This window comes from Pseudomonas sp. PA-7-1E (genome assembly GCF_021605325.1).
GTDB classification, from domain to species: Bacteria; Pseudomonadota; Gammaproteobacteria; order Pseudomonadales; family Pseudomonadaceae; genus Aquipseudomonas; species Aquipseudomonas fluorescens_BV.
In genome coordinates this window covers 56,710-149,372 of the sequence record NZ_WKFA01000011.1, presented here as the reverse complement: position 1 = coordinate 149,372, position 92,663 = coordinate 56,710, and the positions used below count along the sequence as shown (strand labels likewise).

The window sequence follows — 92,663 nt, the reverse complement described above, 5'->3', positions numbered from 1 at the left end:
ACCCATGCCCACCCGCCAAACCTACACCGTCCTCATCCCATTCCCCACCGGCAACGGCCATTGGTCTACCGCCGGTGAGGAGCTGGAACTGCTCGACGTCGAAGCATCCGCCCTGCGCACCGCTGGCCGCCTGGAACTGACCAGCGTCCTCAACTCCACCCCCAAGAAGGCTGAATAACCATGGCAGAAGTCCTGAACTTCGAGCACAACGGCATCACTGTGAATGCCACTGAATCCCCCGAGGCCATGGGTGGCCTTGGCGATAACGTCATTGGCCTGGTCGGCACTGCGCCGAATGCCCATGCTTCGATCCCGAAAAACGCGCCGTTTCGCATCAACAGCTTTACCACTCAGGCGTTGCTGGACCCTACCGGCACTGAGTCGGGAACCTTGTTCCAAGCGGTGTACCAGATCCTCAAAGTGGTGAAGGTGCCGGTCTATGTGGTCATCGTCGAAGAAGGCGCTACCCCGGCCGATACGATCAATAATGTGATCGGCGGCAACGACCCGGTCACCGGTCGCAAACTGGGCCTGGCGGCCCTGAGCAGCGTGCCTGAAGACCTGACCATCATCGGCGCTCCAGGCTTTACCGGCACCAAGGCTGTGGCTGGTGAGTTCGCCTCCTTCGGCAAGCGCATCAAGGCCCGTGTGGTACTGGATGGCAAGGACGCGTCCGTTGCCGACCAAGTGACCTACAGCGGCGAACTGGGCGGGGCCGACCTGGGCTTCGACCGTTGCCTGCTGGTGCACAACATGCCGTCGGTGTACTCCAAGGCCGCGAAGAAGAACGTGTTCCTGTCGCCATCCTCGCTGGCCATCGCCGCATTGGCCAAGGTCAAGCAGTGGGAAAGCCCAGGTAACCAGGTGACCTTCGCCGAGGACGTTTCCCGCGTGGTCGAGTACAACATCCTCGACACCTCCACCGAAGGCGACCTGCTCAACCGCTACGGCGTGAGCTACTACGCTCGCACCATCCTCGGCGGCTTCTCGCTGCTGGGTAACCGCTCCATCACCGGCAAGTTCATCAGCTACGTCGGCCTGGAAGATGCCATCAGCCGCAAGCTGGTCAAGGCCGGCCAGAAAGCCATGGCCAAGAACCTCACCAAGTCCTTCATGGATCAGGAGGTCAAGCGCATCAACGACTGGCTGCAAACCCTGGTGGCCGACGAAACCATTCCCGGCGGCAGCGTGTACCTGCACCCGGAACTGAACAGCGTCGAGAAGTACAAGAACGGCACCTGGTTCATCGTCATCGACTACGGCCGCTACGCGCCGAATGAACACATGGTTTATCAACTAAACGCCCGCGATGAAATCATCGAGCAGTTCCTGGAGGACGTTCTCTAATGTTTACCAACCGAGTCAGACAGGCCATTGCGGCCACCCTTCAAGGCCTGCCGTTGTCCGCAACCGTGGAAGAGTTCACCCCGCCGAAGATCGAGTTCGACATGGAGCCCATGTCCGGCGGGCGCTTTATTGCCGAGGAAATGGCCAAGAGCGGCAAGGTGCTCAATGCCAAGCTGGTGCTGCAAGGTGCCGGCCCGGAAATCATGCTGGCCCTGGGCGTGCGCACGGGCGACGACATCTTGCTGAACGTGCGTGAAGCCGGCCAAGACCAGGACGGCAAGACCTACTTCACCTACCACACCGTGGGCGGCAAGCTCAAATCCCTGGAGGAGGCGAAGCTGAAAATGGGCGACAAGGCCACCACCACGCTGGAACTGTCCTGCCGCACATACAACCGTCTGGAAAATGGCATTTCGGTGATCGACATCGATGTGCGCACCCAGAAGTTCGTGCTCAACGGCGTCGACATTCTTGGCGATGCCCGCCGCGCCGTGCTGATGCCTTAAGGGCCGGCGCAATCTGAAGCGAGCACGGTCAAGGTGGGAGCTGGCTTGCCTGCGATGCAGGCGACTCGGTATCCCTGGTGTATCGAGTGGATGCCATCGCAGGCAAGCCAGCTCCCACAGGGGCCATGCTCAGGTTTAGATTTTTCGCACTTTTCAATACCGTTCAACAAGGAATTGCCCCATGGCCTGGATGCCACCGTTGCACATCCTGCTGTCCCCGATCACCGCCGACACCGGTGCAATGATCGAGCAGGTTCAACTCAAACCGTTGTTCTACGCCGCGCAAAAAGACGCGCTGGCCCGGGCCGGTGATGACGAGGACGACCAGTTCTTCGAACTGGCGAAACTCGCCACCGGCCTGTCGGAAAAAGAGCTCGACCAACTCAAGCGCCCGGACTACGTAAGCATTGCGCAGTACGTACACGAAATGTCGACGCGCCCGGCCTCGTTCTTCCTGAACGAACAGGACGTGACGACCCACGACCAGCCTGTCCACCTGCTATTACCCCTGGAAGCCGCCGGCCGAACCCTGACCGAACTGCCCCTGGAAATGCCCGCCCTGCGCGCTACCAAGGTGATGAAAAAGCTAGCCACTAACAAAGAGCGTGCCGAGTTCATCACCGCCCATTGCACCGGCCTGATGATTCCCGATCTTGCCGGCCTGACCGTGCCCGACTGGACCGAGCTGCAGGAGCGCATCGACGATTTTTTAAACAAACCGGCGGACTTCTTTCGGAGCGCGACATCGAAGTGATCCTCGATGTAGTGCCGCTGGTTTACTCGGTAAACGAAGCGGAAATCCTCGATTGGGAAGCCGGCAAAGCATTGCGCCGCTACGACATCGCAATCAGTCGTCTTGGCGTCAAACAGGAGTAGAGCGCAATGGCAGATAGTAATCATGGAGCAGGGTCAGCCATTGCCAAGGACGGCGTGATGACTCAGGGCGCACTTCAGATGACAGGAATGCAGGCCAGTCTCAAACCTATCACCCAAGCGCTGCCGAGCCCGCTTGAGGTGGCACCGGGGAGTGCGGCGAGTTTGGCCCTGGCATTGGCCGATGCCAGCTTGCAGATCAAGCATCTGGCGGACGGGCAGGTACGGTTGGTCGATACGCTGGAGCTTTTCAACGTCTCATTGCTCAAAGTGATGGACGCCCGGCAAGCTCAAACTGCCGGGAGCGCAGAGGGTACGAAGACCGTCGCGGCTACAGACAAGCGCACACCCTCGCAGGCGCTGGACGCCGCGATGACCGATATTGATCAACTGTTGATGTTTGCCCGGCATGAGCGCAAGGCATTGCGTGAAGCCAACCTTGCCATGGCGTCCGAGCCGGTGGTGGCTGCCAGTGGTGCCAGTGCCGTCGACCTCGCGAAGGTCGAGTATGCCGCCGCCCGTTCCGGTATCGGCAGTGATCGCAAGGACGCATCGGGCAATATCGACCCCGTTGGGCGCCGGGCAGACCTGCAGCAGTTCGCTCGCGACGCTGCGATCCTGGCGACGGCGTTCAAGATCGACGTCAAAAATGCCGGCGAAATCATGGGCGGCTGGCGCGAGTCAATGCACCTTGATCGCACACAAGCCTTGGACCTTGCCGACGCAACAAACGTGCTGGGCACCCAGGTATCGCTCAAGGCCGAATCGGCGGATATCGGCGCTGTTGTGCAACTCCAGGGCGCTGCCGCGAAGGCTGCGGGCATGAGTCCCGAACAGGCTGCAGCGCTTTCGGCGGCGTTGTTGAGCGCAGGTAACAGCAAGGTTGTTGCTGGTGCCGGGCTGGAAAAAATCAGCGCCGTCCTGGCTAAAGGCGACAACGCCTCTGCAGGGCAACGCAGTGCCTGGGCAGAGCTCAAGCTTGATCCAAAAGTACTCGCGGCGGGCATGAAACAGGACGCCCCACAGGCCGTGCTTACGGTGCTGGAGGCGCTCAAGTCGCAACCTGCCGAAAGGCAGGCGGTGCTGGCGACGCAGTTGTTCGACGGCAACCAGACGATTCTGAGCCTGGTACCGGTGATCGACAGCGTGAAACAGGCCTTTTCGCTGGTCGCAGAAAAATCCACCTACGCCACTTCGACGCTGGGCGACCAAGGTTCGGTGCTGCGTTCGGCCGAGGTTCGTGCGGACTCTACTTACGCACGTCGGCAAGCCTACGAGGCCAGTACCACGCGCTTGAGCACTGCCTCTGATACAGCGCTGGACCCCGTTGTGGATGCCAAGCTGACCGCCATGAACGGCCTGGTCGGTGGCGTGGCTTGGCTCGCGGAGGGCCTGCCCAAGGCTGCCGCTGCCGTCACCCTGGCGGGGGCGGTGCTGATCCCGGTGGTTTCCGGTGTTTTCGGTGCCGTGAAGGACAAGATTTTCGAAAAGGTCGCAGGGAAAGTGCTCGGAGAGGGGCCGGCAGCAGGGAATAAAACCACACCGCCGGGCAGCCCGCGCAACGCCCCGAGTAATGACGGGCACAACGGTAATCGCCCGTCTTCTTCCGGCCCAGGCATCTCTGGCAAAGCGGCGAAGGTGAGCAAGCTGGCCAAAGGGGTCCCCCTGGGTTTGGTGGTGGCCCAGGCCGGTGTCGAGATGACGCAAGGCGCGATGACCGGAAACCTGGGTCAAGCGGTCGGCACTAGCGTGGGCTCCATCGGCGGCGGTGTTGCCGGCGGTGTCGTCGGTGATGTGGCCGGGATGGCGATAGGCCGAGCGGTCGGCACGCTGGCGGGAGCTGTTATCGGTTCGGTTGTTCCGGGTGCCGGCACAGTGTTGGGCGGTGTGATGGGCGGCGTCGCCGGGGGCGCAATCGGTAAGGTAGTCGGTGGCGCCGTGGGCACTTTCGTGGGCAGTGACGTCGGTGCGTGGCTGGCTGAAAAAGTGATGGGGACGGGCGATCGCCTGCCATCCCCCACGGAGGTCAGCAAAAACCTCAACGCCCCTCAGGCCGACAACCGCCAAATCAACTTCGCCCCGCAAATCACCATCACCGCGCCTGAGCAAGCCAGCCATCACCAGCTGGCGGCGCTCGTGGTGCAACAGATCGAAGCGCAATTTACCCCGCTGTCGATGGACAACCTGCTGGCGACCCGACGCGGCGCAGCACTCACCGATGGAGCTGTGTGATGCGACAACAGATGATCTTGGGTACTTTTATTTTCGGGCTGTCCCGTGGGTTCGCCTACGACACGCTTGATCGTGGTAGCAGCGGGGGCTGGGTCAGTCTCGACATCATTGCCGGCAAACCTAAATCCAGCCAGGTCGGCCAGGGGCTCGAAACGCTGGCATTGGGCGGCAAGGCTGCGCGTGCCAATGGCATGGCGCGCCTGGATGAGTTGCGCACCCTGCAGGCCCTGCGGGCGCCGTTGCCTTTGGTGGACGGGTTAGGGCGTAACTGGGGGCTATGGACCATCCAGTCGATCAGTGAAAAACAAGCCAGCGTGATCGACGACGGGACGGCCATGGTGATCAATTGGACATTGTTACTGAAGGAGTTCGTCAATGCGTAGGGTTCGAAGTATTGCCGGCGACTCGGTGAACCTGTTGCTCTACCGTGAACTGGGGCGCAGTGATGATGCCGCAGAAGAAGCGTTGTGGCGCTTGAACCCGGAGTTGGCCGAACAGGGCGCGGTACTGCCGGCGGGCGTCAGCGTGCTGGTGCCCGAATTGGACGCGCAACCAGTTGCGAGCCGGCCGGTTTCCGCCTGGGATTAAGGAGCCATCATGGCACTCGGATTTACACCTGTAGTGGAGCTATACGGAGCCAATGCCGCGTTATTCAACGAGAGGCTCTTGGAGTGGGAGCATACCGACGCAGCGGGGTTTGTATCTGATCAACTGAAGTTGACCCTCGATATCGAGGGGCTTGAAGGGCTGCCCGATCTGGGCGGCAAAATTGGCCTGCGTATTGGCTACCTGGAATCGGGCCTGGTGGATAAGGGCGTGTTCAAGATCACCCAGCGCACGCCGTCGATGTTCCCATTGCGACTGGTGCTGGTGGCCACGGCGGCACCGTTCGACGAGCACGAATTCAAACAGCGCCGCACCGCCAGCCATGGGCCGATAACCCTGGGTGCGCTGTTTCGCCAACTGACCACCCGATATGGTTTTTCACCGCGTGTGGCGCCTGAACTCGACAGTGAGCCGATCGCGCACATCGATCAGACCAATGAAAGCGACATGGCCTTTCTGACGCGCTTGGCCAAGCGCTTCGATGCGGTGGCCAAGCCTGTCGATGAGCTGTATGTACTGGGGCGCAAAGGCCAGATCAAGACGCTGTCGGGCAAGGCATTGCCGGATGTACGGTTGTCGATCACCCATGACAATCGTCCAGGTGACCGCGCGTTCATCAGCGCCAGTTTCACCGAGACCAGCCGTGCCAAATACAACGGTGCGCAAACGTCATGGTGGGACGCGGCAGCCGGAAAACAGCGTGTCGTCAAGGTGGGCATCGCACCCTTCAAAGTGGTGACACAGCGATACCAGAGCGAGGACGAAGCACGCTCGGCGGCGCAGGGAGAGATGCGGCGGGTGGGGCGCGAAGGGTTGCAGATCGATGTGGCCTGCCCGGGTAATCCTTCGCTGGCTGCTGAAGGCCTGTTGCTGCTGGATGAGTCGTGGCCGGGGTTCATGCAAGGGCGCTGGTCGATTAAAACGGTGAAATCCAAGGGCGAGCGAAAAGGTGGCTATCGGAGTACGGTCCAGGCCAGCGGTTTGTCGGTGTAGATCCTTCCTTAGAGTAAAACCCATGGTAATCACACATGCTCAGCTTCTGGGTGTAATGCCTGGAGCCCGCCTTCGCGCGGGCATTTTTTTAACCTTTCTAAATGCGGCCTTTGCGGGGCATCAGATCAATACGGCCCGTCGCGTCGCCGCCTTCCTCGCCCAAATCGGTCACGAGTCTGCCCAGTTACAGTACGTGCGCGAATTGGGTAGCGATCAATACCTGAGCAAGTACGACACCGGCAGCTTGGCCGCGCGGCTGGGCAACACCCCTGAGGCCGACGGTGATGGGCAAATGTATCGGGGCAGGGGGCTGATCCAGATCACCGGGCGCCGTAATTACATGGCGTGCAGCCAAGCTCTGTTTGGTGACGATCGTCTGCTGCGACACCCAAAATTGCTGGAGCAGCCACAGTGGGCCTGCGAATCCGCCGCCTGGTTCTGGCAAAGCAACGGCCTCAATGAGCTCGCCGACAAAGACCAGTTCACCACCATCACTCGCCGTATCAATGGTGGGCTCAACGGTCTGGACGATCGTTTGCGGTTGTGGGTGCGAGCGAAGGCGGTGCTATGCGTTTCCTAGGTGCGTTTCGCTTGGTCGGTGTGTGCCTGCTCATGGCGCTTGTTTGGCAGGTGCAGGCGTGGCGATACGGGGCGCAGTTGGAGCTGCAATCGGTCCGACATACACAGGCGCTCAGCCAACAAAGCCAGGCAATTCTTCAGCAACAACAGGCTGAACAGGCCAAACGCCTGGCCCTTGAACAGCAAATCTCTACTAGCGATCACCAACACATTCAGGAATTGAACGATGCCCTGCGTAATCAAGCGGCTCTGCGCGATCGCCTGGCCACTGCTGATGTGCGGCTGTCAGTCCTTCTCGCCACCGTCACCACTGGCTGCACAGTGCCTGCCGCCCCCAGCCCCGGCGGCGTGGTTCATGCAACCTCGCGAGCCCGACTTGACCCGGCGCATGCTCAGCGAATTATCCGCATCACCGACGACGGCGATAACGCCCTGATCGCCTTGCGTGCTTGCCAGGCCTACGTGCAGGCCGTCGCGCATTAGCGTCTTGATGCACTCTGTACCTTGCATGGTCGATGGGCTCCTGTAGGGTAGGCAAACCCCCGCCCATTCCTGGAGACGACCGTGAAGGAAATCACTCAACTGGCTGCCGAACTGGGGCGCCGTTTGCAGGTGCTCAGTGCCCACGTCACCACTGCCGAGTCCTGTACCGGCGGCGGCATCGCCGAAGCCATCACGCGGATCCCGGGCAGTTCGGCCTGGTTCGAGGCGGGCTATGTCACTTATTCCAACCGACAGAAGACCCGGCAGTTGAATGTGCCGGAAAAACTGTTCGCCAAAGTCGGGGCCGTCAGCCAGGAAGTGGTGGCGGCGATGGCCCGCGGCGCGCAGGAAAAAAGCCTGGCGCGGTTTGCCGTGGCGGTCAGCGGTGTTGCCGGCCCCGATGGCGGTTCGCCGGACAAGCCGGTGGGCACCGTTTGGCTGGCTTTTGCCGTGGGCGAAGAGGTGACGGCTGAGCTTGCGCACTTCACCGGCAACCGCGACGAGGTCCGCCGACAAACGGTAAAAGCCGCGCTGGAGGGCTTGTTGCGACGAGCTGCAGCAGAAATAGACAATCAGGGGTAGGCGATCTCGGATCTTTGTGGAACAATACTGTCTACTTATACAGGTGTTGGCCGTCAGGCCTTATTGATTACGTGAGGACTTTAATGGACGACAACAAGAAGAAAGCCTTGGCTGCGGCCCTGGGTCAGATCGAACGTCAATTCGGCAAGGGTGCCGTAATGCGTATGGGCGATCACGACCGTCAGGCGATCCCGGCTATTTCCACTGGCTCTCTGGGTCTGGACATCGCGCTCGGCATTGGCGGCCTGCCAAAAGGCCGTATCGTTGAAATCTACGGTCCTGAATCTTCCGGTAAAACCACCCTGACCCTGTCGGTGATTGCCCAGGCGCAGAAAATGGGCGCCACCTGTGCGTTCGTCGACGCCGAGCACGCCCTGGATCCTGAATACGCCGGCAAGCTGGGCGTCAACGTTGATGACCTGCTGGTTTCCCAGCCGGACACCGGCGAGCAAGCCCTGGAAATCACCGACATGCTGGTGCGCTCCAACGCCATCGACGTGATCGTGGTCGACTCCGTGGCTGCCCTGGTACCCAAGGCTGAAATCGAAGGCGAAATGGGCGACATGCACGTGGGCCTGCAAGCCCGCCTGATGTCCCAGGCGCTGCGTAAAATTACCGGTAACATCAAGAACGCCAACTGCCTGGTGATCTTCATCAACCAGATCCGTATGAAGATCGGCGTGATGTTCGGCAGCCCGGAAACCACCACCGGTGGTAACGCGCTGAAGTTCTACGCTTCGGTCCGTCTGGATATCCGCCGTACTGGCGCGGTGAAGGAAGGTGACGAGGTTGTTGGTAGCGAAACCCGCGTCAAGGTCGTGAAGAACAAAGTGGCGCCGCCATTCCGTCAGGCTGAGTTCCAGATTCTCTACGGTAAGGGTATCTACCTGAACGGCGAGATGATCGACCTGGGCGTACTGCACGGTTTCGTCGAGAAGTCCGGTGCCTGGTATGCCTACAACGGCAGCAAGATCGGTCAGGGCAAGGCCAACTCGGCCAAGTTCCTGGCGGATAACCCGGATATCGCTGCCACGCTTGAGAAGCAGATCCGCGACAAGCTGTTGACCGCAGCGCCGGACGTGAAAGCGGCTGCCAACCGCGAGCCGGTAGATGAAATGGAAGAAGCCGATACTGACGTCTGAAGCAAACGATGACTGTTGTACTGGATACACTCGTCGCCGTTCGGCGCACTGCAATGGACCTGCTCGCTCGCCGCGAGCATGGTCGAGTCGAGCTGACACGTAAGTTGCGTCAGCGCGGCGCAGAGCCTGAGATGATCGAAACAGCCCTCGACCGGTTGACGGAAGAAGGGCTGTTGTCGGAAGCCCGTTACCTCGAAAGCTTTGTGTCTTACCGCGCACGCTCCGGTTATGGACCTGCGCGGATTCGCGAAGAGTTGAGCCAGCGTGGACTGCAACGTGCCGATATTGACCTTGCGCTACGTGAGTGCGGTATCAGTTGGCAGTCGCAGTTGGAGGAAACCTGGCGTCGCAAGTTTGCTGGGCATCTTCCTATTGATGCCAAGGAGCGTGCGAAGCAAGGTCGCTTCTTGAGTTATCGCGGGTTTTCGATGGACATGATCAGCCGTTTATTGAGCGGTCGGGATATGGACGACTGAGCAAAAAACAAAAGGCCCACTATGAAAATAGTGGGCCTTTTGTTTTGCCTGCAAAAAATCACGCTGTTTCTGGTGTCATCCGTTGCTGTGCCTTGCCCTGGGCCTGTGCCCAGTTCTCCGGCAGGTTGATGTAATCCACCAACTCCCGCAATCGCCCCTGATCGCGACCGTTGAAATTGAACACCAAACGCGTCAAATGGCTGAACCTCGGTTCGTCATGGTCTTCGCCCGTATAGGCGAGTTGCTGGAACTCGCCACTGAGCCGCAGGCTGGCAAACGCTTGCTGCATATGGGCCAGGGCGCGGTCACTCAGGGGATGATTCATGCGCACCACAAACTCACGCTTAAGCCAACGGGTGGAGTGGAAGTTGGCGTAGAACTGGTTGATTTCGTCCACCGCCTCTTCGGCGCTGTAGACCAGGCGGACCAGTTTGAGGTCGGTGGGCAGGATGTAGCGATTGGCTTCCAGCTGGCTGCGGATGAAATTCAGGGCGCCTTGCCAGAATCCACCGCCCGGCGCATCCAGTAGCACTACCGGCACCAGCGGGCTCTTGCCGGTCTGGATCAGGGTCAGCACTTCCAATGCCTCGTCGAGGGTGCCGAAGCCGCCAGGGCACAACACCAGCGCGTCGGCTTCTTTGACGAAGAACAGCTTACGGGTAAAGAAGAAGTGGAATGACAGCAGGTTGTCGGTGCCATCAATGGTTGGGTTGGCATGCTGTTCAAAGGGCAGGGTGATATTGAACCCCAGGCTGTGCTCCAGGCCCGCGCCTTCGTGGGCTGCGGCCATGATCCCGCCACCGCCACCGGTGATGACCATCAGGTCGGAACGTGCCAACGCCGCACCCACCTCTCGGGCCAGCGCATACAGCGGGCTTTCCACTGGCGTACGCGCCGAGCCGAATACCGTGACTTTGCGCCGGCCCTTGAATTGTTCGAGCACCCGAAAGGCATGGTCCAGTTCGCGGATGGCACGCAGGGTGATCTTGGCGTTCCAGCGATCACGGTCGTCTTGGGCCATGCGCAGGACGGTGAGGATCATGTCTCGATAAAGAGGGATATTCGGGCTGTTGGGGGCGATCAACTGAATTTGTGCGTCGACCTGCTGAGTGAGGTCGGTCCCGTTTTCTTCAAAATGACGAAGCAGCAAATCATTCGATTCATAAGGCATTCAATTTCTCCTTCTTTACAGGGCCTGGGTAGTCGACGAGAACGTCGCCTGGGCCACGACACTGCTTGTGTCGCGGCATGCCGCAGGAGGGCAGGCCTTTTTTGTCCTGAAAATATGACAGAACAGCATTAAAAACTGTGGTGGGCGGGCATCTGGGATGAACTGATCATGGGCCGAAAAACCCTTGGCTGGCAACCGCTTATTGGGGGTTCATTACGCAGTTTAGTCGTTGGTGGCAAACGCAGAGGAAGCGTGCGCGCCGCTGGGAAGCAGCGCGGGAGGGTCAAGCAGAGGTTACTTTTTCTTTTTCGCCGGAGCCGGGCAATCGGCCTCTGCGAACTTGACGGAAGCCACCGGGCGATTGGTCTTGTTCTCGGTAATTTCGTAGCGCATCACTGCGCCCTTGGCCATCAGCTCGCGGTAGCCCGGGTTGGTGCACACACTGCGGCCCAGCTGGAAATACACAGCCTTGGGGTTGGCGCGCATCTGTTCGGCACGGTCAGGCAGCACGCTGAGGTGATCGATCAGTTGCATCCCTTCAACGGTGTAGGCGACTTCCAGGGTTTTTTCATCGATTTCCCGGGGCAGGTCCTTGTTGCTTTCGGCCGCGACGCTTTGCAGCTTCTTGTTCATTTGAGCCTCCAGCAGCGAGGCCGCGTGGGCGCCCATAGGCAAGACCAGCGCAAGGGCGACGGATGGGGCAACAAGGCGCAGCATGGAACGCAGCATGAAACTCTCCTGATTCGGTTACTGGTGCATAGACCAGCCACTGGGCTGTGCGTTCAGTGGCGCGCAATTATAGGTGAGCCCTTGCCACTACAGCCAGGCGTATCGCTGGTAAACTGCGGGACTTCTGTTTTTCACGAGTTTGTTCCGTGTCGATTTCTTCTACTGCGCCGCGTGCCCGATGAGTCACGCCGTCTCCCGTTTGCGTACCCAGCGTCTGGCGCGTGCCGTCAGGCCGTTTCTCAATCGGGGTTCCCGTGCTGAGCGCTGTCCCGGCTGTCGGGTCATTCCTGAGTACTGCCTGTGTGCCTGGCGGCCTCAGGTAAAAGCCAAGTCCGCCATGTGCCTATTGATGCATGACGTTGAACCGATGAAGCCCAGTAACACGGGCTGGCTGATCGCCGATGTCATACACGACACCACCGCATTCGCCTGGTCGCGTACCGAAGTCGACCCCGAGTTGCTCAGGTTGCTGGCCGACCCGCAGTGGCAACCCTACATCGTATTTCCCGGTGAATTCGTGGCGCCGCAACGGGTGGTCAGTGAAGTGCGCGTGGAGGAGGGCAAGCGCCCACTGTTCATCCTGCTGGACGGCACCTGGAGCGAAGCGCGCAAGATGTTTCGCAAAAGTCCCTATCTGGAACATTTGCCGGTGCTGAGCCTGGCGCCCGAGCAGTTGTCGCGTTACAAGCTACGGCGCTCCAAGCGCGATGACCATTTCTGCACGGCCGAGGTGGCGGCGCTATGCCTGGAACTGGCCGAGGACCTGGCCGCCAGCGAAGTGCTGGATGCCTACCTCGATGTGTTCAGCACCCATTACCTGGCTGCCAAGTTCCAACTGCCACTGGATGCGGCAGACACCGTGCATACCCGCCTTGCACCCTACATCCCGGCGGTATAGCCAGACGACGTTTGCATGATGGCACTGTAAGCCCGCAACCCGCTAAAATCCCCACGGGCGTAGTGCTTGACCCTCCAGGCTACGCTGGGCATGCTGTGCGCCGATTGGGCGCAACCGTGAATTATCGACGTCGTTTCATGTGTTTTTGACGTTGAGCGGGCCCTGTGGCGATCGCTGCCCGGCCGTCGCCTCGTGTATTGGTGAACCCTGAACCCATCAGGGCTCCCATAAAAAACAGGATCATTTAACCAATGGCCACATACGAAATCCTGATTGCCGATGACCACCCGCTGTTTCGCAGCGCACTGCATCAGGCCGTAACCCTGGGCCTTGGCCCCGATGTACGTTTGGTCGAAGTAGCCAGCATTGCCGAACTGGAAGCCCGCCTGACTGAAAAATCCGACTGGGACCTGGTGTTGCTCGACCTGAACATGCCGGGCGCCTACGGTTTTTCAGGGCTGGTGCTGCTGCGTGGCCAATACCCGCAGATCCCCGTGGTGATGGTGTCGGCCCAGGAAGAAGCCGACGTGGTGGTGCGCTCCAAGGAGTTTGGCGCCAGCGGTTTCATTCCCAAGTCCAGCGCGATGGAAGATATCCAGAAAGCCGTGCGCACGGTGTTGGACGGCGATGTGTCCTGGCCACCCCAGGCGTTTGAAGAAATCAATGTGTCCGACGAAGCCAAGGCTGCCCGCGATGGACTGGCCAGCTTGACGCCCCAGCAGTTCCGGGTATTGACCATGGTTTGCGAAGGTTTGTTGAACAAGCAGATTGCCTACGAGTTGAGTGTGTCGGAAGCGACCATCAAGGCCCACGTTACGGCGATTTTCCGTAAGTTGGGCGTGCGTACGCGCACTCAGGCGGCGTTGCTTTTGCAGCAACTTGAGTCAATCTCGCAACATTAAGTTACAGCCGCTTCACGCTTTTTTGACTTTGCGTGATCTAGCTTCCCCACTTCTTTGGTTCAGTTGCCTACATCTATGTCGCCTTTCAAGGGTCAAACCGGTATCAAACGTATCTTCAACGCAGGGGGCTATTCCCTGGATGGCCTGCGTGCGGCTTTCACTGGCGAGGCGGCATTCCGCCAGTTGGTGTTGCTGAACGTCATCCTGATCCCCTTGAGCTTTTTCCTGCAGGTCAGCCGGGTTGAACGGGCGCTGCTGATTGCAGTGTGTTTGTTGGCGCTGATCGTCGAATTGCTCAACTCAGCGGTAGAAGCGGCCATTGACCGTATTTCCCTGGACCGCCACCCGCTGTCAAAAAACGCCAAGGACATGGGCAGCGCCGCGCAATTCGTGGCACTGACCATGATCACCCTGGTATGGGCGGTGATCCTGATCTGAGTATCACGCGATACTCGGCAGTACGATCTCGTCGCTGCGCTGCACCCCAGCGGTGAAAGCGCGGCATAGTTCGAGAAACTCGCGCATCGCCGAGGTCTGGTACTTCTGCTTGTGCCAGATGAAGTAGAACTGCCGGGCCAGGTCCAGGTCCGGGGTTTCTACCGGCACCAGGCTGCCACGGCGGAAGGCATCACGCAGCGCCAGCCGCGAAATGCAGCCAATCCCCAAGCCTGACTCCACAGCTCGCTTGATTGCCTCGGTGTGTTCCAACTCCAGGCGGATATTCAGTGCGCTACGGTGGTGACGCATAGCCTGGTCGAAGGTCAGGCGCGTGCCCGAGCCTTGTTCTCGCAGGATCCACGCTTCGTGGGTCAACTCGTCCATGGTGGCCACGCCACGCTTGGCCAAATGATGCTGGGGCGCACAGAACACCACCAGCTCATCTTCTACCCACGTCTGCACCTCGATATCCGGGTGGCTGCAGTCGCCTTCGATTAGACCCAGGTCAATTTCGTAGTGCGCCACCTGATGCACGATATGCGCAGTGTTCTGCACATGCAGTTTCACCTGGCTCTCGGGATGCTGCTGCATAAAGCTGCCAATCAGCAGCGTCGCCAGGTAATTGCCGATGGTCAGCGTGGCGCCGACCGCCAGGGAACCGAAGCCGGACTTGCCGTTGAGCAGGTCTTCGATCTCCTTGGCTTGGTCCAGCAATGCCACGGCCTGGGGTAACAGCTGGTGACCGAGGGCGTTGAGGCTCAGGCGTTTGCCGGCGCGGTCGAATAATTGGCAGCTGGATTGACGCTCCAGCTCGGTAATCGAGGTGCTGGCGGCGGATTGAGATAAGGCCAGAAGGCCAGCAGCGCGCGAGACGCTTTCCTGCTGGGCGACGGCGACGAAAACTTGCAGTTGACGGAGAGTAAATCGCATATCGATATAACCGATAACCCTTATCTTAATAATCCAGTTAACAGATATTGTCGCCGCCATTAGAATGCTGTGCAATTGCGCATCCATACCTTTGGCGCAGACCCATTTCCAGGAGTCCCCCGTACATGAGCAACATGAACCACGAGCGTGTCCTCAGTGTTCATCACTGGAACGACACTCTGTTCAGCTTCAAGTGCACCCGCGATCCGGGCCTGCGCTTCGAGAACGGTCAGTTCGTGATGATCGGCCTGCAACAACCCAACGGCCGCCCGCTCATGCGCGCTTACTCCATTGCCAGCCCGAACTGGGAAGAGCATCTGGAGTTCTTCAGCATCAAGGTGCCCGATGGCCCGCTGACTTCCCAATTGCAGCATTTGAAGGAAGGCGACGAGATCATCATCAGCAAAAAACCGACGGGCACTCTGGTGCTTGACGATTTGAAGCCGGGCAAACACCTGTACCTGCTCAGCACCGGTACTGGCCTCGCTCCATTCATGAGCGTGATCCAGGACCCGGAGACCTATGAGCGTTTCGAAAAAGTGATCCTGTGCCACGGCGTGCGCTACGTCAACGAAGTCGCCTACCGCGAATTCATCACCGAGCACCTGCCGCAGAACGAGTTCTTCGGTGAGGCCCTGCGTGACAAGTTGATCTACTACCCGACCGTGACCCGCGAGCCGTTCGAAAACGAAGGCCGCCTGACCGACCTGATGCGCAGCGGCAAGCTGTTCAGCGACATCGGCCTGCCGCCAATCAATCCCGAGGACGACCGCGCCATGCTGTGCGGCAGCCCAAGCATGTTGGACGAGACCAGCGAAGTGTTGAACAGCTTTGGCCTCAAGGTTTCGCCACGGATGCGTGAGCCGGGTGACTACCTGATCGAGCGTGCGTTCGTCGAGAAGTGACTTCGGGTCACTTGTAGGAGCGAGCTTGCTCGCGAAGAACGCCAACGATAACGCTGGCATCTTGACTGAACGCGGTGCCTGCTCGTTTTTCGCGAGCAAGCTCGCTCCTACAGTCGAATGCGTTGCAAAGAAAAGCCCGCCTTGCCTGTGAAGGCAGCGCGGGCTTTTGCGTTTCTGCGATTTACTGCGCCGAAACCACTTCCAGCACACAAATCATCCCCGGCTCCGGGTAGTGCCAGCGCACATCCACATCCCAGAACCGCACACCGTATTCGCGTTCCGACGTCGGAATCTGATACGCCGGCCGCGGGTCCTGTGCCAGGCACTGTTCAATCAGCTCCACCAACGGTTCACCAAGGCGCTGTGCATGGCCTTGCGCCTGTTGCAGTGCAGCCTTGAGCCATTGCACGCCGATCAGCGCGGGCGCATCGCTGGCGATGTCGTTGGTGGCGGCATCCACGATATCGGCATAAGGCACATACGGCTTGATATCCAACACCGGCGTGCCATCGAGCAAATCTATGCCGGAAATCCACAGGCGCCCCGGTTCCACCTTGTCCAGCTTCACCACCGACTGGCCGATGCCATTGGGGCGATGGGTTGCGCGGGTGGCAAACACGCCCATGGACGTATTGCCGCCCAGGCGTGGCGGGCGCACTTTCAGGCGTGGCTTGTCTTCCAGGGCCTGATGAAACAGAAACAGCAGCCACACATGGCTGACCTGCTCCAGCCCCTGCACCGCCTCACCCTGGTCGAACGGCGCCACCAGCTCCAGCACGCCACGGGCAGCCGGTGCCAGTTGCGGTTGGCGCGGGATGGCGAACTTCTCCTTGAAACAGGAGCGTACGAAGCCGACGGGCGAGACCTGGTAACTCATGGCTTAGGCACGGACCCGCAAGGTCAGGCCCTTGAGGAAGTTGCGCAGCAACTGATCGCCACAGGTGCGGTAGTTGGTATGACCAAACTTGCGGAACAGCGCGCTCAGCTCTGGCTTGGACACCGGGAACTCCGCCGCCTTGAGGATTGCATGCATGTCGTCTTCCTTCAGTTCGAAGGCCACGCGCAGCTTTTTCAGGATGATGTTGTTGGTCACCGGGGTTTCGATCGGCTGCGGCGGGCGGCTTTCGTCCTTGCCGCGCTTGAAAATCACCAAGCCATCGAGGAAGTGAGCCATGACTTCATCCGGGCAGAACACGAAGCCTTCTTCCTCATCTTTCTTGAGGTAGGTCAGCAGGTCTTCCTTGGTCACGTCCATGCCGCCGAGCTTGATGATCTCGACCATCTTGTTGTCGCTGATGTCGAGCATGTAGCGCACGCTGCGCAGTACGTCGTTGTGAATCATGATGGGCAATCCTGGTATTCAACTGATGACACCGCCGGAATCAGGCGGTGTCGGGAAAAGGGAACGGCTTAAAACTTTTCTTTGCCGGACAGGTAACGCCATTGGCCGACTGGCACCTTGCCAATGGACACGCCGCCGATGCGGATGCGGCGGATGGCGATGACTTTCAGGCCAACGGCTTCGCAGAACAGCGCGATCACGCCGGGTTGCGGGTTTTTCATCGCAAAGCGCAGGCGGTTCTCGTTCTGCCAGCTGGCTTTGACGGCAGGCAGCTCTTTGCCTTTGTAGGTCAGGCCGTGGTTCAAGCGGTTAAGGCCGTGGGCAACCATGTCGCCTTCGACTTCCACCACGTATTCCTGCTCGATCTTGGCGGCATCGGCGGTCAACTTGCGCAGAATCTTCCAGTCTTGGGTGAACACTAGCAGGCCACTGGCCTTGGCTTGCAGGTCGGCGCTGGCGCTCAGGCGCAGAAAGTGCCCCTTGAGCGGGCGCTTGCCGAAGCGGTGCTCTTCAGAAAGGGTTTCGGCGCTGATCGAGGCCATGGCGGTTTCAGCATCCATGCCTGCGGGGGCGTGCATCAGGATGGTCACCGGCTCTGGCGCGGTGGCTTTAGCTTCCGGGTCCAGCTCGACCTTCTCGTCAGTGACCTTGAACTGCGGCTCGTCGATCACTTCGCCGTCCACCGAGACCCAGCCGCCTTCGATAAACAACTCAGCCTCCCGACGGGAGCAACCGACCAGTTCGATAAGGCGTTTGGAGAGGCGTATGGGGTCAGTCATGACAAGGGCCGTAACAAAAGGGGGCCACTATTGTACCTGCCTGGCGCCGGTTAATCCCGGCCCCATTTCAGCACATGGGCCATAACAATTACTTAACTGACACAACACGGGTTAAATGTGGGAGCTGGCTTGCCTGCGATGGCGGTATACCAGCACCGGATGGGTAGACTGACCCGACGCCTTCGCAGGCAAGCCAGCTCCCACAGTTCAGGCATTACGGGCCTGTTGCTGCTGGCGCAGACGCAGGTGCAACAACGGATAAGGCTGCCCAAGCCCATCATGGTCCGTTCGCCCGATCACCTCGAAGCCTTGCTTGAGGTAAAAACCCAGGGCCTGGGGGTTCTGTTCGTTGACGTCCAGTTCATCGGCGTTCATGTGTTCGATCGCGTAGCCCAGCAATTGCCGGCCCAGCCCCTGGCCACGGTAGCGCGGGTCGATAAACAGCATTTCCACCTTGCCCGCCGACACCCCGGCGAAGCCGGTAATGTGCTGGCGCACGTCCTTGGTGCAGATCAGCATGACCGCATCGAGATAGCGGCTCAGCACCAGGTTTTTCAACATGTCGATATAGCTGTCCGGGAGGAAGTCGTGGGTGGCGCGTACCGAGTCCTCCCAGATCTGCACCAGGCGTGCGTAGTCGCTGGTTTTAGGTGTGTGAATCACCGAATGCTGACGCATGCCCGCTGTCCCTTGCTGTATTCGGGGTTGATGGACAATACGATAGACCTAAAAAAGCCCCGCATCTTCTCAGAGGCGAGGCTTTTTTATCACCGTGCGATCAGTCGCGCTTTTCAGCCCACAAGTCGTACTCGTCGGCGTCGGTCACGGTGCACCAGACTTTGTCACCCGGCTTCAGGCCGCTGGCATCGTCGATAAATACGTTACCGTCGATTTCTGGGGCGTCGAAGAAGCAACGACCTACCGCGCCTTGCTCGTCGACTTCATCGATCAGCACTTCGATTTCCTTGCCGATGCGCAGTTGCAGGCGTGCCGAGCTGATGGCCTGCTGGTGCGCCATGAAGCGCTCCCAACGGTCTTGCTTGACGTCGTCCGGTACCACGGCCAAGTCCAGCAGGTTGGCCGGTGCACCTTCCACCGGCGAGTACTGGAAGCAACCGACGCGGTCTAGCTGCGCTTCGGTCAGCCAGTCCAACAGGTACTGGAAGTCTTCCTCTGTCTCGCCGGGGAAACCGACGATGAAGGTGGAGCGGATGATCAGCTCCGGGCAGATTTCGCGCCAGTTCTTGATGCGTGCCAGGGTCTTGTCTTCGAACGCCGGGCGTTTCATCGCCTTGAGCACTTTCGGGCTGGCGTGCTGGAACGGGATGTCCAGGTACGGCAGGATCTTGCCGGCGGCCATCAACGGGATCAATTCGTCCACGTGCGGGTACGGGTAAACATAGTGCAGGCGCACCCACACGCCCAGGCTGCTGAGGGCTTCGCACAGCTCGGTCATGCGGGTTTTCACCGGCGCGCCGTTCCAGAAACCGGTGCGGTATTTCACATCGACGCCGTAGGCGCTGGTGTCCTGGGAGATCACCAGCAGCTCCTTGACGCCGGACTTGACCAGGCGCTGGGCCTCGTCGAGCACATCACCCACCGGGCGGCTTACCAGTTTGCCGCGCATCGACGGGATGATGCAGAAGCTGCAGCTGTGGTTGCAGCCTTCAGAAATCTTCAGGTACGCGTAGTGACGCGGGGTCAGCTTGATGCCCTGGGGCGGCACCAGGTCGATCAGCGGGTTGTGGTCCTGACGTGGCGGCACCACTTCGTGCACGGCGTTGACCACCTGCTCGTACTGCTGCGGGCCGGTCACGGCCAGCACGCTCGGGTGCACGTTGCGGATATTGCCTTCTTCCACCCCCATGCAACCGGTCACGATGACCTTGCCGTTTTCCTTGATGGCTTCGCCGATCACTTCCAGCGATTCGGCCTTGGCCGAGTCGATGAAGCCGCAGGTGTTGACCACCACCACATCGGCGTCCTGGTAAGTGGACACGACGTCGTAGCCTTCCATACGCAATTGCGTGAGGATGCGCTCGGAGTCGACAAGCGCCTTCGGGCAACCCAGGGAAACAAAGCCAACCTTGGGGTTGGCTTTTGCGATGGTGGTGGACATGTCTAACCTCGGTATTGAATGACGCTGCCGGTCGTGCACGACAAGGCAACGGATGGGCGCTTGGTGCGCCTCTGATCAAAAAGTGCGCAATTCTATCGACGGGCAGCGCACTTGACCAGCTTTATGCAGGGAAATGCGACGAGTGCTGCGCCGGGTAATCCCCATAGCTACTGGCGCGCGCTTAAGCCTGGACGTCTTGTTCTGTTCGGTGCGATACCACTTTAGACATGCCCACACCTAACGCCTGGAGGACTTTGAGCAAAGTAGAGAGCTTAGGATCGCCGCCGACGCCGATGGACCTGTAAAGGTTTGCTCGATTGAGTCCTGTGTTCTGCGACAAGCTGAGCATCCCACCACGGGCTTCCGCCACTCGACGGACAGCAACAAGGAAAGCGTCCTCGCCACCGGCTTCATCTATTTCCTCAAGCGCGACAGACAAATATTCGAGGGCAAATGCCTCGTCGTTGCGAAGCATTTCCAGAACGCTATCTTCGTGCGGGCGGGTACGAATGGTCATTTTTGCTGCACCTTGTAAGATTTCCAGAGAGCCTTGGCCTGATCGATATCGTTCTGCTGTCTGGCCTTCGAACCACCGCCCAATAGAAAAATGATTTTTCGATCCTGGACTGCGTAATACACGCGAAACCCCGGGCCGAAGTCGAGCTTCATCTCAAAGACCCCATCACCCACTGGCTCGGTAACGCCAAAGTGACCAAGGGACGCCCCATCCACTCTGGTGGTGATTCTTGCTTTCGAACGCGTGTCCTGCACTGTATCCAGCCAAGCCTGGTAGATATCCACGCCGTTGATTGACAGTACGTGTTTCACTTCGTACATGAGGAGTGTACCTTAAAAGAGACAGTCCGATAGTTGAGTTTTTATATCGACTGCGCGCCATGCGAATGCACGAATGACTGATCAGGTAATCCGGCCAAGGCGCTCCTGCTCACACCACCCACGCAGCACGACTGAGCCGGGCCAGGAATATACGGTTGGCCGTAAATGTGATCAATGCAGGCAAAAAGGCGCCAAAGTGCTGCTGTGCCCGCTATGACTGATTGCCTAAAACGACACCCCGTTCACTTGAACGGGGAAATACGACGAGTGCTGCGCTATGCTTCGCGCCGTTGCGCACGGGTAAAGCCCTTGGGTCAATAAAACGTCTGTTACGAGAAGTAAAACAGCGCATGCTAGGGTCAGCTTAGAAGCGCTGTTTATAAAAGACCTCAGGTCAAAGGGCAGGAGTGGTTGATGGGTCAGGCAAGTAGTCAGGCAGCAGGTGCCGAGCATTCAAAAGCCAAGCCGATTGGCATGCTGGTGGCGGCGGTCGGGGTGGTTTATGGTGATATCGGGACCAGCCCGCTCTACACCCTTAAAGAGGTGTTCAACGGCGGTTATGGGGTGCAGGTCAACCATGACGGTGTCTTGGGGATCCTGGCGCTGATCTTCTGGTCGCTGATCTGGGTGGTGTCGATCAAGTACGTATTGTTCGTGCTGCGTGCCGACAACCAGGGCGAGGGCGGCATCATGGCCCTCACCGCGTTGGCCCGGCGAGCTGCCGGGAAGCACACGAAATTGCGCAGTTTCCTGGTGGTGTGTGGCCTGTGTGGCGCGGCGTTGTTCTACGGCGACAGTATGATCACCCCGGCAATTTCGGTGTTGTCGGCCATCGAAGGCTTGGAACTGGCGTTCGACGGCCTGGAAAAATGGGTAGTGCCCATTGCCCTGGTGGTGCTGGTGGCGCTGTTCCTGATCCAGAAACACGGCACCGACCGCATCGGCAAGCTGTTTGGCCCTGTGATGGTTACCTGGTTCCTGGTATTGGGCGGCCTGGGGGTGTACGGCATCCTGCAGCAGCCCGAAGTGCTCAATGCGCTGAATCCGGCATGGGGCGTGCGCTTCTTCATGGTTCACCCCGGTATTGGCGTGGCGATCCTCGGCGCGGTGGTGCTGGCATTGACCGGCGCTGAAGCGTTGTACGCCGACATGGGCCACTTCGGCCGCAAACCCATCGCCCGCGCCTGGTTCCTGCTGGTGCTGCCGGCGCTGGTGCTGAACTATTTTGGCCAGGGCGCGATGCTGCTGGGCGATCCGGAAGCGGCGCGCAACCCGTTCTACCTGCTGGCGCCGAGCTGGGCACTGGTCCCGTTGGTGGGCTTGTCCACCATGGCCACGGTGATTGCTTCCCAGGCGGTGATTTCCGGCGCGTTCTCGTTGACCCGCCAGGCAATCCAGCTGGGTTACATCCCGCGCATGCATATCCAGCACACCTCCAGTGCCGAACAGGGCCAGATCTACATCGGTGCAGTGAACTGGTCGTTGATGGTCGGCGTGATCCTGCTGGTGCTGGGTTTCGAATCCTCCGGCGCTCTGGCCTCGGCCTACGGTGTGGCGGTGACCGGCACCATGCTGATGACCACCATCCTGGTATCAGCGGTGATGCTGCTGCTGTGGAAATGGCCACCGGTGCTGGCCGTGCCGCTGTTGCTCTGCTGCCTGTTGGTGGATGGCCTGTTCTTCGCCGCCAACGCGCCGAAGATCCTCCAGGGCGGCGCCTTCCCGGTACTGGCGGGGATCGTGCTGTTCGTGCTGATGACCACCTGGAAGCGCGGCAAGCAATTGCTGGTCGGCCGTCTCGACGAGGGTGGCCTGCCGTTGCCGATCTTTATCAGCAGTATCCGCGTACAGCCGCCCCATCGCGTTCAGGGCACGGCGGTGTTCCTCACCGCGCGGCCCGACGCCGTGCCCCATGCGCTGTTGCACAACCTGCTGCATAACCAGGTGCTGCATGAGCAGGTGGTGCTGTTGACCGTGGTCTACGAAGACATTCCACGGGTGCCTGCGGCGCGACGCTTCGAGGTGGATGCCTATGGCGAAGGCTTCTTCCGGGTGATCCTGCACTTCGGGTTCACCGATGAACCGGACGTGCCTGAAGCGCTGAAACTGTGCCATCTGGATGACCTGGACTTCAGCCCGATGCGCACCACCTACTTCCTCAGCCGTGAAACGGTAATTGCCTCGCGCATCAAAGGCATGGCCCGTTGGCGTGAAGTGTTGTTTGCCTTCATGTTGAAAAACGCCAACGGCAACCTGCGGTTCTTCAAACTGCCGGTCAACCGTGTGATCGAGCTGGGCACCCAGGTCGAGATGTAAGGCGCTGCCTACCGGGAGTCGGCAATCGGCTCCCGCTTTCCTTTCTGAACCCTGTGCAAACGATGGTTGTCGACTAGGCTCTATGCACTGTTGAACAGTGCCCACAGAACCCAGAAGAGGTGCGCCATGAGTCAGCTGCTCGAACCTTATACCCTGCGCCAATTGACCCTGCTAAACCGCATCGCGGTTTCACCCATGTGCCAATACTCCAGCGACGATGGCCTGGCCAATGACTGGCACCTGGTGCACCTCGGCAGCCGGGCCGTAGGTGGCGCCGGGCTGATTTTTACCGAGGCCACGGCGGTGACCGCCGATGGCCGTATCACCGCCCAGGACCTGGGCCTGTGGAACGACACCCAGATCGAACCATTGCGGCGCATCACCCGTTTTATCGCGGCCCAGGGCGCGGTGGCGGGTATTCAATTGGCCCACGCCGGGCGCAAGGCCAGCACCCACCGGCCATGGATCGGCAAACACGGCAGCGTCAAGCCGGAGGAGGGCGGCTGGGTGCCGGTGGGGCCCTCGCCGATTGCCTTTGACCCCAATCACACCCAGCCCAAGCCACTGGACGAAGCACAGATCCAGCAAGTAATCGCCGACTTTGTCGCCGCCGCCAGGCGCGCCTTGACCGCAGGCTTTGAGGTGGTGGAAATCCATGCCGCCCACGGGTACCTGCTGCACCAGTTTCTCTCGCCGATCAGCAACCAGCGTCAGGACCACTACGGCGGCTCCTTCGAAAACCGCATTCGCCTGGTGCTGGAAGTCACCAAGGCCGTGCGCGCCGTGTGGCCTGAGGAGTTGCCGCTGTTTGTACGCGTGTCGGCCACCGATTGGGTGGAAGACGGCTGGAACCCGGATGAGACCGTGGAATTGGCGCGCCGCCTGAAAGACCTCGGGGTGGATCTGATCGACGTGTCGTCCGGTGGTACCGCCGCCAATGCCGAGATTCCCACCGGCCCCGGCTACCAGACGCGCTTCGCCGAGCGCGTGCGAAAGGAATCGGGCATCGCCACCGGCACGGTCGGCATGATTACCGAACCGGCCCAGGCCGAGCACATCCTGCGTACCTGCCAGGCTGACATTATTTTTCTGGCCCGTGAACTGCTGCGCGACCCGTACTGGCCGTTGCATGCCGACGATGACCTGGGCGGACGCAAAGCCATCTGGCCGGCGCAGTACCAGCGGGCAACCCATCGGGACCAGCCGATCCATGAGTCGGATCTGCGGGATTGACCCTACTTACCTCTGTGCCAAACCCACCCTGATACGGTGGGTTTTTTCTTGCTCGCGTTTATAGGAAGGCTGATCCTTGGCGGTTGTTAAGCAGGAGAAGCTTATGCTGGTGGAACGCGCGTTAACCGAAGACGATATCCCTTTGCTGGCAACCATCGATCGTACGGAGCTGATCCCGGCGTGCTATCGCATGGACTGCGGCGAACTGGTGTTGTATGCCACACATCATGACATGCACGGCTGGCCCGAAGGCGAGGCTGAACAGGATGCGGTGGCGCTGCGTGCCTGCCTCCAGCGCGGCGGGTGGTTATGGGGCGTATTCGACGGCCAGGTGCTGGTTGCCGCAGTGGTGGTGGACAATCGGCCGTTCCATCACCAGGGCCTGCTGATGCGGCAGCTGAAATTCCTGCATGTCAGCCACAGTGCCCGCGGTTCTGGCCTGGGCGGGCGGTTGTTGGCGCTGGCTTGCGAGCACGGCCGGCAAGTGGGGGCCCAAGCGCTCTATATCTCGGCGACGGAGTCGCGTAACACTGTGGACTTTTACCTGCGCCATGGTTGCCGTCTGTTGCAGCAACCCCACGCTGAGCTTTATGCGCAAGAACCGCTAGACATTCACCTGTATCGACCCCTGCGTGAGTAATGGCTGTAGGTTTTTATTACCGCCGTTATTTTTTAAGTTAATACTCTAAAAAAATCCCACGAATGATGAGATAGTTTCTACGCTAAGGGTAAGCCCGACTCCTGGCCCAGGGAGACAGGCGGTTGGTCCGCGAAGCCGTTGCGCTTCCCGGGAGTTTGGAAATGGGCACCAGGAGTGTTTGACTGATATCAGGAGTAGCGGTCCATGGCCAAGTCCTATGGCGTAGCGGGTGCGGTGGCGTCTTTTCTGAGCCGTCGGATGTCCTTGCGGGGTCGAAGGTTGAGTTCAGATGAGATGGAGTTGCTGGTGCAATACCGGGCGCTGACCGAGAGCGATCAGGTGGCGATGCGGTATCTGATTGGTGCGATGAAAAGCGTGTCGCGGTTCTAAGCCACCTGTGATCATTCCCACGCTGCGGCGTGGGAATGATCAGGCGGTTAGTTTCAGGTGTACTTGCGCTGCTCCGGTGCTGGCGGGAAGTACTGATACAGCCAGGTTTCACTCAGGGTGCGGTCCTGGGTTCGTATAAACAGGCGCAATTCGACGGGTTCCACGCTGTCGCTGGTGGGGTACCAGTCGAACAGGATGCGATAGCCCTTGATGTTATCCAGCACCAGCACGCTGAAATCCTTCACCTCACCATGGGAACAAGTCACCACCGGCTCGATGCCGGTGCCCGCTGGCAGGCGATCCAGGCCACCGCCCTTGAAGTCTACGGCGAAACGCCGCGCCCATACCTTCGGATAATGCTCGCCGGGTGCCCAGCCTTCGGTAAAGCCGCCCATGCCCGAACGGGTCGCGTCGACCTGTGCCAGCGGCGTGCTCACCGGCGGCAGTGCGCTCCAGTACAGCTTGTAGCCGTAGTTGAGCGAATCACCCGCGGCCACGGGCTTTTTCGGGGTCCAGAAGGCCACGATATTGTCCAGGGTTTCGCCAGTGGTGGGGATTTCCAGCAAGTCGATGGAGCCTTCGCCCCAGGCCGTGGTCGGTTCAACCCACAGGCTTGGGCGTTTGCTGTACCAGTCGACGGTGTCCTGGTAGCTGGCGAACTCATGGTCGGTCTGCACCAGGCCGAAGCCTTTGGGGTTGGTGTCGGCGAACGCGTTGAATTGCAGCTTGGCCGGGTTGTTCAGGGGCCGGCAGATCCACTCGCCGTTGCCGCGCCACATGGCCAGGCGGTCCGAGTCGTGGATTTGCGGGTGGATGGTGTCGCACATGCGGCGCTCATGGGTGCCGCAGCTGAACATACTGGTCATGGGCGCGATGCCCAGTTGCTCGATGGCGGTGCGCGCATTGATGTGCGCGTCGATCGCCATCACCACTTGGTTGGCCTGGCAGTCGATATCGAAGCGGTAGGCGCCGGTGGCGCTTGGCGAGTCGAGCAGGGCGTAGACCACAAAGCGCGTGGCGTTCTTGTCCGGAGTTTCGAACCAGAACTGCGTGAAATCGGGGAATTCCTCGCGTTTTTTCGCGTAGGTATCAATCGCCAGGCCACGCGCCGAGAGGCCGTACTGGCCGGTGGAATCCACCGCACGGAAGTAGCTGGCGCCGAGAAACGACAGCACGTCATGGCGGTCCAACTCCGGCGCCTTGAACAGCTTGAAGCCGGAGAAACCCAGGTCCCCGGTCAGTTGCTGGGTGTCCACCGTGGTTTTTTCATAGTTGAACAGTGAAGGGCGAAAATGCACTTCGCGGGCTTCACGGGTCTTTGGGTCGACGCTGTGCATACGCACCGGCGTCTTGAAGCCCATGCCGACGTGGAAGAACTGCACGTCCAGTTGGCCGTTCAACTCCTTCCACAGCGAATGGTTACGGTCATAGCCGATGGCGTTGAAATTCTGCGGGGTCATGGTGGCCAGGGTCGGCGGCAGCACCTGCTTAGTGTCCTGGTAGCCACGGGTGGCCAATTGCTTGGCCTGGGCCTTGAGCGATTCGAAATCGAACGCCACGGCCTTGCCATCGGCAGCCCGATTCCCGGCCCAGGCCTGCGCGGCCAGCAGGCCACTGGCCGACAAACCGGTGTAAGCCGCAATGGCCATGGATGCTTTGAGCAAATTCCTGCGGTGCATAGAGACAACCTATCGTGAGCAAATCCCGCGCCGTTCCTGGCACGTATCGGATCAGAAATAACGGTTCGGACATGCCTTCGGCCAAACGCAACGGACAATAAACAGACGCCGGATAGCTTAAGCGGTTCGATGAACAAGGCAAATTGATTGATGGCGGGATGATGGCGTTGCATGTGCAACAAGACATTTCCAGCATCGCAGGAGGACGTTACATCTGGAAGCACTCTAGATCGCGGCTTTTTGGCACTTAGTTTTACGCTGGAGGCCTATTGGTCCTACGAACCCAAGTGTCTGGAGGCTACGAATGAATACCCGTGGATTGCTCGATCAGTTGCTCAAGTCTGGCCAGGACATGTTGCAAAACAAGGCCGGCGGCCAACGCAAATCCAATGACAAGGGCGCCCTCGGCGGCTTGCTCAGCGGTGGCGGGCTCGGCAGCATGCTCGGCGGTGCCGGCGGCGGCGCCCTGGCGGCGGGGGCCATGGGCTTGCTGCTGGGCAATAAGAAAGCCCGCAAATTCGGCGGCAAGGCGCTCACCTACGGCGGCTTGGCCGCACTGGGTGTGATTGCCTACAAGGCTTACGGCAACTGGCAAGCCCAGCAGGCCAGCGCGCCCCAAGGCGAGCCGCAAACCATCGACCGCCTGCCGGCTGACCAGGTGGAGCAACACAGCCAGGGCATTCTCAAGGCACTGGTGGCCGCGGCCAAGGCTGATGGGCATGTGGATGAGCGCGAGCGCGCCTTGATCGAAGGCGAATTTACCAAGCTGGACAACGACCACGAGCTGCAACACTGGCTGCACGCCGAACTCAACAAGCCCCTGGACCCAACCGACGTTGCCCGCGCCGCCAGCACCCCGGAAATGGCCGCCGAAATGTACATCGCCAGCGTGATGCTGGTGGACGAAGAAAACTTCATGGAAAAAGCCTACCTGGACGAACTGGCACGCCAACTGAAACTTGAACCAGGCTTGAAGCTTGAGCTGGAAAAACAAGTACGGCTAAACGCATAAATAGGGCCACACGCCAGTCAAACCTGTGGGAGCGGGCTTGCCCGCGAATGCGGTGGGCCAGTCACTCTATTTCTGACTGACTGACTGACTCACGCCATCGCGGCATAGGCACCAACACCGTAACCACGATGCGAAGCGAGCCGCTCTTGATCTTGCTTTTGATCTGCTTGTGATCTTGATCTCAGGCGCCCCGTTAAACCACGCTGGCCGGAATTCGACAGGGATTTGGGGGGTAAACCGGCAGGGATGCCGGTTTAGCCGCCCCGCGCCATGGATGGCGCGTGGCGGCGGCCCCCCAAATCACTGGCGGATTACGGGCACACCGAGCCTGGGCGAGGTGCCGAGTGGTGGGGCAAGAGCGTTTTGCTTACTTTTGCGCTTTTCAAAAGTGAGCCGCCGTCAGGGCGGAACCCTAAGCGGCCATTGCCGCAGGAATGGATATGTACACAATCCAGCTGTGTTGACTGTCAGGCCGCCATCGCAGGCAAGTCAGCTCCCACATTCAGATCGTGGGGGGGCAGGTGGGTAGGCGTCGGCTGTCAGGCCGTCACGGGAGCAAGCTCCCTCGCCACAGGTCCAGCGCCGTACCAAAATTGTGTAGATAGCTGTGGCCAACGCGAGCACATCTGCATTCTGTGCACTGCACATCAAAAGCCTTGATAAAAGCGCGCAGCCGCTCAGCTATACTCCCCTCCATTTGAATGGCCCTGCGAGGAATTACTGTGAAGAACTGGACCCTGCGCCAAAGGATTTTGGCGAGCTTTGCGGTAATTATCGCGATCATGCTGCTGATGGTCGTGGTCTCGTATTCGCGCCTGCTGAAAATCGAAATCAGCGAAAACTCAGTGCGGGACGATGCGGTGCCCGGGGTGTTTTTCAGCTCCATGATTCGTAGCGCCTGGGTCGACAGCTACCTGCAGACCCAGGAGTTGGTCGGGATCCACGAGAACCAGGGCATTTCCGAAACCGACAAACAGGACTACAAGTCTTTCGAGGCTCGGCTTGAGCAACATATGGCCAGCTACGCAGGGACGATCAATATCACCCAGGATCGCACCGAATTCGATGCCTTCGAAAAACTGCACCAGAGCTACAACCAGATTCTCGCCCAGGTCTTGGCGGCCCATCAGAGCAATAACGCCGCCGAAGCACTGAGGTTGTTCAACGAGCAACTGACCCCCGCCTGGACCGCAGGCCGCATGAAGCTCAATGACATTATCAACGAAAACAAGCAGGTCGCCGACAACGCCACCGCCGCCATCGATGATGCGGTAGCGGCCGCGAAGATCAGCATGGGCGTCTCGCTGTTGCTGGCGATTCTCGCCGCCGCGCTGTGTGGCCTGTTGCTGATGCGCGCGATCATGGCGCCGATGCAGCGCATCGTTCAAATCCTCGAAGTCATGCGCACCGGCGACCTGAGCAAGCGCCTGAATCTGGAGCGCAAGGATGAATTCAACGCGGTTGAAACCGGCTTCAACGACATGATGACCGAGCTGACTGCTCTGGTGTCCCAGGCGCAGCGTTCATCGGTACAGGTCACTACCTCGGTCACCGAAATTGCCGCGACCTCCAAGCAGCAACAGGCGACCGCTACCGAAACAGCGGCCACGACCACAGAAATCGGCGCCACTTCCCGCGAAATTGCCGCCACGTCCAAGGACTTGGTCCGCACCATGACCGAGGTGTCTACCGCCGCCGACCAGGCCTCGGTGGCTGCCGGTTCTGGCCAGCAGGGCCTGGCCCGCATGGAAGAAACCATGCACTCGGTGATGGGCGCCGCCGACCTGGTCAACGCCAAGCTGGCGATCCTCAATGAGAAGGCCGGCAACATCAACCAGGTGGTAGTCACCATCGTCAAGGTGGCCGACCAGACCAACCTGTTGTCCCTCAATGCTGCGATCGAGGCTGAGAAAGCCGGTGAGTACGGGCGCGGCTTTGCCGTGGTTGCCACCGAAGTGCGCCGCCTGGCCGACCAGACCGCTGTGGCGACCTACGACATTGAGCAGATGGTGCGTGAGATCCAGTCGGCGGTGTCGGCAGGGGTGATGGGCATGGACAAATTCTCCGAGGAGGTGCGCCGCGGCATGTCTGAGGTGCAGCAAGTGGGCGAGCAACTGTCGCAGATCATCCATCAGGTACAGGCCCTGGCGCCGCGGGTGCTGATGGTCAACGAAGGCATGCAGGCCCAGGCCACCGGTGCCGAGCAGATCAACCACGCGCTGGTGCAATTGGGCGATGCCAGCAGCCAGACCGTCGAATCCCTGCGCCAGGCCAGCTTTGCCATTGATGAACTGAGCCAGGTTGCGGTCGGTCTGCGCAGCGGCGTCTCGCGTTTCAAAGTCTGATGAGCGAACTCGCGGCTAAACGCGGTGCCGTCCCGGCAGCGAAAAAGGCGTTGTTTCTGGTGTTTCGCATCGGCAACGAACGCTTTGCCCTCAAGGCTACGGAAGTGGCCGAGGTGCTGCCGCGCCTGGCGCTCAAACCTATCGCCCAAGCGCCCTTGTGGGTGGCGGGTATCTTCGCCCATCGTGGGGTGCTGGTGCCGGTCATCGACTTGAGCGCCCTGACGTTCGGCACTTCGGCCCAGGCGCGTACCAGCACGCGCCTGGTGCTGGTCAATTACCAGCCGCAGCCCTGGAGTGAGGCGCGTTGGCTGGGGCTGATTTTGGAACAGGCCACCGACACCCTGCGTTGCGACCCCGCCGAATTCCAGCCCTATGGCCTGGACAACCGGCAGGCGCCGTACCTGGGGCCGGTGCGTGAAGATGCCCAGGGCTTGATGCAGTGGATTGGCGTTGCGGATCTGTTGACCGCGCCAGTGCGCGCCTTGCTGTTTTCCGCCGAGTTGAGCCTATGAGCAATGACCCGCGGTTTTTCGCGTTTTTGAAAGAACGCATCGGCCTGGACGTCGCTTCGGTGGGCGAGGCGATTATCGAACGCGCGGTGCGCCAGCGCTGCCAGTCGTCCCAGTCGCAGTCGGCGGAGGCTTACTGGCAACACCTGCAAACCTCCCATGACGAGCAGCAGGCGCTGATCGAAGCGGTGATCGTCCCCGAGACCTGGTTTTTCCGCTATCCCGAATCCTTTGCAACCCTGGCTCGCCTGGCCCAGGCACGCTTGGCCGAGATCAACCAGATGCGCGCCCTGCGTATTCTCAGCCTGCCGTGTTCGACCGGCGAAGAACCCTATTCGATTGCCATGGCCTTGCTCGATGCGGGGTTGGCGCCCCACCAGTTCAAAGTGCAGGGCATGGATGTCAGCCCGCTGTCGGTGGAGCGCGCGCGGCGGGGCGTGTACGGCAAGAACTCGTTTCGCGGCGCCGACCTTGAGTTTCGTGACCGTCACTTCACTGAAGACGCAGGTAATTACCGCATCGCCGACCGGGTGCGCGAACAAGTGCGCCTGCAAGTCGGCAACTTGCTGGACCCGGCACTGCTGGCGAATGAGCCAACCTACGATTTTGTGTTCTGCCGCAACTTGCTGATCTACTTCGACCAGCCGACCCAGAAACAGGTCTTTGATGTGCTCAAGGCATTGACTCACGTAGACGGTGTGCTGTTTATCGGCCCGGCCGAGGGCAGCCTGCTGGGGCGTCACGGCATGCGCTCCATCGGTGTGCCGCAGTCCTTTGCCTTCAGTCGGCATGTAGAACCGGCCCCGCCGGTTGCACCTGTGGTCAAACCGACGCCCGCGCCGCTACCGCAGCGCAGGGCGGTGCCGATACCGCTCAAGCCGCGGCCGTTCAGCACCGTCAGCCCCAACGTGCCACCGGTCAAAGTGGTGACTACCGATGCCGGGGATTTGCTCAGCCAGATCGCAACCCTGGCCAACGAGGGCAAAAGTGCCGAGGCCCGAGCGGCCTGCGAACGGTATTTGAGCAGTCACCCGCCGGCCGCCCAGGTGTTTTACTGGTTGGGGCTGCTCAGCGATGTGGCTGGCAGTGCCCTGGAGGCCCAAGGGTATTACCGAAAAGCCCTGTATCTGGAACCGCAGCATCCCCAGGCCCTGATGCACCTGGCTGCGTTGCTCGAGTCCCAGGGTGACAGTGCTGGCGCGCGTCGTCTTCAGGCACGCGCCGCCCGTAGCGAGCGAGCTGACAGTGAGTCCAAACGATGAGTAGCCCTGACGCGCTCGACACCGCAGGCCTGGACCTGACGCTGACCGATACCCAAGCCATTGACGACTGTTGGAACCGCATCGGTATTCATGGCGACAAGTCCTGCCCGTTGTTGGCCGAGCATATCCACTGCCGCAATTGCTCGGTGTATTCCGCCGCCGCCACACGCCTGCTCGACCGCTACGCACTGCAACAGGACGACCATCACGCGCAGGTAACTGCCGAAGCGGATAACGAGGTGGTCACCCGTTCGCTGTTGATGTTCCGCCTCGGCGAAGAATGGCTCGGTATCGCCACCCGTTGCCTGGTGGAAGTGGCGCCGTTGCAGCCGATCCACTCGCTGCCGCACCAGCGTTCCCGAGCGCTGCTGGGCGTGGCCAACGTACGCGGGGCGCTGGTGGCGTGCCTGTCACTGGTGGAACTGTTGGGCCTGGACAGCACCAGTGCCGGCTCCAGCGGCGGGCGGATCATGCCGCGCATGCTGATCATCGCTGCCCAGGACGGCCCGGTCGTGGTGCCGGTGGATGAAGTAGACGGTATCCATGCCATCGATGAGCGCACCTTGAAGGCCGCATCGGTGTCCGGCACCCAGGCCAGCGCACGCTACACCCAAGGCGTGTTGCAGTGGAAAGGCCGCAGCCTGCGTTGGCTGGACGAAGCGCAATTGTTGTCCGCCGTGACCCGGAGCCTCGCATGACCCCCGACCAGATGCGCGATGCCTCGCTGTTGGAACTGTTCAGCCTGGAGGCTGATGCGCAGACCCAAGTGTTGAGCGCGGGCCTGCTGGCGCTGGAACGCAACCCGACCCAGGCCGACCAGCTCGAAGCCTGCATGCGCGCCGCGCATTCACTTAAAGGGGCGGCGCGGATTGTCGGTGTGGATGCCGGCGTCAGCGTGGCCCACGTCATGGAAGATTGCCTGGTCAGCGCCCAGGAAGGCCGTCTGTATCTGCAACCTGAACATATCGACGCATTACTGCAAGGCACTGATCTGCTGATGCGTATCGCCACCCCGGGCAACGATGTGGGGCCGGCGGATATCGAGGCGTACGTAGCGCTGATGGAGCGCTTGCTCGATCCCTCGCAGCCGATTGCGACGCCCGCGCCAAAACCCGAGCCCATCCCCGCGCCGCGGGTTGACGCGCTGCTGCTGGAGCCCGAGCTGGAGCCTGCGCCACCGCTCGGCAGTGACGCGCCGCGCCAGAACAAGCGCATGACCGAAGGCGGCGAGCGTGTGCTGCGGGTGACGGCTGAGCGCTTGAACAGTCTGTTGGACTTGTCCAGCAAATCCCTGGTGGAAACCCAGCGGCTCAAGCCGTACCTGGCCAGCCTGCAACGCCTCAAGCGCATTCAAAGTAACAGCTTGCGTGCGCTGGATGCCCTGGACGGCCAGCTCAAGTCGCTGGATCTGAACCTGGAAGCCCAGGAGGCCCTGGCCGATACCCGTCGCCTGCTGAGTGAAGCCCAGGCCCTGCTGGCGGAAAAAAACGCCGAGCTGGATGAGTTCGGCTGGCAGGCCGGCCAGCGCGCCCAGGTGCTCTACGACACCGCATTGGCCTGCCGCATGCGGCCGTTTGCCGATGTGCTGGCCGGGCAGGTGCGCATGGTGCGTGACTTAGGTCGCAGCCTGGGCAAGCAAGTGCGCCTGGAGATTGAGGGCGAAAAGACCCAGGTCGACCGGGACGTGCTGGAAAAACTCGAAGCGCCGCTCACCCATCTATTACGCAATGCGGTCGATCACGGCATCGAACCCCCTGAGCAACGCGTGCTGGCGGGCAAGCCGGCGGAAGGCTTGATTCGCCTGCGTGCGTCCCATCAGGCCGGGTTGTTGGTGCTGGAATTGAGCGATGACGGCAACGGTGTCGACCTCGAGCGCCTGCGCGGCACCATCGTCGACCGCCATCTGTCGCCGGTTGAAACGGCCCTGCGTCTGAGTGAAGAGGAACTGCTCACGTTCCTCTTCTTGCCAGGGTTCAGCCTGCGCGACAAAGTCACCGAAGTGTCCGGGCGCGGGGTCGGCCTGGACGCGGTGCAACATATGGTTCGTCAACTGCGCGGCGCGGTGGTGCTGGAGCAGACGGCGGGGCAGGGCAGCCGCTTCCATCTTGAGGTGCCGTTGACCCTGTCGGTGGTGCGCAGCCTGGTGGTGGAAGTCGGCGAAGAAGCCTATGCCTTTCCCCTGGCGCATATCGAACGCATGTGCGACCTGGCGCCCGACGACATCGTGCAGTTGGAAGGCCGCCAGCACTTCTGGCATGAGGGCCGGCACGTCGGCCTGGTTGCCGCCAGCCAGTTGCTGCAGCGCCCGCCGGGGCAGAGCCCGTCAGATACCTTGAAGGTGGTGGTGATCCGCGAGCGCGATGCCGTGTACGGGATTGCCGTGGAGCGTTTTATCGGCGAGCGCACCCTGGTGGTGTTGCCGCTGGATGATCGCCTGGGCAAAGTCCAGGACATTTCTGCCGGGGCCTTGCTCGATGACGGCTCGGTGGTGTTGATCGTCGATGTCGAAGACATGCTGCGTTCGGTGGATAAATTGCTCAACACCGGTCGCCTGGAGCGCATTGCCCGGCGCAGCCAGCAGGCCACCGAAGCGCCGCGCAAGCGTGTGCTGGTGGTGGACGACTCACTGACGGTGCGCGAGCTGCAACGCAAATTATTACTCAATCGTGGTTATGAAGTCGCTGTTGCGGTCGATGGCATGGATGGCTGGAACGCATTGCGCTCCGAGGACTTCGACCTGCTTATCACTGATATTGATATGCCTCGCATGGACGGTATTGAATTGGTCACACTTTTGCGCCGTGACAGTCGCCTGCAATCGTTGCCGGTGATGGTGGTTTCCTACAAGGATCGTGAAGAAGACCGCCGCCGTGGCCTCGACGCCGGGGCCGACTATTATCTAGCCAAAGCCAGTTTCCATGACGACGCCTTGCTCGACGCCGTGGTTGAACTGATTGGAGGCGCCCGGGCATGAGGATTGCGATCGTCAATGACATGCCCCTGGCGGTGGAGGCCTTGCGCCGCGCCCTGAGTTACGAGCCCGCCCACGAGGTGGTATGGGTGGCCAGCAATGGCCTGGAAGCGGTACAGCGTTGCGCCGAGCTGACCCCGGACCTGATCCTGATGGACCTGATCATGCCGGTGATGGATGGGGTGGAGGCCACCCGGCAGATCATGGCCGACACGCCTTGCCCGATTGTGATCGTCACTGTCGACCGCCAGGCCAACGTCAGCCGCGTATTCGAAGCCATGGGCCACGGCGCCCTGGATGTGGTGGACACCCCGGCACTGGGCGTTGGCAACCCTAAGGATGCGGCCGCGCCCCTGCTGCGCAAGATCCTCAATATTGGTTGGCTGATCGGCCAGCGCGGCACGCGGGTGCGTGCCGAAACCCCGCCGCAGCGGGTCACCGGCAAGCGTCAACGGCTGGTGGCCATTGGTTCTTCGGCTGGTGGGCCGGCGGCACTGGAAGTTCTGCTCAAGGGTTTGCCCCGGGATTTTCCCGCCGCCATCGTGCTGGTACAGCATGTGGACCAGGTCTTCGCCGCCGGCATGGCCGAGTGGCTGAGCAGCGCTTCCGGCCTGCCGGTGCGCCTGGCCTGTGAGGGCGAGCCGCCTCAACCCGGCGTGGTATTGCTGGCCGGAACCAACCACCATATTCGCTTGTTGAAAAATGGCACGCTAGCCTATACCGCAGAGCCGGTGAACGAGATTTACCGGCCCTCCATCGACGTGTTTTTCGAAAGCGTCGCCAGTTACTGGAACGGTGACGCTGTCGGCGTGCTACTGACCGGCATGGGGCGCGACGGGGCCCAGGGCCTCAAGTTGATGCGCGAACAAGGATATTTGACCATCGCCCAGGATCAGCAAAGCTCGGCGGTGTACGGCATGCCCAAAGCGGCGGCGGCGATTGATGCTGCTGTTGAAATTCGCCCACTGGATAGAATTGCGCCCCGATTGCTGGAGGTCTTTGCAAAATGAACAAGAATCTCCCGCCGTGCTGGCTTGCAGGTAGTAATTCAGGTGATTGCACATGAATGATTTACAGCTCGACGACTTCAAGACCGACGAAAACGCCGCCATGGTGCTGCTGGTCGACGACCAGGCCATGATCGGTGAAGCCGTGCGGCGTGGCCTGGCCCATGAAGAGAACATCGACTTCCACTTTTGCGCCGACCCGCACCAGGCAATTGCCCAGGCGATCCGCATCAAGCCCACGGTGATCCTGCAAGACCTGGTGATGCCGGGCCTGGACGGCCTGACCCTGGTGCGTGAGTACCGCAATCACCCGGCCACCGCGAATATCCCGATCATCGTGCTGTCCACCAAAGAGGATCCGCTGATCAAAAGCGCGGCCTTTGCGGCCGGGGCCAACGATTATCTGGTCAAGCTGCCGGACAACATCGAACTGGTAGCGCGCATCCGCTATCACTCGCGCTCCTACATGACCCTGTTGCAGCGCGACGCGGCCTACCGCGCGTTGCGGGTCAGCCAGCAACAGTTGCTGGACACCAACCTGGTGCTGCAACGCCTGATGAACTCCGACGGCCTGACCGGGCTGTCCAACCGCCGCCACTTCGACGAATACCTGGAGCTGGAATGGCGCCGCGCCATGCGCGACCAGACCCAACTCTCGTTGCTGATGATCGATGTGGATTTCTTCAAGACCTACAACGACAGCTTCGGCCATGTCGAGGGCGACGAAGCCTTGCGCAAAGTCGCCGCCACCATTCGCGATGCTAGCAGCCGCCCTTCGGACTTGCCGGCGCGCTACGGTGGCGAAGAGTTCGCACTGGTCCTGCCCAACACCTCGCCGGGCGGCGCACGCCTGGTCGCGGAAAAACTGCGCATGGCGGTGGCGGCGTTGAAAATCCCGCACATCGCCCCGGCTGAAGGTGCCAGCCTGACCATCAGTATCGGGCTGTCGACGTTGACGCCGGCTCAGGGTACGGACTGTCGGCAGTTGATCATGGCGGCGGACAAGGGGTTGTACACGGCCAAGAACAATGGGCGTAATCAGGTTGGTATCGAGTAATTAGAGGCCAACTTCAATGTGCGAGGGGGACTTCCCCCTTGCACTCCTGAGTTTCGTACTCATCCGAATTGATTACATATGAAAGTTTTTGAGCTAAGAAATCTGCCATCGTTGTAGAGCCGATGGCAGGGGGCAGGACGGCGTTATTCTATTCTGAATCCAGGCTTGCCATTATTCGCGCGCCACTCTTTGACCTCTTTTACAATGCCTTCTGGACTGTCTTCTCTACCCTTTCTTGGATAATAGACGAGATCTGACCCATCAGGATGCTCCGTAAGTCGCTTGAATTCTAATAGCATTTCGTCATCTTCTTCCTCAGAGCGAGCACTCGCATCACAAAGAGAAATTACAAATTTTAAAAATTCGCTTTCTGTGTACTCGGAAATTGAGGTTTTCATCTTAATTACCTTTGCCGTGAATACGCTTATGAAGTTTTGGAGTGACTATGTGGATATTGTCGATGTCGAAAATTTCTCCGCCTTGGGAAATGAATATTTTATGGTGAAGTTCGAATTTACTAGATTTTCCAGCATGTTCTAGTTCGCTAGTATAGGGCGCCTTGCCGTTTAGTATTCTTCTTAGGTTTTGACGGTTTAACTGACTAGCCAGTTCCGAGTCGCTAGCAACCGTTGTCCAGAAGGCTTCACGAAATGCCTTGAAGTTTTTAAATTCTTGACCTCTCAGTTTTGCGGCAATTTGCGATGGTATAGGGACTCCTTCACCCTGGGAGGCCGCTCCCAGCCAAGAGCCGGTTATAGATTGCCCATTGCCTGTCACGATTCCGGGATCTTCACGCCGATCCCTGAACATGACATAGATTGGAGGCAGGCCAGAATCGACCGGGAAAACGATGATGAAGTCGTCAAATCCAGCTTCAACAACGGCTGGAAAACTGTCAACCCTACCCTCGACTGGAATTGTGTCGGCGCCTGCATAGACGGGCGTTTCAGGCGGGGCCGGTGGCAGCGTTGTTGAGCTATCTCCAGGAGCGGAAATAGGTGTCCAAATCAACGTTCTTGGTGGAATGTCACTTGTCGTGACGGTGTATACCTTCTGCCCAGGATCATAGGTCGCAGTAACCACTTTGACCCTGGAAGGCACGCTTGCACCATCGGTGTTGACCACAAAAACTTCTGACCGCCCATCTGCGGCCGTCCTCGAACTCATTCGAACCGGCAGGTCGATTGTGCCGTTGACTGCCGAACTTATCGTCGACTCGTCGAGGCCTGGTACCAAGGTTGAGATCGGTGTGCCAAGCGCATAACGCTCTGGAAGTTCTCCGTTCGCGAGTTTGGGAGAATAGATCAGCGCTGAAACACCGACCATCAAGCCACTCGCGGTACTGGCGGCCAATTCCGTCAATGCGGCCACTGCTGCCCCAATAGCGGCTCGCAGCGTGACGGTAACCCCCTCTGCTGTAGCGATAGTTCCGACTGAGGTCATGACTATCGCTTGAGTCGCAGCAGCAGTGCCCGACAGTCGATAGGTATTGGCTACTCTTACCGCTTCAATACGCGCTTGGGCCGTTGCGACCTGCTGCGCACGTTCTGCGAGGTCGCTGATTGCATTGGAGGCGTTGGCAAGAAACCGCGCGGACTCTGACTTCAGCACAAAATCATGGTGGCTGAGCCATCTCACCCCAAGCGCGGTGTTCTGCTGCAGATAAATAAGCTGTTTGAGTCCCTCAAGCTCGGGTTTGCTGAGTGGCGGTGTAACCTGTGGGTTGGCTGCGGGATAGTAAATCATCAACCCGTTCCGGTTTATGGCTAACGGTGGGTCAATAGGTTTGATCGCAGCCATCGTTTTTTCGATCATTTTGTCCAGCGTGTTTTTGTAACGCATGAGGGTCTGGTCGGGTGTCAATCCAACGACCGAACCGGCAAGAGAGGCGAGTTCCACCTGCAGGTATTCCGGCAGCAACTGCACTTGAATTTCCAACTCATCTGCAATGACCTTCAGATACTCATTGTGTAAATTTGCCCAGCCAGGATCCTGTTCGGCTAAATTGGCCTCCAGCGTTTGCCGGGCCTTTGCCAACCCTGAAAGTTTTTTAGTCAGAATGTCTATGGAGAGCGAGAGAGCCTTGAGTTCTTGTGCGGCCCTCCAGACGTTGTCGTAAAGTGTGTAGGCATCGCCCAGATTTTTTATCGGGTCAGAAGAGGCAAGCGTTTCACGTAGCTTTGTATAAGTTAAGTTTTCCATCAGGTAAAAAGGGCTTTGATCATAGAGCCCATAGATGAGTGGCGCAGTACTGGCGTATTTGGTTTTTTTCGCGCCGATGATTTCAAGTGTGATTTTTTGATCGAGAACGGCTGAGGCTGTTTCTGTAAGCGGCTGTGAAGCTTTCGCGGCGTGCTGTTTCTCTGCGAGTTCGCGTTCAGTGTCAGTCGTGAGCGTTGCGAACCGTGCGCTGTACTCCGCGTCAATCAAGGATTGATTGTACTTTTGCTCTCCAATGAAATCGGCGGTGGTGCTAGGGAAGTCAAACTGCTTGAAGCGGCTACGGTCTCCTTCACCCCGACGTGGCCCTTCTTGAAGGCCCCAGCCATCTCCACTTCCTACGTAGCCTCCGCCTTCACCACCCCAATAAGTGTTTCGTCTCCCTGCGGTAATTATCGTCGGCTTGAGTTCTAAAGGTTGTCCTGGCTGCCACCCTTGTTGTGCCATAGGGCCTCTCCATTTTTATGAGAGTGATCGTTAGAGTTTGTGCGTCCTGAAGAAAAAAACTCAGGCGCTTTGATCAAACTTATTTGAGAGGGAAGAAAGAAAAAACTGATGGCGTTTTGATTTGATTTTATGCGTGTAGGAGACTCTGTAAGACGGTTCTGAAACTGATGTATTTATATTCTTGTATGTTTATCACTTGAGTCTTGGGATGATTTGGCTAGAAACCTAATTGTTTGTTTTTATTGGAGTGGGTTGGTTTGTGGTCTTTTAGGCAGGCTCTGATTTGGATTTTCAAATTATTTGTATAAACAGATGAACGGTCTGGTTTTAGCGAGTAGTAGGTCGGGTTTTCTAACGCGCGGCATCGTCAATCTATAGGAAATGCTCTGATGGTCGCGTATCCGTCACCGAAGCAAGCGTGACGAGAGGGAAGCGCTGTCTTGGCAGAATCGACCAAGCGGGCTGCCGTTTCCAGCCGTTTGCCGTTATACTCGCCGGCTTTCAAAAGTTCGCCAACGAGTGCTGCCCGCCATGGAAATCAACCCGATCCTTAACACCATCAAGGACCTGTCCGAGCGCTCCGAAACTATTCGGGGGTATCTTTGACTACGATCAAAAGCATGAGCGTCTGACCGAGGTCAATCGCGAGCTTGAAGATCCGAGTGTCTGGAACAAACCTGAATACGCCCAGGAACTGGGGCGCGAGCGCGCTGCGCTGGCACAGATTGTCGATACCCTCGACGAACTGAACACCGGCCTGGGTGATTGCCGCGACCTGCTGGACATGGCCGTCGAAGAAAACGACGAAGGCGCAGTGGGCGATGTTGTCGCCGAGCTGGCCCGTCTCGAGGAAAACCTCGCCAAGCTTGAATTCCGCCGCATGTTCAGCCACGAAATGGACCCGAACAACGCCTACCTGGATATCCAGGCCGGTTCCGGTGGCACCGAAGCCCAGGACTGGGCCAACATCCTGCTGCGCATGTACCTGCGCTGGGCCGACAAGCGCGGTTTCGACGCGACCATCATGGAACTGTCCGCCGGTGAAGTGGCCGGTATCAAGGGTGCGACCGTACACATCAAGGGCGAATACGCCTTTGGCTGGCTGCGCACCGAGATCGGCGTGCACCGCCTGGTGCGCAAGAGCCCGTTCGACTCCGGCAACCGTCGCCACACCTCATTCTCTGCGGTGTTCGTCTCGCCAGAGATCGACGACAAAGTGGAAATCGAGATCAACCCGGCCGACCTGCGGATCGACACCTACCGTTCCTCCGGCGCTGGTGGTCAGCACGTAAACACCACTGACTCGGCCGTACGTATCACCCACGTACCGACCAACACCGTGGTCAGTTGCCAGAACGAACGTTCCCAGCACGCCAACAAGGACACCGCCATGAAAATGCTGCGGGCCAAGTTGTACGAGCAGGAAATGCAGAAGCGCAACGCCGCTTCCCAGGCGCTGGAAGACACCAAGTCGGATATCGGCTGGGGTCACCAGATCCGTTCGTACGTGCTCGATGCCTCGCGGATCAAGGATCTGCGCACTAACATCGAACGCAGCGACTGCGACAAGGTACTCGACGGCGATATCGACGAATACCTGGAAGCCAGCCTGAAATCCGGCCTCTAATACCCTCTGTGGGAGCGGGCTTGCCCGCGATCCCCCGCCGAAGGCTGGGGGCAACGAACCTGATGGAATATTTAAAGACATGAGCGACCAACAACTCGACCCGCAAGCACTGCAACAGGAAGAAAACTCCCTGATCGCCCTGCGCAAGGAAAAGCTTGCTGCCGAGCGCGCCAAGGGTAACGCCTTCCCCAACGACTTCCGTCGCGACAACTACTGCGATGCCTTGCAGAAGCAATACGCGGACAAGACCAAGGAAGAACTGGCAGAGGCTGCGATCCCGGTCAAGGTGGCAGGTCGCATCATGCTCAACCGTGGCTCGTTCATGGTGATCCAGGACATGACCGGTCGCATCCAGGTCTACGTCAACCGCAAGACCCTGTCCGAAGAAACCCTGGCCTCGGTGAAAACCTGGGACATGGGCGACATCATCGCCGCCGAAGGCACCCTGGCCCGTTCCGGCAAGGGCGACCTGTACGTCGAGATGACCAATGTACGCCTGCTGACCAAGTCCCTGCGCCCGCTGCCAGACAAGCACCACGGCCTGACCGACACCGAACAGCGCTATCGCCAGCGCTACGTCGACCTGATCGTCAACGAAGACGTGCGCCAGACCTTCCGCGTACGCTCGCAAGTCATTGCTCACATCCGCAGCTTCCTGATGCAGCGTGACTTCCTGGAAGTGGAAACCCCGATGCTGCAGACCATCCCGGGTGGTGCCGCAGCCAAGCCGTTCGAGACCCACCACAACGCGCTGGACATGGAAATGTTCCTGCGTATTGCGCCTGAGCTGTACCTCAAGCGGCTTGTTGTTGGCGGCTTTGAAAAGGTGTTCGAGATCAACCGCAACTTCCGTAACGAAGGCGTCTCGACCCGTCACAACCCTGAATTCACCATGTTGGAGTTCTACCAGGCCTACGCCGACTACGAAGACAACATGGACCTGACCGAAGAGCTGTTCCGCGAGCTGGCACAGCTGGTGCTGGGCAGCACAGACGTGCCGTACGGCGACAAGGTGTTCCACTTCGGCGAGCCATTCGTGCGCCTGTCGGTGTTCGACTCGATCCTCAAGTACAACCCCGAGCTGACCGCTGACGACCTCAACGACATCGACAAGGCCCGTGCCATTGCCAAGAAAGCCGGCGCCAAGGTGCTGGGCTTCGAAGGCCTGGGCAAGCTGCAGGTGATGATTTTCGAAGAACTGGTGGAGCACAAGCTGGAACAGCCGCACTTCATTACCCAATACCCGTTCGAAGTGTCGCCGCTGGCCCGTCGCAACGACGACGACCCGAACGTCACCGACCGTTTCGAGCTGTTCATCGGTGGCCGCGAAATCGCCAACGCCTATTCCGAGCTTAACGATGCGGAAGACCAGGCCGAGCGCTTCATGGCCCAGGTGGCCGACAAGGACGCCGGTGACGACGAAGCCATGCACTACGATGCCGACTTCGTTCGGGCCCTGGAGTACGGCATGCCGCCGACTGCCGGTGAAGGTATCGGCATTGACCGTCTGGTGATGTTGTTGACCAACTCGCCGTCGATCCGCGACGTGATCCTGTTCCCGCACATGCGGCCACAAGCGTAACCGTAGCGAAATCCGAAGCCGCCTTTTATAAGGCGGCTTTTTTATGTGGCCTGTTCAAGTGGTGCTCGTCATTGATCGTTCCCACGCTCCGCGTGGGAGTGCACTCTGTGACGCTCCGCGTCACCTCTAAAGGAAGAAGTGTGGTGAACCGCATAATGGCTCAAGAAGGTGCCGCCGGCATTGCTGCTGCCGTGGCTGAAAGTGTTCAGTACCAGGGCCGCAAGGCCAGTCGGCGGGGCAGCGAGCAGCGCCGGCAAGACATTCTCGATGCGGCCATGCGTATCGTCGTGCGCGATGGCGTGCGGGCCGTACGTCATCGGGCAGTGGCGGCAGAGGCGGGGGTGCCGCTGTCGGCCACCACCTATTACTTCAAAGACATCGACGACCTGCTCACCGACACCTTCGCCCAATACGTGGAGCGCAGCGCCGCTTTCATGGGCAAGCTGTGGGTGCGCAACGAAGGCCTGTTGCGCGAGATGGTCGCCTATGGTGACGGCAGCCCGCAGTCGCGCTCGCAACTGGCCGATGATATCGCCCGCCTGACCGCCGACTATGTGCTGCGCCAGCTGACCAACCGCCGCGAATACCTGATGGCCGAGCAGGCTTTTCGCCAGGAAGCCCTGCTCAACCCGCGCCTGGCCGAACTGGTACGCTCCCACCAACAGATCCTGTTGCAGGGCACCGGGCAGTTTTTCCAGGTATTGGGTTCCCGTGAGCCACAGCAGGATGCCAAGGTGTTGACGGCTATCATCAGTCGGATGGAATATCAGGGCCTGTTGGGCGGCGCAGAGCCTTTGACGGGTGACGAGATGCTTGAAATCCTCAAGCGTCACATGCACCTGGTATTGGCCTCGGCCTAGCCCTGTGCGCAATCTGCTTTGGGTGGGGGCAGGCAAGCCAGCTCCTACCTCTGATGGGCCTGCTGCTCAGATGTGAAGCCGTGCGCTAACTGCGCGTGGGCCAATAACGTTTAAAGAGGAAGCACCGGGTGGACGATTACCAGCAGACGATACGCACCTTGTCCGATCGCATTGTGCTGGCGCAAACACCGATCCGCGTCCTTGATGCGGTGAAATGGGACGAGAACATTCGTCAGGGATTTCTCAAGGCCAAGGGCAAGGCGATGCCTGCCGTAGACCGTGATTACTACCTGAACCGGCCGCTGTCGTTCGATTCCAGTGCGGTGAAGCTGGAGTTTCAGAACATCGAGCGCGACATCACCCGTCGCCTTGGGCAATTCAGTCCGGTGGGGCAGATCATGCGGCGCATGTGCCGTGAATACCGCATGGTGGTGCGCATGCTTGAAGCGCGCGGCACCGAGGACTTCGGTCTGATTTCCCAAGAGCTTTACGGCGCCGCCTCCGATGCGTTCCACGCCGGCGACCCGACCCTGGCCGACCTTGGCCTGATGCTCTCCGACTACCTGAACAACATCGATGGCCGGGGTGACCTCAAGGACGAAGCCAAGACCCTCACCGCCAAGGACGCGGTCAGCCTGCTGCAAACGCGCCTGAACAAGGTGTTTGGCGAAGCCGAAGAGACCATCCGCGTGTTCGAGTCCGACGGCATCGTCGCCGATGCGGCAGCGGGCGCCGACTACATCAAGATCCGCGCCGATGCGATGTTCAATGACCGCGACGTGCGCGCCCTCGAAGTGCATGAAGGGTTGGTGCATGTGGGCACCACCCTTAACGGCCAGAACCAGCCGATCTGCACGTTTCTGTCCAAGGGCCCGCCGTCGTCCACCGTCACCCAGGAAGGCCTGGCGATCCTGATGGAAATCATCACGTTTGCCTCCTACCCCAGCCGCCTGCGCAAACTCACCAACCGGACCCGCGCCATCCATATGGTGGAGGAGGGCGCCGACTTCCTGCAGGTATTCGAGTTCTTCCGCGAGCAAGGCTTTGAAATGGCCGAAAGCTATGGGAATGCCAGCCGGGTATTTCGTGGTTCGGTGCCCACCGGCCTGCCATTTACCAAGGATTTGTCCTACCTCAAGGGCTTTATCATGGTCTACAACTACATCCAGCTCGCCGTGCGCAAAGGCAAGCTGGAGCAAGTGCCGCTGCTGTTCTGCGGCAAGACCACCCTTGAAGACATGCGTACCCTGCGCCAGTTGGTCGACGAAGGCCTGGTGGTGCCGCCCAAGTACCTACCGGAGCAGTTTCGTGACATGAACGCGCTGGCGGCCTGGATGTGCTTCTCCAACTTCCTCAACCACTTGAGCCTGGACCGGATCGAGGCGGATTACTCCAATATCCTGTAACTGACGAAACCGAATCAAAAAATGTGGAAGCTGGCTTACCTGCGATAGCGCTGGGTCAGCCAGCACTCAGTCACTGATAGACCGCTATCGCAGGCAAGCCAGCTCCCACATTTGATCTTTACTGGTCTTCAGAACTTTCGCGAGGTTTCAACGGATGAGAATCCTCGGCATTTTATGCCTGCTACTCACATTGAACGGCTGCAGCTCCTTGCTGTTCTACCCCGAGCCCGGCCTACCCTTCACACCGGAAAAAGCCCACCTGCAATACCGCGACGTCACGCTCACCACCGCAGATGGCGTGAAACTGCACGCCTGGTGGCTGCCGGCAAAACCCGGTGTCCCGCTCAAGGGCACAGTCCTGCATTTGCACGGCAACGGCGGCAACCTCGCCTGGCACCTGGGGGGCAGTTGGTGGTTGCCGGAGCAGGGTTATCAAGTGCTGTTGCTGGACTATCGCGGCTATGGGCTGTCGGAAGGCAAGCCGTCGTTGCCGGCGATCTACCAGGATATCGACGCCGCCTTCGGCTGGATCGACAAGGCGCCTGAAACCCAGGGGCAACCGTTGGTTATTCTCGGCCAAAGCCTGGGCGGTGCACTGGCGGTGCATTACCTGGCAGCCCACCCGGAGCGTCAAGCCCAACTAAAAGCCTTGGTATTGGATGGCGTGCCTGCCAGTTATCGTGACGTAGGACAATTCGCCCTGAGCACTTCCTGGTTAACCTGGCCGTTGCAGGTGCCGCTGTCGTGGCTGGTGCCCGACGCCGACAGTGCGATCAATGCCATGCCCCGGTTGACCGGCGTGCCCAAGCTGCTGTTCCACAGCCTGGATGACCCGATCGTGCCGGTGGCCAATGGCATCCGCCTGTATCAAGCGGCGCCACCGCCCAGGGTGTTGCAACTGACCCGTGGCGGCCATGTGCAGACCTTTGCCGACAAAACCTGGCAGACCGTCATGCTGCGTTATCTGGACGACCCGCTGCACTTCAACGGCTTGCGCCGCCTGGGGGAAATCCCGAATTACCCTATTCCTAAAGTTGACTCATCAGAGAGCCCGCAATGAGCGAAGAACGCAACATGATCCCGCTGATCCTCACCGGCATCGGTACCATCATCGGCACCGTTGGCTGCCTGTGGTACTACGGCTATCTGCACTTCGCCAAGCCGGAAGATGCGTTGCTGCTCAGCGATTTCACCATGCTCAAGACCATACCGGGCGAAGATTACAAAGTCTCCCTGACCCCGGCCGCGCAAGTGGCGCAGTGTGTCGACGGCGTGTTGGTGATGTTTGATACCGAGCAGAAAGGCTTGAGCGGCGTGCTGGTGAACAACAAGAAGCAGGCCGTGCGTTGTATAGGTCAAGAAACGCCGAAATTGGAGCAGTAGGACAGGCAGTGTGGGGAAAGCTGGAACCATTTTGAGTGAGTTGCCACTGATTTGGGACCGAGCAGCAACGCTGATTCGGTTAACTCTTTAACTTGATTTGGAGTCACATATGTCTATAAGTGGAGTTGGTCCTTCCCAAGGTGGTTTTGGCGCTCAAGATGCAGGTCAACAATCCGGTGACGTAGGCAGCCTCAAGAAAGAGATTGAGGATCTGAAGAAGCAAATAGGTCAGATGCAATCTCAAGGTGCCGGTGGTTCAGAGGGCGGCGGCGGTTCGGGAGGCGCTGTGGATGACCTTAAAAAACTGCTGAAAGAACTCGAGGAAAAGCTTAAAGCTATGGAAGGCCAAGAGGGTAAAGGCGCTGATGGCGAAGGCAGCAAGCCTGGTGGCGAAGGTAGCGCAAAGATTTCCATTGATTTCCAGCAGTAACATGAATAACGGGAACCGTCTTGCGTCAGAAGCCACAAAAGCGTCATGACTCATAAAGATTGGGGCCGAGACAGTGGCGATTACTATTGCTGCGATACGCAATATGTTGAACATGGCGAGAGGGCATGAAGAACTGGAGCGCAAAGTTGCCCAGACGCATGAGCTTAGCCAACTGATGGACAAGCTATCGAGCGCGAAGATAGAAATGCCGCTCGAAGATACACATCGTCCAGTCGGGTTCGACGAACCCAAAAAAAACCCACCGTAAGGTGGGTTTTTTATCCAGCATCAATCAGTTAGCAACGGAAGACCGTGGCTTGACCGGCTGGTTGTCGTTGGAGATGGTCACTTCCACGCGACGGTTCATGGCGCGGCCGGAGACGCTGCCGTTATCGGCAACCGGGTATTCCTTGCCATAACCCTGGGTCACGATACGCGAGATATCCACGCCTTGTTGAGCCAGTGCACGCTGAACAGAAGCGGCACGACGCTCAGACAGGCTCTGGTTGTACGAGTCGGAACCGGTGCTGTCGGTATAGCCTTCGACGATCACTTTACGGTCTGGGTTATCGCGCAGGAACTGAGCCAGCTTGGTGATGTTCACCAGGCCGCTGGATTTCAGATCGGACTTGTTGGTGGCGAACAGCACGTCACCGAAAGTCACCAGGGTGCCGCGATCGGTTTGTTTGGCGTTCAAGCTGTTTTGCAGTTGCTTGATTTGTGCGTCACGAGCGTCCAGCAGGGCGCGGGCACGTTCGTCACCAGCGTTTTTCAGCTTGGCCTCGGATTCGCGCAGGACGATGGTGTCCTTGGCCACTTCAACGCGCTGGTTGGTCAGGTAGGCCAACTGGTCGACTTTCTTCTCGTCTTCCTTGTCGCGGTAGGCCTTGTCAGCCTTGTCCAGCCATTCGCTGGCGTCTTTGGTTTCCAGCGCCGCCAGCTTGGTGGCTTGCGGGTTGGTTTGCAGGGACGAGAAATTGGTCCGCGCATTTTCCAGGTTCGCGTTCGGCGGGGTGGAGCAGGCCGCCAAGGCAACGCTCATCGCCAGCAGGGCAGGGATCATCAATTGTTTACGCATAGTCGTGTCGTCCTTTCAATTCGATATCAGGTGCGATGCAGTCAAGGGGCTGCGGCTTACTTCTGCATGATTGCAGCTGGGCGCATGCCTTCCTTACGCAGTTCTTCAACAGCCTTCTGGGAATCCTTCACAGCCTGTTGAGCCTTGGCAGCCTGGGCCTTACGCTCAGCGACGCGGGCATCCCACTCGGCTTGTTCAGCCAATTGGCGAGCCTTGTCGTAGTTCTTGTCGTGCATGGCAATCTCAGCTTCTTTGAGCTTGTCCTGGGCCGACTTCATTTCCACCGCCGCATACTCGGTACCGCCGGCGCTGACTGCGCTGTTGACGGCCGATTGGGTTACGGCGTACTGCTCGGTTGGAGGGTTGCCGGCGCAGCCAGCCAGAACGAAGCTGGTGCCGATTGCCAGCGCGGCCAATTTGAGCCCGCGCAGGTGGTTAAACGAGGATTTGGCAGTGCTGGTGTTCATCGTCTTCAACTCCATTGGATAACTCCTGAAAAACATCAAAATCCATCGGGGCGTATCGATTTCGGGCCCGTCGGTAAAGCACATGGCGTCCGTTCAAACGACCGTTCCACAAGTGATGGCTACTGGCTGTGACCGGAGGCTTTTTTCAAAAGTTCAGCGGATATGGCGATTTGCCTAAAAAAATATCTGACTGATTGGTCAGTGTTTGAAAAATGGAACTTTCGCGGCGTGCGGCGGTACCTCCGGGCCTGTAAAAGGCCCGGAATACGTGGGTTTAATTGACGTCAATAAATGTTTATCAGTGTTTTTGTTCGTCAGTGCCGGCCGACAAATCATGTAGGTGGCGACGGGATAAAGTAAGAAAGCGTGGCGTGGGGCCGACGTCTTCATACAACGGGTCACCCTCTTCGTCGGTGGCAATTACCTGCTGGCCCTGGATGTAGGGAAAGCTGGCTTCCAGCTCTTCAAGGGCGGCACCGATCAACTCGCCGAGCAGTTCTTCGACATGGCGCTTGGGGTACATTTCGGCAATGGCCGCCAGCCGTGCAGCGGCTTCTACATCCAGATGAATGGCGTATTCAGACTTGGTCAAACGACCCTTGGCGGTTTCTTCCCAATGCTGGGCCAGTTCTCGAATTTTCATGGCTACCTCAATAAAGCCTGCGATGGCAGGCGGTGATGAGCGACCAGCCGCCTGCGCGGATGACGCGGCGACTCACCGTTGAGACTAGCTGCAAGCGCCAAGGTTTAAAGTCGTTTGCGTTCGGCCTTGTCAGAAACCGACGTCGGCGGCACTCTGAAGCACCTGCGCGTCCCGGATTTCTGGCTGGAGATTGGCTGATGAGTGATATCGATGCACGCTTGCGTGAGGATGTTCACCTGCTGGGTGAGCTGTTGGGCAACACCATTCGAGAGCAGTACGGCGAGGCTTTCCTCGAGAAGATCGAGCAGATCCGCAAAGGCGCCAAGGCCGACCGTCGCGGAGCCGTTTCAGAGAAAGCCGCTGGCGATGAGTTGAGCGCCAGCCTCAACCAGTTGCAGGAGGACGAACTGCTGCCGGTGGCCCGAGCCTTCAACCAGTTCCTCAACCTGGCCAACATTGCCGAACAATATCAATTGATTCATCGGCGCGATGAATCGCAACCCGCGCCGTTCGAATCCCGGGTTTTGCCGGAGTTGCTGGCCCGTCTGCAAAGCGAAGGTCACAGCAATGAATCCCTGGCCCGGCAGTTGGCGCGGCTGGACATCGAGCTGGTGCTCACCGCCCACCCCACCGAAGTGGCCCGCCGCACGCTGATCCAGAAATACGATGCCATTGCTGCGCAACTGGCCTTGCAGGATCACCGCGACCTCACCACCGCCGAGCGCGAGCAGATTCGCGAGCGCTTGCAACGCTTGATCGCCGAAGCCTGGCACACCGAAGAAATCCGTCGGGTGCGGCCCACCCCGGTGGACGAAGCCAAATGGGGCTTTGCGGTGATCGAGCATTCGCTGTGGCACGCCATCCCCAATTACCTGCGCAAGGCCGACCAGGCCCTGCACGCCGCCACCGGCCTGCGCCTGCCCCTGGAGGCTGCGCCGATTCGCTTTGCTTCGTGGATGGGTGGCGACCGTGACGGCAACCCGAACGTCACCGCGCCGGTCACGCGCGAAGTGCTGTTGCTGGCGCGCTGGATGGCGGCGGATTTGTATCTGCGTGACATTGATCAGCTGGCCTCCGAGCTGTCGATGCAACAGGCCAGCCCGGCGTTGCAAGCCAAAGTCGGCGACAGCGTCGAACCTTATCGTGCCTTGCTAAAGCAACTGCGTGAACGCCTGCGCGCCACGCGCCAGTGGGCCCACACCTCGTTGACCAGCACCACCCCGGCGCCGGCCGAGGTGTTGCAGAACAACCGCGACCTGCTGGACCCGCTACAACTGTGCTACCAGTCCCTGCACGAATGCGGCATGGGCGTGATCGCCGATGGCCCGCTGCTCGACTGCCTGCGCCGTGCCGTGACGTTCGGCCTGTTCCTGGTGCGCTTGGATGTGCGCCAGGACTCCAGCCGTCACTCGGCGGCCATGACCGAAATCACCGATTACCTGGGCCTGGGGCGTTATGAGGACTGGGATGAGGATGCGCGTATCAGCTTCCTCACCCAGGAACTGACCAATCGGCGGCCATTGCTGCCGGGTTACTTCAAACCCTCGGCGGACACTGCCGAGGTGCTCAATACCTGCAAGGAAATCGCCGCCGCACCAGCCGCATCATTAGGTTCGTATGTCATCTCCATGGCCGGCGCCGCGTCGGATGTGCTGGCGGTGCAACTGCTGTTGAAGGAATCCGGTGTACAGCGGCCAATGCGCGTAGTGCCATTGTTCGAGACCCTGGCCGACCTGGACAACGCCGGGCCGGTGATGGAGCGCCTGTTGCAACTACCGGGTTACCGCGCGCGCTTGCAGGGCCCGCAGGAAGTGATGATTGGCTACTCGGACTCGGCCAAGGACGCCGGCACCACGGCAGCCGCCTGGGCACAGTACCGCGCCCAGGAGCGCCTGGTGGACATCTGCCGCGAGCAACAGGTGGAGCTGTTGTTGTTCCACGGTCGCGGCGGCACTGTTGGTCGTGGCGGTGGCCCGGCGCACGCTGCCATCCTGTCGCAGCCACCGGGCTCGGTAGCGGGGCGGTTCCGCACCACTGAGCAGGGAGAGATGATTCGCTTCAAATTCGGCCTGCCGGATATCGCTGAGCAGAACCTCAATCTCTACCTGGCCGCGGTACTGGAAGCGACCCTGTTACCGCCGCCGCCTCCCGAGCCTGCCTGGCGTCATCTGATGGACGAACTGGCGGCAGACGGTGTCAGCGCATACCGTGCCGTGGTGCGGGAAAATCCGCAGTTCGTCGAGTACTTCCGCCAGTCCACGCCGGAGCAGGAGTTGGGCCGTTTGCCTTTGGGCAGTCGCCCGGCCAAGCGTCGTGCGGGCGGGATTGAGAGCTTGCGCGCCATCCCATGGATCTTTGGCTGGACCCAGACGCGCCTGATGCTGCCCGCCTGGCTCGGCTGGGAAGCGGCACTGAGCAAGGCGCTGGAGCGCGGTGAAGGTCAATTGCTGGGGCAGATGCGCGAGCAGTGGCCGTTCTTTCGCACGCGCATCGACATGCTGGAAATGGTCCTGGCCAAGGCCGATGCCGATATCGCCCGTCTTTATGATGAGCGCCTGGTGCAGCCGGACCTGCTGGCATTGGGTGCGCACTTACGCGACCTATTGTCGCAGGCGTGTGACGTGGTGCTTGGCCTGACCGGCCAGTCGCAGCTGCTGGCCCATAGCCCCGACACCCTGGAGTTCATCCGCCTGCGCAACACCTACCTCGACCCCTTGCACCTGTTGCAGGCCGAGTTGCTGGCACGTTCCCGTCAGCAGGAGGCTGCCCAAGACAGCCCTCTGGAACAGGCGCTGCTGGTGTCCGTGGCCGGTATCGCGGCCGGTTTGCGCAACACCGGCTGAGGTTTTTTGCGTGTACTCAATGGCTTGCGGATAAACCGCGACGACCGCCCGGAAACGGGCGGTCGTCGTTTGAGAGGGTGGGTTGCGCTCAGGCACACCCTGGCGCTGACGCATGTGCGGCGCGGGTTTCTCCGACTTTTGGCGGCTTGTATGGTGAGGGCCCGCTGTGTATCTTGATCAGCCTTTGGCCGTTTGATCGGCCTAGAACCACATTTTTACGAGATTGGCCCCACGCGGCGAATCCGAGCGTCATCTCTATAAAAAATTGAGGAGCACATCGATGCGCGTCATTCTGCTGGGAGCTCCCGGGGCCGGTAAAGGTACTCAGGCAAAGTTCATCACTGAAAAATTCGGCATTCCACAAATCTCCACCGGCGACATGCTGCGTGCGGCCGTCAAGGCTGGCACCGAACTGGGCCTGATCGCCAAGAGCGTGATGGACAGCGGCGGCCTGGTCTCCGATGACCTGATCATCAACCTGGTCAAGGAACGCATCAGCCAGGAAGACTGCAAGAACGGTTTCCTGTTCGACGGCTTCCCACGCACCATTCCCCAGGCTGAAGCCTTGGTGAAGGCGGGCGTGGAGTTGGACGCCGTGGTCGAAATCGCGGTTGAAGACGAAGAGATCGTCCAGCGTATCGCTGGCCGTCGTGTTCACGAAGGCTCTGGCCGCGTGTACCACATCGTCTACAACCCGCCGAAAGTGGAAGGCAAGGACGATGTCACCGGCGAAGACCTGGTGCAGCGTAAAGACGACACCGAAGAAACCGTGCGTCATCGCCTGTCGGTCTACCATTCCCAGACCAAGCCCCTGGTGGACTTCTACCAGAAGCTGTCCGCAGCCCAAGGCAAGCCGAAATACAGCCACATCCCTGGTGTGGGCTCGGTAGAGGCCATCACCGCCAAGGTGCTGCAAGCACTGAGCTGATCCCTTGATCAGCGGCACAGACAACGGCCCGCTTGCGGGTCGTTGTTGTTTATACTGGCGCACTTTTTTCCGACTTGGACACCCACACCGATGAGTACCCTGCTGGCCCTGGACACCGCGACTGAAGCTTGCTCCGTTGCCTTGCTGCACGATGGCAAGGTCACGAGCCACTACGAGGTGATCCCGCGCCTGCACGCGCAGAAATTGTTGCCGATGATCAAGCAATTGCTTGAAGACGCCGGGACCACCCTAGCGGCGGTGGATGCCATCGCGTTCGGCCGTGGCCCCGGTGCATTCACTGGCGTGCGCATCGCCATCGGCGTGGTGCAGGGCCTGGCCTTTGCGCTGGAGCGCCCGGTGTTGCCGGTGTCCAACCTGGCGGTACTGGCCCAGCGCGCGTTGCGTGAGCACGGGGCGTCGCAAGTGGCAGCGGCAATTGATGCGCGCATGGATGAGGTTTACTGGGGTTGCTACCGTGAGACCGCAGGCGAAATGCGCCTGGTCGGTGCGGAAGCGGTGCTGGCCCCCGAAGCGGCGCAGTTGCCCGCTGACGCCAGCGGCGATTGGTTCGGTGCCGGCACGGGCTGGGGTTATGGCGAACGCATCAAGGTGACCTGTGCCGAGCAGGACGCAGCGATGTTGCCACACGCCGAAGACCTGCTGGCGTTGGCACGTTTCGCATTCGAGCGCGGCGAGGCGATTGCGGCGGACCAGGCAGCACCGGTGTACCTGCGCGATAAAGTCGCGCAGACCAAGGCCGAACGCGGGATTATTTGACGCCAAAAATGTGGGTGTTACGCGGCAAATTTCGCCAATCGTCAGAATTTGCCTGGGTTTTTAAACCTTTTACAAATTATGTGTTCTAGTTATCACCAGAGCATTTGCGCGCCATGGAAAGTGCCGCTAAATTGCCATCATTGATACCGAGTCTGCATGTATGCGTATAGACGGTTTTTCCTCACAGTCGTACCCCCTCAAGCGTAAGCCGCGCAAGGCGAGCGTGACGGTAGACGAGTCCGTCGAGGATTCACCGGACTTCATCGAAGTACACACCGATACGCCTTCCAAAGCTCAAGGCGCCTCGAGCGCACGCATAAGCGGCGTTCCTGCCCGTCAGCAAGACATGGTCTTTCCCCGTTCCATGAGCAAAAGCGTTGCCACCGCCTTGGCCAGCTACCTGACCACCGCCGGCTTTGTCGAATGGGATATGGAAGTGCTGGGTCTCGATATCCATATCTGATGCGTTTGCCTTATTACATCGGCTGCCCGTCCTGGAGTGAAAACGCCTGGCGCGAGTACCTGTATCCCGTTGAGGCACGTTCCAGCGATTACCTCGGGCTCTATTCCCAGGTCTTCAACGCCGTTGAGGGCAATACCACTTTTTATGCTCGCCCCTCGGCCGCCACTGTGCAGCGCTGGGCCGAAATCATGCCTGATGATTTTCGCTTCACCGCCAAATTTCCCGGCGATATCAGCCATGCTGGCGATTTGCGTGAACAGTTGCCGGCGGCAGAAAGTTTTGTCGGCTTGATGAGCCCTTTGGGTGAGCGCGTTTCACCGCTGTGGCTGCAGCTCTCGAAGAGCTTTACGCCGCCACGCCTGGCGGAGCTGGCTGGATTTCTCGATGGCATTGATCGGCCGCTGGCCGTGGAGGTGCGTCATGAACAGTTCTTCGCCAAGGGTGATGCTGAGCGCATGCTCAACCGCCTGTTGCGCGATCGCGGTGTCGAGCGCATCTGCCTCGATCCACGTGCCCTGTTCAGTTGTACCTCTACCTCCGAAGCGGTGCTGCATGCCCAGTCCAAAAAGCCCCGGGTGCCACCGCGCCCAGCGGCCCTGACGCAGTTTCCCCAGGTGCGCTTTATCGGGCATCCGGACCTTGAGGCCAATGACCCGTTCCTGATTCCCTGGGTGGAAAAGATCGCCAGTTGGATCGAAGAGGGCCGCACGCCCTATATGTTCCTGCACACCTCGGACAATCGTCTCGCGGCACAACTGGCGCTGCGCTTCCACGCCAAGCTGATGGTGCGCCTGCCAGGGCTACCGCCGCTGCCTGCCTTGCATCGAGAACCCGTGGCGGAGCAGCTCGGACTACTTTGAGGGTTGAGCCGTGGGTATGGTCAAGACATTGAGTGTGTTGCTGGTGCTGGTGGGCGCCTTTGCGCTGGCTGTCTGGCGGGGTTGGGTGCCGCCTGAATGGAACCCCTGGGCGCCCTTGGATGTGCGAGCGAGCCCCAACCTGTTGACGCGCTACAAGCTCAGTCGTTTGCAGGATGATCCAGCGCTGTGTGACCAGGTGTTGAACACCTCTGGTCTGCGCGTGAGCCGCCAGGCCGATACACCGGCTGATACGGCGTGCCCCTTGCGCAATATTCTGCGTGTGCAGGGCGCTGACGTGGCCTTGAGCAGCAGCTTTCTCGCCAGTTGCCCGCTCGCGGTGGCGTTCGCATTGTTCGAGCGCCACAGCCTGCAACCGGCGGCCCAGGCCGTGTTTGGTCAAGCGGTGAGTCGGGTCGAGCATTTGGGCAGTTTTGCCTGCCGTAATATCTACAATCGCGCCGACGGAAGGCTCAGCCAGCACGCCTCGGCCAATGCCCTGGATATCGCCGGGTTTCGCCTGGCGGATGGACGCAGCATCAGCGTGCTCAAGGATTGGCCGGGGCAGAGCGACAGTGCGCGTTTCCTGCGTTTGGTACGCGATGGCGCCTGTGATGATTTCAACGTGGTGTTGAGCCCGGACTACAACGCGGCTCATCGCAACCATTTCCATCTCGACATGGGGCGTTGGTGGGTGTGTCGCTAGGGTTCAGGCGGCCAGGCGCAGGTTGTGGGTCACCAGCGGGCGTGCCCAGTAGTAATCGAAATCCAGGGCCTTTTGCTGCGCCAGCAGTTCTTCTTCGGGGTACGGCGTGGCGGCCGGTGGCAGCAGGTCCAGCTCGAATTCGGCAATTGGCAGGTGCAGGGGGCGTGGTTGTGGCGCCGGGCCTGGCTCGGGTAGCGGTTGGCCGGCGTTCAGCACGATGGGGCGCACCCACTCGCTCTCAAACGCTTGTTGGCGTTGCTGGGCGATGACTTCTTCTTCCGGGAACGGCGTCGCTGCCGGTGGCAGCAGCTCGGTTTCGAACTCGGCAATCGGCAGGAAGAGCGGCTCCGGCGGGGTGATCTCGGTGTCTTTCACATCGCACTCACGCTGGGTGAGGATCTGCGCCAGCAGGTCGGCGCCTTCGCGGGGTTCAACTGCCGGGTCTGCCGGGGCGGGCGCCTTGGCGGCGAGCGCGTCCGGCGTTTCACCGAGCTGCTCGGCCAACGCGCGGGCAAAGAAGTCCTGCCACACATGACTCACCCCGGCCAGCGCTTGGGTATTGCGCAGGCCGTAATGGTTGTGGGTCGGCAGTACACCGATGGAAAGGGGAAGAATGTCTGACATTTTTCTCGGTCGACGCTCAGCTCTGGCAAAATACCTGACTGTAATTTTTATCGGCTGTTGTTTGCCGATCCTTAATTTTTTTGAGCGTGGCGATTGATGAACGAACAACCAGCGGCCAGCCGCATCCAGGTCCAAGCCTTGGCTGACAGCTTCCAGGCCCGCGCTGAACAGTGGGCTTCGCTGCTGGGGTTGCCTCTGCAGGTGGCCGATGCGGATTTTTCCCTGCAAGTGGGGGAGCACGGTTTGCAGTTGCAACAGCTTGGGCCTGATGCGCCAGGGCCGGTGCGGGTCGACTTTGTCGAAGGCGGCGCGGCGCATCGGCGATTGTATGGTGGTGGCAGCGGGCAGATGATCGCCAAGGCGGTGGGCATCGCCCAGGGCGTGCGCCCGCGAGTGCTGGACGCCACGGCTGGCTTGGGCAAGGACGCGTTCGTGCTGGCCAGCCTCGGGTGTGAGATGAGCCTGATCGAGCGCCAGCCGTTGATCGGCGCCTTGCTCGAAGATGGCCTGGCCCGCGCTGCAGAGGATTTTGACGTGGCGCCGATTGTGGCGCGCATGAAGCTGCTCAAGGGCAATTCCATCGACGTGATGCTCAATTGGCAGGGCGAGCCGCCTCAGGTGATCTACCTGGACCCGATGTTTCCGCACCGTGAGAAAACTGCGCTGGTGAAGAAGGAAATGCGCCTGTTTCGGCCGTTGGTGGGTGATGATCCGGATGCACCGGCGTTGCTCGCGGCGGCTCTGGCCCTGGCCAGCCATCGTGTGGTGGTCAAGCGGCCGCGCAAGGCACCCTGTATTGAGGGGCCGAAGCCAAGCCATGCGCTGGATGGCAAGTCCAGCCGCTACGACATTTATCCCAAGAAAGCGCTCAAGCCGTAAGCTGCAAACAGCAGCACTTATCTCCCAGGTGCGCCGCAATCCAAATGTGGGAGATTCTATGGTTGGGGGGAAGCCCCCAAACCCGCTTTTGATTGGTACTCGCTCTGGTTTTTCATGAGCGAAAAGGCGATACGCGCTAACTTGCGGGCGATGATGACCAGGACTTGAGTTGTTTTCAGTCCCCTGGCCAGATAGCCCTCGTATAAAGGCTTCCAGGCTTCTGACCTAATACCGGCTGACGCCGCGTTATGCAGCAACCTGCGGATCTCTGAGTCTCCTTTCTTGCTTAACGAACGACGTCCGTTCATTTGCCCTGAGTCGGACACCCTCAAGTCCATTCCCAGAAAAGCAATGTAAGCGTCAGCACTTTCAAACTCTCCTCGTTGAAAGGCCATAGTCAGTGCAACTGCCGTAAGAAAACCAATGCCCTCTACGGCTTGGCAGCGCCTGACTTGATTCAAGACACCCGCTTCAGTGACAGCAGCTAATATCCGTTTTTCAATGAGCGCTTCATGTCTATCAAGACAAGCTGAAATGCTCTTGGACGAGGCTTTGAGCAAAGGCTCACCTGCCCAGCTCTGGTTCAGAGCAACACGCATCTTCACCAGTGCGGCACGTCGGCGAAGCGTATCCGTCCGGCCAACACACCTTCCTGACGCAACCGCCGAAGGACCAGCCCGTTTTGCGAAACCTCGGCTGTAGTTTACGACTTCAGCCTCAGCCGGGCCGGCGAGCATGCGCGTAACTTCCTACAAGACTGGAAGGGCAAGCTGGTCTGCGATTATTTCGGCGATTACAAGGCCAGCTTCGAACTCGGCGTGACTGAAATCGGCTGCATGGCTCATGCCCGGCGCAAGTTCTTCGAACTGCATGCGACTCACAAGAGCGCGCTGGCTGAGCAAGCCTTGCGTTACATGCAGGCGCTGTACGAGATCGAGGGGGAAATCGAGGATCTAGAACCGGACATACGCCGCCGAATACGGCAGGAAAAGGCGGTACCCGTGATGGATGCGTTGCATGCCTGGATGGTTGCCCAGCGCGACATCGTGCATAACGGTTCGGCCATTGGCAAAGCCTTGGATTACAGCTTGAAACGCTGGACGGCGCTGTCGCGCTACCTCGATGACGGGGCCGTGCCTATTGATAATAACTGGTGTGAGAACCAGATACGGCCTTGGGCGCTGGGGCGCAAGAACTGGCTCTTTGCTGGGTCGCTACGCAGCGGCAAACGCGCCGCTGCGATCATGAGTTTGATTCAGTCGGCCCGGAACAATGGGCACGATCCCTAGGCCTACCTGAAGGATGTGCTGACGCGCCTGCCTGCGCAGCGGGCAAGTGAGATTGCAGAGTTGCTGCCGCATAGGTGGCGTCCGGCTTAGTCGTGCAAGACGGTTTGCCCGTACGCTTACAAAGAAAGCCCAGCTTGAGCTGGGCTTTCTTTTGCAGACCTACATATCACTCAAGCGTATACTTATTCTCAGCCATAAAGGCTGGCTCTTTCCAATTAGAACCTTTTTTAATTCCCCCATCAGAATTATCAATCAGCCCTTCCAGTCTCATGTTATGAACAAGCTTTAATAGCTCAAGATTATTACCAATATTTACCCAGCCATTCCTGTTATATAGTCGATCCAGCATCGGATATGAAATTGACTTATTTCTTACTATAAAAAGAACGACATCTCTTGGGGATTCAGAGTTTACAATATCATTGATGTTGCTCATGTTATTCTCCGTATATTTGTTTGTTTTCTGCGACTATAGCTTCTGGCGTATAGAGTAATTCGTCAGCATCTTTAAGCTTGAAATCCTCTAAAGTCGCGGCATGAGTATTATTCCAAGTGGCGCCATCGTCGTTCGGTTTCACTCCATCCGTTATACCTAGAGCCCTATACCGCTCTAGCTCACGAATCTCATGGGTGTAAAATCGCTTATCGACATCGGTAATGGCCAATTCGCCAGTTAGGATTTTTTCCAGACGGTCAATCATCACAACATTTGCGTCCGATGGGTCGAATCTGCTCGTATGCAGCTTAACGAGGTCAATACCTTCCTGAGTCACCGCTGCGGTTGTCCAGTCTAGACTCTGAATGGGGCCGCCCGCCTTATCAGGATTGTACATCCGACCGCTGTGCTCACCTTTGGTGGTAGCCCCTTCGTACGGACTACTAAATACCGCATAAATCGGCGGTAAACCCGAATCTGCGGGGTAAACGTAAATAGCGTCCCGAATATCCAACTGGCCGACTACCGGAAACGGCTCAGCTTTGACCTCAATCGGTGTCAGTGTAATCCCGGTATACACCGGGGTTTCGACAGGCTGCGCAGGCGTCGCCGTCGAGCTATTACCTGGTACTGCGATTGGGAACGTCAGGGTGATCGGTGGTGAGTCAGTTGTAGTGAACGTATAGGCATTGGCCACAGGATCAAGCACTAGCGCTCTTACCGGGACGGTAGGTGCTAACCCTCCAGTGGGCTGGGTGGCCACTACCGAGTATTTGGACTGATCGCCATAAATTCGGTAGGGCAGATCCACAGTTCCTCCCGCCGCGGCGATCTCGGCAAGATTTTCGGGAAGATTAGGCGTTAAATCCTTGGCCGGCGTGTTAAGCATGGTCGAAGGTAGCTCACCATTACCCAGTGATGGTGAATAGACCAGCGCGCCAATGCCCACTGCCGTGGCAGCACTTACAACAGTGCCTAAGGCTACCTTTGCAGCCTGAATAGCCGCATCCAGCGTAAGACCTGAACCGGCAGTAATGGCGATAGAGCCAGCCGCAGTACTTAACTGACTCGCACCGTCAGCGGGGAGCCTATACGTATTAGCGGCTTTAAGTGCTGCAGCTTCAGCAGCAATTCTTGCTGCCTCTGCAGCGGCCGCTTCATCAGCAATGCGCTTGGCTTCAGCTTCGGCGGCTAACCTGGCAGCTTCTGCTGCAGCGGCCTCATCAGCGATACGCTTAGCTTCTGCCTCTGCCGCTACTCGCGCCGCTTCAGCAGCGGCTGCCTCATCAGCCACGCGTTTGGCTTCAGCCTCAGCTGCAACCCTTGCGGCTTCCGCAGCTGCGGCCTCATCGGCAATACGTTTAGCCTCGGCGTCTGCACGTGCTTGATTAGCCTGTGCCTGAAGGTTCTGCTTCAGGGCATTCAAATAGTCGATCTCGCGGTTGCTATATTTTGCAGCATACGAAGCCTCAAGTGAGGCGTACCATTCTTTATAATTTTTATCCGGAGGGTAATTTGTCTTGCTTCCGCTGATTGCATCTTTAATAAACTGCATCGTCGGATAATAAAAGAAGTCTCCATAGTAGTACTTATCAGCAATCACTTTTTGAGCAGCAGCAGCCTGTGCTTTTTGAGCAATTAGCGTATCTACCGAACGAATATGCTGTTCGATTTTCTCGACTTCGCTCGCGGGACTGCCTTCATTTTGTTCTATTGCAGTAATGCTTTGTGCAATAGATTCAGGCATCGACTGAAGATTCGCTGCAAAGCTTGCCTCCTGGTCCTTAACATTCTGGGAAATGATGGGAGGGTATGTGTTAAGCACATAAGTACGCGTTGCAAGGTTAATGAGCTGTCCGGTGTGACTATGTGAAAAATCACTGTCACCACCACCCCCTCCGAATGTCTGAGGTTCATATTTATTAATAGCATTGATTTCAATTTCTGGCAGATGAATCGTATCGCCATTAGCCATAGTGAATTCTCCTTTTCGCTAGGTACAGCATAAGAGCTTTGTACATCTCAGTAGGATGGACGGATGGTTCTCTCGTTGCCTTACTACTCTCTGATGAACGGCTTCGCCTCTTGGGTTGTCAGTTTTTGAGAAGCTCAACGAACGAGAATCCCCGTCTTCTCCACTTTTCACCATATCGCATTAATACTGTATGGGTATCCAGTATCAAGGGGAAACAAAAAATGCACTTATGCATATCGCGACCGACAAACGGTAGTGGTCACTGTTCCTTACGATACGGCTCTGAGCTTGACGGTGGGGGGAGCACACCTCTGTGACCGCAACCACTGCCGGTCATTTGCAGATAATGTGAGCCCGTCACAATGGAACGCGAGTCTACGGCGTCGAATGCAAGCCCATTTGCAATTAATGTGAGCCGGAGCCTTTGGCTGGTTGCAGTTAATGTGAGCCAGAAATGCCGCTGAATGCGAGCCCGAGTGTTTTCAAACGCGAGCCGCTACACTTAGGGTTCCGCCCTGACGGCGGCTCACTTTGCAAAAGCCGGGATGCCGGCCCAGGCCAAAGTAAGCAAAACGCTCTTGCCCCACCACTCGGCACCTCGCTTAGGCTCGGTGTGCCCGTAATCCGCCAGTGATTTGGGGGGCCGCCGCCACGCGCCATCCATGGCGCGGGGCGGCTAAACCGGCATCCCTGCCGGTTTACCCCCCAAATCCCTGTCGAATTCCGGCCAGCGTGGTTTGACGGGGCGCTTAAGATCAAAATCAAAAGCAGATCAAGAGCAGATCAAGAGCGACTCGCTTCGCATCGTGGTTACCGTCGGTTGCTACCGCCTATGCAGTGCTGTCGAGCCCCGTGCTGCGATAGGCCCGCATAAACAACTTCACCACGTCCTGCACATGCTCTTCGGCTTCTTGCGCGCTCAATTGTCCGCCGCAGCCATACAACAAGCGGAAGTTCGCCGTGCCCTTGAGCAGGCAAAAGAAGTGCTCCGCGGCTTTGAACGGTGTGTCGATGCTCAGGGCGCCGCCCTGGTGAATCTTGCCGAGCAGGCGCTCCATGCCTTGCAGCATGCGCATGGGGCCGGCGTTGAAGAAGATCTGGGAGAGTTTCACGTCCTGATTGCCGGTGGTCATCATCAGGCGATGCAGGTTTACCGACTCCTCGCTGTTGATCAGCCGATGAAAGCCGCGTGCGATGTTGAGCAACACCGTCTCGACGGGCATGCCTTCAGGAAGCTCGAAGTACATCACCGGCAACTGCTCTTCACATTTGGCCACCACCGCAGCGGTGAACAGCGTCTCCTTGTCGGTGAAGTGACTGTAGACCGTGAGCTTCGATACGCCGGCCGCCAGGGCAACGGCGTCCATGCTGGTGTTGGCATAACCCTTGTCCAGGAACAGCGATTTCGCCGATTCGAGGATTGCCTGGCGTTTTGCCATGTCCTTGGGACGCCCGGGGCTTGCGGTGTTCAGAGGATTGTCGGACATTTTCACCTTTAATACTGGACTGGTGAGTTTGGTATTAATAACATACCGGCCAGTATAATTATTCCAAGCTCTATTTGCGAAAGGTCCTTCAGCATGCGCAGCGCTTTCCTGCCCCTTGCTTTGCCTGTCAGCCTGGTCTTCCTGTTGGCCGCGTGCGGCCATGAAGAAGCGGCCCAGACCACCGTACGTCCGGCCATGGTGGTGCAACCGCAGCCTTCGGCACAGGCGATGGACAGCTACCCCGGTGAGGTGCGTGCCCGTTATGAGCCGGACCTGGCCTTTCGCATCGGCGGTAAAGTCAGCAAGCGCCTGGTGGAGGAGGGCGAGCGGGTCAAGGCCAACCAGCCGCTGGCCGAACTCGACCCCCAGGACGTGCGCCTGCAACTGGAAGCGACCCGCGCTCAAGTAGCCGCTGCAGAGGCCAATCTCAGCCTGGTGCGTGCGGAACGAGATCGCTACAAGACCTTGATGGACCGGCAGATGGTCAGTCGGTCGCAGTACGACAATTCCGAAAACCTCTACCGAGCCGGTGAAGCACGCCTCAAGCAGATCAAGGCCGAGTTCGATGTGTCGAGCAACCAGGCCGGCTACGCCGTGCTGCGTGCGCCCCAGGATGGTGTGGTCGCCAAGCGTGCCGTCGAAGTGGGGCAAGTGGTTTCCGCTGGCCAGACCGTGTTCACCCTGGCCACCGATGGCGAGCGTGAAGTGTTGATCAGCCTGCCTGAACAGGGCTTTGGCCGCTTCAAGGTCGGCCAGCCAGTGTCGGTGGAGTTATGGAGCCAGCCAGAGCAACGTTTTGCCGGGCGCATTCGTGAGCTGTCTCCCGCGGCCGATCCCAAATCCCGCACTTTCGCGGCGCGTGTGGCCTTCACCGGCGGCAAAGTGCCCGCCGAACTGGGCCAAAGTGCGCGGGTTTTCATCCAGGCCGACGGTGTCATTGCGCTGTCGGTACCCTTGTCCGCCCTGAGTGCCGAAAACGGCGCGTCCTACGTCTGGCGCGTACAACCGGACAACACCCTTGAACGCACTCCCGTGCGCATTGGTGCCTTTGGCGAAAACACCGTACCGATACTGGAAGGATTGGCCGCCACCGACTGGGTGGTTGCCGCAGGCGTGCATGTACTTCATGAGGGCCAGTCAGTGCGCCCGGTGGACCGCTCCAACCGTGTGGTTAATCTGGCGGCCAAGGAGTAGTCCCCATGGGTTTCAATCTTTCCGAGTGGGCGTTGCGTAATCGCCAGATCGTACTGTTCCTGATGATCCTGTTGGCCGTGGTTGGCACCTTGTCCTACACCAAGCTGGGGCAAAGCGAAGACCCGCCCTTTACCTTCAAGGCCATGGTGATCAAGACCAACTGGCCCGGGGCCACGGCCCAGGAGGTATCGCGCCAGGTCACCGAGCGAATCGAGAAAAAACTCATGGAGACCGGTGAGTACGAACGCATCGTGTCGTTCTCCCGCCCCGGTGAATCCCAGGTCACCTTTATTGCCCGTGATTCGATGCGTTCGGCGCAGATTCCCGAGCTGTGGTATCAGGTGCGCAAGAAAATCAGCGACATCCGCCACACCTTGCCGCCGGATATCCAGGGGCCGTTTTTCAACGATGAGTTCGGCACCACGTTCGGCAATATCTACGCCCTGACCGGCGACGGATTCGACTATGCCGTGCTCAAGGACTACGCCGATCGCATCCAGATCCAGCTGCAACGTGTCCCGGATGTGGGCAAGGTCGAGTTGCTCGGCTTGCAGGACGAGAAGATCTGGATCGAGCTGTCCAACCTCAAGCTCGCTACCCTCGGCTTGCCTTTGGCTGCGGTACAGCAGGCGTTGCAGGAACAAAATGCGGTGTCCACCGCCGGCTTCTTTGAAACCCCTACCGAGCGCGTGCAATTGCGCGTTTCTGGCAACTTCAAGACGGTGGAAGAGATCCGTAACTTTCCGATACGCGTGGGGGATCGCACTTTCCGCATCGGTGACGTGGCTGACATCCATCGAGGTTTCAACGACCCACCGGCACCGCGCATGCGCTACATGGGCGCAGATGCCATCGGCCTGGCCGTGGCCATGCGCGACGGTGGCGACATCCTCGTATTGGGCAAGGCCCTTGAAGCGCAATTCGCACGCCTGCAAAAGAACCTTCCGGCAGGGATGGAGCTGCGCAAAGTGTCGGACCAACCAGCAGCGGTAAAGACCAGCGTCGGCGAGTTTGTCCAGGTACTGGCTGAAGCGTTGGCGATTGTTTTGCTGGTGAGCTTTTTCTCCCTCGGTGTGCGCACCGGCATGGTCGTTGCCCTGACGATTCCGCTGGTACTGGCGATGACCTTTGCCAGCATGTATTACCTGGGCATCGGCCTGCACAAGATTTCCCTTGGCGCCTTGGTCCTGGCCCTGGGCTTGTTGGTAGATGACGCGATCATCGCCGTGGAAATGATGGCGATCAAAATGGAGCAGGGCTACGACCGGCTCAAGGCTGCAAGTTTCGCCTGGACCAGTACCGCGTTCCCTATGCTCACCGGCACCCTGATCACGGCGGCGGGCTTCTTGCCAATTGCCACCGCGCAATCGAGCACCGGGGAATACACCCGCTCGATCTTCCAGGTGGTGACCATCGCACTGCTGGCCTCCTGGGTGGCAGCCGTGGTGTTTGTGCCGTACCTGGGGGAAAAACTCCTGCCCGACCTGGCGAAGATTCACGCCGCCAAACACGGTACCGACGGCCCGGACCCTTACGGCACACCCTTCTATCAGCGTGTAAGACGTCTGGTGGAGTGGTGCGTGCAACGGCGTAAAACCGTGATCGTGCTGACCTTGCTGCTGTTTATCGGCTCGGTTGCACTGTTCCGCTTCGTGCCGCAACAGTTCTTCCCGGCTTCCGGTCGCCTGGAGTTGATGGTCGACCTGAAACTGGCCGAGGGCGCTTCGCTCAGTAACACCGCCGAACAGGTCAAACGCCTGGAGGCGTTGCTCAAGGAGCATGCCGGCATCAACAACTATGTCGCCTACGCGGGCACCGGTTCGCCGCGGTTTTACCTGCCACTGGACCAGCAATTGCCCGCTGCCAGCTTCGCCCAGTTTGTGGTGCTGGCTAACACCATCGAGGAGCGAGAAAGCCTGCGCACCTGGCTGATCGAAACCCTCAACGAGCAATTTCCCGACCTGCGTTCGCGTGTCACACGGCTGGAGAACGGCCCGCCCGTAGGCTACCCGGTGCAGTTTCGCGTGACCGGCGAGCACATCGAAGAGGTGCGCGCGCTGGCGCGCAAAGTGGCGGCGAAGGTTCGCGAAAATACCCATGTGGTCAATGTGCACTTGGACTGGGAAGAGCCAAGCAAAATCGTGTACCTGAATATCGACCAGGACCGTGCCCGCGCCCTCGGTGTGAGCACTGCCAACCTGGCGAAATTCCTGCAGAGTTCCCTGACCGGCTCCAGCGTCAGCCAGTACCGTGAGGACAACGAATTGATCGAGATCCTCCTGCGCGGCACGGTGCATGAGCGTAGCGAACTGTCGCGCCTGCCGAGCCTTGCCGTGCCCACCGACAATGGTAAAAGCGTGGCGCTGTCGCAAATTGCCACCCTCGAATATGGCTTCGAAGAGGGCATCATCTGGCATCGCAACCGCTTGCCCACGGTGACTGTGCGGGCCGATATCTATGGCAAGGAACAGCCGGCGACCCTCGTGCAGCAGATCTTGCCGACGCTCGCCGATGTACGTGCCGAACTGCCGGATGGCTACCTGCTGGAAGTGGGCGGCACGGTTGAAGATTCAGCGCGTGGGCAAAACTCGGTGAAGGCCGGCGTGCCGCTGTTTATCGTGGTGGTGCTGACCTTGCTGATGCTGCAACTGCGCAGCTTTTCGCGCACGGCGATGGTCTTTCTCACCGCACCGTTGGGGCTGATCGGCGTGACCCTGTTCCTGCTGGTATTCCACCAACCCTTCGGCTTCGTCGCCATGCTTGGCACCATCGCGCTGTCGGGAATGATCATGCGTAACTCGGTGATTTTGGTGGACCAGATCGAGCAAGACATCAAGGCCGGCCTGGCACCTTGGCAGGCGATTATCGAAGCTACGGTCCGACGCTTTCGCCCGATTGTTCTGACGGCACTGGCGGCGGTGCTGGCGATGATTCCGCTGTCGCGCAGTGTGTTCTTCGGGCCGATGGCCGTGGCGATCATGGGAGGGTTGATCGTGGCTACGGCATTGACCTTGCTCTTTCTCCCGGCGCTTTATGCCGCGTGGTTTCGCGTCAAAAAGGACGCTGGATAATCAGGCTGTCATCTCGGTTGTCGGGGCGTAGAGAGTACGCGCCCCGTCACCGTGGGCATGCGGCAGAATGAGCAATTTTCCTATGTGAGAGATAGGAAGCTCACTACACGGGCCTAGGAACCTTTCCTTATTGATTGCCACTCAATGTTACCTGGTTGGCAGGTACCTACTGCTCTTGCTCGTCGGCAGAAACAGTAGTGATTGGAATGAATTTAAGGAGTTCGCCATGTGTATAGCTAGTTTGAAGGCTTTTCTGCGTCCGCCCAGCAGGCCAAAACCTCCTGAAAAGTGTAAACCCAGCCCTCCTGAACGTTGTAAGCCCAAGCGCCCCGGGTATTGCAAACCCAAGCCCCTTGAGAGTTTCAGACCCAAACCTCCTGAGGAATGCAGACCCAAGCCTCCTGAGGAATGCAAACCCAAACCCCCTGAGTATTGCATGCCCAAACCTCCTGAAGAGTGCAATCCCGAGCCCCCTCCTAAGTGTTGCTACATAAAAACCGTTGAGCTGACGATTGTCATGAAGGCGGCCATAAATTACTGACTTTGAGGCTCTTTTTTGCGCAAACGCCTCGAGAATACGAGGCGCTTGTGGGGGGCAGGGCAGATCGGCAGGTTTTACAGCGCGCCAAACACCTTCTTGGCCAAGCTGGTAGCCGCAGCCGCTGGATTCTTGCGAATCGTTTCTTCCTGCTGCGCAATCATCTTGAACAAACCATCCAGGGCCTGCTCGGTCACGTAGTTCTCAACGTTGGCGCTCTTGGCGTCCACCGCGCCAAAGGCCGCGGCCTTGCCGGCGAGGGCGTTGTACTGCTCGGCCACGCCGACTTTGTCGGTGGCGGCCTTGACGATAGGCAGGAACTTGGCGCGAATCTCTTCACGGCTGCTTTTGTTCAGGTACTGGGTGGCGGAGTCCTGGCCACCGCTGAGAATGCCCTTGGCGTCGGTCACGCTCATGTTCTTCACAGCGTTGACCAGGATCGGCTGGGCCTGAGTCACGGCGGTTTCCGCTGCCTTGTTCATGCTGGTTTCCAGCTGCGTGACCTGGTCACCCATGCCGAACATTTTCAACTTGTCGGCGACTTTGCCGAGTTTGCCCGGCAGGCCGATCTTCACGTCCGGGTTGTTGCTGAAACCACCGGGCGTCCCGAGCTGTTTCACAGCAATCTGTGCACCTTGGGTCAAGGCATCCTTGAGGCCGCCGCTGGCGTCACCCTGAGACAGGCTGCCGAGATCCAGGGCCATGGCGCTGGCGCCGAATAGCAAGCCAGCACACAGGGCGGTGAGGCGAAGAGATTTGCGGAGCATGGGCGCTTCCTTATGAAGTGGGAATGATCAGTGTGCAGCCGCATCCACGCGCAGGCGCAGCGGTTGTGGGTCCTGGCCGTTGAGCTGCACGGTGTGCCGCTCGGTGGTGATAAACAGTAGCTTGCCGTCCAGCTCGATGCGAGCGCTGACCGAGTATGTGTGGCCTGGCTTAACCTGGGCCGGGTCATAGCTCAGGTGAAACGGCAGCGGCACCTGGCCTTTGACCGGGCCTTTCTGTTCGGCGAGGGGCACGGCCGGGGCGTCCATCAGGGACACGTCCTGCAGGCTGACACTCAAGGTGGCGGCTGGCGGCAGGGCGATGCGTTGCAGGTAGAACACTTCGCCGTCGAGGCTGGCCTTCGGGGTTGGGGTCATCGAGTGGCAGGCTCCGAGCAGGGCGGTCAGGCCCAGGAGGATGAGTTTTTTCAAGGTGCGGCTCCTTTTCAACGGCGCCGGAATCCGCCCGGCGCCTCAATCAGTCTAGCGCTGTGCTTCAGGATTGACGGCAACCGGTTCGGCCGCAGCCTCGGCTGCGCCGTCCACGCGGTGCAAGGCAACTTGGCGGATCGACAGGCGAATATCCGCCGGCAGTACGCGTTTGGCGGCGCCTTCGGCCAGTTCGCCGAGCAGGTCGTGATAGCCCAGCTTGCCGGCTTCATCGCGGCGCAGCACATCTTGCTCCAGCAACGTCTGGATAAAATGTCGGAAAAGACTCTTGTCGAAGAATTCCGGGGCATTGAGGCCGTGCAGGATCGACAGGCGCTGGGCCATGATCGTGCACAGGTCTTCCAGCTCTTCGGCGCTGATGCTGTTCTGGCCGCTGTTGAGCAGTAACGAGATCGCCATGTAGAAACGTTGCAGGGTCTGGGCGATGCTCTTGGACAGCAGCGTCAGCAGCACAAAGTGCCGCGAACTCGGCGCCGGGCGCAGGTATACGGCGTTTTCGAAACGCAGCAGGCCTTGTTCGACAAACGCGTCCAGCCACTGGTCCACCACGCTGTCCAGATCCTCCAGCGACCAACGGATAAACAGCTCCGATTGCAGGTACGGGTAGAGCGCGTGGGTGTAGCGCAGGATCTGTTCGCGGGTCATGCGCGAACTGCTCTGGAAGAAGCTCGCCAGCAGCGCTGGCAGGGCGAAGATGTGCAGCACATTGTTGCGGTAGTAGGTCATCAGGACGGCATTCTGCTCATCCAGATAAACGATTTTGCCCAAGGCGTCGCTCTGTTCGGACAACAGGTTCATGTCCTTGACGTGCTTGATCAGCGCCAGGCCATCGCCATCCGGCAAAGTGGTATGGGGCGAGTAGGGCACACGACGCAACAACGCCAGGTACAGGTCCAGTTGGCGGGCCATGGCCTGTTCATCCAGCGCCAGGCGAGTGGTGGACAGTAGCGCCAGCGCGACCAGGTTCACCGGGTTCACCGCAGCGGCTTCGTTCAAGTGGCGCGCCACCTGTTCGCCGAGGCGATTGGTGGTCTCGTTGAGCCACGCCGGTTTGTAGTTCGGCCCCAGTTCCTGGGCGCGCCAGTCCGGTTGCTCGGCGTCGAGGAACTCCGCCAGCTTGATCGGCTCACCGAAGTTGACCGCCACTTGGCCGAAGCGCTGCTTGAGCGCGCCGACCACTTTGAAAATATCGAAGATCGACTCTTTCTTCTTGCTCGCGCCACGCAGTTCGCCCAGGTAAGTGCGGCCTTCGAGCACGCGCTCATAGCCGATATACACCGGCACGAACACGATGGGCATGCGCGAGGAACGCAGGAAGCTGCGCAAGGTGATCGCCAGCATGCCGGTTTTCGGTTGCAGCATGCGCCCGGTGCGCGAGCGCCCGCCTTCGACGAAGTATTCCACCGGGAAACCCTTGGTAAACAGGGTGTGCAGGTATTCGTTGAACACCGAGGTGTACAAAGGGTTGCCCTTGAAGGTGCGGCGCATGAAAAACGCACCGCCACGGCGCAGCAGGCTGCCGATCACCGGCATGTTGAGGTTGATGCCGGCGGCGATGTGCGGCGGGGTCAGGCCGTTCTTGAACAGCAGGTAGGACAGCAGCAGATAGTCGATGTGGCTGCGGTGGCAAGGCACGTAGATCACCTCGTAGCCTTGGGCCACCTTTTGCACGCCCTCGATGTTATTGACCTTGATACCGTCGTAGATCTTGTTCCAGAACCAGCTCAATACCACTTCCAGGAAGCGGATCGCGGTGTAGGTGTAATCCGAGGCAATCTCGTTGCCATAGCGCAGGGCCAGGGCCTTGGCTTTTTCCGGGGCGATCTTTTCGCGTTCGGCTTCATCCGCAATGGCTTGGCGTACCAGCGGCATATTGACCAGGCCCTTGACCAGATTACGCCGGTGGGACAGGTCGGGGCCGATCACTGCCGTCTTCAGGTTACGGAAGTGCACACGCAGGATGCGCTGGGCCATGCGTACGGTGCGTTCGTGGCCTTTATTGTGCTCGATCAATTCACGCAGGTTGATAGGCGCGGAGAATTGCACGCGGGTCTTGCGCCCCAGGATCAGGATGCTCAACAACCGGCGTAGACGCCCGGTGACCGCCCAGCTGTCGGCGAACAACAGCTTCCACGGGCTGGACTCGCTTTCGGGGGATTGGCCCCAGAACACACTGACCGGAATGATTTGTGCATTCTCTTCGGCGTGTTCAGTGAGGGTGTTGACCAGGCGCGTCAGGGTCGGCGGCGCACCGCGCTTGTCCTGGCGGCCGAGCCAATCCGGGTCTGGCGTGAGGTAGAAGAACGCCGCAGGCTCCATCAACGGCCCCACCGACACCGGCAGCACCGGACGTGGCAGGCCAGCCTTGGTGCACTCGGCATCGACCACCGCCAACTCGGTGAGGGAGGGTGATTGCAGGACGTAGAAAACCGGCCGGCTGCGGTCCAGGTTGAGGGTTAGGGACGACTGGTTGATCGTCTCCGAGCGAACCCAGAGGTACAACAGTCGGCGCAAGGTGCCGAACACCAGACGGCGGAACGGGGAGCGGGTCATAGGCGAGCTGCTTCAAGTGGAAAAAACCGAGCAGGCGCTCGGGCGGGTAGTGTGCCGTATTCGCCGAAAATCGGCAAAAAAGCAGCGATGTAAAGTTGAGTTGATGGTTTTTGAGCCTGTCTTATACTCGGCAGTTCAATGCGAGCGACTCAACAATAAAAAACCAGTGGGAGTGAACAGATGTCAACGCGCGAAACCGGCAATGTGAAGTGGTTCAACGATGCAAAGGGCTACGGCTTTATCCAGCGTGAGGATGGCAAGGATGTGTTTGTGCACTACCGCGCCATTCGCGGTGAAGGCCACCGTTCGTTGGCCGAGGGCCAGCAGGTGGAGTACGCCGTGGTGACGGGCGAGAAGGGCTTGCAGGCGGAGGATGTGGTGGGCCTGTAACAACTTTGTTTGATCGTTCCCACGCTCTGCGTGGAAACGCCTCTTGTGACGCTCCGCGTCACGCTTTGGGACGCAGAGCGTCCCAGGCTACTTTCCCACGCAGAGCGCGGGAACGATCTTCAGGCGGTCTTCCAGGTGATCTGTTCTTCACCGTCTTCGCTGATGCGAATCCAGGTGTCGGCACTTTCCTCACCTTCTTCCTCAACCCAGGTGCCCGGCGCGCAACGCACTTCGACGTTCAGCGCGGCAAACGCGGCGCGGGCGCAGGCGATGTCGTCGTCCCACGGGGTCTGGTCGCTTTCCAGGTACAGGCTGTTCCATTTGCCCACCGCCTTGGGCAGCCAGGTCACCGGCACGCTGCCGGCCTTGCACTTGTAGGTCTGGCCTTTCTGGACCCAGTCGGTACACGGGCCGAGTGCGGCGCCCAGCCAGGCAGCGATGGCCTTGTGATCGACGTCGGCGTCCTTCAGGTAAATCTCAATATCGGGTTGGCGCATGGATGTTCCTCGTTGCGGGATTCGAAAATCCATTCGCGGATGGGTGAACGTCAGTCATTGAAGCACGAAATAATCGTAACGCATCGACACCGTGACCTGCAGCGGCTCGGCCGCCTCGATCACCTCGTGGCGGCGCTCGGCACTGGCCCGCCAGCCGTGGGGCGTCATCGCCAGCAGGTTGGCGCGGTCCTGGGGTTCGGCCAGGCTCAGGGTGAATTCCAGGGTTTCACTGTGAGCAAGGCTCATACCGTCCGGCACCAGGGCCAGGTGTTTGTCGTCGGTGTACTCGCGTACCTCGTCGTAAAGACGCTCGCGCAGTTCCATCAAGTGGCCGCTGGTCGGGCCGACCTTCATCAAACCACCGCCGGGACTGAGCAGGCGCTTGGCCTCTTGCCAGTCCAACGGGCTGAACACGCTGGCGAGGAACTGGCAGCTGGCATCGGCCAATGGCACGCGGGCCATGCTGGCGATCAACCAGGTCAGCGCCGGGTTGCGTTTGCACGCGCGCTTGACCGCTTCCTTGGAGATATCCAGGGCATAGCCATCGGCGTGGGGTAGGGCCTGGGCAATTTGCGCGGTGTAGTAACCCTCGCCACACCCAATGTCGACCCAGCGCTGCGGTGCACGCTCGGCGGCCAGTTCGGCCAGGCGCTTGGCCACTGGCGCATAGTGGCCAGCGTTGAGGAAGTCGCGGCGCGCCTCGACCATGGCCAGGTTGTCGCCTGGGTCGCGGCTGTTCTTGTGCTGCACCGGCAACAGGTTCAAATAACCCTGGCGCGCGCGGTCGAAGCGGTGCCCGGCCGGGCACGCCACGCCATTGTCCACGGTATTGAGCGGTGCACTGCAAATGGGGCAGGCAAGCATCAGGCGAGCAACTTGATCAGGGTCTGGTAATAGATTTCGGTCAGCACGTCGAGGTCGCTGGCCAGGATGCGTTCGTTGACCTGGTGGATCGTCGCGTTCACCGGGCCCAGTTCGACCACCTGGGTGCCCAACGTTGCAATGAAGCGCCCATCGGAAGTACCGCCACTGGTAGACGCCTGGGTCTCGCGCCCGGTGATCGCCAGGATGCTGGCCGACACTGCATCCAACAGAGCGCCTGGCTCGGTGAGGAACGGCAGGCCCGACAGCGCCCACTCCACGTGCCAGTCCAGGCCATGTTTGTCGAGAATGGCCGCGACGCGTTGTTGCAGGCCCTCGACGGTGGATTCGGTGGAAAAACGGAAGTTGAACACCGCCGTCAGGTCACCCGGGATCACATTGGTGGCGCCAGTACCGGAGTTGAGGTTGGAAATCTGGAAACTGGTTGGCGGGAAGAACGCGTTGCCGTCATCCCAATGCTCGGCAGCGAGTTCGGCCAGGGCCGGTGCGGACAGGTGGATCGGGTTCTTTGCCAGATGCGGGTAAGCCACATGGCCCTGTACACCGCGCACGGTCAAGGTGGCGCCAAGGGAGCCTCGGCGGCCGTTCTTGACCACGTCGCCCACCAGGCTGGTGCTCGACGGTTCGCCGACGATGCACCAGTCCAGGCGCTCGTTGCGTGCGGCCAGGCGTTCGATCACGGCCTTGGTGCCGTGGTGCGCCGGGCCTTCTTCGTCGCTGGTGATCAGGAAGGCGACCGAACCCTTGTGGTCCGGGTAGTCGCTGACGAAACGTTCCGCCGCCACCAGCATCGCCGCCAGGCTGCCTTTCATGTCCGCCGCCCCACGGCCGCAGAGCATGCCGTTGTCATCGATCAACGCGTCGAACGGGTCGTTCTGCCAGGCCTGTACCGGGCCGGTCGGCACCACGTCGGTGTGACCGGCAAAACACAGCACCGGGCCTTCGTGCTTGCCGTGGGTGGCCCAGAAGTTGTCCACATCTTCGATGCGCATCGGTTCAAGCGCAAAACCGGCGTCGCCCAGGCGCTGCATCATCAGCTTCTGGCAATCGGCATCGATCGGTGTGACCGACGGGCGACGGATCAGGTCGATGGCAAGTTGAAGGGTCGGCGAAAGGTCGGCATGGGCCGTCATGGGGGGAACTCCGGAAATCGAGGCGGCGACGTTCTAACTGTAGGAGCGAGCTCGCTCGCGAAAAACTCAAGGGCACCGCGTGCATTCAGGATGCCCGCGTTATCGTTAACGATTTTCGCGAGCAAGCTCGCTCCTACAGTGATGGGTGTAAGGCACGCAAAAGGGCCGTTATCTTATAGCAAAACGGCGGCCAAAGGCCGCCGTTTAGTGCATCGCGTGACTTTTTACGCCGCCGGCGCAGCCTCAAGCGCCGTCGAAGGTTTGGGCAGCGACGACAAGAACGCCATGATCAGCGCCGCCACGTACGGCAGCGACTGTACCAGCAACATTACCACCCAGAAGCGAATGTCATTGCTCGGCAGGCCTTGCACCAGGTAGATCCCCAGCGCCGCGCCCCATAGCAGCAGCATGATGAACATTTCTTCGCGGGCTTCGGAAATCGCCACCCAGAAGCCGTGGTTATCCGCGTTTTTCGGTGTACGAAAGAACGGAATGCTGCTGGTGAAGAAGCCGTACAACACCGCTTTGGCGATGGTATGAGACAGCGCCAACCCGGCCAGTGCCGCGCAGAACGCATCTTTCAAGTTCACACCTACCGCACGACGATAGAGGAAGATGATCTTGCCGACTTTGAACACAAACAACGCCAACGGCGGGATCGCGAAAATCAGCAATGGCGGGTCGACCCGAGTCGGCACGATGATCATCGCCGCAGACCACAACAGGGCGCCGACGGTAAAGAAGATGTTCATGCCGTCGGCCACCCACGGCAACCAGCCCGCAAGGAAGTGGTAGCGCTGGCCACGGGTCAGTTCGGTGTCTTTACCGCGCAACAGGCTGGCGGTGTGGCGCTTGATGATCTGGATCGCGCCATAGGCCCAGCGGAAACGCTGTTTCTTGAAATCGATAAAGGTATCCGGCATCAAACCCTTGCCGTAGCTGTCGTGGTAGTACGCCGCAGACAGGCCTTTTTCGAACACGCGCAGGCCCAGTTCGGCGTCTTCACAGATGCACCAGTCGGCCCAGCCCAGCTCTTCAAGCACCGAGCGGCGGGTCATGGTCATGGTGCCGTGCTGGATGATCGCGTCACGGTCGTTACGGGTGACCATGCCGATATGGAAGAAGCCTTTGTATTCGGCGTAGCAGAGCTTCTTGAAGGTGCTTTCGTTCTGGTCGCGGTAATCCTGGGGCGACTGCACCACGGCGATTTTCGGGTCGGCGAAGTGCGGCACCATGTGCTTGAGCCAGTTCGGCGATACGCAGTAGTCCGAGTCGATCACTGCGATCACTTCGGCATCCTTGGCGGTGTGCGGGATCAGGTAGTTCAGCGCGCCGCCCTTGAAACCGGCCAGGGGCGCGACGTGGAAGAACTTGAAGCGCGGGCCGAGGGTTTCGCAGTAGTCGCGCACCGGCTCCCACACCGCCGGGTCCTTGGTGTTGTTGTCGATGATCAGGACTTCATAATCCGGATAGTCGAGGGCGGCCAGGGCGTCGAGGGTCTGCTTGACCATTTCCGGTGGCTCGTTGTAGCACGGCACGTGGATCGACACTTTCGGGCGGTAGTCCGAGTCGCCTTCCACGGGCAGGAATTCACGCCGGCGCTTGTGGGTCCACACCGCTTCTGCCAGCTCATGGGCTTCGGTCAGCAACACAATGAACACGCCCAGGGCGCCGAGTGCCAGCAACACCCCGACCGTCACGCTGAACCAGGTGCTGTATTGCTGGCTGTAGTCGTAGCCGATCCAGACCAGCACCGACCCGCACAGGAACGCAATGAAGGTCAGGAAGGTACGGCCCCGCTGGCGCAGGGCCGAGCCGTCGATCATCAACAGGGTCAGGGACAGCAGCGCAAGCACCACCGAACCGATGGCCAGTACCCGCCATTGCGGAATCGCCACCACCGGGCCGTCAAAATTGAATTTCTGCTGGCGCGCGGCATTGAATACACCCCAATACGCACCCGCCGACCCTTCGTCGCTGACCTTCCACGGCTGGTCGAAGGCCTCGATCACAAAGTAGTTGTAACCCTGGCGGTTGAGCTTGTTGACCAGCGTACGCAGGTAAATCGCCTGGTCGGCCGGCGACGACTCATTGCCACCGCGCATACGGCCGTTGCTCGGCCAGCCCACTTCCGATAGCAGCAGTGGCTTTTTCGGGAAGGCTTTCTTCAGGTCCTTGGCGCGGTCGAGAACGTACTGGCCGGCCTTGTCCATTGGGATGTATTCCCAGAACGGCAGGATGTGCGCGGCGATCAGGTCGACGTGCTTGGCCAGTTGCGGGTTCTTTTCCCAGATGTGCCATTGCTCGGAGGTGGTCACCGGGACTTTCACGGCGGCGCGCACGCGGTCGAGCAGCACGATCAGGGCTTCGGGGGTGATTTCTTCACGGAACAACGCTTCGTTGCCCACCACTACGCGCACGACGCTGCGCGAGGTGTTGGCGATCTCGATAGCGCGCTGGATCTCCCGCTCGTTACGCTCAAGGTCCGGGCTGATCCAGATCCCCAGGGTCACGCGCAGGCCAAACTCTTCGGCCAGCTTGGGTATATCCCCCAGGGGGCCGTCCACCGAGTAGGTACGGATGTTGTCCGTCAGCTTGCTCATGATCGCAAGGTCCTGACGCATCTGTTCGTCGGTAGGGTACTGGCCTTTCTGCGGGTACTGGCCTTGCTGGAACGGCGAGTAGGAAAAACCGGAGATCTGATCGGGCCAGTTGGGAGCGGTGACCGGGCGGTTGATCAGCGCCCAGAAACCGGTGAACAGCGCGGCAATTGCCAGCACCACCACCAGGTTGAGTCCAAATTTACGCGATGCCATGGTTATGTCGGGTTCCAAAGGGTGCGGAACGAAAGAGGTGTCGGCCTGCGCCGAACGGCGCGCATCCTACACTGGCGCTTCCCTGAGCGTACAGCAGACAGAGAAAAGCCGGACGTTAGTCTGCGAAACTCCATCTAAGTTCTTCACTTGTAACTTGTAGCTTAAAACTTGCCGCTCCGTAGCCCTATAATGCGCGCCGGTTTTTGGGGTAATGATGATGAGTACAGAAGATCCGCGGTTTGCAGGCGTCGCCCGCTTGTACGGGCTTGAGGGCCTGGAGCGCTTGAAAGCGGCCCATGTGGCGATTGTCGGCGTCGGCGGCGTGGGTTCCTGGGCGGCGGAAGCGATTGCCCGCTGCGGGGTGGGCGAGATTTCGCTGTTTGACCTGGACGATGTCTGCGTCAGCAACAGCAACCGCCAGTTGCATGCCTTGGACAGCACCGTGGGCAAGCCCAAGGTCGAAGTGATGGCCGAGCGTTTGCGCGGTATTAATCCTGAGTGCACCGTGCACGCGGTGGCAGACTTCGTCACCCGCGACACCATGGCCGAGTACATCACCCCGACTATCGACTGCGTGATCGACTGCATCGACGCGGTCAACGCCAAGGCGGCGCTGATTGCCTGGTGCAAGCGTCGCAAGATCCAGATCATCACTACTGGCGGTGCCGGCGGGCAGATTGACCCCACGCTGATCCAGGTATGCGACCTGAACCGCACCTTCAATGATCCGCTGGCGTCGAAAGTACGCTCTACCTTGCGCCGCGATTATGGCTTTTCGCGCACGGTGACCCGTCATTACAGCGTGCCCTGCGTGTTTTCCACCGAACAACTGCGCTATCCCAAACCCGATGGCAGTATCTGTTTGCAGAAGAGTTTTGTCGGCGACGGGGTCAAGCTTGACTGCGCGGGAGGGTTTGGCGCGGTGATGATGGTCACCGCCACGTTCGGCATGGTGGCGGCGACCAAGGCGGTGGACAAGATTGTGGCGGGAGTGCGCAGGCCGTCGGAGCGCATCAAACCCAGCTAAATCTCATTGCCGAACATAGATCCAGATTGTGGGAGCTGGCTTGCCTGCGATAGCGGTGTGTCAGCCACTGAAAATACTGACTGATTCGCCGCTATCGCAGCATAGGTATCTACACAACTTCGGCACGACGCTAAATCTGTGGCGAGGGAGCTTGCTCCCGTGACGGCCTGGCAGCCGACACAGATATAACTGATGCCCCGCGATCCAATGTGGGAGCTGGCTTGCCTGCGAAGACGGCCTGACAGTCAACACAGTTGGACCGTGTACATATCCATTCCTGCGGTAACGGCCACTTAGGGTTCCGCTTTTACAGCGGCTCACTTTTGAAAAGCGCAAAAGTAAGCAAAACGCTCTTGCCCCACCACTCGGCACCTCGCCCAGGCTCGGTGTGCCCGTAATCCGCCAGTGATTTGGGGGGCCGCCGCCACGCGCCATCCATGGCGCGGGGCGGCTAAACCGGCATCCCTGCCGGTTTACCCCCCAAATCCCTGTCGAATTCCGGCCAGCGTGGTTTAACGGGGCGCCTAAGATCAAGATCAAGAGCGGCTCGCTTCGCATCGTAGTTACCGTCGTCGGCTACAACCTACAGAGTTATGTAGATACCTATGCCTTCATGTGGGAGCGGGCTTGCTCGCGAAAGCGGTGGGTCAGTTTTCACATGTGCTAGCGGATACATCGCCTTCGCGAGCAAGCCCGCTCCCACAAGTAGGTGGCAACTAGCAGACTGACGGTTATTGTCAGAAATTTCCCACAGGAGTACAAATGTACTCCATGACAAACCTGACTCCCCGCCGCACCGCCATCCTGACCTTCATTCGCGAGCGCATCGCGCAACAAGGCCAGCCTCCCAGCCTCGCCGAGATCGCCGAGGCGTTCGGCTTCGCCTCGCGCAGCGTCGCCCGCAAGCATGTGGTGGCGCTGACCGAAGCTGGGTTTATCGAGGTCAACCCCAACCAGGCCCGTGGCATTCGCTTGCTCAATCAACCTGCGCGTCCCGAGTGGCTGGATGTACCGGTGCTCGGCCGTGTGGCGGCCGGTCGGCCGATTGGCGCCGATGCCGAGGTGCACAGCCGCTTGCAACTGGACCCCGCCACTTTCGCCAAAACCCCCGATTACCTGCTGCGGGTGCAGGGCGATTCGATGATTGAAGATGGCATTCTCGATGGCGACCTGGTGGGCGTGCGCCGCAGTGCCGAAGCCTTGAACGGGCAGATTGTGGTGGCGCGCCTGGACGGCGACGTCACTATCAAGCGTTTCGAGCGCAACGGCGACAGGGTTCGCTTGTTGCCGCGCAACCCGGCCTATCAACCCATCGTGGTCGGGCCCGAGCAGGACCTGGCCATCGAAGGCGTGTTCTGCGGCCTGGTGAGGCAAGGCTGATGGGCGCCGTGGTTGCCCTGGACTCGCTGTTCCATGGCGGGCGAGTCTGGAAGGGCCGGCCCGCCGCACCCCCGGCCAGCGTGCACCTCACGGGGCTGGCGGCGCTGGATGCGGTGCTGCCCAGTGGCGGCTGGCCGGAATCGGCCTTGAGTGAAATCCTGATGGCCCAGGACGGGGTGGGCGAGTTGCAACTGGTGCTGCCTACCCTGGCGCGCCTGTCGGCCTTGGGCGAGCGCATTGTGCTGGTGGCGCCGCCCTATACCCCCTATCCCCATGCGTGGCAGAACGCCGGGGTGGATGTGCGCCAGCTGTCCATCATCCGGGCCGAGGAGCGTGACGCGTTGTGGGCGGTGGAGCAATGCCTGCGTTCTGGCAGTTGCGGGGCGGTGTTGTGTTGGCCGCGCAAGGCCGATGATCGTGCCTTGCGGCGTTTGCAGGTGGCGGCCGAAACCGGGCAGACCCTGGCGTTTGCCTGGCGCTCCCTGAGCGAGGCGATCAATGCCTCGCCTGCCGCCCTGCGCCTGGCGGTCGAGGCCAGGCCCGCGCAAGTGCGGGTGCTCAAGTGCCGTGGCGGGCTGGCCCATCCGGCGCCAATTGCCCTGGCGGGGCATTGAGGTTGCCATGCGTTGGGTGTGTATTGTCTTCCCGCAATTGGCGCTGGACGGGGCACAGCGTGTGCACCCCGAACCCGAGCAGCCTATGGCGCTGCTGGCCGGCACGCCGCAGCGGCGCGTGTTGCAAACCGTCAACGCCGCCGCACGCGCCTTGGGCCTGCGCCCCGGGCAATCGTTGACGGCAGCCCATGCCCTGGTCAAGCAGTTTGCCTGTGTCGAATACGACCCGCTGGAGATCGAGCGCCTGCAGCAGTTTCTGGCCGCCTGGGCCTACCGATTCAGCTCCCAAGTCAGCCTGTATTACCCACGGGCCTTGTTGTTCGAGATCGAATCGAGCCTGGGCCTGTTCGGCCCCTGGCCGCAACTTGAGGCGCGTTTGCGCAAAGAGCTGACCGAACTTGGCTTTCGTCATCGCATCGTCGCTGCGCCCAACCCGGCGGCGGCGCGGATATTGGCAAACGGCTACGACGGCCTGGCCGTGGCCGATGACAGCGCCCTGATGCAGGCCCTGGCGTCGCTGCCTGTCGACCGTGCAGGCCTTGAACCCCAGGCCGCCACCGCCTTGTCGCGCATGGGCCTGCGCAGCCTGGCCCAGGTGCAGGCCTTGCCCCGGCATACCCTGGCGCGACGTTTTGACGCCAGCCTGCTCAAGCACCTCGACGCCCTGAGCGGGCAGCGGCCATTGGCCCTGGATTTTTATCAACCGCCCGACCAGTTCGATGCACGCATCGAGTTGAATTTCGATGTGCAATCCCACCAGGCGCTGTTGTTCCCCTTGCGGCGTTTGACCGGCGACCTGTCCGCTTTCCTGTGCGGCCGCGACAGTGGCGTGCAGCGCTTTGACCTGCACCTGGAACACGCCCAGGCACAAGACAGCGTGATCAAGGTGGGCCTGCTCAGCGCCGAGCGCGAGCCTTCAATGTTGTTCGAACTGGCCCGTGGGCGCCTGGAGCAGGTACAGGTCACCGCGCCGGTGCGGGGTGTGCGCCTGGTGGCCGAGGACTTGCCGGTGTTCGTGCCGCAACGCCAGGACCTGTTCGACGACCGCCCGCAACAAACCCTGCCGTGGGAACAGTTGCGCGAACGCCTGCGTGCACGCCTGGGGGATGAGGCGGTGCAGGGCCTGCGTTTTCAGGCCGACCATCGCCCCGAATGCGCCTGGCAGGCTGCGACCGACCACCAGGCGTGCCCGAGCTTGAACAAGGTCCGCCGCCCAGGCTGGTTATTGCCGCAACCGACCTTGCTGGCCGAACACGGCGTACAGATCCTGATGGGTCCGGAGCGCATTGAATCGGGCTGGTGGGATGGCGCCGATGTCCGCCGCGACTATTACCTGGTCCAGACCCGCGCCGGCCAGCAGGGTTGGGCCTATCGCACGGTGGGGCAAGGCGATGGGCTGTGGTTGCAAGGGTGGTTTGCATGAGCATCCCCTCAGCTGGAGCGCACTTACTGTGGCGAGCACGCTTGCTTGCGCTGGGGTGCGCAGCGCCCCCAATAAAAGCCGGAGACTGCTGCGCAGTCAGCGGGAGCAAGCTCCCTCGCCACAGCAAGCTCGCTCCTACAACAGGGGGTGGGGGCGCATGAATTATGCCGAGCTGCACTGCCTGTCCAATTTCAGCTTCCAGCGTGGTGCCTCCAGTGCGCTGGAGCTTTTCGAGCGCGCCAAGCGCCAAGGCTACAGCGCCCTGGCGATCACCGATGAATGCACGCTGTCAGGCATCGTGCGTGCCTGGCAAGCCGCCAAAGCCGTGGACTTGCCGTTGATTATCGGCAGCGAAATGCACATCGAAAATGGCCCGAAACTGGTGCTGCTGGTGGAGAACCTGAGCGGTTACCAGCACCTGTGCCGGCTGATCACCCTGGCCCGGCGTCGGGCTGAAAAGGGCAGTTATCGCCTGCTACAGGAAGATTTCGAGCAACCGTTGCCCGGCCTGTTGGCGTTGTGGGTGGCGCAAGACAGCGACACCCAGGCCAGCCTCGACTGGCTGCGCCGCACCTTCGACCAGCGCCTGTGGCTGGCGGTGCACCTGCACTGTGGGCAGGACGATGCGCGCCATCTGCAACAGCGCTTGCAACTGGCCCATAGCCTGCAAATCCCTGCCGTGGCCTGCGGCGATGTGCATATGCATGCGCGGGGCCGCCGTGCCCTGCAAGACACCATGACCGCCATCCGTCACCACGTGCCGGTGGCCGAAGCCGGCACGCGCCTGCACCCCAATGGCGAACGCCACCTGCGCAGCCTCGATGCGCTGGCGGCGCTGTATCCCCAGGCCTTGCTGGATGAAACCCTCGCCATCGCGCGGCGCTGCACCTTCGACCTCGGCCAGTTGCGCTATCACTATCCACGCGAGCTGGTACCCGCCGGGCATGACGCCCAATCCTGGCTGCGCACCCTCACCGAAGAAGGCATCGCCCAGCGCTGGCCCGAAGGCATCGACGACAAGACCTTGCAGCAAATCCATCGTGAACTGCAGCTGATCAGCGAGCTGGGTTACGAAAGCTATTTCCTTACGGTGCATGACATCGTGCGTTTCGCCCGCAGCCGTTCGATCCTGTGCCAGGGCCGTGGTTCGGCGGCTAACTCGGCGGTGTGTTTTGCCCTGGGCATCACCGAAATCAACCCGAGCCTTACCAACCTGCTGTTCGAGCGCTTCCTGTCCAAAGAGCGCAACGAGCCGCCGGACATCGACGTGGACTTTGAGCACGAGCGCCGCGAAGAGGTGCTGCAATACGTGTTCCAGCGCTATGGCCGCACCCGTGCAGCCTTGACGGCGGTGGTCAGCAGTTACCATGCCACGGGCGCGGTACGTGATGTGGCCAAGGCCCTCGGGCTGCCGGCGGACCAGATCAACGCCTTGGCCGATTGCTGCGGGCGCTGGAGCGATGAGGCGCCGCCGTTGGAGCGCCTGCGTGAAAGCGGCTTCGACCCGGACAGCCCACTGCTGCGGCGTGTCTTGACGTTGACCCAGCAACTGATCGGTTTTCCGCGGCACCTGTCCCAGCACCCTGGCGGCTTTGTGATCAGCGAATACCCGCTGGACACCCTGGTGCCGGTGGAAAATGCGGCCATGGCCGAGCGCACCATTATCCAGTGGGACAAAGACGACCTCGACGCCGTCGGTTTGCTCAAGGTGGACATCCTTGCCCTGGGCATGCTCAGCGCGATCCGCCGCTGCTTCGATTTGCTGCGCCGACATCGCCACCGGGACTTGAGCCTGGCCACGATTCCCAAGGAAGACCCGGCCACCTACGCCATGATCAGCAAGGCCGACACCATCGGTGTGTTCCAGATCGAGTCGCGGGCGCAGATGTCGATGTTGCCCCGGCTCAAGCCGCAGACGTTTTATGACCTGGTGATCGAGGTTGCCATTGTGCGGCCTGGGCCGATCCAGGGCGGCATGGTGCATCCGTACTTGCGTCGACGGAATAATGAAGAGCCCACCACCTATCCGTCGCCGCAATTGAAGGCCGTGCTGGAACGCACCCTGGGCATCCCGCTGTTCCAGGAACAGGTGATGCAAATCGCCATGGTCGCCGCCGACTACAGCCCCGGCGAGGCCGACCAGTTGCGCCGCTCCATGGCCGCCTGGAAACGCCACGGTGGCCTGGAGCCCCATCAGCAGCGCCTGCGCACCGGCATGCTGAAGAATGGCTACACCGAAGCCTTTGCCGCGCAGATTTTCGAGCAGATCAAGGGCTTTGGCAGCTATGGTTTCCCGGAGTCCCACGCCGCCAGTTTCGCCTTGCTGACCTATGCCAGTTGCTGGCTCAAATGCCATGAGCCGGCGGCCTTTGCCTGCGCCCTGATCAACAGCTGGCCCATGGGCTTCTACAGCCCGGACCAGATCCTGCAGGACGCCCGGCGCCATCGCTTGCAGATCCGCCCGGTAGATGTGCAGGCCAGCGACTGGGAATGCAGCCTGGAGCCCATCGACGGCCAGCAACCGGCGATTCGCCTGGGCTTGCGCATGATCTCGGGGTTTCGCGAGGACGACGGGCGGCGTATCGAAGCGGCGAGGCAGCAGCGGCTGTTCAATGACATCGCTGACCTGGACGCGCGCGCCGGGCTGGATACGCGTGCCCAGGCGCTGCTGGCGGATGCCGGGGCCTTGCGCGCCCTGGCCGGCAACCGCCATCAGGCGCGCTGGGACGTGGCCGGTGTGCATCAGCAACTGGGCTTGTTTGCCGGCCTGCCGAGCCCCGATGAAACGCGGGTGGCATTACCCGAGCCCACGGTAGGCGAAGATTTGCACGCCGATTACGCCACCCTCGGTACGACCCTGGGGCCCCATCCCCTGGCACTATTGCGCGCCGAGTTACGCCGGCGCCGCTGCCGCAGTTCCCAGGAGTTGCTGGCGGTGGAACATGGGCGCAACGTGAGCATCGCCGGGCTGGTCACAGGGCGCCAGCGCCCGGGCACGGCGAGCGGCGTGACCTTTGTCACCCTGGAAGATGAGTTCGGCAACCTCAATGTGGTGGTCTGGCGCGACCTGGCCGAGCGTCAGCGCCAGGCGCTGGTGGGCTCGCGTTTGCTCAAGGTGGACGGCCGTTGGGAGGCGGTAGGTGAGGTGCGGCATTTGATCGCGGGGCGCCTCACCGATTTGACGCCGTTGCTGGATGGAATGGTGGTGCGCAGCCGGGATTTTCATTAGTTCCAGGGGTTTGTGCATTCCTCTGTGCTCAGGATGAAACCATCCACCGCTGGCGCGCTCCAAAACTTGCGACTGTCTTGTCCCTGCACAGAGCCCAATCATGCAATTTTTATCCAACCCCCATGGCTGTGAAGGCTGGGCCGGCGAAATGGCCCAGCGGATTCGCACGTTTGACTGGTCAAGTACCGACCTTGGCCCCTTGGATCAGTGGTCCACGAGCCTGGCTTGCACCGTGCAAATGATGCTCGCCTCACCCGTGCCGATGGTGATGCTGTGGGGGCGGGCGGGGTACATGATCTACAACGACAGCTATTCGGTATTTGCCGGCGGGCGCCATCCCTACCTCTTGGGCACTCCGGTCGAACTGGGCTGGCCGGAGGTGGCCGAGTTCAATCGGCATGTGGTGGATACGTGCCTGGCGGGCGGTACCTTGTCGTTCAATAACAAGGAGCTGGTGTTATCGCGTCACGGCCAACCGGAAAGCGTATGGCTGGACCTCTATTACAGCCCCGTGGCCGGGGACAACCAACAGCCGGCCGGGGTGCTGGCGATTGTGGTGGAAACCACTGAACTGGTGAAGTCCGAGCGGGTGCGCCAGGAGCTCACCCATAATCTGGAGCAACGCGTAGCCGCTGAAGTGCAGGCGCGGTCTGCCGCAGAAGACCAGTTGCGCCAGTCACAGAAGCTGGAAGCGATTGGCGGCCTGACCGGTGGCGTGGCCCATGACTTCAATAACCTGCTGCAAGTGATCGCCGGCAACCTGCATTTGCTCGCCCGGCATGAGCCGGACAATTGTCAGGTGCAACGTCGCGTCACCGCGGCCATCGCCGCCGTGGAGCGAGGGGCCAAGCTGTCGTCGCAACTGCTGGCCTTTGCCCGTCGCCAGCCCTTGTCTCCGGCGGTGTACAACCCGCAGCGCATCTACGCCGGCCTGGGCGAGCTGTTGCAACGGGCGTTGGGGGAAACCATCCATATCGACGTGCAACTGCCCCAGGACTCCTGGTGCATCAATGTCGACCGCAACCAGCTGGAAAACGCGCTGCTCAACCTGGCGATCAACGCCCGCGATGCCATGCAAGGCGAGGGTGTGATTCGTATCACCGGGGAAAACGTCATCCTCAACCCGGACGATTGCATCGGTAAAAGCATCAAGCCCGGCGAATACGTGCGCCTGGCAGTGGCCGACACCGGCGTGGGCATGTCCGAGGCGACCCTCAAGCGCGCATTCGAACCCTTCTTTACCACCAAGCGCGAAGGCCACGGCACCGGCCTGGGGTTGAGCATGGTGTTCGGTTTTGTGCGCCAAAGTGGCGGGCACGTGGACATGTGGAGCGAGGAGGGCAAGGGCTCGGTGGTGCAGATGTATTTCCCCCACTGCCTGGAGCCTGAATGCCTCGACGACTACAGTGATGCGGACCTGCAAGGCGGCGGCCAGGAAACCATCCTGGTGGTCGAGGACAACGAAGGCGTGCGCCTGACGGTGGTCGAGTTGCTGCAGCAGTCGGGTTATACCGTACTGACCGCCGAGGATGGCGACCGCGCGATGCAAGTGTTGCAGCGCGGCGTGTCGCCGGACCTGATCTTCACCGATGTGGTGATGCCGGGTCGGGTCAAGAGCACCGACCTGGCCACCTGGGCCCGCGCGCAGAACCCGCCGGTGCCGGTGCTGTTTACCTCTGGCCACACCCGCGACATTCTGTCTTCCAATCATCTGCTCAGCGCCGATATCCACCTGCTGAGCAAACCCTACAGTCCCGATGCCCTGACCCAACGCGTGCGCAGGGTGCTAAGCGCAAGACAAGGTTGCCCATGACTTCACAGCGCAACATCCCACCGCTCACCGCCCGGCAAACCGGCTTTGTCAGGGTGCGTGGCGCCCGTGAACATAATTTGCGCAATGTCGATGTGGATATTCCCCGGGACGCCCTGGTGGTGTTTACCGGCGTGTCTGGCTCCGGCAAATCGTCCCTGGCGTTTTCCACGGTGTACGCGGAGGCCCAGCGCCGCTATTTCGAATCGGTGGCGCCCTATGCGCGGCGCTTGATCGACCAGGTCGGCGTGCCGGACGTAGACAGCATCGAAGGCTTGCCGCCTGCCGTGGCCCTGCAACAGCAACGGGGTACACCCAGTGCGCGCTCGTCGGTGGGCAGTGTCACCACCTTGTCGAGCTTGATCCGCATGCTCTATTCCCGCGCCGGCCGCTATCCGAAAGGGCAGGCCATGTTGTATGCCGAGGACTTCTCGCCGAACCTGCCCCAGGGCGCGTGCCCGCAATGCCACGGCCTGGGCCGCGTGTATGAAGTGACCGAAGCGCTGATGGTGCCCGATCCGTCCTTGACCATCCGCCAGCGTGCAGTGGCGTCCTGGCCGTTGGCGTGGCAGGGCCAGAACCTGCGCGACATCCTCGTGACCCTGGGTTATGACGTGGACATCCCGTGGCGCGAGCTGCCGAAAAAGCAGCGCGACTGGATCCTGTTCACCGAAGAAACCCCCACCGTACCGGTGTACGCCGGCTTCACCCCGCAGCAGACCCGCGAGGCGTTGAAACGCAAGTTGGAGCCCAGTTACCAAGGCACCTTCAGCGGCGCTCGGCGCTATATCCTGCACACCTTCGCCCACACCCAAAGCGCGCTGATGAAAAAGCGTGTATCGCAGTTCATGCAAGGCAGTGCTTGCCCATTGTGCGAGGGCAAACGCCTGAACCAGGCGGCGTTGTCGGTGAAGTTTGCCGGGGTGGATATCGGTGAGCTGTCGCAATTGTCCCTGGCGCAATTGGCCGAGTTGCTGCAGCCGGTGGCCGCGGGGCACGACACGATGAAGCTGTCGGTGGAAAAACGCCTGGCGGCCCAGCGCATCGCCCAGGACCTGCTCGAACGGGTCAACACCTTGATCGAACTGGGCCTGGGCTATCTGTCCCTGGAGCGCAGCACGCCGACCCTGTCGTCCGGGGAACTGCAGCGTCTGCGCCTGGCTACCCAATTGGGCTCGCAGTTGTTCGGTGTTATTTATGTGCTCGATGAGCCTTCGGCGGGCCTGCACCCGGCGGATGGCGAAGCATTGTTCACCGCGCTTGATCGTTTGAAGGCCGCGGGCAATTCGCTGTTTGTGGTGGAACATGACCTGGAAACCATGCGCCGCGCCGACTGGCTGATCGACGTGGGCCCGGCTGCCGGCGAACATGGCGGGCAAGTGCTGTACAGCGGGCCGCCCGCAGGGTTGGCGGATGTCGAGGCCTCGCAGACCCGCGAATACCTGTTTGCCTCACCTCGCCCGGCCAATGCGCCAAGCCGCGAGCCGGCCGGTTGGCTGAAGCTCAAAGGCGTGACGCGAAATAACCTGAAAGATTTGAACGTGGATTTCCCGCTGGGCTGTTTCACCGCGGTGACGGGGATTTCCGGCTCGGGCAAATCCAGCCTGGTCAGCCAGGCGCTGCTGGAATTGGTGGGCACGGGCCTGGGGCGTGTGCTGGAAAGCGACGACGAACCGAGCCTGGAAGATGCTGCACCGCAAGCCAGTGGCGGGCGCATCAGCGCCGGGCTCGAGCACATTCAGCGCCTGGTGCAGGTGGACCAGAAGCCCATCGGCCGCACGCCGCGTTCCAACCTGGCGACCTACACCGGGCTGTTCGACAACGTGCGCAAACTGTTTGCCGCCACGCCAGCGGCCAAGAAACGCAATTACGATGCCGGGCAGTTCTCCTTCAACGTCGCCAAGGGCCGTTGCCCGAACTGTGAGGGTGAAGGTTTTGTCAGCGTTGAATTGCTGTTCATGCCCAGCGTGTACGCGCCATGCCCGACCTGTCATGGCGCGCGCTATAACCCCGACACCCTGGCGATCAAATGGCAGGGCTTGAACATCGCCCAGGTGCTGGGGTTGACGGTGGAGCAAGCGGTGCAGGTGTTTGCCGAGCAGCCGGGCATCCTGCGTTCGTTAGTCGTGCTGCGCGATATCGGCCTGGGTTATCTGCGCCTCGGGCAGCCGGCCACCGAGTTGTCGGGCGGTGAGGCACAGCGCATCAAGCTCGCTACCGAGTTGCAACGCAATGCCCGGGGCGCCACCTTGTATGTGCTGGACGAGCCGACCACCGGGTTGCACCCCAGGGATGTCGATCGTTTGCTCAGCCAACTGAACCAGCTGGTGGATGCGGGGCATACGGTGGTTGTGGTGGAGCATGAAATGCGCGTGGTGGCCCAAAGTGACTGGGTGATTGATATCGGGCCGGGAGCAGGGGACTTGGGCGGGAGAGTCGTGGCGTGTGGGGCGCCGCAGAAAGTGGCCAAGAGCAAGACCAGCCGGACTGCGCCGTTTCTTGCTCGGGAGCTGGTCTGACTGGAGGCTGGCCTTTTGTGGGAGCTGGCTTGCCTGCGATGATGGCCCCCAGCCGACCCCTATCTGCCTGATCCAACACGATCCATTTGCATTGTCTGTGGAAGCAGTGTTTGGCTCAGCGGATCGAGTCCAGCATGCGCCCCAACATGGCATCACATCCCGCCAACTGCGCTACGCTCACAAACTCATCCGGCTTATGCCCCTGCTCCATGCTCCCAGGCCCGCATACCACGGTGGGAATGCCCGCCGCATCAAACAGCCCGCCTTCGGTGCCAAACGCTACGGTGCCGAACGCTTGCGAGCCGCAAAACGCCGCAATCAGCTGCGCCGCCTGGCTGTGTTCATCCGTGACCAGCCCCGGGTAGGCCGACAGCTCTGTGAACCGAATGGAGCTCTGCTTGCTGACCGCCTGCATACGCGGCAGTACTTGCTGCATGGCGTACGCTTGCAGTTCTTGAGCGACTTCAGCGGGGTCCGAGGCGGGCAGGGCGCGTACTTCAAAGTCAAAGCGACAATCGGCCGGGACGATGTTCAATGCCTTGCCACCACTGATCAGGCCGGTCTGTACCGTGCTGAAAGGTGGGTTGAAACGTGGGTCCTGGTGCGAACGCAAGCGCTGGCCGATGCGCCCGAGTTCGCAGATCAGATCGGCGGCATGTTCGATCGCATTCACCCCCGAGGGCGCATACGCCGAATGACATGCTTGACCCTGTATGTCGCAGCGCATCGCCAACTTGCCCTTATGACCCAACACCGGTTTGAGTTCGGTCGGTTCGCCGATGATGCACAGCATGGGTTTCACCGGACGCTGTTCCAAAACAGCGAGCAATGAGCGTACGCCCAGGCATCCGACTTCTTCATCGTAGGACAGGGCGATATGCACCGGCAGGCGCAACGGCGTTTTGACCAGTGCGGGTACCAACGCCAGTACGCACGCGATATACCCCTTCATGTCGGCGGTGCCGCGCCCGAACAGCTTGCCGTCACGCTCGGTCAACGTGAACGGCGGCAGGGTCCAGGGTTGCCCATCCACTGGCACCACGTCGGTATGCCCCGACAGCACGATACCTGGCAGCTCAACCGGGCCGACGCTGGCAAACAGGTTGGCCTTGGTGCGTTGCGCGTTGTAGACCAACTCGCTGGCGATACCAAACCCGGCCAGGTAATCGCGCACAAACTCGATCAACTGAAGGTTGGACTCACGGCTGGTGGTGTCGAAGCCCACCAGCGTTTCCAGCAGGTCGCGGCTGCGGCTCATCGCTCGTCTCCGGCCACGCCGTAGCCGGGGGAGCGGTCGGGGGCGAGGGCGCGATCGATATAGTCCTGTACCTGTGGGCGGTAGGCGTCCCAGAGTTTTTGCAATTCGCCAATCGGCGCTTCGTCGGCCCAATCCACGCGCAAGTTGATGATCGGCCAAGTCAACTCGCCCACCACCACCAGCGCGGCGGAATGCACCGGGCCGGCTTCGCCACCGGCGGCGATGGCGGCATGCATCGCTGCCAGCAACCGGTCTGCGAGCTGGCCTTCGCCCTGTTCAAAGGCCGAGACCATCGCGGTGATGACTTCACGGTCGGCGAGCATGTTGCCCGCCGCCACGCATTGCTCGCCCGATACCGCGTGATGGGTACCCAGGGTCTGGCTGCCGCTGAAATGCACGCTGCGGCCCAGGTGGTCAATCGCCGTCAGTTGCCGATACTGACTGTAGCCGTTGCGGGTGAGTGCTTTGTCCACGGCATCGTCTGGGGCCAGGCCCTGTTCCAGCCCGTCGAGCACGTCTGGGCCGAGGGCCGGCAAGGTGATGTTCTGGGTCGATACCGCGCCCACGCCGGGCCGCAGCCATGGGCAGCGAGCGCCTACGGCGATACTTGATGAGCTGATGGCAACGCCCAACTGGCCGGTTTCCGCGCAGCGGCCAACGATTGAAAAGGTCATGGCTAGCCTCCTTACTCTGGGATAACCGCGATCACATCGATTTCCATCAGCCACTGCGGCTGGCCCAGGGCCGAGACCACCAGCCCGGTGGAAATCGGGAATACGCCCTTGAGCCACTTGCCCACTTCCTGATACACCGGCTCGCGGTAGCGTGGGTCGATCAAGTAGGTGGTGGTTTTGACGATGTGGCTGAGGTCGCTGCCGGCTTCTTCGAGCAGTTGCTTGACGTTTTTCATCGCCTGTTCGGCCTGGGCCCGAGGGTCGCCGAGGCCCACCAGGTTGCCATCGAAATCAGTGCCCACCTGGCCGCGTACATACACGGTGTTGCCGGCGCGCACGGCCTGGCACAGGTCGTTATCCAGGCTCTGGTTGGGATAGGTTTCTTTGGTGTTGAACATGCGGATGCGAGTGTGAGTAGGCATCAAAAAACTCCAGGAAAAAGTGATCAGGCGCTGACAGGGGTCTGGCGGGCAACCGGCGCAGCTTCGCGGTACTCGAGGTACTGACGCTGGATAGCGATATGGTCGGCTACGTATTTGGCGTCGTGCCACACCCCCCAGATAAACGACGAGCCACGCCGCGATTGCCATGGCAAACCGAGGAAGTAGATGCCGGCTTCGCTGGATACACCACGTTGGTGTTGCGGCTTGCCGGCGGCGTCGAAAGCGTCCACCTGTAGCCAGCTGTAGTCCACGACAAACCCGGTGGCCCAGATGATCGAGGTGATGCCCGCTTCGGCCAGGTCCAGCGTCAGGATTGGCTGCTTGATGCATTCAGCGTCGGGAAACACGCGACGTGCTTCGGGCTCCTGGGGCAGGTCGAGACCATTGCGTTCGACATACGCGTCGGCCGCGTCCAGCAGGGCCAGGTAGTTCTCATCCCCGCGTGCCAGGTTTTCCACCAGGTTGGGTTGGAACGTCGCCACTGTGCCGTCGAAGGCTTGGGTCAGGCCAACCAGGGTCATGCCTTGCTGGGCCAGTTCACGGAAGTCGATGGTCTTGCCGCCGTGGGCGCCGCTCACAGCAATGGTCACGTGTTCACGGCCAGGTTTCATCGCCGCCTGGTCCCACTCGCCCAAAACCCCCAGCCACCAGCAGAAATCCCGGTTGCGATAGGCGCGGGGCGGGCGGTCATGGGCGCCTACCGACAGGTAGACCTGGCGACCGGCGCGCTGCAGTTCATCGGCGATTTGTACGCCGGAAGAACCGGCGCCCACCACTAATACGGCGCCCGCCGGCAGTTGCCCAGGGTTGCGATAGTCGGCGGAATGGATCTGGTGCAGAGCCGTGCCTGTCGGCGCTATGCCTGGAATCACGGGCTTCTGGAATGGCCCGGTGGCGGCGACCACGCGGTTGGCTTCGATCACACCTTCACTGGTGTGCACGGTGAAGCCGGGGCGGCCGATGTTACGTACCACTGACGTCACGTCCACGCCAGTGCGGATCGGCGCATTGAATTTGCGTGCGTAGGCTTCAAAGTAATCGGCGACACGCTCTTTTGGCGCGAAGCCATCGGCAGGGACGTCGTCGAATTCCAGACCGGGGAAGCGGTCATGCCAGGCCGGGCCGTTGGCGACCAACGAGTCCCAGCGCCCGGTGCGCCAGCGTTCGGCGATACGGCTGCGCTCCAGCACCAGGTGCGGCACGCCTTGCTTGCTCAAATGCTCGCTCATGGCCACGCCAGCCTGACCTGCGCCCACCACCAGCGTGTCTATTTTTGTTATTGCTTGAGTCATGTGTCTGTC

General features: G+C 60.2%; 84 protein-coding genes and 2 pseudogenes (1 of these 86 running past the window's edge). 54 read left to right on the top strand and 32 right to left on the bottom strand.

Annotated elements, in window-relative coordinates; translation table 11 throughout:
• The first annotated feature begins 180 nt into the window (after positions 1–180).
• The 13 genes from GIW79_RS10355 (at position 181) to recX (ending at position 9,819) form a co-directional block, all read left to right on the top strand.
• Complete coding sequence (locus GIW79_RS10355; RefSeq protein WP_032877508.1) at positions 181–1,347, top strand: tail protein; 1,167 nt, start codon at positions 181–183, stop codon at positions 1,345–1,347.
• On the top strand, positions 1,347–1,853 hold the full coding sequence (locus GIW79_RS10350) for a phage major tail tube protein (RefSeq protein WP_054897092.1): 507 nt from the start codon (positions 1,347–1,349) through the stop codon (positions 1,851–1,853). The genes GIW79_RS10355 and GIW79_RS10350 overlap by 1 nt, the downstream gene beginning before the upstream one ends.
• 181 nt (positions 1,854–2,034) lie before the next feature.
• Complete coding sequence (locus tag GIW79_RS10345) at positions 2,035–2,607, top strand: phage tail assembly protein (protein WP_054897093.1); 573 nt, start codon at positions 2,035–2,037, stop codon at positions 2,605–2,607.
• Positions 2,604–2,729: a hypothetical protein gene (locus GIW79_RS29600; protein WP_014717169.1), complete on the top strand. Its 126-nt coding sequence runs from the start codon at positions 2,604–2,606 to the stop codon at positions 2,727–2,729. The genes GIW79_RS10345 and GIW79_RS29600 overlap by 4 nt, the downstream gene beginning before the upstream one ends.
• A gap of 6 nt (positions 2,730–2,735) precedes the next feature.
• Positions 2,736–4,958: a phage tail tape measure protein gene (locus GIW79_RS10340; RefSeq protein ID WP_236453156.1), complete on the top strand. Its 2,223-nt coding sequence runs from the start codon at positions 2,736–2,738 to the stop codon at positions 4,956–4,958.
• Positions 4,958–5,341, top strand: a complete 384-nt coding sequence (locus GIW79_RS10335; protein ID WP_236453154.1) for a phage tail protein — start codon at positions 4,958–4,960, stop codon at positions 5,339–5,341. The genes GIW79_RS10340 and GIW79_RS10335 overlap by 1 nt, the downstream gene beginning before the upstream one ends.
• The gene (locus tag GIW79_RS10330; protein ID WP_014717172.1) at positions 5,334–5,546 is read left to right on the top strand and encodes a tail protein X; all 213 of its coding nucleotides are present in this window, start codon (positions 5,334–5,336) and stop codon (positions 5,544–5,546) included. The genes GIW79_RS10335 and GIW79_RS10330 overlap by 8 nt, the downstream gene beginning before the upstream one ends.
• Positions 5,547–5,555: 9 nt before the next feature.
• The gene (locus tag GIW79_RS10325; protein WP_236453151.1) at positions 5,556–6,557 is read left to right on the top strand and encodes a contractile injection system protein, VgrG/Pvc8 family; all 1,002 of its coding nucleotides are present in this window, start codon (positions 5,556–5,558) and stop codon (positions 6,555–6,557) included.
• Between the two features lie 22 nt (positions 6,558–6,579).
• Positions 6,580–7,137, top strand: a complete 558-nt coding sequence (locus tag GIW79_RS10320) for a glycoside hydrolase family 19 protein (protein WP_197900806.1) — start codon at positions 6,580–6,582, stop codon at positions 7,135–7,137.
• The gene (locus GIW79_RS10315; protein WP_034126487.1) at positions 7,125–7,619 is read left to right on the top strand and encodes a lysis system i-spanin subunit Rz; all 495 of its coding nucleotides are present in this window, start codon (positions 7,125–7,127) and stop codon (positions 7,617–7,619) included. Before GIW79_RS10320 ends, GIW79_RS10315 begins: the two co-directional genes overlap by 13 nt.
• Before the next feature lie 81 nt (positions 7,620–7,700).
• Positions 7,701–8,201, top strand: a complete 501-nt coding sequence (locus GIW79_RS10310; RefSeq protein ID WP_236453149.1) for a CinA family protein — start codon at positions 7,701–7,703, stop codon at positions 8,199–8,201.
• Between the two features lie 83 nt (positions 8,202–8,284).
• On the top strand, positions 8,285–9,343 hold the full coding sequence (gene recA, locus GIW79_RS10305; protein WP_014717176.1) for a recombinase RecA: 1,059 nt from the start codon (positions 8,285–8,287) through the stop codon (positions 9,341–9,343).
• Between the two features lie 8 nt (positions 9,344–9,351).
• A complete protein-coding gene (gene recX / locus GIW79_RS10300; protein WP_034126489.1) occupies positions 9,352–9,819 on the top strand; it encodes a recombination regulator RecX in 468 nt (155 codons plus the stop codon).
• A 58-nt stretch (positions 9,820–9,877) separates the two neighbouring features.
• Here recX and GIW79_RS10295 read toward each other — a convergent pair whose 3' ends face one another.
• Together GIW79_RS10295 and GIW79_RS10290 are read right to left on the bottom strand one after the other, a co-directional pair.
• Positions 9,878–10,990 (bottom strand): TIGR00730 family Rossman fold protein, encoded by a 1,113-nt coding sequence (locus tag GIW79_RS10295; protein ID WP_236453144.1) that lies wholly within the window; start codon positions 10,988–10,990, stop codon positions 9,878–9,880.
• 294 nt (positions 10,991–11,284) lie between these two features.
• Entirely contained in the window at positions 11,285–11,719 is a 435-nt protein-coding gene (locus tag GIW79_RS10290) for a PA3611 family quorum-sensing-regulated virulence factor (protein WP_034126491.1), read from the bottom strand.
• Between the two features lie 178 nt (positions 11,720–11,897).
• On the opposite strand from GIW79_RS10290, the gene GIW79_RS10285 reads away from it, so the two are divergent.
• The 3 genes from GIW79_RS10285 (at position 11,898) to GIW79_RS10275 (ending at position 13,957) form a co-directional block, all read left to right on the top strand.
• Positions 11,898–12,617 carry a tRNA-uridine aminocarboxypropyltransferase gene (locus GIW79_RS10285; RefSeq protein WP_072447646.1) on the top strand — a complete coding sequence of 240 codons (720 nt, stop codon included), beginning with the start codon at positions 11,898–11,900 and terminating at the stop codon, positions 12,615–12,617.
• Between the two features lie 251 nt (positions 12,618–12,868).
• On the top strand, positions 12,869–13,519 hold the full coding sequence (erdR, locus tag GIW79_RS10280) for a response regulator transcription factor ErdR (protein WP_003189050.1): 651 nt from the start codon (positions 12,869–12,871) through the stop codon (positions 13,517–13,519).
• Between the two features lie 75 nt (positions 13,520–13,594).
• Complete coding sequence (locus GIW79_RS10275; RefSeq protein ID WP_003189051.1) at positions 13,595–13,957, top strand: diacylglycerol kinase; 363 nt, start codon at positions 13,595–13,597, stop codon at positions 13,955–13,957.
• 3 nt (positions 13,958–13,960) lie between these two features.
• Here GIW79_RS10275 and GIW79_RS10270 read toward each other — a convergent pair whose 3' ends face one another.
• Positions 13,961–14,887 (bottom strand): LysR family transcriptional regulator, encoded by a 927-nt coding sequence (locus GIW79_RS10270; protein ID WP_003189054.1) that lies wholly within the window; start codon positions 14,885–14,887, stop codon positions 13,961–13,963.
• A 125-nt stretch (positions 14,888–15,012) separates the two neighbouring features.
• On the opposite strand from GIW79_RS10270, the gene fpr reads away from it, so the two are divergent.
• Positions 15,013–15,792 (top strand): ferredoxin-NADP reductase, encoded by a 780-nt coding sequence (gene fpr / locus GIW79_RS10265; protein ID WP_003189055.1) that lies wholly within the window; start codon positions 15,013–15,015, stop codon positions 15,790–15,792.
• A gap of 181 nt (positions 15,793–15,973) precedes the next feature.
• Here fpr and tsaA read toward each other — a convergent pair whose 3' ends face one another.
• From tsaA to GIW79_RS10230, 7 genes are all read right to left on the bottom strand, one after another.
• Positions 15,974–16,669 carry a tRNA (N6-threonylcarbamoyladenosine(37)-N6)-methyltransferase TrmO gene (gene tsaA / locus GIW79_RS10260; protein WP_054897101.1) on the bottom strand — a complete coding sequence of 232 codons (696 nt, stop codon included), beginning with the start codon at positions 16,667–16,669 and terminating at the stop codon, positions 15,974–15,976.
• A 3-nt stretch (positions 16,670–16,672) separates the two neighbouring features.
• Complete coding sequence (locus tag GIW79_RS10255) at positions 16,673–17,134, bottom strand: DUF1456 family protein (RefSeq protein ID WP_005785469.1); 462 nt, start codon at positions 17,132–17,134, stop codon at positions 16,673–16,675.
• A gap of 68 nt (positions 17,135–17,202) precedes the next feature.
• Positions 17,203–17,913: an rRNA pseudouridine synthase gene (locus GIW79_RS10250; protein ID WP_014717183.1), complete on the bottom strand. Its 711-nt coding sequence runs from the start codon at positions 17,911–17,913 to the stop codon at positions 17,203–17,205.
• 207 nt (positions 17,914–18,120) lie between these two features.
• Complete coding sequence (locus tag GIW79_RS10245; protein ID WP_072447648.1) at positions 18,121–18,591, bottom strand: GNAT family N-acetyltransferase; 471 nt, start codon at positions 18,589–18,591, stop codon at positions 18,121–18,123.
• A 100-nt stretch (positions 18,592–18,691) separates the two neighbouring features.
• Positions 18,692–20,032, bottom strand: a complete 1,341-nt coding sequence (gene rimO, locus GIW79_RS10240) for a 30S ribosomal protein S12 methylthiotransferase RimO (protein ID WP_003231334.1) — start codon at positions 20,030–20,032, stop codon at positions 18,692–18,694.
• 181 nt (positions 20,033–20,213) lie between these two features.
• On the bottom strand, positions 20,214–20,549 hold the full coding sequence (locus GIW79_RS10235; protein ID WP_060764521.1) for an addiction module antidote protein: 336 nt from the start codon (positions 20,547–20,549) through the stop codon (positions 20,214–20,216).
• Positions 20,546–20,869, bottom strand: a complete 324-nt coding sequence (locus GIW79_RS10230; protein ID WP_054897104.1) for a type II toxin-antitoxin system RelE/ParE family toxin — start codon at positions 20,867–20,869, stop codon at positions 20,546–20,548. Before GIW79_RS10230 ends, GIW79_RS10235 begins: the two co-directional genes overlap by 4 nt.
• A 414-nt stretch (positions 20,870–21,283) precedes the next feature.
• On the opposite strand from GIW79_RS10230, the gene GIW79_RS10225 reads away from it, so the two are divergent.
• The 4 genes from GIW79_RS10225 (at position 21,284) to GIW79_RS10210 (ending at position 25,448) form a co-directional block, all read left to right on the top strand.
• The gene (locus GIW79_RS10225; RefSeq protein WP_014717187.1) at positions 21,284–23,185 is read left to right on the top strand and encodes a potassium transporter Kup; all 1,902 of its coding nucleotides are present in this window, start codon (positions 21,284–21,286) and stop codon (positions 23,183–23,185) included.
• Positions 23,186–23,311: 126 nt separating this feature from the next.
• Complete coding sequence (locus GIW79_RS10220; RefSeq protein WP_034126499.1) at positions 23,312–24,418, top strand: NADH:flavin oxidoreductase/NADH oxidase; 1,107 nt, start codon at positions 23,312–23,314, stop codon at positions 24,416–24,418.
• 103 nt (positions 24,419–24,521) lie between these two features.
• Complete coding sequence (locus tag GIW79_RS10215; protein ID WP_197900801.1) at positions 24,522–25,058, top strand: GNAT family N-acetyltransferase; 537 nt, start codon at positions 24,522–24,524, stop codon at positions 25,056–25,058.
• Between the two features lie 204 nt (positions 25,059–25,262).
• Complete coding sequence (locus GIW79_RS10210; RefSeq protein ID WP_014717190.1) at positions 25,263–25,448, top strand: hypothetical protein; 186 nt, start codon at positions 25,263–25,265, stop codon at positions 25,446–25,448.
• Positions 25,449–25,501: 53 nt separating this feature from the next.
• On the opposite strand, the gene GIW79_RS10205 is transcribed toward GIW79_RS10210, so the two are convergent.
• Positions 25,502–27,127 carry a glucan biosynthesis protein D gene (locus GIW79_RS10205; protein WP_054897106.1) on the bottom strand — a complete coding sequence of 542 codons (1,626 nt, stop codon included), beginning with the start codon at positions 27,125–27,127 and terminating at the stop codon, positions 25,502–25,504.
• 304 nt (positions 27,128–27,431) lie between these two features.
• On the opposite strand from GIW79_RS10205, the gene GIW79_RS10200 reads away from it, so the two are divergent.
• The 8 genes from GIW79_RS10200 (at position 27,432) to GIW79_RS10165 (ending at position 37,290) form a co-directional block, all read left to right on the top strand.
• Positions 27,432–28,139 carry a tellurite resistance TerB family protein gene (locus GIW79_RS10200; RefSeq protein ID WP_054897107.1) on the top strand — a complete coding sequence of 236 codons (708 nt, stop codon included), beginning with the start codon at positions 27,432–27,434 and terminating at the stop codon, positions 28,137–28,139.
• Between the two features lie 722 nt (positions 28,140–28,861).
• A complete protein-coding gene (locus GIW79_RS10195) occupies positions 28,862–30,484 on the top strand; it encodes a methyl-accepting chemotaxis protein (RefSeq protein WP_014717193.1) in 1,623 nt (540 codons plus the stop codon).
• On the top strand, positions 30,484–30,996 hold the full coding sequence (locus GIW79_RS10190) for a chemotaxis protein CheW (protein WP_034126504.1): 513 nt from the start codon (positions 30,484–30,486) through the stop codon (positions 30,994–30,996). The genes GIW79_RS10195 and GIW79_RS10190 overlap by 1 nt, the downstream gene beginning before the upstream one ends.
• The gene (locus GIW79_RS10185) at positions 30,993–32,255 is read left to right on the top strand and encodes a CheR family methyltransferase (RefSeq protein WP_054897108.1); all 1,263 of its coding nucleotides are present in this window, start codon (positions 30,993–30,995) and stop codon (positions 32,253–32,255) included. The genes GIW79_RS10190 and GIW79_RS10185 overlap by 4 nt, the downstream gene beginning before the upstream one ends.
• Positions 32,252–32,953 carry a chemotaxis protein CheW gene (locus tag GIW79_RS10180; RefSeq protein WP_236453140.1) on the top strand — a complete coding sequence of 234 codons (702 nt, stop codon included), beginning with the start codon at positions 32,252–32,254 and terminating at the stop codon, positions 32,951–32,953. Before GIW79_RS10185 ends, GIW79_RS10180 begins: the two co-directional genes overlap by 4 nt.
• Positions 32,950–35,229 (top strand): hybrid sensor histidine kinase/response regulator, encoded by a 2,280-nt coding sequence (locus tag GIW79_RS10175; RefSeq protein ID WP_236453138.1) that lies wholly within the window; start codon positions 32,950–32,952, stop codon positions 35,227–35,229. Before GIW79_RS10180 ends, GIW79_RS10175 begins: the two co-directional genes overlap by 4 nt.
• Complete coding sequence (locus GIW79_RS10170; RefSeq protein WP_034126508.1) at positions 35,226–36,236, top strand: chemotaxis response regulator protein-glutamate methylesterase; 1,011 nt, start codon at positions 35,226–35,228, stop codon at positions 36,234–36,236. The genes GIW79_RS10175 and GIW79_RS10170 overlap by 4 nt, the downstream gene beginning before the upstream one ends.
• A gap of 52 nt (positions 36,237–36,288) precedes the next feature.
• On the top strand, positions 36,289–37,290 hold the full coding sequence (locus GIW79_RS10165) for a response regulator (RefSeq protein WP_054897111.1): 1,002 nt from the start codon (positions 36,289–36,291) through the stop codon (positions 37,288–37,290).
• Between the two features lie 143 nt (positions 37,291–37,433).
• Here GIW79_RS10165 and GIW79_RS10160 read toward each other — a convergent pair whose 3' ends face one another.
• Both GIW79_RS10160 and GIW79_RS10155 read right to left on the bottom strand, forming a co-directional pair.
• The gene (locus tag GIW79_RS10160) at positions 37,434–37,688 is read right to left on the bottom strand and encodes a bacteriocin immunity protein (RefSeq protein ID WP_054897112.1); all 255 of its coding nucleotides are present in this window, start codon (positions 37,686–37,688) and stop codon (positions 37,434–37,436) included.
• A 1-nt stretch (position 37,689) separates the two neighbouring features.
• Positions 37,690–39,957: an S-type pyocin domain-containing protein gene (locus GIW79_RS10155; protein ID WP_236453136.1), complete on the bottom strand. Its 2,268-nt coding sequence runs from the start codon at positions 39,955–39,957 to the stop codon at positions 37,690–37,692.
• A 531-nt stretch (positions 39,958–40,488) separates the two neighbouring features.
• Here GIW79_RS10155 and prfB point away from each other — a divergent pair.
• The 7 genes from prfB to GIW79_RS10120 all read left to right on the top strand — a co-directional run bounded on the left by prfB (position 40,489) and on the right by GIW79_RS10120 (position 47,245).
• Positions 40,489–41,584 (top strand): peptide chain release factor 2 gene (gene prfB, locus GIW79_RS10150; protein WP_096001736.1). Its coding sequence is split into 2 segments (ribosomal slippage): positions 40,489–40,560 and positions 40,562–41,584, totalling 1,095 coding nucleotides; the frame shifts between segments, so codons are not numbered across the junction.
• A 79-nt stretch (positions 41,585–41,663) separates the two neighbouring features.
• Positions 41,664–43,166, top strand: a complete 1,503-nt coding sequence (gene lysS / locus GIW79_RS10145) for a lysine--tRNA ligase (RefSeq protein ID WP_054917821.1) — start codon at positions 41,664–41,666, stop codon at positions 43,164–43,166.
• Positions 43,167–43,309: 143 nt separating this feature from the next.
• Positions 43,310–44,026 carry a TetR/AcrR family transcriptional regulator gene (locus GIW79_RS10140; protein WP_106117928.1) on the top strand — a complete coding sequence of 239 codons (717 nt, stop codon included), beginning with the start codon at positions 43,310–43,312 and terminating at the stop codon, positions 44,024–44,026.
• A gap of 128 nt (positions 44,027–44,154) precedes the next feature.
• On the top strand, positions 44,155–45,432 hold the full coding sequence (locus GIW79_RS10135) for a flavohemoglobin expression-modulating QEGLA motif protein (RefSeq protein ID WP_014717201.1): 1,278 nt from the start codon (positions 44,155–44,157) through the stop codon (positions 45,430–45,432).
• A 154-nt stretch (positions 45,433–45,586) separates the two neighbouring features.
• On the top strand, positions 45,587–46,492 hold the full coding sequence (locus tag GIW79_RS10130; protein WP_054917823.1) for an alpha/beta hydrolase: 906 nt from the start codon (positions 45,587–45,589) through the stop codon (positions 46,490–46,492).
• A complete protein-coding gene (locus GIW79_RS10125; protein WP_054917825.1) occupies positions 46,489–46,815 on the top strand; it encodes a hypothetical protein in 327 nt (108 codons plus the stop codon). The genes GIW79_RS10130 and GIW79_RS10125 overlap by 4 nt, the downstream gene beginning before the upstream one ends.
• A 109-nt stretch (positions 46,816–46,924) precedes the next feature.
• Positions 46,925–47,245, top strand: coding sequence for a hypothetical protein (locus tag GIW79_RS10120; RefSeq protein WP_054897116.1), 321 nt, complete (start codon positions 46,925–46,927; stop codon positions 47,243–47,245).
• A gap of 292 nt (positions 47,246–47,537) precedes the next feature.
• On the opposite strand, the gene GIW79_RS10115 is transcribed toward GIW79_RS10120, so the two are convergent.
• The 3 genes from GIW79_RS10115 to GIW79_RS10105 form a co-directional block, all read right to left on the bottom strand.
• Complete coding sequence (locus GIW79_RS10115) at positions 47,538–48,323, bottom strand: OmpA family protein (RefSeq protein ID WP_034126516.1); 786 nt, start codon at positions 48,321–48,323, stop codon at positions 47,538–47,540.
• 56 nt (positions 48,324–48,379) lie between these two features.
• Complete coding sequence (locus GIW79_RS10110; RefSeq protein WP_034126517.1) at positions 48,380–48,805, bottom strand: DUF4398 domain-containing protein; 426 nt, start codon at positions 48,803–48,805, stop codon at positions 48,380–48,382.
• Between the two features lie 283 nt (positions 48,806–49,088).
• On the bottom strand, positions 49,089–49,433 hold the full coding sequence (locus GIW79_RS10105) for a hypothetical protein (RefSeq protein WP_054917830.1): 345 nt from the start codon (positions 49,431–49,433) through the stop codon (positions 49,089–49,091).
• Positions 49,434–49,630: 197 nt separating this feature from the next.
• On the opposite strand from GIW79_RS10105, the gene ppc reads away from it, so the two are divergent.
• The 6 genes from ppc to GIW79_RS10075 all read left to right on the top strand — a co-directional run bounded on the left by ppc (position 49,631) and on the right by GIW79_RS10075 (position 56,007).
• Positions 49,631–52,276: a phosphoenolpyruvate carboxylase gene (ppc, locus tag GIW79_RS10100; RefSeq protein ID WP_034126519.1), complete on the top strand. Its 2,646-nt coding sequence runs from the start codon at positions 49,631–49,633 to the stop codon at positions 52,274–52,276.
• 280 nt (positions 52,277–52,556) lie between these two features.
• On the top strand, positions 52,557–53,204 hold the full coding sequence (adk, locus tag GIW79_RS10095) for an adenylate kinase (protein ID WP_003189104.1): 648 nt from the start codon (positions 52,557–52,559) through the stop codon (positions 53,202–53,204).
• 90 nt (positions 53,205–53,294) lie between these two features.
• Positions 53,295–53,981, top strand: a complete 687-nt coding sequence (gene tsaB / locus GIW79_RS10090) for a tRNA (adenosine(37)-N6)-threonylcarbamoyltransferase complex dimerization subunit type 1 TsaB (protein WP_034126520.1) — start codon at positions 53,295–53,297, stop codon at positions 53,979–53,981.
• Positions 53,982–54,141: 160 nt separating this feature from the next.
• Complete coding sequence (locus GIW79_RS10085) at positions 54,142–54,444, top strand: hypothetical protein (RefSeq protein WP_034126521.1); 303 nt, start codon at positions 54,142–54,144, stop codon at positions 54,442–54,444.
• Positions 54,444–55,304 (top strand): DUF72 domain-containing protein, encoded by an 861-nt coding sequence (locus GIW79_RS10080; RefSeq protein WP_038449171.1) that lies wholly within the window; start codon positions 54,444–54,446, stop codon positions 55,302–55,304. The genes GIW79_RS10085 and GIW79_RS10080 overlap by 1 nt, the downstream gene beginning before the upstream one ends.
• 16 nt (positions 55,305–55,320) lie before the next feature.
• Positions 55,321–56,007, top strand: coding sequence for an extensin-like domain-containing protein (locus GIW79_RS10075; RefSeq protein ID WP_197901040.1), 687 nt, complete (start codon positions 55,321–55,323; stop codon positions 56,005–56,007).
• A 3-nt stretch (positions 56,008–56,010) separates the two neighbouring features.
• Here GIW79_RS10075 and GIW79_RS10070 read toward each other — a convergent pair whose 3' ends face one another.
• Entirely contained in the window at positions 56,011–56,631 is a 621-nt protein-coding gene (locus GIW79_RS10070; protein ID WP_054897119.1) for a hypothetical protein, read from the bottom strand.
• 96 nt (positions 56,632–56,727) lie between these two features.
• Here GIW79_RS10070 and GIW79_RS10065 point away from each other — a divergent pair, with 96 nt between their 5' ends.
• Positions 56,728–57,510 (top strand): class I SAM-dependent methyltransferase, encoded by a 783-nt coding sequence (locus GIW79_RS10065; RefSeq protein WP_014717213.1) that lies wholly within the window; start codon positions 56,728–56,730, stop codon positions 57,508–57,510.
• A 56-nt stretch (positions 57,511–57,566) separates the two neighbouring features.
• Here GIW79_RS10065 and GIW79_RS10060 read toward each other — a convergent pair.
• Positions 57,567–58,136, bottom strand: a pseudogene (locus tag GIW79_RS10060) (transposase); the annotation flags it as partial.
• 45 nt (positions 58,137–58,181) lie between these two features.
• On the opposite strand from GIW79_RS10060, the pseudogene tnpC reads away from it, so the two are divergent.
• Positions 58,182–58,889: pseudogene (tnpC, locus tag GIW79_RS10055) on the top strand (IS66 family transposase); the annotation flags it as partial.
• A 76-nt stretch (positions 58,890–58,965) separates the two neighbouring features.
• Here the strand turns inward: tnpC and GIW79_RS10050 are convergent.
• From GIW79_RS10050 to GIW79_RS10040, 3 genes are all read right to left on the bottom strand, one after another.
• On the bottom strand, positions 58,966–59,235 hold the full coding sequence (locus tag GIW79_RS10050) for a hypothetical protein (protein WP_197901038.1): 270 nt from the start codon (positions 59,233–59,235) through the stop codon (positions 58,966–58,968).
• Position 59,236: 1 nt separating this feature from the next.
• On the bottom strand, positions 59,237–60,982 hold the full coding sequence (locus GIW79_RS10045; RefSeq protein ID WP_373456463.1) for an S-type pyocin domain-containing protein: 1,746 nt from the start codon (positions 60,980–60,982) through the stop codon (positions 59,237–59,239).
• A gap of 1,058 nt (positions 60,983–62,040) precedes the next feature.
• On the bottom strand, positions 62,041–62,697 hold the full coding sequence (locus GIW79_RS10040) for a TetR/AcrR family transcriptional regulator (RefSeq protein WP_034126815.1): 657 nt from the start codon (positions 62,695–62,697) through the stop codon (positions 62,041–62,043).
• Between the two features lie 93 nt (positions 62,698–62,790).
• On the opposite strand from GIW79_RS10040, the gene GIW79_RS10035 reads away from it, so the two are divergent.
• Complete coding sequence (locus GIW79_RS10035; protein ID WP_072447672.1) at positions 62,791–63,891, top strand: efflux RND transporter periplasmic adaptor subunit; 1,101 nt, start codon at positions 62,791–62,793, stop codon at positions 63,889–63,891.
• A 5-nt stretch (positions 63,892–63,896) separates the two neighbouring features.
• The gene (locus GIW79_RS10030; RefSeq protein ID WP_054897123.1) at positions 63,897–66,962 is read left to right on the top strand and encodes an efflux RND transporter permease subunit; all 3,066 of its coding nucleotides are present in this window, start codon (positions 63,897–63,899) and stop codon (positions 66,960–66,962) included.
• A 615-nt stretch (positions 66,963–67,577) separates the two neighbouring features.
• On the opposite strand, the gene GIW79_RS10025 is transcribed toward GIW79_RS10030, so the two are convergent.
• Genes GIW79_RS10025 through plsB form a run of 3 tightly spaced genes read right to left on the bottom strand, consistent with a single transcriptional unit; the run spans position 67,578 to position 71,267 of the window.
• A complete protein-coding gene (locus tag GIW79_RS10025; protein WP_236453133.1) occupies positions 67,578–68,267 on the bottom strand; it encodes a DUF4197 domain-containing protein in 690 nt (229 codons plus the stop codon).
• A gap of 27 nt (positions 68,268–68,294) precedes the next feature.
• Positions 68,295–68,696: a YbaY family lipoprotein gene (locus GIW79_RS10020; protein WP_054897125.1), complete on the bottom strand. Its 402-nt coding sequence runs from the start codon at positions 68,694–68,696 to the stop codon at positions 68,295–68,297.
• A 51-nt stretch (positions 68,697–68,747) separates the two neighbouring features.
• Positions 68,748–71,267 (bottom strand): glycerol-3-phosphate 1-O-acyltransferase PlsB, encoded by a 2,520-nt coding sequence (plsB, locus tag GIW79_RS10015; RefSeq protein WP_054897126.1) that lies wholly within the window; start codon positions 71,265–71,267, stop codon positions 68,748–68,750.
• A 180-nt stretch (positions 71,268–71,447) separates the two neighbouring features.
• Here plsB and GIW79_RS10010 point away from each other — a divergent pair, with 180 nt between their 5' ends.
• Complete coding sequence (locus GIW79_RS10010) at positions 71,448–71,657, top strand: cold-shock protein (RefSeq protein WP_034126819.1); 210 nt, start codon at positions 71,448–71,450, stop codon at positions 71,655–71,657.
• A 119-nt stretch (positions 71,658–71,776) separates the two neighbouring features.
• Here the strand turns inward: GIW79_RS10010 and GIW79_RS10005 are convergent, their stop codons facing one another.
• The 4 genes from GIW79_RS10005 to GIW79_RS09990 all read right to left on the bottom strand — a co-directional run bounded on the left by GIW79_RS10005 (position 71,777) and on the right by GIW79_RS09990 (position 76,985).
• The gene (locus GIW79_RS10005; protein WP_034126820.1) at positions 71,777–72,154 is read right to left on the bottom strand and encodes a hypothetical protein; all 378 of its coding nucleotides are present in this window, start codon (positions 72,152–72,154) and stop codon (positions 71,777–71,779) included.
• Positions 72,155–72,208: 54 nt separating this feature from the next.
• Positions 72,209–73,018 (bottom strand): putative RNA methyltransferase, encoded by an 810-nt coding sequence (locus GIW79_RS10000; RefSeq protein ID WP_054897127.1) that lies wholly within the window; start codon positions 73,016–73,018, stop codon positions 72,209–72,211.
• On the bottom strand, positions 73,018–74,169 hold the full coding sequence (gene dapE, locus GIW79_RS09995; RefSeq protein WP_060764510.1) for a succinyl-diaminopimelate desuccinylase: 1,152 nt from the start codon (positions 74,167–74,169) through the stop codon (positions 73,018–73,020). The genes GIW79_RS10000 and dapE overlap by 1 nt, the downstream gene beginning before the upstream one ends.
• Before the next feature lie 224 nt (positions 74,170–74,393).
• The gene (locus GIW79_RS09990) at positions 74,394–76,985 is read right to left on the bottom strand and encodes a glycosyltransferase (protein WP_197901036.1); all 2,592 of its coding nucleotides are present in this window, start codon (positions 76,983–76,985) and stop codon (positions 74,394–74,396) included.
• A 217-nt stretch (positions 76,986–77,202) separates the two neighbouring features.
• On the opposite strand from GIW79_RS09990, the gene tcdA reads away from it, so the two are divergent.
• The 7 genes from tcdA (at position 77,203) to uvrA (ending at position 88,987) form a co-directional block, all read left to right on the top strand.
• Entirely contained in the window at positions 77,203–78,012 is an 810-nt protein-coding gene (tcdA, locus tag GIW79_RS09985; protein WP_371262607.1) for a tRNA cyclic N6-threonylcarbamoyladenosine(37) synthase TcdA, read from the top strand.
• A 762-nt stretch (positions 78,013–78,774) separates the two neighbouring features.
• Complete coding sequence (gene lexA, locus GIW79_RS09980) at positions 78,775–79,392, top strand: transcriptional repressor LexA (protein WP_072448369.1); 618 nt, start codon at positions 78,775–78,777, stop codon at positions 79,390–79,392.
• The gene (gene imuA / locus GIW79_RS09975; protein ID WP_236454462.1) at positions 79,392–80,006 is read left to right on the top strand and encodes a translesion DNA synthesis-associated protein ImuA; all 615 of its coding nucleotides are present in this window, start codon (positions 79,392–79,394) and stop codon (positions 80,004–80,006) included. The genes lexA and imuA overlap by 1 nt, the downstream gene beginning before the upstream one ends.
• Before the next feature lie 7 nt (positions 80,007–80,013).
• On the top strand, positions 80,014–81,429 hold the full coding sequence (locus GIW79_RS09970; protein ID WP_236454459.1) for a Y-family DNA polymerase: 1,416 nt from the start codon (positions 80,014–80,016) through the stop codon (positions 81,427–81,429).
• 157 nt (positions 81,430–81,586) lie between these two features.
• Complete coding sequence (locus tag GIW79_RS09965; RefSeq protein ID WP_236477366.1) at positions 81,587–84,658, top strand: error-prone DNA polymerase; 3,072 nt, start codon at positions 81,587–81,589, stop codon at positions 84,656–84,658.
• 100 nt (positions 84,659–84,758) lie between these two features.
• Complete coding sequence (locus GIW79_RS09960) at positions 84,759–86,471, top strand: ATP-binding protein (RefSeq protein WP_054917134.1); 1,713 nt, start codon at positions 84,759–84,761, stop codon at positions 86,469–86,471.
• Positions 86,468–88,987 (top strand): excinuclease ABC subunit UvrA, encoded by a 2,520-nt coding sequence (gene uvrA, locus GIW79_RS09955; RefSeq protein WP_236454453.1) that lies wholly within the window; start codon positions 86,468–86,470, stop codon positions 88,985–88,987. Before GIW79_RS09960 ends, uvrA begins: the two co-directional genes overlap by 4 nt.
• Positions 88,988–89,102: 115 nt before the next feature.
• On the opposite strand, the gene argE is transcribed toward uvrA, so the two are convergent.
• The 4 genes in view from argE to GIW79_RS09935 are tightly spaced (at most 23 nt apart) and all read right to left on the bottom strand, a layout consistent with a single transcriptional unit that may run on beyond the window.
• Entirely contained in the window at positions 89,103–90,245 is a 1,143-nt protein-coding gene (gene argE, locus GIW79_RS09950) for an acetylornithine deacetylase (RefSeq protein ID WP_054917132.1), read from the bottom strand.
• Positions 90,242–90,919 (bottom strand): DUF1028 domain-containing protein, encoded by a 678-nt coding sequence (locus GIW79_RS09945; protein ID WP_054898520.1) that lies wholly within the window; start codon positions 90,917–90,919, stop codon positions 90,242–90,244. The genes argE and GIW79_RS09945 overlap by 4 nt, the downstream gene beginning before the upstream one ends.
• Positions 90,920–90,930: 11 nt before the next feature.
• The gene (locus GIW79_RS09940; protein WP_014718154.1) at positions 90,931–91,341 is read right to left on the bottom strand and encodes a RidA family protein; all 411 of its coding nucleotides are present in this window, start codon (positions 91,339–91,341) and stop codon (positions 90,931–90,933) included.
• A gap of 23 nt (positions 91,342–91,364) precedes the next feature.
• On the bottom strand, positions 91,365–92,663 hold the 3' portion of the coding sequence (locus tag GIW79_RS09935) for a flavin-containing monooxygenase (RefSeq protein ID WP_371264156.1). Its footprint extends 33 nt past the window's final position; the window shows 1,299 of its 1,332 coding nt (coding positions 34–1,332); the start codon falls outside the window, past its right edge; its stop codon occupies positions 91,365–91,367.

What these genes read in the sequence shown, in the direction of transcription:
- GIW79_RS10225 (WP_014717187.1), top strand. Translation starts at nt 21,284, where the DNA reads ATGGGTCAGGCAAGTAGTCAGGCAGCAGGTGCCGAGCATTCAAAAGCC.
- GIW79_RS10235 (WP_060764521.1), bottom strand. Translation starts at nt 20,549, where the DNA reads ATGACCATTCGTACCCGCCCGCACGAAGATAGCGTTCTGGAAATGCTT.
- plsB (WP_054897126.1), bottom strand. Translation starts at nt 71,267, where the DNA reads ATGACCCGCTCCCCGTTCCGCCGTCTGGTGTTCGGCACCTTGCGCCGA.
- GIW79_RS10185 (WP_054897108.1), top strand. Translation starts at nt 30,993, where the DNA reads ATGAGCAATGACCCGCGGTTTTTCGCGTTTTTGAAAGAACGCATCGGC.
- GIW79_RS10220 (WP_034126499.1), top strand. Translation starts at nt 23,312, where the DNA reads ATGAGTCAGCTGCTCGAACCTTATACCCTGCGCCAATTGACCCTGCTA.
- GIW79_RS10035 (WP_072447672.1), top strand. Translation starts at nt 62,791, where the DNA reads ATGCGCAGCGCTTTCCTGCCCCTTGCTTTGCCTGTCAGCCTGGTCTTC.
- GIW79_RS10295 (WP_236453144.1), bottom strand. Translation starts at nt 10,990, where the DNA reads ATGCCTTATGAATCGAATGATTTGCTGCTTCGTCATTTTGAAGAAAAC.
- GIW79_RS10245 (WP_072447648.1), bottom strand. Translation starts at nt 18,591, where the DNA reads ATGCGTCAGCATTCGGTGATTCACACACCTAAAACCAGCGACTACGCA.
- GIW79_RS10045 (WP_373456463.1), bottom strand. Translation starts at nt 60,982, where the DNA reads ATGCCTGAATCTATTGCACAAAGCATTACTGCAATAGAACAAAATGAA.
- GIW79_RS10030 (WP_054897123.1), top strand. Translation starts at nt 63,897, where the DNA reads ATGGGTTTCAATCTTTCCGAGTGGGCGTTGCGTAATCGCCAGATCGTA.
- GIW79_RS10325 (WP_236453151.1), top strand. Translation starts at nt 5,556, where the DNA reads ATGGCACTCGGATTTACACCTGTAGTGGAGCTATACGGAGCCAATGCC.
- GIW79_RS10230 (WP_054897104.1), bottom strand. Translation starts at nt 20,869, where the DNA reads ATGTACGAAGTGAAACACGTACTGTCAATCAACGGCGTGGATATCTAC.
- GIW79_RS09960 (WP_054917134.1), top strand. Translation starts at nt 84,759, where the DNA reads ATGCAATTTTTATCCAACCCCCATGGCTGTGAAGGCTGGGCCGGCGAA.
- tsaA (WP_054897101.1), bottom strand. Translation starts at nt 16,669, where the DNA reads ATGAGTTACCAGGTCTCGCCCGTCGGCTTCGTACGCTCCTGTTTCAAG.
- GIW79_RS10070 (WP_054897119.1), bottom strand. Translation starts at nt 56,631, where the DNA reads ATGTCAGACATTCTTCCCCTTTCCATCGGTGTACTGCCGACCCACAAC.
- fpr (WP_003189055.1), top strand. Translation starts at nt 15,013, where the DNA reads ATGAGCAACATGAACCACGAGCGTGTCCTCAGTGTTCATCACTGGAAC.
- GIW79_RS10190 (WP_034126504.1), top strand. Translation starts at nt 30,484, where the DNA reads ATGAGCGAACTCGCGGCTAAACGCGGTGCCGTCCCGGCAGCGAAAAAG.
- recX (WP_034126489.1), top strand. Translation starts at nt 9,352, where the DNA reads ATGACTGTTGTACTGGATACACTCGTCGCCGTTCGGCGCACTGCAATG.
- GIW79_RS10165 (WP_054897111.1), top strand. Translation starts at nt 36,289, where the DNA reads ATGAATGATTTACAGCTCGACGACTTCAAGACCGACGAAAACGCCGCC.
- GIW79_RS10250 (WP_014717183.1), bottom strand. Translation starts at nt 17,913, where the DNA reads ATGACTGACCCCATACGCCTCTCCAAACGCCTTATCGAACTGGTCGGT.
- GIW79_RS10200 (WP_054897107.1), top strand. Translation starts at nt 27,432, where the DNA reads ATGAATACCCGTGGATTGCTCGATCAGTTGCTCAAGTCTGGCCAGGAC.
- GIW79_RS10120 (WP_054897116.1), top strand. Translation starts at nt 46,925, where the DNA reads ATGTCTATAAGTGGAGTTGGTCCTTCCCAAGGTGGTTTTGGCGCTCAA.
- GIW79_RS10340 (WP_236453156.1), top strand. Translation starts at nt 2,736, where the DNA reads ATGGCAGATAGTAATCATGGAGCAGGGTCAGCCATTGCCAAGGACGGC.
- GIW79_RS10160 (WP_054897112.1), bottom strand. Translation starts at nt 37,688, where the DNA reads ATGAAAACCTCAATTTCCGAGTACACAGAAAGCGAATTTTTAAAATTT.
- GIW79_RS10175 (WP_236453138.1), top strand. Translation starts at nt 32,950, where the DNA reads ATGACCCCCGACCAGATGCGCGATGCCTCGCTGTTGGAACTGTTCAGC.
- GIW79_RS10320 (WP_197900806.1), top strand. Translation starts at nt 6,580, where the DNA reads ATGGTAATCACACATGCTCAGCTTCTGGGTGTAATGCCTGGAGCCCGC.
- GIW79_RS10105 (WP_054917830.1), bottom strand. Translation starts at nt 49,433, where the DNA reads ATGAAAATTCGAGAACTGGCCCAGCATTGGGAAGAAACCGCCAAGGGT.
- imuA (WP_236454462.1), top strand. Translation starts at nt 79,392, where the DNA reads ATGGGCGCCGTGGTTGCCCTGGACTCGCTGTTCCATGGCGGGCGAGTC.
- GIW79_RS10355 (WP_032877508.1), top strand. Translation starts at nt 181, where the DNA reads ATGGCAGAAGTCCTGAACTTCGAGCACAACGGCATCACTGTGAATGCC.
- GIW79_RS09990 (WP_197901036.1), bottom strand. Translation starts at nt 76,985, where the DNA reads ATGGCATCGCGTAAATTTGGACTCAACCTGGTGGTGGTGCTGGCAATT.
- GIW79_RS10155 (WP_236453136.1), bottom strand. Translation starts at nt 39,957, where the DNA reads ATGGCACAACAAGGGTGGCAGCCAGGACAACCTTTAGAACTCAAGCCG.
- GIW79_RS10210 (WP_014717190.1), top strand. Translation starts at nt 25,263, where the DNA reads ATGGCCAAGTCCTATGGCGTAGCGGGTGCGGTGGCGTCTTTTCTGAGC.
- GIW79_RS10130 (WP_054917823.1), top strand. Translation starts at nt 45,587, where the DNA reads ATGAGAATCCTCGGCATTTTATGCCTGCTACTCACATTGAACGGCTGC.
- GIW79_RS10080 (WP_038449171.1), top strand. Translation starts at nt 54,444, where the DNA reads ATGCGTTTGCCTTATTACATCGGCTGCCCGTCCTGGAGTGAAAACGCC.
- erdR (WP_003189050.1), top strand. Translation starts at nt 12,869, where the DNA reads ATGGCCACATACGAAATCCTGATTGCCGATGACCACCCGCTGTTTCGC.
- lexA (WP_072448369.1), top strand. Translation starts at nt 78,775, where the DNA reads ATGTACTCCATGACAAACCTGACTCCCCGCCGCACCGCCATCCTGACC.
- GIW79_RS10125 (WP_054917825.1), top strand. Translation starts at nt 46,489, where the DNA reads ATGAGCGAAGAACGCAACATGATCCCGCTGATCCTCACCGGCATCGGT.
- GIW79_RS10255 (WP_005785469.1), bottom strand. Translation starts at nt 17,134, where the DNA reads ATGATTCACAACGACGTACTGCGCAGCGTGCGCTACATGCTCGACATC.
- tsaB (WP_034126520.1), top strand. Translation starts at nt 53,295, where the DNA reads ATGAGTACCCTGCTGGCCCTGGACACCGCGACTGAAGCTTGCTCCGTT.
- GIW79_RS10065 (WP_014717213.1), top strand. Translation starts at nt 56,728, where the DNA reads ATGAACGAACAACCAGCGGCCAGCCGCATCCAGGTCCAAGCCTTGGCT.
- GIW79_RS10330 (WP_014717172.1), top strand. Translation starts at nt 5,334, where the DNA reads ATGCGTAGGGTTCGAAGTATTGCCGGCGACTCGGTGAACCTGTTGCTC.
- GIW79_RS10335 (WP_236453154.1), top strand. Translation starts at nt 4,958, where the DNA reads ATGCGACAACAGATGATCTTGGGTACTTTTATTTTCGGGCTGTCCCGT.
- argE (WP_054917132.1), bottom strand. Translation starts at nt 90,245, where the DNA reads ATGAGCCGCAGCCGCGACCTGCTGGAAACGCTGGTGGGCTTCGACACC.
- GIW79_RS10290 (WP_034126491.1), bottom strand. Translation starts at nt 11,719, where the DNA reads ATGCTGCGTTCCATGCTGCGCCTTGTTGCCCCATCCGTCGCCCTTGCG.
- GIW79_RS10040 (WP_034126815.1), bottom strand. Translation starts at nt 62,697, where the DNA reads ATGTCCGACAATCCTCTGAACACCGCAAGCCCCGGGCGTCCCAAGGAC.
- GIW79_RS10085 (WP_034126521.1), top strand. Translation starts at nt 54,142, where the DNA reads ATGCGTATAGACGGTTTTTCCTCACAGTCGTACCCCCTCAAGCGTAAG.
- GIW79_RS10350 (WP_054897092.1), top strand. Translation starts at nt 1,347, where the DNA reads ATGTTTACCAACCGAGTCAGACAGGCCATTGCGGCCACCCTTCAAGGC.
- rimO (WP_003231334.1), bottom strand. Translation starts at nt 20,032, where the DNA reads ATGTCCACCACCATCGCAAAAGCCAACCCCAAGGTTGGCTTTGTTTCC.
- GIW79_RS10270 (WP_003189054.1), bottom strand. Translation starts at nt 14,887, where the DNA reads ATGCGATTTACTCTCCGTCAACTGCAAGTTTTCGTCGCCGTCGCCCAG.
- GIW79_RS10205 (WP_054897106.1), bottom strand. Translation starts at nt 27,127, where the DNA reads ATGCACCGCAGGAATTTGCTCAAAGCATCCATGGCCATTGCGGCTTAC.
- GIW79_RS10050 (WP_197901038.1), bottom strand. Translation starts at nt 59,235, where the DNA reads ATGAGCAACATCAATGATATTGTAAACTCTGAATCCCCAAGAGATGTC.
- adk (WP_003189104.1), top strand. Translation starts at nt 52,557, where the DNA reads ATGCGCGTCATTCTGCTGGGAGCTCCCGGGGCCGGTAAAGGTACTCAG.
- GIW79_RS10075 (WP_197901040.1), top strand. Translation starts at nt 55,321, where the DNA reads ATGGTCAAGACATTGAGTGTGTTGCTGGTGCTGGTGGGCGCCTTTGCG.
- GIW79_RS10215 (WP_197900801.1), top strand. Translation starts at nt 24,522, where the DNA reads ATGCTGGTGGAACGCGCGTTAACCGAAGACGATATCCCTTTGCTGGCA.
- GIW79_RS10180 (WP_236453140.1), top strand. Translation starts at nt 32,252, where the DNA reads ATGAGTAGCCCTGACGCGCTCGACACCGCAGGCCTGGACCTGACGCTG.
- lysS (WP_054917821.1), top strand. Translation starts at nt 41,664, where the DNA reads ATGAGCGACCAACAACTCGACCCGCAAGCACTGCAACAGGAAGAAAAC.
- dapE (WP_060764510.1), bottom strand. Translation starts at nt 74,169, where the DNA reads ATGACGGCCCATGCCGACCTTTCGCCGACCCTTCAACTTGCCATCGAC.
- GIW79_RS10275 (WP_003189051.1), top strand. Translation starts at nt 13,595, where the DNA reads ATGTCGCCTTTCAAGGGTCAAACCGGTATCAAACGTATCTTCAACGCA.
- GIW79_RS10010 (WP_034126819.1), top strand. Translation starts at nt 71,448, where the DNA reads ATGTCAACGCGCGAAACCGGCAATGTGAAGTGGTTCAACGATGCAAAG.
- GIW79_RS09940 (WP_014718154.1), bottom strand. Translation starts at nt 91,341, where the DNA reads ATGCCTACTCACACTCGCATCCGCATGTTCAACACCAAAGAAACCTAT.
- tcdA (WP_371262607.1), top strand. Translation starts at nt 77,203, where the DNA reads ATGAGTACAGAAGATCCGCGGTTTGCAGGCGTCGCCCGCTTGTACGGG.
- GIW79_RS10025 (WP_236453133.1), bottom strand. Translation starts at nt 68,267, where the DNA reads ATGCTCCGCAAATCTCTTCGCCTCACCGCCCTGTGTGCTGGCTTGCTA.
- GIW79_RS09945 (WP_054898520.1), bottom strand. Translation starts at nt 90,919, where the DNA reads ATGACCTTTTCAATCGTTGGCCGCTGCGCGGAAACCGGCCAGTTGGGC.
- GIW79_RS10005 (WP_034126820.1), bottom strand. Translation starts at nt 72,154, where the DNA reads ATGCGCCAACCCGATATTGAGATTTACCTGAAGGACGCCGACGTCGAT.
- GIW79_RS10110 (WP_034126517.1), bottom strand. Translation starts at nt 48,805, where the DNA reads ATGGAGTTGAAGACGATGAACACCAGCACTGCCAAATCCTCGTTTAAC.
- GIW79_RS10170 (WP_034126508.1), top strand. Translation starts at nt 35,226, where the DNA reads ATGAGGATTGCGATCGTCAATGACATGCCCCTGGCGGTGGAGGCCTTG.
- GIW79_RS10115 (WP_034126516.1), bottom strand. Translation starts at nt 48,323, where the DNA reads ATGCGTAAACAATTGATGATCCCTGCCCTGCTGGCGATGAGCGTTGCC.
- GIW79_RS10315 (WP_034126487.1), top strand. Translation starts at nt 7,125, where the DNA reads ATGCGTTTCCTAGGTGCGTTTCGCTTGGTCGGTGTGTGCCTGCTCATG.
- recA (WP_014717176.1), top strand. Translation starts at nt 8,285, where the DNA reads ATGGACGACAACAAGAAGAAAGCCTTGGCTGCGGCCCTGGGTCAGATC.
- GIW79_RS09965 (WP_236477366.1), top strand. Translation starts at nt 81,587, where the DNA reads ATGAATTATGCCGAGCTGCACTGCCTGTCCAATTTCAGCTTCCAGCGT.
- uvrA (WP_236454453.1), top strand. Translation starts at nt 86,468, where the DNA reads ATGACTTCACAGCGCAACATCCCACCGCTCACCGCCCGGCAAACCGGC.
- GIW79_RS10285 (WP_072447646.1), top strand. Translation starts at nt 11,898, where the DNA reads ATGAGTCACGCCGTCTCCCGTTTGCGTACCCAGCGTCTGGCGCGTGCC.
- GIW79_RS10345 (WP_054897093.1), top strand. Translation starts at nt 2,035, where the DNA reads ATGGCCTGGATGCCACCGTTGCACATCCTGCTGTCCCCGATCACCGCC.
- GIW79_RS10000 (WP_054897127.1), bottom strand. Translation starts at nt 73,018, where the DNA reads ATGCTTGCCTGCCCCATTTGCAGTGCACCGCTCAATACCGTGGACAAT.
- GIW79_RS09970 (WP_236454459.1), top strand. Translation starts at nt 80,014, where the DNA reads ATGCGTTGGGTGTGTATTGTCTTCCCGCAATTGGCGCTGGACGGGGCA.
- ppc (WP_034126519.1), top strand. Translation starts at nt 49,631, where the DNA reads ATGAGTGATATCGATGCACGCTTGCGTGAGGATGTTCACCTGCTGGGT.